The following is a 115,343-nucleotide window of genomic DNA, read 5'->3' as shown; positions in this document are numbered from 1 at the left end:
AAAATCAGAGATAGTCTTGGGTTAAAAATGGCTAAAATATCCAATCAAATTCATTTGTCAGAGTATTATGCATTTAAAAGAGATACTTTTAAAGCTATACAGTTTTCGAAAAAAGCTTTGCTTCTGTCGCGTTCTTCAGATAAATTGGCGAATACTTTACTTGCTCTAAAACAAATTGCTGTTGTAGATCCCCAAAATGCATCTAAGTATTCAAAAGAATATATTCGATTAAATGATAAAATGCTCAAAGCAGAGAGAAATATGGGAGAAAAATTCTCTCGTATCGAATACGAAACCAACGAGATAAAAGACCAAAACTCCAATCTTCAAGAAAAAAATAAAACCTTGGTTTATGTCTTTAGTATTTGTACATTGCTCGGATTGTTTTTTTACGTTTATAAAACACAGCAGGCTAAAAACCGTGAATTAATTTTTAAACAACAGCAGCAGATTGCGAATGAAGACATTTATAATATGATGATCTCACAGCAAAATGAAATTGAGCTGACTAGAATTAAGGAAAAGAAAAAAGTTGCGCAGGAATTACATGATGGGGTTTTAGGCCGTATGTTTGGAATTAGAATTAGTTTGGACAGCTTGGATAAGGTTGATGAAGTTGAAGCCGCGTCTAAAAGAAAAAAGTATTTAGCAGAACTTAAAAATATTGAACAGGATATTCGAGAAATTTCTCATGATTTGAATAGGGAAAAATCAGAATTAATTAATAATTTTGTTGCTATCCTAAATAAACTATTTGAAGATCAGAGAAATACGTATAGCTCAAAATTGATAACTTCTTTTGATCCTAATATCAAATGGGAATTAATAAGCAATATTGTCAAAATCAATTTATACCGAATTATTCAAGAAGGACTTCAAAATTGTAATAAATATGCAAAGGCAGATATTATTAAAGTGGAGTTTGAAATTGAAAATGATAATTTGATTTTAACTATCGCAGATGATGGAGTCGGATTTAATACTAAAAAAACCAAAAATGGAATTGGTTTGCATAATATAGAATATAGAGCAACAGAATGTAAGGGGACAGTTACCATAAAATCTGCCAAATCGGAAGGAACCGTCCTTATTGTAAAAATCCCAATAGATCCAAATAATAACCTGCAATATAATGACATTTGATTTAACAGCTCCAGTTCCGGAATTGGTTCAAAAAAATATTCTAATAGTAGATGATCATCCATTTATTATTGAAGGATACAAAAATGCAATAACGCGTTACAAACCAAAACAATATGAATTTTTAATTTCACAAGCACATGATTGTCGATCAGCTTATGATATAATTGAAAGTAATGACACGCCTGCATTTGATATTGCTTTTTTAGATATCAGCATGCCAGCTTATGAAGAAAAAGAAATTTTTTCGGGCGAGGATCTGGCGAAACTGATTTTAAACAAAATGCCTTCTTGCAAGATTGTTCTGCTTACGATGTATACTGAACTTCTAAAAATTAAAACAATTATTAGAACAATTCAGCCCAATGGTCTAATAATTAAAAACGACCTTACTTTTGAAGAATTGCTTTTGGCATTTGATAAAGTAATGAAGAGCGAAAAATATTACAGTCAATCGGTCGTTAAAATGCTGAATCAGTCGACTCATAATGCTATCGAAATTGATCAGTATGATAAACAGATATTAGTTCATTTATCAAAAGGAGCGAGTATTAATGAGATGCTTCAAAACATTCCAATCTCTTTAAATGCAATTGAAAAAAGAAAAAAACATCTGAAAGAACTGCTCAAAATTAGAAGCGGATCTGATGAAGATTTGATTAAAGAAGCTAGAAGCAAAGGGCTTTTCTAAAAAAATGAAACTCCAAAAATAAAAAATTCCAAATCCCATTATGTTGATCGGTAGTGGAATTTGGAATTTTTTATTTGAATTTTTTAAAAATTTATTCGGTCAAAGCATCCCATCCGCGCGCTTTTAAAGGGATTTTGGTATTGGCACGAGTTACAAGATGTATTCCTTCATTTTCCTCCGTCATATGTCCGATAACAGAGAAATTCGGGTTTCCTTTTATTTTGTCAAAGTCATTAATATCAATTGTAAATAAAAGTTCATAATCTTCACCGCCATTTATGGCAACAGTTGTGCTGTCGATATTAAACTCTTCGCAGGTAGAAATAAACTGAGGATCCAATGGCAGTTTATCTTCATATAAATTACATCCTACTTTTGATTGTTTACAAATATGAATAATCTCAGACGAAAGCCCATCCGAAATATCGATCATAGCAGTTGGTTTAATATCTAAAGCATGAAGCAGTGTTCGAACATCTTTTCGGGCTTCTGGTTTTAACTGACGCTCCACTAAATAAGTGTACGGATCTAAATCTGGCTGATTGTTTGGATTAACCTGGAAAACCTGTTTTTCACGTTCCAAAACCTGCAGTCCCATATAAGCGGCACCAAGATCTCCCGTCACAACCAGTAAATCAGTTTGTTTAGCTCCATTTCTGTAAACCAATTCGTTTTCATCAGCTTCGCCAATTGCAGTGATACTGATAATTAAACCTTTTTGAGATGAGGTTGTATCACCTCCAATAACATCAACTTTATATTCTTTTGCAGCATGTGTAATTCCAGCAAACAACTCTTCAAGAGCTTCAAGTGGAAAACGATTTGAAACCGCCACAGAAACAGTAATTTGGGTCGGTTTTGCATTCATGGCGCAAATGTCTGAAACATTTACCACAACAGATTTGTAACCTAAATGTTTTAAAGGCATGTAAGCCAAATCAAAGTGAACGCCTTCTATCAATAAATCGGTCGAAACTACAACTTTTTTGTCTTTAAAATCAAGAACAGCTGCATCATCGCCTATACTCTTTAATGTTGATTCCTGAGTTACATCAAAATTTTTGGTTAAATGTTCAATTAAGCCAAATTCGCCCAATTGAGCTATACTAGTTCTTTGTTGATTTTTATCTTCAATCATTTTTTTAAGGTACAAAGGTTTTTAAGATGCAAAGGTACAAAGTTGAAGGCTTAATAACTATAAACGAAGTTTTTTTATCTTTCCAGTAATTATCGTTTCATGCTAAAATGAGCTTTGAATTCTTGAATCATACCATTTTGTGTATAAGTAACCCGAAACCAATAATCAGAAGAAGGAAGTGCACTGCCGTCAAAATTACCATCCCAGCCAGCACCAGAAGGTTTAATCATTTTTAGTAATTTGCCATAACGGTCGTAAATCGTGATGACCGCCTCTGGCTGATAAGCTAGATCTGGGATATTCCAAGTGTCATTGTACCCATCGTTGTTTGGGGTAAAAAATTTAGGATATTTAAGCACTTTGGCAAATAAAATAAGGTTGTCACAATTGGCTTTTATGTCTCTTATTGTAATAGCGTGCTCTCCGGAGTCAACATTCTGAAATATATTGCTGGTTTGAAAATCACCATCGTCCAGCTGATATTCATAAGTTCCGAAACCGTTAGTGAGGTTTACAATGATATCAATATTATCTTCAAATTCATCTGACACGGTTACGGTTGCAATTGCCGGACTGGATTTTTCGACAATTACAGTAGCTGGATTATAACCGCAGTCGTTACCAACATCGGGTATGTTTTTAACGGGTACAACGGTATACGTTCCGTCCTGAATAGCGGTATAAGTTGGTCCTGTGCCTACTTTATTTCCGTTAAAATACCACTCTACAGTATAATCGGTTGAAGTGATTCCTGAATTCAATTGTGCCGAATGCTGTAATGTTCCAGTTTGATAATCAACACAAATGACTCCGTTCTGTACAGAGAAATTTTTTAACGGATAAATGGTAATATAAAAATCATCCTGTGCAAAACAGCTGGAATTTGTGGCTGAGGCTGCGTAGATATACATTTTTTGACTCATACTTATTTTTTGCCCTGCCACATATTGAGTTCCCCCAGCGTTGGGTTCGCTGTAATAATTTCCCAAAGTTAAAGGAGGCAAAGTATAACTTTCGCAAATGGCAACATCAGGAGTATTAGCCAATACAGGAGTTTGGGAAATCGTCACTGAAAAATTCTTTTCACTAACACAGGTCAGACGTGTACCGCTAACAGCATAAACATAAATGGTCTGCGAAGTTTTTAAAATTGTTCCTGCTGGAATGACAGCGCCTTTTCCGCCTGGCTGTGCATAATAGTTTCCCAATTGTAACGGAGGCAGAGTATAACTGTCACAAACATTTATATTGCTGAAACTGCCCACATCAATTCCGTTGTAATTAACTTTAAAAAACGTTTCATTGCTGCAGGAAGTAAAATTGGCCCATTCATTATAAATATAAATGGTCTGTGTGGTGTTGATAACTGTTCCCTCTGCAAGTTGCATTCCCGAACCATTTGGTCCTCCCGTGGCTGTATAGTATTTTCCATTTTTTAGTTTCGGAAGTTTGAAATCGGTGCAGGTAACCACATCAGTAAAACTGTCAACAGGAGGAAGAGGTCTGATTTCAACTGTAAAACTATGCTCATTTGTACATTCAGGCCCTACCGAAAAAACATAGATAGTTTGTGTTGAGGTAATAATATCGCCTGCTTTTAATGCGGTACCTCCACCATTGGTTTTTGTAAAATAGTTACCATTTGTCAATGGAGGCAAAACATATCTTGCACATTCGAGTCTATTGGCAGGTGTATCTACCAATGGGAGCGGTTTTATCGTAATTACATATTTAAGATTTTCGGTACAGTTGGGCGAAGTTGTAGTTGCGGCATAATAATATACGGTTTGCGAACTGGTAATAACAGTTCCAGCCGGAATGTTTTTTCCTTGGCCCCCAGGGCTTTCGTAATAACCTCCAATGGCAACTGGAGGCAGCGTAAAACTTCCGCATCGTGAAATCGGAACAAAAATTGGAGAATTGACAATATCGATTTTAAAAGAATGTTCATCGGTACATCTCCCGTCATTTGCAAAAACAAATACTGTCTGACTCGAAGTGATTTGGTCACCCGCCTTTAGGGCTCTTCCTAAACCTCCTGATAATGTAAAGTAATTTCCGTTTGACAAAACAGGCAATGTATATGAATCGCAAGTTACTACATTGGCAGGTTTATCTATTGCGGGTAAAGGATAGACTGTAAAAGGTACCGCTATGTCGCGACACACCGCTCCATTAATTACCGCATAATAATAAATAGTCTGACTGCTTGTAAATACAGTGCCTTCGGGAATAGCATTTCCTTGTCCTCCTGGCTGAGTGAAAAAACCACCCGCAGGTAACTGTGGAACAACATATTGACCGCATGCTTCTTTTTTAAAACCAATTTCATAGATTAGGGTTACATTAAAGCTGGTCTCATTGGTACAGTTATTTGTCGTGGGACCTTGGTAAATATAGTAACGACCTCCTTTCGTAATAACATCTCCTGCATTTAATTTAGTTCCTGTTCCATTCGGAGCTGTATTATATGTACCGTTTGAAATTGGCGGCAATGTATAGCTATTACAGGCGATAACATTTGGAATAGTATCTACTGGAGGCAGCGGGTTAATAAGTATACTGAAACTGACTGTTGTGTAACAAACCGAGTTCGCAATATTTTCAATCCGTACCCAGATAGTTGTCGAAGATTGAGTAGACGTAGTAAATGTTTTCGGTTCGGCAATATTATTTCTGGCATTGTTAGCGTCTATTTCGCTGTTATAATACCTGATTCTATAATCGGAAGCATTTAATCCGTTTAGAATGATTGGTTCCTGAGTAGTTAAATCAACAGTTATATTTTTAGAAATATTATCGCAGACCTTTAAGTCGGGTGGTTTTACAACATTGATTGGAGCGGTTGTCAATAAATTAAATGAAATTATATTGTTGCAAAAAAAGGTTTTGTCATAAACAGGCACCACTTTTATGTATATGGTTTGGTTACCAGAACTTATAAAAGATTTTAATTGATTTTCTGGTATCATTGGTCCGTTTGCATTGGCAGAAGCTAAGGAATCAAAATAATAAATAGCGTGTTTAGCTGGATCGATACCTAATGTCGTCAAGTTATTTTGCGTTAAATCATATTGATAAGAGCCAGTCGCACTGTAACAGGCCGTTAAATTTTGGGGAGGTTTAATAATTAACTCGCTAACTACCACTTCGTCTTTAACCACACAACCAGAAAGTGTTGCCGTAACTCCGTAAGTTCCTGCTTTATTGACTGTCAAAGAATTCGTGGTTTCATTAGGAATTACCGTTCCATTTAATGTCCATGTATAAGCAAAATTTTCTGCAAGATCAGATTTGAGTGTAATTTTTTCACCTTGACAAAGTGTTCTGTCGGGGCCTAAATCCATTGTTGTCATAAAACTGCCGCCTTTTATAAAAACTGCCGAATCATAATTACTGTCGTTGTAATCGCCAATAGCAAGTTTTATGCGATAAGTTCTGTTTGGAATCACCGTTGAAGAAGCTGTTAAAACTTTCGTCTCGCCTCTCATATTGATGGACGACTGCGAAGGATTTGTGACATTATAACGATCAAATAAATTAGCATTGGCAGATAAACACGACGAATTATACTGCTGGTCTCTAATATTTTTAACTGAAACTGGAGTATTTGTTCCCGGCAGAACGGCAAGATTTGTTGAAATTCCTGTTGTTAAATCAGTCAGTATGAAGGCAAATACATCACTGAATCCGCATTGAAATTCACCATATTCATTGGACGCAAAAAGAAAATCAAAACTAAAATTACTTGACAGCGGTGTAAAATCAAATTGAAGAAAACTGACATCTGTTACAGGTACAACTTGTCCGTTATTATCGCTGATAATCTGTAGATCACTATCAGTAGCATTGTTCAGCTGGCTGCTTTCATTAGTACCGCTGTATGATCCTTCTGTATATTTGGCGATTCCGTTTCTTATAATGATTCCGCTTGAAATAGGAAAGTTTGGATTTGTGCTTGTGAATTTACCGATACCTTGATGTGACGAGAATTTAAAATTACTTTCGTTTGAACAGCCATTTTGCATTAATTCTGCTCTTACCAGTTCAGGTATGCCCAAAGTTGTAGTGTCGACTACGATTCCTTGTGATGAAGATAGGGTCGAATACAATAATAAAAGTAGAAGTAGAGCAGATCTCATAATTCATATTCTATTTGTTCGGTTATTAAAGTTACGAAATTATTTCTTTATAAATTTTTGATTGTCAGTATTTTATGGTTATTTGTGAGTGATTGAACAAAAATGTGTGATAATTTTAATTTTTGTTAAATTCGAAAAAAATAAACAATTGATGAATCTCATTGTATGGTTAAAGAATGAATAATAGAATATTTTTAAAAATATTTTTTCCTGCTGACAAACTGTTGTCACCAACCCATTTTACTTTTGAAGTATTAAAAATATTTAAACTTTAAAACCATGAAAACACTAGAAGCACAAGTTATTACATCAGAAGATTTATTGAAACACTGGCAAGGACACCGCGCTCTTACACGTCGATTAATTGAACTTTTTCCTGAGAAAGATTTCTTTGAATTTTCAATTGGAGGTATGCGCCCTTTTGCCAAATTAGTGGATGAACTTTTGGCTATAGCAGTTCCAGGACTTAAAGGAATTGTAACGAAACAAACCGAAGCATTTTCGGAAGGATCAGAAAAATTAATTTTTAAAGCACAATATCTTCAAAAATGGGACGAAGCGACAGAAGAAATAAATAAATATTGGGAACAATTAGCAGTCGAAGATTTCAGCGAAACTTTTAATTTGTTTGGGCAGTATGAATTTCCAGTCATTCAGAATATTTTGTATTTCATTGATAATGAAGTGCACCACCGTGGACAAGCTTATGTATATTTAAGAGCTTTAAACATTGAACCGCCATTTTTCTGGGAAAGATAAATATTCAAATTAAAAAAACTCCTGATGATAATTCTTTCAGGAGTTTTTTTATAAAAGTCTTTTTTTGTTGATTTCCAAAAGTTCTAGAACTTTAGTTTTTAATATTTGGGGCTCCAGGATTTCTGCATAATCTCCAAACATAAGAAACCATCTTGGAAAACCATTTTCGATATCACGGCACATAAAATGCATTTCGATTTTATCACCTATTTCTTTTTCTGAAACAAAGCCATGATATTTTCTTTCATGGGTCAAATATCTTGCGATTTTTTTTTCAATTAAGATTCTCACTTTTGTCGTAGGACAAGTTTCCGTTTTAGCCAAATAAGTTTCCAATGCATCGTGTTCAATAGTAAAATCAAATTCGGTTTTTTTGATTTCCTGAATGCGATCGGTTCTAAACTGGCGATAATCTTTTCGCAAATGGCAATAACCTAGAAAATACCAATTATTATTATCATGAAAAACCCCAACGGGTTCTAGATTTCGCTGTGTTGTTTCCTCTTTATCAAAAGTTTTGTAGGTTAAAAGAATTTGTTTTTTCTCTGCAATTCCTTCAAAAAGAACAGCCAGTGTATTCGGAGAATTGTCATTAAACATTGGCTCCGCAGTCTGCATAACTACCCTTGATTCAATGTTGGACAGCCAGTCTTTGTCTGCACTTCTTAAAACCGACTTGAGTTTGTACATCGCCGATGCGTGATGTGTTCCTAAAGAAGGATCTGTAAATTTCTGCATTAGTTTTTCGGCAGCAATAAAACTGCTTATTTCTTCTCGCGTAAACATTACGGGCGGAAGTCTGTAACCTTCCATTAGTGCATAGCCTACTCCTGCTTCACTATAAATAGGAACCCCAGAAGCTTCAAGCGTTCTAATATCCCTGTAAATAGTTCGTAAACTACAGTCAAAACGGTCTGCCAGTTCTTGTGCCTTTACAATCTTTTTTGACTGTAATTGAATAAGAATCGCAACAATTCGGTCAAATCGTTTTGGAGTTTCGTCGAGCATTTTTTCTTTTAAGTTCAAAAGTTTAGATGCTCAAAGTTACAAAGGTTTAGGGTTTAAAGAAATAAAAAAGCTGTCCCAAATTGAGACAGCTTTTTTATAAGTAAATAGCAGGAAAGAATTAAAATCTATATAAAAGACCAAATTGAGGTTGGTCAAAAATATTTTCAAATAAATTAATATTTAATTGGAAAGTATCAGATGAAGGACCATTTTCTGGAGAAACACTGTTGTAAGACAGCATATTTGCTAATACAAAAGTTACAGCAATATTTTTGGTTACAAAATAATTTAATCCCACAGTGATATCAGCAGTTAAACTGTTGTCAGTATCGCTTCCAACATTTGGTATATCTGTTTTGTTTCTTCCAAATCCTAAACCAGCTTCAGCATAAGTTTTTAAACGTTTTTTATCCAATTCCAAGAAATAGTAACGTGCAAAAGCTCCAACCCCAAATACATTAGTTTCTACTTGAGTCGTTTCTACTTTGTTGCTAGAATAGTTTAATTTTGCTCCTACAGCAAATTTATCATTTAATAAGTACCCAAATTTTGGACTAAAACCATAATAATCTGCATCACCGCCTGTGCTAATTTTGATAGAACCTTCTAAGAACATATCACCGCTTTGAAAGGTTACTCCCTTTGCTGAGTTCATTTCCGAATCAACTTCTTCTTGTTGTGCATTAGCAAATGAGAAAGTTAACATCGATAAAAGAATAAAAAATTTAGTTTTCATAATAATAATTTTAAGTTGTAGGATTAAAGTTATATTTTAAAATCTAGAATTTTTAAAATCTAAATCGAATGCATCAATAATGAATCAATAGAGTTAAAAAAGATGTAATTTTATAAGTATTTACTTGTTTAATTATGGCCTAAAATTTAAGTTTTCAGGTGTCAATCTGAGTGTTTACTGAGAATTAATTCTTAAAAAATAAAAAACCCGATAACTTTTGTTATCGGGTTAATCTATATTCTCTATTCTATTTTCTAAAAAACTAGTCGTTCAATTTCAAAACAGCCATAAATGCTTCTTGCGGAATCTCAACGTTTCCTACCTGACGCATACGTTTTTTACCTTTTTTCTGTTTTTCCAGTAATTTACGCTTACGCGAAATATCTCCACCGTAACATTTTGCGGTAACGTCTTTACGAAGTGCTTTAATTGTTTCACGAGCAATAATTTTTGCTCCAATTGCAGCTTGAATCGGAATATCAAATTGTTGTCTCGGGATTAACTCACGTAGTTTCTCGGTCATTTTTTTACCGATATTGTAGGCGTTGTCTTCGTGGATTAATGCAGAAAGTGCATCGACAGTTTGTGCATTTAATAGAACGTCCAGTTTAACTAATTTCGACGTACGCATCCCGATAGGAGAGTAATCGAAAGAAGCATACCCTTTAGAAACTGTCTTTAAACGATCGTAAAAATCGAATACAATTTCAGCCAAAGGCATGTCAAAGTTTAACTCAACACGCTCTGTTGTTAGGTAAGTTTGATTCGTAATTAAACCACGTTTTTCAATACATAAACTCATTACGTTTCCTACGAAATCAGCTTTTGTAATAATAGTAGCTTTTATATAGGGTTCTTCAACTCTGTCCAGTTTTGAAGGTTCTGGTAAATCTGATGGGTTGTTTACAATTAAAGGAGTTTCTGGATCTTTTTTGGTGTAAGCCAAATACGAAACGTTAGGAACTGTTGTAATTACAGTCATATCAAACTCACGCTCTAAACGCTCTTGGATAATTTCCATGTGAAGCATTCCTAAGAATCCGCATCGGAAACCAAATCCTAAAGCTGCAGAACTTTCAGGCGTAAAAACAAGCGAAGCATCATTCAATTGCAATTTTTCCATAGAAGAACGCAAATCTTCATAATCTTCTGTATCAACAGGATAAATTCCAGCAAATACCATTGGTTTTACATCTTCAAAACCAGTAATCATATTAGTTGTAGGCAATTTGGCATCAGTCAGCGTGTCACCAACCTTTACTTCTTTTGCTTCTTTAATTCCAGAAATCAAATAACCAACGTCGCCGGTAGAAATTACATTTTTAGGAACTTGATTTAATTTTAAAGTTCCAATTTCATCAGCAAAATATTCATTATCAGTTGCCATGAATTTAATTTTCTGACCTTTCCTGATTTCACCATTTACAACTCTAAAGATTACTTCGATACCACGAAACGGATTGTAAACCGAGTCAAAGATCAAAGCCTGTAAAGGTTCGTCTGGATTTCCTTTAGGTGCAGGAATTTTTTCGATAATAGCAGCAAGAATGTTCTCAACTCCAAAACCAGTTTTTCCAGAAGCATGAATAATATCTTCTAATTTACATCCTAATAAATCGATAATATCATCACTAACTTCTTCTGGATTGGCACTTGGTAAATCGACTTTGTTTAAAACCGGAATAATTTCCAAGTCGTTTTCAAGTGCTAAATATAAATTTGAAATCGTTTGTGCCTGAATACTTTGAGCAGCATCAACAATTAATAAAGCTCCTTCGCAGGCTGCGATAGATCTCGAAACTTCATATGAAAAATCTACGTGACCAGGAGTGTCAATTAAATTCAAGATGTATTCTTCCCCTTTATAAGTATATTCCATCTGAATGGCATGACTCTTAATGGTAATTCCGCGCTCACGCTCCAGGTCCATGTTGTCAAGCAATTGTGCTTTTTCCTCACGAGCTGTAACGGTTTGTGTTGCGCTTAATAATCTGTCCGCCAATGTACTTTTACCGTGGTCAATGTGTGCAATAATGCAAAAGTTACGTATCTTCTTCATTTTTATATATCAGTTCTCTTAACGAGTTTAAGTATTTTTGGGTATAAATAACACTAAAGCAATAGCTTTAAAGCATGTTATTAAGGCGCAAAGATAGCGCAAAGTTTTGGATTCTGGAATGTTGATCTGCGATAGTTGATAGTTGTGAATTAAAAAGAAGCCTAAAATTCAAAATTGAATCCTTTTTCTGTTAATTTCTTGTACATTTCAGCATCAAATTTATAAAGTTTAGCTGCTCTGTGCGAAACGTCTTTTTGTTTTTCGTCGAGTTCTGTCAGCAGTTTCATGTGAAGAATTTTTCGTCTGAAATTCGATTTATCCAATTCAATTCCTAAAATTTCTTCGTACAAATGCATCAACTGCAATAACGTAAATTTTTCTGGAAGTAAATTGAAACCAATCGGAGCCTGACGAACGCGATTTCGCAGCTGCAGTAAGCTAAAATCTAGAATTTCGTTATGGTCAAAAATCAAATCTGGAATTTCATTTATTTTATACCATTTGGCTTCGATAACTCTTAAACTGGCTTTAATATTATAATCTTCTCGATTGACTAAAGTATAGTAACCAATGGTAACAACACGTCTTTCCAGAACACGTCTCGGGTTTGTAAAAGCTTTTAACTGCTCCAAATAAATATTTTCGAGACCCGTAAGTTCTTGTAGAATACGCTGGGCAGCATCATCTGCACTTTCGTCTATTTGAAGCCATCCGCCAAGAAGTCCCCATTTTCCTTTACTTTCACCTTGGGCATGCTGCACCAAGAGAACTTCGAGACTCTCTTTATTAAATCCGAAGAAAACACAGTCAATTGTGATTCCGTCTACGGCTGGTTTGTGATGATTAGTAGTTGTTTCTGTCAATTTTATTGTTGTGTTTCGAAGTGCAAAAAGTATTTTTATATCTCAATTGAAAATCAGAATTCAAAATTGAAACCTTTCTCCGTTAATTTCGTGTAAATTTCTGGATCAAACTTGTACAATTGAGCCGCTCGATGTGAAACGTCTTGTTGTTTTTCGTCTAAAGCTGCCAAAAGTTTCATGTGAAGAATTTTTCTCCTAAAATTCGGTTTGTCCATCTCGATTCCTAAAATTTCCTCATAGAGTTGCATTAACTGTAATAAAGTAAATTTTTCAGGTAATAAATTAAATCCAATTGGAGTCTGGCGAACTTTATTTCGAAGGTGTTTCAAGCTATACGCTAAAATCTCATTATGATCATAAATCAAATCTGGAATACTGTTTATTTTGTACCATTTAGCATCCGAAGCTGTAAAACCTGCTTTAATATTGTAATCTTCTCTTTTGACCAAAGCATAATAACCAATCGTAATTACTCGTCTTAGCGGAAAACGATCTGGATCGCCAAATGCTTTCAGCTGTTCCAAATAGATATTATCCAGTCCAGTAAGTTCGTTCAATAAACGGTGTGCAGCATCATCTGTGCTTTCTTTTTTATAAATCCATCCCCCAGGAAGACCCCATTTTCCCTTACTGATTCCTTCTCCATGCTGTACCAAAAGCACCTCGAGACTGCCTTTGTCAAAACCAAAGATGACACAGTCAATCGTGATCGCATTCATGGCACTTTGTTCGTTTTTTGGAACAGTTCTGTCATCTACATTTTCAACCATATTCGAGATAAATTTTGACAAATTAAATAAATAAAATGATTATTAGCCTTCTTAAAAGCTTTATATTTTTTTTAACGAAACAAGATTTTGATAATCAGTGAATTAAAAATGTGCTAAAAAATGTATTAAAATACTCTAATTCTTAAACGACTGATTGTCAATTTTATAAAACGTTGATTTTTCTATATTTTTTATTTCAATTTTATTTCTCTTTTTACAGCATTGATAAAAATGAAATCGTATTTATTAGAATAGAAAAAAAATAACCCTAATATTTTGTTAATATAGAAAATTTGTTTTACACTTGTAGTCAAATTTACCATAAGATAAATTCAAATTGACTATAAGTAAAAAAGGCAAAGCTACAACTTAACTTAAACTTACCACAAATGTTTTTTTAGAAATTGATTTTTAATCGATTTTGATGTTTAAAAACCTCTGCCTATAGTCTGCAAGTACTAAATGTTGGAGATGAGATTCAGGCCCTCATTTTTGGCATGACCTGCTTGGGAAGTTTTCCAGATTTCTCTTAGGGTAAAAATTACTAACTATAACTTAAACTTAATCAATTCTTACTATGAAAAGCAAAAATTGTATTACAACAAAGCTTCCATATTTTATGGCGGTGCTGCTTAGCGTATTTATGATGCAGTTTGGATTTGCACAAGAATCCAAAACTGTAAGTGGAACAATCACTTCTGCCGAAGACGGATTTGGAGTTCCCGGAGCAACTGTACAAGTACAGGGAACAAAATCGAGTACTGTTACCGATTTTGATGGAAAATATAAAGTAGAAGCTAAAACAGGAGATGTTTTAGTGATCACTTTCGTGGGATTTAAAACACAAAAAATTACTGTTGGCGCTCAGAAAGTTGTCAATTTAGTGCTGCAGCCAGAAACTGCAGAACTTAAAGAAATTGTAGTAATTGGTTATGGTACTCAAAAGAAGAAAGTTAATACAGCTGCAACTTCTTTGGTATCTGGAAAAGACATTCAGCAAGTAGCGAGTCTTGATGTTGTAAATGCTTTGCAAGGTCAGGCTTCTGGAGTTTCTGTAACTTCTTCTTCTGGTCAGCCTGGTGCGAATATGGTGGTAAATATTCGTGGTGCAGGTACAGCAGGAAACAGTGATCCGCTTTATGTGGTTGATGGTGTTGTGGTTGATAACGGAATTGGATACTTAGATCCTTCTGTTATTGAAAGGGTTGACGTTTTAAAAGATGCTTCTGCGGCTTCTATCTATGGAGCAAGAGCAGCAAACGGAGTTATCTTGGTTACAACTAAAAAAGGAAAAGATGGTAAAATGAATGTGTCTTTCAGTTCTTACACAGGTTTTCAGCAGATTGCAAAAAAACTGGATTTGATGAATACACAAGAATATACAACAATTATGAACGAAGCTCGTGTAAATTCTGGATATTCTCCATTATACACGAAAGAGCAAATTGCTGCATTTCCTGATCATGACTGGCAGAAAGATTTGTTTAATGAAGGTGCAATGAAACAAAACCACTCCCTTTTGATTACAGGTGGTGATGAAAAATCTACAATTGCAACTGGTTTATCGTACTACGGACAAGAAGGTATGATTGGCGGAGCAAATAATCAGTCTCAATACGATCGTGTTACTTTTACAGTAAACTCTACTTCAGAAGTTATTAAAGGATATTTGAAAATTGGTGAAAACTTCACTTTATCAAACATTAAATCAAGCGGTGTTGCAGATGATGGAATTTACAGCAACGCAATTAGAAGCTTCTTAAACGCAGCTCCAATTGATGCAGCGTATGATGCAAATGGAGATTTTGCAAGCTCAATTATCTCTGCAGATATCAGTAATCCAGTTGGATCTTTATACTATAACAACTTCAATCAAACAAAAACAAACCGTTATGTAGGTAATATTTTTGCTGAATTGAAATTTGCCAAAAACTTTACTTTCAGAACCAGTTATGGTGTTGATATGACAGATAGTAACTATCGTTCTTTCAGACCTGTTTATTCTCTTTCTTCAAATGATAATAATACAGTTTCTAGTGTTACTCAAAGCGCAACAAAATCGATGGGATGGATTTTTGAGAATACACTTCAATACAAATTCAACATTGCTTCTGCTCATAATTTTGATGTGTTAGTGGGTACTTCTGCTAAAAAGAACACTGCAGATTACATGGAAGGACAAGGAAGAAACTTAATTTTTGATGATTTCGAACATGCTTATTTGGATAATGCAAAAGATCCAACATCAAATGTGGTAAAAGGAAACCGTAGAGATTACGCTATTCAATCGTACTTCGGACGTTTATTGTACGATTATGATAATAAATATTTATTCTCAGCTACAGTGCGTCGTGACGGATCTTCAGAATTTGGTCCAGACAACAAATATGCTATTTTCCCATCGTTCTCTGCTGGTTGGAATTTAGACAAAGAAGCTTTCTTTAAAGAAAATAAAGTATTAAATACTTTCAAATTAAGAGCAAGCTGGGGGCAAAATGGTAACGATCAATTTGCAAGAAGATTTGCTTATATGTCGGTTGTAAACTCAACAGATAAAACGTATCATTTTGGAACAGGTGACGAAACTTTATTAGTAGGTTCAAGCCCAGATCAGTTAGCAAATAGAAACTTAAAATGGGAAACTTCTGAGCAGTTGGATTTAGGTTTTGATGCTACTTTATTTACCAACTTTACTTTAACTTTCGATTACTATGATAAGAAAACGAAAGACTGGTTAGTTCTTGCTTCTATCCCCGCTTATGCTGGAGCTACCGCACCTTATATTAATGGTGGAGATGTGAGTAATAAAGGTTTTGAAATTGGATTGGCTTATCGTACACGTTTTGGAAAAGATTGGAATTTTGGAATCAATGCAAACCTTTCTCGCAACCAAAACGAAGTATTACGAATTGCAAACAACGAAGGAATTATTCACGGAGAATCAAATGTTTTATTCCAAGGTTTAGACGAAATGAACCGTGTTGAGGTGGGTAAACCAATGGGTTATTTCTACGGATTAAAAACAGCTGGAATTTTCCAAAATGCTGCAGAAGTTGCTGCGGGAGTTCAGCCAAATGCACAACCTGGAGATGTTCGTTTTGTAGATTTGAACACTGACGGAAAAATTGATGCAAATGATAAAACACAAATCGGAGATCCAAACCCAGATATTAACTACGGTGTTAATTTAGAATTATCATATAAAGCTTTTGATTTATCTATTAATACTTATGGTACTGCTGGAGGACAAAACGTTTTTGGAATTCACGATTATACTCGTGCCTACACAAACAACACTACAGATGTTTTAAACAGATGGACAAGCGAAGGAACTTCAAACACAGTTCCAAGAGTAACATACGGAACAGATGATAATGGTAACTATACTAAATTCTCTGATTTGTATATTCAGGATTCAGATTTCTTCAGAATTAAAAATGCTACAATTGGATGTGATTTGACAAAGTTAACAGACAAGTTGAAATTCTTCTCTAAATTCAGATTGTACGTTGCAGGAAATAACATTTACACATTCACGAAGTACAAAGGAATGGATCCAGAAATTGGTTTTGGAAACGTAAATCAATCTTGGGCTAAAGGAATCGATGTTGGATATTATCCGCAGCCAAGAACCTACATGATGGGTCTAAATGTTAACTTTTAAATTTTGAACACGATGAAAACATATATAAAATTATTTGCCCTTTCAAGCTTACTAACCTTAGGTGCTTGTTCGGAAGATTTTTTGGAAAACGAACCATATACTGATAAAGTAACAGAGAATTTTTATAAAACTCCATCGGATGCTTTTGAAGGTTTGGTAGCTGTTTATGATGTATTGCAAAGAGAAGCTTACGGTACACAATTAATCGTAAGTGAGCAGGCATCTGACAACTGTTTTGGAGGATTTGGTATTGCAGATCCAACAGTAGATTTGCAGTGGGACCGCTTTCAATACACAACAGATAAAGATATGAATGCCCTGACTTGGACAAACTCTTATCTTGGAATTTACAGAGCAAACATTTTATTAGAAAACCTAGACAAAGTAAACTGGGGATCTGATACAGCTTTGAAAACGCGTTACGAAGCTGAAGCACGTTTCTTAAGAGCACATTTTCATTTCCAAGCGGCAAAAATGTTTGGAGATATTATTCCGTTAGATCATACGGTAACGACAAGTGAATTTGAATTACCAAGACAAGCACCAGAAGTTACTTATGCTTTAATTGCAAACGATTTAAAATTTGCTGCAGATAACTTAGGACCAGAAAATTACTCTCAAGCAGGAAATGCAAATTACGGACGTATTACAAAATGGGCTGCAGAAGCTTATTTAGCTAGAACATTCTTGTTTTACACAGGTGCTTACAACAAAACAGATTTAGCAGGTGTAGTTACAAAAGCGCAGGCTGTAAATTACATTAACGATGCTGTAAATAATAGCGGACATGGTTTAGTAGCAGATTTTGCGAATCTTTGGTTAGCAGCTTCTTTTGAAAATTTTGCTGGAGAAGATAATACAGAAATGGTTTGGGCTGTTCGTTTCAACGGTTCAGGGAAAGGAAACTGGGATCTTCACGAAGGAAACCGTTTTCAGGTAAACATTGCACCGCGTGGAGGTTCAATAGGAAAATATGCAACAGGATGGGGAGGAGCAACAGTAAACCCAAAATTGGTTGAAGCTTATGAAGCAACAGATACTAGAAAAGCAGCTTCATTTATTGATTATGCAGGTGAGAATTTAAATTTTGATGCTCAAGCTAGAGAACAGCGTCAATACACTGGATATTCTTGGAAAAAATATTGTCCAATTACGAATGCAGCGGGAACAGCAGTTGTAGAAGCAAATGGAGGAAATTTCCAAATTGATAATTATCAGGATTATGCAATTATTCGTTTTGCAGATGTTTTATTAATGGCTGCCGAATTGAATTTAGGAACAAATGCAGCATTGGCACAAGCAGATCTAGACAGAGTTCGTGATCGTGCTTTTAAAAGTACAACACATAGAATTCCTGCAACTCAAGCCAATATTATGCAAGAGCGCCGTTTAGAATTGGCATTGGAAGGTTTACGTTATTTTGATTTAATCAGACAAGGAATGCCTGCAATGAAAGCAGCTATTGACAACAATACTGGAGATTCTCAGTTTGCCGTAACATTTAGACCAGAAACGCTCGGATGGTTTCCTTTACCACAATCACAGATAGTACTTTCAAATGGTACTATTCAACAAAATCCAGGTTGGAATTAACTTTAAACAAATTGATTATGAAACGTATATTATATATAGTATTAACGGCTGTAACAATCAGTTCGTTTTTATTCTCTTGTGAGCCTGTTGAAGATCGCGAAAGTTTGCCAGCAATCACAGTAACACCAGAAACACTTAAATATTCTATCACTCAGGATGCAGTAAACAAAAATGTTTTAATCCTTAAAAGTGAAGATCCAACTGTAATTCCATATTGGAAATTTGTAGATGCATCAGGAAATGAATTAGGGCATTCAAACAAAAGCGATGATCGTGTAACATTACCTTTCGCAGGAAAATACAATGTTTATTTTACAGCCTATACAAGAGGAGGTTCAGTAGACGCGGTTCCAACTGTAGTTGATGTTCCTGAAAACGATGACACTTATTTCAGCGATCCAAGATGGGAGATGCTGACCAATGGTGTTGCAGGAAAAACATGGGTATTAGATTTTGTTGATCCTGTTGGATGGGCTGGTTTAGATTATCCTTCAACATCTGGAGATAACTGGAGCTGGCTTCCAGATTATGCAAGCAATTCATGGGTTATGCCAAATAAAAATTGGGGCGAAATGTATTTTGATTTAAATGGAAATTACAATACAACTGTTACTCAAACAGCTATTGCAAATAACAATCAGACTACTAAGAAAAACACATACAAATTTGATATTGCAAACAATAGAATAATTTTTAATGGAGGAGTAGAAATGCTTTACGGTGGTGATTACTATCTAGATTGTAGCAATTGGTACAATGTAAAAGTGGTTGAGCTTACTGCAACCTCTTTACGACTTGCTGTTATAAGAGATAAAAGTAGAACCGGCGAAGGTGTTTGTTTAATTGTATTCCATTACAAACCAAAATCATAAGTTAGTTAGTTTTGAAGTCTCAGTTTTAAACATGTTTCTAACGTGCTTTAAGACTGAGACTTAAATTATTTAAAGAAGAAATATTCGAAATCGATTTTTATTTCTATCTTCCAATTCCAAAAACACAAAAAGTAGCTATGCATATTAGAAAAAACATAAAAAGCATATGTTTGTTGGCAGTAGCAGCAGGAGTAATTTTACTCAATTCCTGCGCTAAAAAAGAGGATGCATTTATAAATAGAAAAGTTTCTTTTAATACAGATTGGAGTTTCCATCTAAACGATAGTATAATTGATAAAGATACCATTGGAAGTACCACTAAATGGAGAAAACTAGACGTTCCTCACGATTGGAGCATCGAAGGAAATTTTGATGAAAAAAGTCCGGCTGGTTATGGCGGAGGAGCATTAAACGGAGGTTTAGGCTGGTACAAAAAAACATTCAAAGTGGCTGCAGAAGACAGCACAAAAGTTACTTCAATTACTTTTGACGGCGTTTACAAAAACAGCGAAGTCTGGGTAAACGGCCATTATTTAGGAAAACGTCCAAACGGATATATTGGTTTTCAATATGAAATCTCCAAATATTTAAATTACGGAGATAAAAACAACGAAATTATTGTTAAGGTTGACAATTCAAAACAACCCAATTCAAGATGGTATTCAGGTTCTGGAATTTTTAGAAATGTCTGGATTGAAACCACAGATAAACTGCATGTTGCACAGTGGGGAACTTACGTGACAACGCCAAAAGTTACAGCTGACACAGCTTCGGTAAATATTGAAACTACAATTCAGAATCAATATTCGACTTCAAAGAAAGCAACAGTAACAACAACTATTTTTTATGGTATAGGAAATGATCTTAGAAGAATAAAATCGACTAGTCAAAATATAACAATTGGTGCAAATGCCAATCAAACAAGTAAACAACAAATACAAGTTTCCAATCCTGTTTTATGGTCTGTTGAAAAACCAGAATTGTATACAGCTGTTACGGAAATTTCGCTTGACGATAAAATCATTGATCAATACAAAACCAATTTCGGAATTAGAGATTTTAAATTCGATTTGAACAAAGGTTTTATTTTGAATGGAAAACAGGTTAAAATAAAAGGAGTTTGTTTACATCACGATTTAGGCCCGTTGGGATCTGCAATTAATACTCGCGCCATTGCACGTCAATTGGAAATCATGAAAGAAATGGGTGTAAACGGAATCAGAACTTCTCATAATCCACCCGCTCCGGAACTTTTAGACCTTTGCGATAAAATGGGTTTCATTGTCATGGATGAAGCTTTTGACATGTGGAAACAAACCAAAACCAAATACGATTACGGAAATGATTGGGACAAATGGCATAAAAAAGATCTAATCGATCAATTGCTTCGCGACCGAAATCATCCAAGTATTTTTGTTTGGAGCATCGGAAATGAAATCCCAGAACAATGGAATGAAAAAGGTGTTGAAATTGCCAAAGAATTAGCAGCAATTACACGCCAATACGATAAAACACGTCCGTTGACTGCAGCGATGAATCCGCCGGTAAATATGAATATTGATGCCGTGACTTTACAATTTGAGAAAAAAGATGTTTCGATTAATCCGCTTGCTGGATCAGGTGTTTTAGATTTAATTGGATATAATTATGCGCATCAAACATATGAACATCATCTGAAGAATTTCCCTAATACACCTTTCATCGCAACCGAAACAACTTCAGGTTTGCAGACAAGAGGTTATTACGATGCCGTTTCAGATACCATCAAAAAATGGCCGGTAAGATGGGATCTTAAATTTACAGAAGGAAATCCTGGAAATACCGTTTCAGCTTACGATCAGGTGCAGACGCCTTGGGGTTCAACGCACGAAGCAACTTGGAAAGTCATTAAAAAACACGATTTCCTTTCTGGAATGTACATTTGGACAGGTTTCGATTATATCGGAGAACCAACGCCGTACGAATGGCCTTCAATAAGTTCTTATTTCGGAATTGTAGATTTAGCCGGTTTCCCGAAAGATGTGTATTATATGTACCAAAGCGAATGGACAGACAAAACAGTTCTTCATATTTTCCCGCATTGGAACTGGAAAGCCGGACAAACTGTTGACGTTTGGGCATACTACAATAAAGCCGATGAGGTTGAACTTTTTGTAAACGGAAAATCGGTTGGAAAAAGAAGCAAAAAAGGAGACGATCTTCATGTAATGTGGAGAATTCCTTTTGAAGCAGGAGTCTTAAAAGCAGTTTCTCGTAAAGACGGAAAAGTAGTTTTAGAAAAAGAAATTAAAACGGCTGGAAATCCGTCTCAATTAAAATTGACTGCAGATAGAAGCACGATAAAAGCAGATAAAAATGATTTGTCATTTATTACAGTTGATATTTTAGACGACAAAGGAACATTAGCTCCAAATGCCAATAACGAAATCAATTTCTCTTTAAAAGGAAACGGAAAAATTGTTGGAGTTTGCAGCGGAGATCCAGTAAGCCACGAACCGTACAAAGGAACTAAACATACCGCTTTGGCTGGAAAATGTTTGGTAATTGTACAATCAGGAAATACATCTGGAAGATTGGAATTAACCGCAAAAGCAAACGGATTGAAACAATCTACAATTGTAATTACAGCAGAATAATAAGTTACGTTCCTAACAGGTTTCTAAAACCTGTTAGGTATCAATAGATTTTTATCAAGATATAAAATAAAATACCTAACAGGTTTTAAAAAACCTGTTAGGATAAACTAACATCTAGAATTATTAACCAATGAAAAACTCAAAACTAACCGCATTATTTTCTGCCTTAATGTTTGGATTTATTGCAGTGCCGAAAGCATCAGCACAAATTCAAAATGCAGAAGTATTAAACGCACCAATAGATATCAGTAAAGATTTTCAGAACTATCTGAACACCTTTTATTTCGCAGATGAATTGGCATCTTTTGATCCTGCAACAGGAAAAGGAACTATAAAATATTTGAGATACAATTATAAAACACGTCAGGCTTTCAACAACATGATGATGAAGCCAGATGTGGAAAAAGCAAACGAATTTCCAACAACAGAATATGAAGAATCTCCTGTTTTGCCATTCGAAATTCAGTTTGTTTCTGATAGAACAGTTAGAATAAAAACGACTTCTGGACCGCAATTTCATCCGCAAAAGGAATCTTTAATGCTGGTTGACGGCGTTGCGCCAAATCACCCGGAATTATGGAAATATTCTAAAATCGAAGGCGGGCACAGCTATACAAGCACACACGGAAGAGTTGAAATCCTGACAAAACCTTGGCACGTAAAAATCTACGATGAAAAAGGAAAATTGCTGACAAGCACGCTTCATGATACTGATTTTAAAAATACGTATACACCAACACTTCCATTTTCTTATGTTCGAAGAAACAGCGATTATTCAAGAAGTATGGGCGCGGCGTTCAGCTTAGAACCAGACGAAAAAATATTTGGCTGCGGGGAATCTTTCACGCAATTCAACAAACGCGGACAAAAAGTAGTTTTATGGACAGACGACGCGAACGGAATCCAGAATGAAACGATGTACAAACCAATTCCGTTTTACATGAGCAGTCGCGGTTACGGCGTTTTCATGCATCATTCGACACCAATTACGGTTGACTTTGGAAAATATTTTTCAAGTGCCAACGAAATGTACATTGGAGATGACGAAGCTGATTTATTTTTCTTCATCGGAGAACCAAAAGACGTTTTAGATCAATACACTAATTTGACAGGAAAAGCTGCGATGCCGCCACTTTGGTCTTTCGGTTTCTGGATGAGCCGTATCACGTATTTCTCAGAAAAAGAAGGAAGAGATGTAGCAAGAGATTTGCGTAAATATAAAATCCCAACGGACGTTATTCACTTTGATACGGGATGGTTTGATGTAGATTGGAGAAACAACTACGAGTTTGCAAAATCTCGTTTTCCAGACGCAACAAAAATGATGTCTGATTTAAAGAAAGACGGTTTCCAGGTTTGTTTATGGCAATTGCCGTACTTCACTCCAAAGAATACTTTGTTTCCAGAAATCATGGAAAAAAACTTAGCCGTAAGAGATAGAAAAGGAAATCTTCCTTACGAAGATGCGGTTTTAGATTTCTCAAATCCAGAGACGATTTCTTGGTATCAAGGCAAATTGAAAAAATTATTTGATGAAGGCGTAGCCGTTTTCAAAGTAGATTTTGGAGAAGCTGCACCGCCGGACGGAATTTACCATTCTGGAAGAACTGGTTTTTACGAGCACAATTTATACCCGTTACGTTACAACAAAGCCGTTGCAGAAATTACGCAGAAAGAAAAAGGTTATACTTTAATCTGGGCGAGAAGCACTTGGGCAGGATCGCAGCGTTACCCATTACACTGGGGAGGAGATTCTGAAACTTCAAACGGAGCAATGTCGGCAGAATTACGCGGCGGACTTTCATTAGGTCTTTCTGGTTTCAGTTTCTGGAGTCATGATGTTGGAGGATTTGCAACAAAATCTCCTGAGAATATCTACAGAAGATGGACGCCATTCGGAATGTTCACTTCGCACGTAAGAAGCCACGGAGAGCCTCCACGCGAACCTTGGTTGTACAGCAAAGAGTTCTTAGAAGGATTTAGGAAAGCAGATAATATGCGTTATGAATTAATGCCATATATCTATGCTCAGGCAAAAGAAAGTTCTCAAAAAGGTTTACCGATGATGCGTGCTTTATTTGTAGAATATCCAAACGATCCAGGAGCTTGGTTAGTTGACAATCAATATTTATTTGGTTCAAGTATTTTAGTAGCACCGCTTTTTGAAGAGGTTGAAGAAAGAGACGTTTATCTTCCAGAAGGAACTTGGATCGATTACCAAACTAAAAAAGTATACCAATCAGGATGGCATAAAATTAAAGCTGGCGAAGTGCCAATTGTAGTTTTAATAAAAGACGGAACTGCGATTCCACACATCGGTTTAGCGCAGTCTACAAAAGACATGGATTGGAGCAAACTGACATTAAAAGTTTACGCAAGCGATAAAACAACTTCGGCAACAGCTAAAGTATTTTTACCAGAAGGCGATGCAGTACAGGAAATAAAAGTGACTAAAAACGGAAACAATTTTGAAGTAACTGGAAATCCATTAAACGGAAAAACCACTTTTAAAACAGAGTGGATTAAATAAAAAAGTTAGCCACAAATTACACGAATTTCCACGAATTGTATTTGTGATAATTGGTGTAATTCGTGGCAAAAAAATAGCCACAGATTAAAGGATTAAAAAGATTAAAATAAAATCTGCAAAAATCTGCAGAATCTGCGTGAAAAAATCATAAAGAAAAATCCTTTTTAATCCTTTAAATCAGTGGCAAAAAAAATATAATACCAAAAAACAATGAAAAACTATCTAATTCTCCCAGCCGTTTTGTTTTCAGTAGCAATGGGCTACAGTCAGAAAAACAAAAACGCTTACGAACTGGCATCGCCAAACGGACAAAATAAAATCAAATTTGAGCTGGTAAAAAATGCTCCAAAATATGCTGTTTCACACGGAAAAACCGAAGTGATCACACCATCAGAAATGGGATTTTTACTAAAAGGAAATGAAGATTTAAGTTCAAATTTTGAAATTAAGGGAGCAAAAACTTCTTCGTTTGATGAAACTTGGGAACAAGTTTGGGGAGAAAAGAAAAACATCAGAAACAATTACAATCAGTTGGTTGTTGATTTGCAGCAAAAAACTGGAAACAAAAGAAAATTACAAATTCAGTTCCGTGCTTTCGACGATGGAGTGGCGTTTCGATATGTGTATCCAAAACAAAACGTAAAAGACAGTATTTTCATCATGGATGAAAAAACAACTTTTAACTTAAAAGAAGATGGAAAAGCATGGTGGATTCCGGCAAACAGAGAAAACCGTGACGAATATCTTTTTAAAGATGCGCCGGTAAGCACGCTAGATACCGTTTTAACTCCTCTAACAATTGAAAGTAAAAGCGGATTGGCTCTAAGTTTTCACGAAGCAAACTTGATCGATTTTGCAAGTATGACTTTAGTAAACAATAAAGGAACAGAATTAAAATCGGATTTAGTGCCATGGCCTGATGGAGTAAAAGTTCGTGTAAAAGATACTTTCACCTCTTCTTGGAGAACCATTCAAATTGGAGAAAATCCAGGTGAACTGATCACATCATATTTGGTTTTAAACTTAAACGAACCAAACAAATTAAAAAACACAAACAGTTATTTCAAACCTTATAAATATTTAGGAATCTGGTGGGGAATGCACATCGGGAAATATACGTTCTGGGAAAGCGATAAACAAGGTGCAACAACTAAAAACGCCGAAACGTATATTGATTTTACAGCAAAAGAAGGTTTCCATCATTTATTGATCGAAGGATGGAATAAAGGATGGACGCCAGGATGGTACGAAAACCGTATGCACATGTTCAGCTTCACGAAAAGCGCGGACAATTTCGACCTTGAAAAAGTAGTTGAATACGGAAAGAAAAAGAATATCGAATTAATTGGATATCACGAAACAGGTTCAAACCTAATTAACTATTTAAAAGAAGTTGACGAAGGTTTTGCTTTATACAAAAAACTAGGAATTCACACGGTAAAAATTGGTCACGTTGGTTCTAAATTGAACATGAAACAAATGCACTTTGGACAATTTGGAGTGAACTATTTCAGATACATTTTAGAAAAAGCGGCACAGTACGATTTAGCAGTTTTATACCACGAATCAATTAAAGATACAGGAGAAAGAAGAACCTTCCCAAACATGGTTTCGAGAGAAGCAGCACGTGGACAAGAATATAACGCTTGGAGCGAAGGAAATCCGCCAAACCATTTGAGCATTATTCCGTTTACAAGATTACTTTCAGGACCAATGGATTTTACACCTGGAATTTTCGATGTTGAGGTAAAACAAGGGTATCCAGGAAAAAGAATCCAAGGAACAGTGGGACAGCAGTTAGCATTGTATGTAGTGCTTTATTCTCCAATTCAAATGCTGGCAGATCTTCCAGAAAATTACGAAGGAAAACCAGCTTTACAATTCTTAAAAGATGTTCCAACAGATTGGGAAGACACTAAGATTGTAGAAGGAAAAATTGGTGAATACATTACAACAGCTAGAAAAGACAGAAACAGTGCCGACTGGTATTTAGGAACTTTGACAAATGAAAAACCAAGAAATGTAGAAGTTTCATTATCATTCTTAGATCCAAATGCAACTTACGAAGCACAGATTTATGTAGATGCTGAAGGAACAGATCAAACACACAATCCAGAAGCAGTGGCAATTTCGAAGAAAACAGTAAAAGCTTCAGATAAATTACAATTGAAATTAGGCGGTGCCGGAGGTGGTGCAGTAAGATTCAAAAAATTATAATCATTATGCTATCCTAACAGGTTTTCAAAACCTGTTAGGTATCAATGTCACATCACATAACTAAAAAGCTTTTTAGATTGGTTGAAATATACCTAACAGGTTTTAAAAACCTGTTAGGATAATAACAAAAACAGTTTCCAAATGAAAAAACTTTTAATAGCAGCAGTTTTAATTACTTCAGTCCATTTGATGGCACAAAACCGAACGATAAAAGTAGATTACAACAAATCGGCTGGAAAATTAAACACCATGTTTAAAGAATGCATTGGTGCCGGAAGAGCAAACGAAGGTTTGAGAGCCGACTGGCAGCAGCAATTGGCTTTGGTAAAAAAAGAATGCGATTTTAAATACATTCGTTTTCATGGTTTATTGTCTGATGATATGGCAGTTTACCGTGAAGATTCAAAAGGAAATCCAGAATACAATTACCAATACGTAGACGTTTTGTTCGATTATATTGTGAGTCTGAAAATGAAACCTTTTGTTGAATTAGGCTTTATGCCGAATGCATTGGCAAGCGGAAAAGAAACTATTTTTTGGTGGAAAGGAAATGTGACGCCTCCAAAAGATTATAAAAAATGGGAAGATTTAATCAAAAATTTAACTGCGCATTTTACAGAACGTTACGGAGTTGAAGAAGTAAAGACATGGTATTTTGAAGTTTGGAACGAACCAAATTTAACACCAGGTTTCTGGACAGGAACTCAGGCAGAATATTTTAAATTGTATGATTATGCTGCCCGCGGTGTAAAAGCAGTAAACAAAGATTACAAAGTGGGCGGACCAGCAACAGCAGGAGCAGGATGGGTTCCCGAAACAATCGATTTTTGTGCTAAAAACAATGTGCCTTTAGATTTTATCTCGACGCATACTTACGGTGTAAACCAAGGATATTTGGATGAATTCGGGACTTCTGGAACCGTTTTAAGTCCAGACGAAAACAGTATTAGCGGAGACGTTATTAATTCGCGTAAGCAGATTACCAAATCGGCGAAACCTAATTTAGAACTGCATTACACAGAGTGGAGCTCTTCTTACACGCCAGCGGATCCAATTCACGACAGTTATCATTCGGCAGCTTATATTCTGCAGAAATTAAAACAAGTCGGCAATGCAGCAAACTCCATGTCGTACTGGGTTTTTACAGATATTTTTGAAGAACCAGGCCCAAGATTTACGCCTTTTCACGGTGGTTTCGGATTATTGAATACGCAGGGAATTAAAAAGCCAGCTTATTTCTCTTATCAGTTTTTGAACAAATTGGGAGAAACAGAACTTCAAAATTTGGATAAAGCTTCGTGGACCTCTAAAAATGCAAAAGGCGATGTACAAGTTTTACTTTGGGATTTTACCAATACACATCCGGGCGAGAAAGTTTGGAATCAAACCTATTACGTTCAGGATCTTCCATCAAAAGAAAAGGGAAAAGTAAAGGTTGAAATTGACGGAATGCAGAAAGGAAAATATACTTTAGAAATCTATAAAGTAGGTTACAAAGTAAATGACGTTTATGCCGATTATCTGGCTTTAAACAAACCAAGTCAGTTGACGCGTGAGCAGGTAAATAATATGAAAAAGAAAAATAACGGCGATCCAATTGCAACAGAAAAAATAACAATTGATGCAAAAGGAACGTTCAGCAAAGAATTCAAAATCAATGAAAACGACGTTGTTTTTCTAAATTTGATAAAACAATAGACAAAAAACCACAAACATATAATATTAACGGTATTTGAAGATCATGTGTGAGGTATCAAAAATCTTTAAATCTAAACACCTAAACTATCTATGAAAAACAAAATGATATTCCTTTCGGCAGCTCTTGTTTTTGCATTGTTTACTTCTTGTAAAAATGATGCACAGACAACAGCGTCAAATACAGCAGAGACAGAAGAATACGTAGGAAAAGAAATAAGCACAGATCATGATGCTGAAATCGACAAACTGATTTCGCAGATGACATTAGAAGAAAAAATCGGAATGCTTCACGGGAACAGTATGTTTGCCAATGCAGGCGTAAAACGTTTAGGAATTCCAGAATTAAAAATGGCCGATGGTCCGTTAGGAGTTCGTGAAGAAATTTCACGCGACAATTGGGCTCCAGCGGGATGGACAAACGACTTTGCAACTTATTATCCTGCAGGAGGCGCTTTGGCAGCAACTTGGAACGCAGAAATGGCTCATACTTTTGGAACCAGTTTAGGGGAAGAATTACGTGCAAGAGACAAAGACATGTTACTTTCGCCAGCCATCAATATGGTGAGAACACCGCTTGGAGGAAGAACATACGAATACATGTCTGAAGATCCGTTTTTGAATAAAAAACTTTCAGTGCCTTTGATCGTTGGTTTACAAGAAAAAGATGTAATGGCGTGTGTAAAACATTACGCAGCAAACAATCAGGAAACGAATCGTGATTTTGTAGATGTACAAATTGACGAGCGTACACTTCGTGAAATTTACCTTCCAGCTTTTGAAGCTTCAGTAAAAGAAGCAAAAGCATATAGTATAATGGGCGCTTACAATAAATTCAGAGGCGAATATTTATGTGAAAACGATTATATGCTGAATAAAATCCTTCGTGACGAATGGGGATTTAAAGGAATTGTAGTTTCAGATTGGGCAGCGGTACATTCTACAGCAAAAGCCTTGAAAAATGGATTGGATATTGAAATGGGAACACCAAAACCTTTCAATGAATTTTTCTTAGCCGATAAATTAATCGCTGCAGTTAAATCTGGAGAAGTTTCTGAAAAAGAAATTGATCTTCACGTAAAACGTATCTTAAGAACACTGTTTCAAGTAAAAGCAATGGGTGGCGGAACTCGTGCCAAAGGAAGCATCGCAACAGAAGCACATTACCAAGATGCATACAAAATTGCTGCAGAAGCAATCGTATTGTTGAAAAACGATAATAATGCATTACCATTAAAACTAGACGGTGTAAAATCTATTGCCGTTATTGGAAACAATGCAACAAAGAAAAACGCTCTAGGCGGATTTGGTGCCGGAGTGAAAACAAAAAGAGAAGTCACGCCTTTAGAAGGTCTTAAAAACAGACTTCCTTCATCAGTTAAAATCAATTATGCTGAAGGATATTTAGAGCGTTACGATGAAAAAAACAAAGGAAACTTAGGAAATATTACAGCTAACGGTCCAGTAACCATCGATAAATTAGACGATGCAAAAGTACAAGAAGCAGTAGAAGCAGCTAAAAATTCTGATGTTGCCATCATTTTTGCGGGTTCAAACCGTGATTATGAAACAGAAGCATCAGATAGAAGAGATTTGCATTTGCCTTTCGGACAAGAAGAATTAATCAGAAAAGTAACTGCTGCTAATCCTAAAACTATTGTAGTGATGATTGCCGGAGCTCCTTTTGATATTAATGAAGTAAGCCAGAAATCTTCTGCTTTAGTTTGGAGCTGGTTCAATGGTTCTGAAGGCGGAAATGCTTTAGCAGATGTTATTTTAGGAAAAGTAAATCCGTCAGGAAAATTGCCTTGGACAATGCCTAAACAATTGAAAGATTCTCCTGCACATGCAACAAACAGTTTCCCTGGAGATAAAACGGTAAATTATGCTGAAGGAATCTTAATTGGATACCGTTGGTTTGACACTAAAAATGTGGCTCCTTTATATCCTTTCGGTTACGGATTATCATACACAACTTTTGCGCTTGATAATGCAAAAGCAAATAAAGAATCTTACGCTCAAAATGAGGTAATTGAAGTTACTGTTGATGTTAAAAACACTGGAAAAGTAGACGGAAAAGAAGTAGTGCAATTATATACTTCAAAATCAGATTCTAAAATCACTCGTGCAGCACAGGAACTAAAAGGTTTCAAAAAAGCTTCTGTGAAAGCAGGAGGTTCTGAAAAAGTAACTATTAAAGTACCAGTAAAAGAATTGGCTTATTACGATGTTGCATCTAAAAAATGGACAGTTGAGCCAGGAAAATACACTATTAAATTGGGAACTTCTTCAAGAGATATTAAAAAAGAAATTCAAGTAACAGTAAAATAACCGCTGTTTCTTTTTGATAAAATCTAACTATAATTAACGCCAGCCCTTTTAAAGCTGGCGTTGATTTTAACCACCAAACCAAATAAGATGAAAAATACAATTAAAGATTACTTGTTAAGCTTCGCCATGTGTTTTGCTTTTTTAGGAGTTTTAGCCTGTAGTTCTGAGAAAGAAGATACAAATCCTGTATCCATAAAGACAGTTGTTTCGAGCATTAATAAAATTGATTTTGAAAGTAAAGAAACTACAGTTGAGATTACTATTAATTCTAATGCAACAAATTGGACTTTAAGCAATCCCGCAAGTTGGATAAAATTAAGTCAAGCAGTTGGGACTTCAGGAAGCACGATTGTAAAAATTACGGCTTCAGAAAATGTAGATACAGCAGTACGAAATACAGTATTGAAATTAACTTCTACAGAAGGGAATGCTTCAGAAATTTTGATTTCTCAGGCAGCAGGAAGTTTGTACCCAAGTTATAATACGAATCCAATTGCGGCAGATGCCTCTGGAATGGGAAGTTCAGCAGTTGAATTGGCAGCTAAGATTAAACTCGGATGGAATATCGGAAATACTTTGGAAGCAACTGGAGGTGAAACCGCTTGGGGAAATCCAAAAGTTACCAAAGAGCTGATTGATGCTGTAAAAGCAAAAGGTTTCAATGCGATCCGTATTCCGTGTTCTTGGAATCAGAATTTAGAAAATGCTTCAACGGTAAAAATTAAAACCGAATGGCTGAACAGAGTAAAAGAAGTAGTGCAGTACTGCGTGGATAATGATATGTATGTTTTGGTTAATATTCACTGGGACGGCGGATGGCTGGAAAACAATATTACCGAAGCCAAAAAAGTAGAAAACAACGCCAAACAAAAAGCCTTTTGGGAACAAATTGCAACACATTTAAGAGGTTTCGACGAGCATTTACTTTTTGCAAGCGCCAACGAACCAGCGGTTGAAGATGCTGCTCAAATGGCAGTTTTAACTTCTTACCACCAAACTTTTATTGATGCAGTTCGTTCAACTGGAGGGAAAAATGCTTCTCGTGTTTTAGTCGTTCAAGGTCCGACAACAGATATCGAAAAAACAAACAAATTAATGACTACATTGCCAGTAGATAAAGTCTCTGGAAGAATGATGGTCGAAGTGCATTATTATTCGCCTTGGAACTTTGCTGGTTTAACCAAAGATGAAACTTGGGGTAAAATGTTTTATTATTGGGGTAATGGTTTTCACTCTACAACCGATACAGAACGAAATGCCACTTGGGGTGAGGAAGCAGATTTGGAGAAAAACTTCAAATTAATGAAAACGCAGTTTGTAGATAAAGGAATTCCGGTTTTATTGGGAGAATTTGGAGCAATCCGAAGAACAACTTTAACGGGAGACGCTCTGACTTTACATTTAAATTCAAGAGCTTATTATTTAAAAACAGTTGTAAAAACAGCAAAAGCAAACGGATTATTACCATTTTATTGGGATGAAGGAAGCATGGGAAACAACGGTTTCGGAATATTCAATAGAAGCAATAATACTGTTTTTGATACACAGGCTTTAAACGCCTTAATAGAAGGATTACAATAATAAATGTAGTTAACCACATAAGTGATATAAGTAAATTTAAACACAATATTAAATTAAAACTTAAATAACTTATATCACTTATATGGTTCAAAAAATATTTAAATTAGAAAAAATGAAAAAGAGTTTACTATTTATTTTTCTGATAATTAGTGTTTTGTCAAATGCTAATGTGAGAATGCCTTTAATATTCTCTGACGGAATGGTGCTTCAAAGAGACAAGCAAATCCCGATTTGGGGTTTTGCAGATCCAAATGAAAGTGTAGAAATTCACTTCAACAAACAAATTAAGAAAACACAAGCCGATAAAAACGGAAAATGGACAGTAAATTTAAGTCCAGAAAAAGCTGGTGGACCATTTGAATTAATCATTATTGGAAAAAATAAAATCACAATCAAAAATGTTTTGGTCGGCGAAGTTTGGATTTGCAGTGGTCAGTCGAATATGGAATTTCAGGTTTATAAAACCATGAATGCCGAAAAAGAAATTGCAGATTCTAATTATCCAATGATTCGTCATTTTGGTGTCGCCCAAGATTTAAGCGGCACTCCAAAAGAGGATTTGAAACAAGGAAAATGGGAAGCAGCAAATAAAGAAACGGTTGGCAATTTTACGGCAGTGGGTTATTATTTCGCTAGAAAATTGTATACAGAATTAAAAATCCCAATTGGTATCATCAATACTTCTTGGGGCGGAACAAATGTAGAAACCTGGACAAGCCGTGAAGCTTTTCAAAACAGCCCGGAATTCAAAGCCATGATTGCAGATGTTCCAGTGGTAGATATTGATTCGGTTTTTGAAATTTATAAGAAATCGGTTTTAGATAATCTCAAAAAAGTACAAGGTTTTGATGTTTCTTTAGAAAATGAAAATCAATTTAAAGATCTAAATTTTCAGGATAAAAACTGGCCGGAAATAAAAGTGCCTTCACTTTGGGAAAATCAGCAGATTGGCAATATCGATGGAATAGTCTGGATGCGAAAAACAATTGTTTTAACAGCAGAACAAGCTAAAAAGGAAGCTGTTTTGCATTTAGCAAAAGTTGACGACGAAGACAAAACATATATAAACGGAGTTGAAGTTGGAACAAATAATCTTTGGGACAAATTGCGAGTTTATAAAATTCCTGCAAATGTCTTGAAAGAAGGTGCCAATGTAATAGCAGTTAGAATTACAGATTACAGCGGCGGTGGCGGTATCTACGGCGATCCAGCTGATTTAAAAATCGATTTTAAAGACACAAACCTTCCGCTTGACGGGCTTTGGAAGTTTAATGTTGTGCAGGTAAAAATTGCAATTTCGCCAAACAGTTATCCTTCATTATTGTATAATGCCATGGTAAATCCGTTGGTTCCTTATGCGATGCAGGGCGTTTTGTGGTATCAGGGTGAAGCCAATGTTTGGAGAGCAGCAGAATACAAAAAGTCATTTCCGTTAATGATCAACGATTGGAGAACTAAATTCAAACAAGGAGACTTTCCTTTTTACTTTGTTCAATTGTCCACTTTCGACGAATTTGGCGGCAACAGTCAAAAAGGAAGCCGTTGGGCAGAACTTCGCGAAGCACAATCTGAAACTTTAAAATTGAAAAATACCGGAATGGTGGTTACAACCGATATTGGTAACGCAAAAGACATTCACCCAACAAACAAACAAGATATCGGTTTGCGTTTGGCGGCAGTTGCGATGAACAATATTTACGATAAAAAACAAGTTCACAGCGGGCCAGCTTATAAGTCTCAAGAAATAAAAGGAAATCAGATCATTTTGACTTTTGATAACATTGGCAGTGGGCTATCAACGCCAAATAACGATGAATTAAAAGGCTTTGAAATAGCGGGTGCAGACAAAGTTTTTCATTCAGCGAAAGCGATAATTAAAGACAACAAAATCATTGTTTCAAGCGATAAAGTTCAAAATCCTGTAGCAGTTCATTACGGCTGGGCAGATGATGATACGGCAATCAATCTTTTCAATAAAGAAAAATTCCCTGCATCGCCCTTCAGAACTGATAATTGGGAAATGATTACGGCGAATGAAAAGTATTCGGTGAGTAAGTAGTTTTTTAGTTTTTAGTCTTTAGTTCTTAGTTCTTAGTCCTTAGCATTAGTTATTAGTGATTAGTCTTAGTAATTAGTGAGAAGTAAAAGGTAATTTGAACGGTTTTCGAAACTTGTTTGAATGAAAAATAAATTAAAAATGTTCCGTTAGGAACAATTCATCGGTAGAACGGATGAAATCCGTTGTAAAAAATTAACAATGCAATATTGTTCCGTAGGAACATCTGATTTCTATCCTAACAGGTTTCCAAAACCTGTTAGGTATGACATAGATTTTTATTAGTTTTAGATATTCAATAAATACCTAACAGGTTTTAAAAACCTGTTAGGATAAGATAATACAGATATGATAAAAAAAACATTTCTCATCTTACTTCTCACATCTTACTTTACAAACGTTTCTGCGCAATCTAAAAATGTTTTATGGTACAAGCAGCCTGCAGAATTCTTTGAGGAAAGCTTAGTTTTAGGAAATGGAAAAATGGGAGCAACCGTTTTTGGAGGCGCCAATTCGGATAAAATTTATTTGAATGATATTACGCTTTGGTCGGGCGAACCGGTAAATGCTAATATGAGTCCAGATGCGTACAAAAATATTACCGCCATTCGTGAGGCTTTAAAAAACGAAAATTATAAGCTGGCAGAAGAACTGAATAAAAAAGTTCAGGGAAAAAACTCCGAATCGTATGCGCCTTTAGGAACATTAGAAATCAATAATTCCGAAAAAGGAAAAGCAGTAAATTATCATCGGGAACTGGATCTTTCGAACGCGATTTCAAAAGTAAGTTACGAAATGGCCGGCATAAAATATACGCGTGAATATTTTGTTTCGGCTCCAGATCAAATTATGATCATCAAATTGACAGCCGATCAAAAAGGCGCTTTGAATTTTGATGTCAATTTAAAAAGTCTCTTAAAGTCAAATGTTGAAGTAAGAAACAATATTTTGGTTCTAACGGGTTCTGCACCAATTCATGAAAATGCGGGATATACCGTTTTACCCAAATATTTAGACATAAAAGAAAGAGGAACAAGATTTACTACTTTAATCCAAATCAAAAAAACTGATGGAAAAGTTACAAGTTCGAGAGAATCTTTAAGTTTAAAAGATGCAACAGAAGCTACTATTTATGTCTCTGTTGCCACAAGTTTTAATGGTTTTGATAAAAATCCCGCAACAGAAGGTTTAGACGAAGTGTCAATTGCGTTGCAAAATTTAAACAAAGCGTATGCAAAACCATTCGATAAAGTAAAAGAATCCCATATTGCCGATTATCAAAAATTCTTTAATCGTGTAAATTTAGATTTAGGAAAAACAACCGCTCCAGATTTACCAACAGACGAACGTTTATTTCGCTACGCTGACGGAAAAGAAGATAAAAACCTAGAAATTTTGTATTTCAATTTTGGACGTTATCTGCTAATCAGTTCATCAAGGACTTTGGGCGTTCCAGCCAATTTGCAAGGACTTTGGAATCCGCATTTAAGTCCTCCTTGGAGCAGTAATTATACCATGAATATCAATCTGGAAGAAAATTACTGGCTGGCAGAAAACACCAATCTTTCCGAAATGCATTCATCACTTTTGAGTTTCATTAAAAATCTTTCGGTAACAGGAAAAGTTACGGCTAAGACTTTTTATGGAGTAAATAAAGGTTGGGCAGCGGCACATAACTCAGATATTTGGGCAATGACCAATCCAGTGGGGCAATTTGGAAAAGAAGATCCAATGTGGGCTTGCTGGCCAATGGCTGGTGCTTGGTTGAGCACACACATTTGGGAACATTATATTTTTACTAAAGATGCGGCTTATTTGAAGAAAGAAGGATATCCGTTAATGAAAGGCGCGGCCGAATTTTGTTTGGGCTGGCTTGTAACAGATAAAAACGGCCATCTTATTACATCGCCATCAACTTCACCAGAAAATCAATATAAACTGGCAGATGGTTTTGTCGGAGCTACTTTATACGGCGGAACAGCCGATTTGGCTATGATTCGTGAATGTTTTGATAAAACGATAAAAGCTTCAAAAGTTCTGAATACAGATGCTGATTTTAGAGCAAAATTAGAAACAGCGCTTGCAAAGCTTTATCCGTATCAAATTGGTAAAAAAGGAAATCTTCAAGAGTGGTATTTTGATTGGGATGATAATGATCCAAAACACCGCCATCAATCACAGTTATTCGGACTTTTTCCGGGCGATCATATCACGCCTTTAAAAACACCCGATTTGGCTGAAGCTTCTAGAAAAACTTTAGAAATAAAAGGCGATGAAACGACAGGCTGGTCAAAAGGCTGGAGAATCAATCTTTGGGCGAGACTTTGGGACGGAAACCGCGCTTATAAAATGTTCCGTGAATTATTGCGTTACGTTGATCCCGACGGGAAAAAAATAGAAAAACCAAGAAGGGGCGGAGGAACATATCCGAATTTATTCGATGCACATCCGCCATTTCAAATTGATGGTAATTTTGGAGGCGCAGCTGCCGTTGCCGAAATGTTGGTTCAGTCAGAAGAAAATGAAATTCGATTATTGCCTGCTTTGCCAGACGCTTGGGACGAAGGTTCTGTAAGTGGTATCTGCGCAAGAGGCGGATTTGAAATTGAAATGACTTGGAGCAATAAAAAACCGCAAAAAGTAATTGTTTCTTCTAAAAATGGAGGAAAAACAACTTTGATTTTTGGTGATAAAAAACAAGAGATTATTTTGAAAAAAGGAGAAAGCCTACAAATCAAATTCTAAATAGTATTTTTAGAAAAGCTTCGGAGAAGCGAAATCTTTATAGAAAAAATAAACATTTACAATATAATGCTCCAGTGGAGCGAAATATATGTCGCTCCGCTGGAGCTTTTTTACATTCGCACGATTTAATTTCTATAAATATTTTGCCTCTCTGAGGCTTTATAAAATAAAAGATATGTATAAAAACAAACTCGATAGGTTTGTAAACCTTTTAGGGTTATTTAAAAAAAAGCTTCGGAGAAGCGAAATATTTGTAGCAAAATAAATAAGCGTCAATATTAAAGCTCCAGCGGAGCGATATATAATTTTGTTGTCGTTAATAAGAAACCCGACAGTCCCGAAGCCTCGGGATAAAACCTGTTGGGTTTGATATACGAATTATTCTTTTTCAGATTCAGAACTTTCTTTTTCTTCTGGTTTATCAGAATGCTCTTTTTTAAAAGTCTCGTACCATTTTTCAATCGACGGATAAACAAAAGCAGCAACTTTCTTTACTGGATTATAAAAAATATAATTGTCTAAAGTTTCTTTTTTAGCGAAAGTATTATTGAAGTTTATTTTTTCAAACAAAGCGATAAAAATACTTAGAATAAGAATGGTTTTTAAAACCCTGAAAAGACCTCCTCCTAATTTGTTCATCCAGCCAAGCATGGCAAAATCGGCAATTCCGGTTAATATTTTGGCTAGAAAATAAACACCAATTACAACTAGAATAAAAGTTAAGATAAAAGCCGTAAGCTGAATATTTGTTGGATTCCAAGAAACATGTTTTGAAATCATTCCAGTCATTAAAGAAGAAAATTTAATGGCAAGATAAATTCCTAATAATAGCGAAATAAAAGAAGCAACTTCTACAAAAAGTCCATTTTTAATTCCTTTGTATAAACTAAAAGCCAGAAGTGCGGCAACAATAATATCAAAAAAACTCATTATTTTGGTGTATTAAATAAAGGCGCAAATATATGTTTTTTTAAGGTTCAGAGGTGCAGAGAGACAAAGGTTCATGACTTTGATGGCAAATGTAATTTTATGTGTTTAATTTTTTTTAGGCACATTGAATTTGAACTATGTATCTTTGCAAATCAAATTTAGAATACAGATTGTAATTCTGCCCCCCTTCAGAATTGAATTTTTGAGCAATCTTATCTAAAATCAACAATCTAAAATCATACAATGTCTAGAGATACACAATTAAAAGAGCGATGGGAAAAGCTCGTTGAAATACTATCTAATCAGTTTTCGCAAGGCGAAGATTTAGATTTAGATGCCATTATTTACCTAATAGGAGTTCAGGAGCTCGGAAAATTGCACCGCGAATTCAAAAAAGATGAAAAACTCAACCTAATGCACATTGCCATCTGCAGATTGCTTGAGCCTTACGGATTTTATGAATTCGATTTTTTTGACGCTGAAGGATGGCCGCATTACAAAGTAAAAGAAGAATTGCCGCCATTAAAAGCAGGAGAACAATCGGTTTTAATGAAGGAAGCAATTGTAAATTATTTTTTAGAAAGAAAACTTATTGAATAGTCCCGACACTTCGGGATTAGTTTACAGTTGCAGTCTCAGTTTTCAGTGTTTGAGACTGTAAACTGTCACTGAAAACTAAGACTAAAATTAAAAAAATGTGCAGATACGCTATGACATCTTATAAACCTCATTATGCTTGTTTTAATTGTCGAAAAACATTTAAAAGAAGATTGATGAGTGATATTAAAAAAGGAGAAAAATCCGTTTTTGAAGCCAAATGTCCAGAGTGTGCAGAATTAATGGCGAGTATGGGACTAGATTTTGAATCGCCTAAAAAAGACGATGTCAAAAAATGGGAACATCTTAAAAGCTTATATTCAGTTGGAATTACATTTCATTCCTGTGGCTGCAGCGGCCCAGGTTATATTCCGAATTCAAAAGAAAAAATAATTGAATATTTTGAAGAGATTAAAAAAAGATATCTTGAAAATATGGATTTTTGGCGCACTAGAATCGAACCCACAACAAAACAAGAAAAAGAACGGGATTTAAATAAAAACGGGCATAAATTAAGCAGTATTTCTCCTAATTACAAAAAGGAAATAGTAACCAATCAAGAAGGTTTAGATTATTGGCATGTAAAGATTAAACAAGTTGAAGAAAAGTTAAATCTCATAAAATAATTTACGGAAAACCTAAAACTGCGACTGTGAATGCACACTTTAAACTAAAAACACTAAATTTGTATCTCAATTATTGAAGGAAAATGATAGATAAGATAAAACAACATATAGAGGAAGCCAAAGCCTTTAATGATAAAAATAAAGAATCTTTAGAACAATTCCGTATTAAATATTTAGGCAGTAAAGGTTTATTGAAAGAACTTTTTACTGAATTTAAAAATATTCCAAACGATCAGAAAAAGGATTTTGGACAGGTTATAAATACTTTAAAAGCGGTTGCCGAAGAAAAAGTAAGAGTTATTCAGGAAGAACTTGAAAGCAAAGAGGAATCAAAAGGTATTTTTGGTGATTTGACTCGTGCTGCAGAACCAGTAATTATTGGTTCGCGCCACCCGATTTCAATCGTTAAAAATCAGATTATAGATATTTTTGCTAATATCGGATTCAATGTTTCTGAAGGACCAGAAATTGAAGACGACTGGCATAACTTTACGGCATTAAATTTACCAGAATACCATCCGGCGCGTGATATGCAGGATACATTTTTCATTCAGACTAATCCTGATGTGTTATTGCGTACGCATACATCATCTGTTCAGGTGCGTTATATGGAAAATCATAAACCGCCAATTCGTACGATTTCTCCAGGACGTGTTTTCCGTAACGAAGCAATTTCATCTCGTTCTCATTGTATTTTCCATCAAGTGGAAGGATTGTACATTGATAAAGATGTATCTTTTGCCGACTTGAAACAGACATTACTTTATTTCACAAAAGAAATGTTCGGAAAATCTAAGATTCGTCTTCGTCCGTCTTATTTCCCATTTACAGAACCTAGTGCTGAAATTGATATCTATTGGGGTTTAAAAACCGAAACAGATTACAGAATCACAAAAGGAACTGGATGGCTGGAAATTGGAGGCTGCGGAATGGTAGATCCAAACGTTTTGAAAAATTGCGATATCAATCCAGATGAATTCAACGGTTTTGCTTTCGGAATGGGAGTAGAGCGTATTGCAATGCTTTTATACCAAATTGGCGATATCCGTATGTTTTATGAAAACGATGTTCGTTTCTTAGAGCAGTTTAAATCAAATATATAATTTGCAATTTTAGATTTTAGAATGTAGATTTTAGATTATTCTGTTGTCTAATGTAGTGTCATAATATAATAAACCTTTGTTGAAGTTTAGGCTTTGACAAAGGTTTTAAAGCTTTTAATAAAAATGAAAAAAGATATAATAATTCCAGAAGTTGAAAACGTATTTCTTGCCGCAGTGCAGGAATGGAGCGACGATTTTATGGAAAAAGTATGGTACGCTTATTTAGTTAATGATAGTGACTTTAACTTAGACAGCGTTATGGTGGTTTCAAAAGCATTTGGAACTATCGATGGCGAAATGAAAAAAACTTCAATTCTGCGTCATGCTTTTGTTGAAGTTCCCGCTGTTTCTGTGGTGAAAATCGAAATGATAGAAAAAAGTCTTTTGGTTTTGAACAACGAATTTATGGTGACATTCTTCATTGGAAACACTTTATACGATAAGAAATTCATTTTCAAATCGAACTTAATCAACGAAAACAATACGGAAGAAGTGCCGATTCTTTTTGTTGAAGGTGTAATGGTGAAGTAGAGTGCTAAAGAAGCAAGAAGCAAGAGGCAAGAGGATAGAATTAAGAGAATAGATAAAGAAGAAAGAGCCAATACTGAAATTCAGTTTGGCTCTTTTTTATTTCAGTATTTTTTCTCTTGCTTCTTTATTCTTGCTTCTATTTTCTAAAATTTAATCTAAAGATTCCGTTAATTTCTTGAAAACCGTTTTTGCATCTTTCCCTTCGTACAGAACAGCGTAAACAGCGTCGATAATTGGTGTTTTTGCTCCGTAGCCTTGATTTAGTTTATACGCACTTTTTGTTGCATAATAACCTTCTGCAACCATGCTCATTTCCATCATGGCACTTTTTACAGTATATCCTTTTCCAATCATATTTCCGAACATTCTGTTTCTAGAGAAAACAGAATAACCTGTAACTAATAAATCGCCTAAATAGGCAGAGTCATTAATGTTACGTTTCATTTTATGTACTTTACGGATGAATTTTTTCATTTCACGGATTCCGTTACTCATCATTACCGATTGGAAATTGTCTCCATATCCTAAACCGTGAGCGATTCCGGCAGCAATTGCGTAAATATTTTTTAGCATTGCCGCATATTCAGTACCAATAATATCATCTGAAATTTTGGCTTTAATATAATTTCCTGAAAGTGATTTTGCAACAATGCAAGCTTTTTCTGGATCTCCGCAGGCAATTGTTAAGTACGAAAGTCTTTCTAAAGCAACTTCTTCTGCGTGGCAAGGACCAGTGATAACTCCAATATTATAATAAGGAATATCATATTGGATATGGAAATGCTCACCTACAATTAAACTTGTCTCTGGAACAATTCCTTTAATAGCAGAAAAAATAATTTTATCAGCCAAAGAAACAGTCATATTTTTTAATTCCGCATCTAAAAAAGCAGATGGAATGGCAAAAATGATATAATCTGCGTATTCAATTGCTTCATTTATGTTATTGGTCAATTTAAGCTTATTGGTGTCAAATTCAACAGAACTTAAATAATTTGGATTGTGTTTGTATTTCTGAATATGTTCGATCGCAGAATCATTACGCATGTACCACGCAATTTCTGAAAGATTAACGCATAACATTTTTGCAATTGCCGTTGCCCAGCTTCCTCCTCCAATTACTGCAAATTTTAATTTTTCGCTCATTATTTTAATAATTTAAAACAAAAGTACTTAATAATGTGCTAATAAAGCAAAGACTGATTTAAGAAATTTATCAAATGATTCTTCTGTACATTTTGAGATAACATTAAAAGAGTTGATTTCAGGATATATTTCGTCTCTTAAAATTAAAATTCCTCTAAAAATATTTTTTTAAAGTAAATTCTTTCAATTTAAATGTATGGTTAAACAAAATAAAAAAGGTAAATAATCGAAAAGCCTGAATATAAAGGGAATTAGTATTGTGAATCTAATTTAAATGAAAAAATATTTTTAACCTACACAATAAAACATGAAAAGGCACGTTGTAAGTTTTTATAAATTAGAATTTTAATGAATTTAAAAAGAATTGAGTTAGTTAGTTTTGTTTTAGTATTTTAAAAAGGCGTTCCTAAACTTGTTAAGAACGCCTTTTTTAATGAAATTCCAATAAAAAAATCCAAATTCCAAAGTAGATTGGAATTTGGATTTTTTTTAAATTAGGATTTATCTTTAATAAGAAAGCTCTACAATCGATTTTACTTTATCTAAAGTTACCAATTGGTTTTCGCCTAAGCCTTTCCAGCCTCTTTCGTCAAAACGATTTACGATAAAATCTGCAGTATTGGAATAATCTTGTGTGTATTGAGAAAGTTTGGTATCCATTCCCATTGTATGGAAAAACTCAACTGTTTTGTTAATTGCTTCTTTTGCCACTTCTTCATCAGAACCAGAAAGATTAAAAATACGTCTTCCGTATTGGGCTAATTTTCCTTTTTTAGTTTCAAACATTACATTGTACAAACTTGGACCGATAATCGCCAATGTTCTCGCATGGTCAATTCCGTAAAGTGCTGTTAATTCGTGGCCAATCATGTGAGTTGCCCAATCGCTTGGAACACCTTTTTGAATCAACCCGTTTAAAGCCATTGTACAGCTCCACATAAAATTAGAAGCTAAAGTATAATCTGTTGGATTTTCGACAACTCCTGGCCCAACTTCAATTAAAGTCTGTAGAATTCCCTCTGCAATTCTGTCTTGTAGAAAACCTTCGTGTGGATAAGTTAAATATTGCTCCATTACGTGGGTATAAGCGTCTACAACTCCGTTCTGAATTTGTCTTTTTGGTAAAGATGCAATTACATTTGGATCGCAAATTGAGAATACTGGAAATAAAGCACTTCCTCCAGAAGCTAGTTTTTCTTGAGTGGCTTCAATCGTTACCACGTATCCAGAATTCATTTCGCTTCCTGTTGCTGGGAGAGTCAAAACAGTCCCAAAAGGCATAGCATTTTCTTTAATTAGAATACGTTTTTGCAGAATATCAATCGGGTTTCCTTCAAAATTAACTGCTGCTGAAATAAACTTTACACCGTCAATAACAGATCCTCCACCTACGGCCAAGATAAAGTCAATTTTTTCAGCTTTGATAACATCAACCGCTTTCATCAAAGTTTCAAAATGCGGATTTGGCTCTATGCCGCCAAATTCAACAATTTCAAAACCTTTTAAGTTAGCGATTACTTGATCGTAAATTCCGTTTTTAAAAATACTTCCGCCGCCGTACGCCAAAAGAATTTTAGCGTCTTTTGGAAGTAAAGTCGAAAGTTTCGCAATTTGTCCTTTCCCGAAGATTAAATTCGTCGGATTATATAATTCAAAGTTGAGCATTTTTTTAAGGTTCTAAGTTGCTAAGATTCTGAGGTTATAAGGTTTTCCTTTTTAGGCTTAGCAGCATGTTATTTAATTTTTTTAAGATTCTGGGTTGCAAAGATTCTGAGCTGCTAAGCCACAAAGTTTGTAAAACCTTAGCATCTTAGCACCTCAGAATCTCAGAACTTTTATTTCAATTCTTGTAATAATTTTCCAGCTACTAGTTTAGACGATGCAGGATTTTGACCTGTAATCAAAAGTCCGTCTGCAACTGCATAAGGCTGCCAGTTTTCACCTTTAGAAAATTTAGCACCATTTTGAGTTAAGGCATCTTCCAATAAAAAAGGAACCACTTTTGTCAAACCAACCGCTTCTTCTTCTGTATTGGTAAAACCAGTTACTTTTTTACCTTTTACCAAGTATTCACCTTTTACTTTTACGTTTTTCAAAACCGCAGGAGCATGACAAACAAAAGCTACTGGTTTATTATTCGTATAAAAAGCTTCGATTAAAGCGATAGAGTTTTTGTCTTCAACTAAATCCCAAAGCGGACCGTGTCCTCCAGGGTAGAAAACAGCATCGTAATCTTTTTGGTTAACGGTTGAAAGTTTTAAAGTATTTTTTAATTTTTCCTGTAAAGTTTTATCAGCGTCAAAACGTTTCGTGTCTTCAGTTGCTGATGCAGGATCTGCACTTTTCGGGTCAATTGGCGGCTGTCCTCCAAGCGGAGAAGCAATTGTAATTTCAACTCCTTGATCTAACAATTCATAGTAAGGCGCAGCAAATTCTTCTGACCAAAATCCTGTTTTTTCTCCTGTATTGCCCAGTTTATCGTTACTGGTTACAACAAATAATACTTTTTTCATACTTTTTTTATTTGATTTTTGCGCCACAGCAGAAATGCCTGTCGCTGTAAATGCAATTATTGCGAGTAAAGCTATTTTTTTCATAATATTAAATTTTAAACAAATTTACGGCTTAAGTGATATCAGTAAAAATAAAATAAACTATATTTGTTATAAATAAATTTATGTCATGGTAAATCTAGAATGGTACAGAACATTTAAAGCAGTTTATAAAAACGGTAATTTTTCGGTAGCGGCAAAGGAGTTATTTATGAGCCAGCCTGCCGTAAGTCAGCAGATTTCAATGCTCGAAGCGCATGTTGGTAATAAATTGTTTAATAGAAAATCAAAAGGCGTTGAACCAACCGAATACGCTAAGTTACTGAATAATTTGATTATAGATGCGCTAGATCGCCTCGAAAGTGTCGAAGCTGGTTTCAGGGCAAAAGCCGAAGATGCGAATAGATTGATTTCGGTTGGAATTTCAAAACATCTTTTTAATTGCGTTGGAGATCTTCTTATTTCAAAGTTTGATTTGATCGATTTTACTTTTGCAGAAAACGATGAACTTTTTGCCTTAGTAGACGCCAAAAAACTTGATTTTGCCATTACCACAAAAAGGTTTGATACATTTGATACGACTTATGAAATTGTCGGAAAAATTAAATTGATAATGGTTGCCCCGACAAATTTGGACATAACAGATTTCCGCCAGAAATTAAAAGCAGACAATTTTACCGAAATAGAACAATGGCTGAACGGGCAGAAATGGTACAGTCATGATGCTAGAATTCCGCATATAAAATTATTTTGGCTTCATGCTTTTAATAAAAAAAGACCGTCTATGGTGCCTAATTATATTATTCCATCAGAATCTGAGATGTTGAAACTTCTCTCTAAACATGATGGAGTAGCTGTAACATGGAATTGTAATGCTCGAAAATTAATAAAAGAAAATAAATTGCAATTGTTATGGAACAGTTTTCACGTTCCAGAGGAGTTTGTGTATTTATTAGCGCCCAAGAACAATAATTTGAAATCTTTTTTTGATATTATTGAGAAAGAACTGAAAATGTTCTTCGGCAATAGAATGTAGATTTTTTGTTTGCGATTTCGAAGTATTCAATAAAGCAATAACTTTGAGTAAATTAAACTCCTATAAATAAGATTGATTATGAGAAAGATAACAACCATTTTAGTACTTGTTACAGTTTTGTTTATTAGTAATTCATGCAGTAAACATGACGATGAAGTAATTATTGATTGTCTAGCAGAATCTATTTACATTAAAATACATAATTCTACAGATACTAGTAATCCGAAATTAATGAATTATTCCGTTGAATATACTGGAACAGGAACGCTAAGTTCTGTAAAATGGAGCTTTGGAGATGGAACTGTGGCAGCAGGAGCTGCGGTTACGCATACTTATGCTGCTGCTGGCGAATATACAGCAACGGCTGCGGTAACAATTAAACAAGACGGTTCAGAATGTACTTCCAGTCCAAAACGAACGGTTACAATAAATTAGAATAAGAGATAAAAGATACTACTTATGAGCCAATTTTATAATTTAAGCTTTTGCATTAGATTATAAAATTGGCTCTCATTCGCTATATTTGTTCGATATGATTTTATAATATGAAAGAATTACAAAATATTAGAATTGCTGTAGATGCTATTGTTTTTGGTTACAAAAGCAATGGGTTGTATGTGCTTTTAATCCAGCAGCAATTTGGTTCTTCAGAAAAATATTGGGCTTTGCCAGGCGGTTTAGTTCAAGATAATGAATCTTTGAGTGATGCAGTTATTCGGGAATTGCATGAAGAAACAAATGTACAGCTAACTTTTATGGAGCAATTGTACACTTTTGGAGATGATATTAATCGAGATTCTAGAAATCGTGTTATTTCTGTTGCTTATTATGCATTGGTTGACGCTTCAAACTTAGAAATTAAAGCTAATACTGACGCCGAAAAAGTACAATGGTTTAAAATTAATGAAATTCCGCCTTTGGCATTCGATCATAATTTAATCTTAGAAAAAGGAATTCAGAGACTAAAAGCAAAGCTGACTTACGAGCCAATTGGTTTCGATTTACTTCCTGAAGAATTCTTGTTTTCTGATCTCGAAAATCTGTATTGTACCATTTTAGAAAAAGAAATTGATCGACGAAATTTCAGAAAAAAAATACTCAGCTACGGTATTTTAGAACAAACAGAAAATTTTTCGCCCATAAAAACAGGTCGTCCTGCCAAACTTTTTAGGTTTAATAAGTTGAAATATAACGAATTAACTAAAGAAGGTTTTCACTTCGAAATAAAATTTGCGTAATTTTTACACAAAATAAATTGTTTATTTAAAATTTAATCCTACATTTGCGTATAATTAACGCAAACTAAAAAACTATGATACTAAATCTCGACCCCAAATTCGCTCCTTTTCAAAATCAGGAAGAAATCAAATTTCAAAGTTTTACTTTCTCTGGAGGAGAACCACATATTAAAATCAATCCGGATTTCGACAGAAATCATAAAATAACAATCACGCACCGATTAAATTCATTCAATGATTTAGGTTTATTGTGCATTACAGTTGATGCATTGCGAAGAATGGACGTAAAAATTATCGATCTCTTTATTCCGTATTTTCCAGCTGCGAGACAAGATCGTGTTATGATTCCGGGCGAACCTTTATCTGTAAAAGTATATGCTGATATTATAAATGCATTACAATTGAATAAAGTTTTTGTTTTTGATGCACACTCTGAAGTGACTCCAGCTTTATTGAATAATTCTACTGTAATTCCAAACTATACTTTTATTAGAGAAGTATTAAATAGAATTGGCGAAAACGTAAAATTGATTTCTCCAGACGGTGGCGCACTTAAAAAAATCTACAAAGTCTCTGAATTTTTAGGAGGTGCTGAAGTTGTAGAATGCAGTAAAAGTCGCGACGTAAAAACTGGAAGATTATCTGGTTTCAAAGTATACGAAGATGATTTACAAGGAATAGATTGTTTAATTGTTGATGATATTTGCGACGGTGGCGGGACTTTTGTTGGTTTGGCTGAAGAATTAAAAAACAAAAATGCGGGCAAATTATACTTAGCCGTAAGCCACGGAATTTTTAATAAAGGTTTTGAAGTTTTAAACTGCTTTGATGCCATTTTTACAACCAATTCAGTAAAAGACTTTGAAGGCGAAAGCGTTCAAGTGATAAAGTTAGATCAACTAATTTGAGAAGTTTCAAGTTTCAGGTTTCAAGTTCTTGACGTAACCTGAAACTTGAAACAAAAAAACTAAAAAAATGCTATTAACCGTTTCAGATCTATTTTTCAAATTTCAAGTCCAGCATGCAACTTGAAACATGAAACAAAGAAAACCTGAAACAAAAACCACAAAACAATGAGCGATTTAAAACCAAGATTTATTGAGTCTTTAAAAAGAAACAATGATCAGATAAGAGAAGACAGAGCCAAAACCATTGGTGAAGATTCAGAATTAATATACAGACGTCGAGTTGAAGACATTGAATTAAAAATAAAACGTTTAGAAAGAGAACAAGAAGGATTGATCGATATTAGTCCGCTGGATAAAAACAGTTTAACCTTTGCCGATTTTCAGCCAGAAGCTTTTGTACAGAAAGATATGGAACTTTCGCTGACCATCAGAAATTTGAATATCCAGTTTGAAGTAACAAAAAAGAGATTTGAGTATTTATTTGGTAAAACATTTTAGTTATGGGAGGTACAAGATATGATTTCGGTGCTCGTGAAGACAGAGCAAAAAAAATAGGTTATGCCAGCAAATCAGCTAGTGAGATATTTACACAGAATGCGTTACGAATGGCGCATGAGTCTATGAATCCGAATGGCGTGATTTTTAGAGAAGCAAGAGATTCTGATGTTCATCCAAACACAGTTCCAATTATTTTAGGATTGGATGTTACAGGAAGTATGGGACATATTCCGCACGAACTGATAAAAGAAGGACTTCCAAAATTAATGGGAGGAATTATTCAGGGCGGCGTTCCTGATCCGGCACTTTTATTTTTAGGAATCGGTGATCACGAATGCGACAGATATCCTTTGCAGGTTGGACAGTTTGAATCTGGAGATGAAGAACTCGATATGTGGCTTACGAGAACTTACATTGAAGGTGGAGGCGGAGGAAACGCTGGAGAAAGTTATCTTTTAGCGTGGTATTTTGCCGCTTTTCATACTAAAATAGACGCTTTCGAAAAAAGAGGTCAAAAAGGATTGTTGTTTACTGTTGGCGATGAACCAGGTTTGAAAACACTTCCGGCTTCGGCTATTAAAGAAATTATGGGTCAGGGACAACAGACTTATACACATCTTGAATTATTAGCAGAAGCCCAAAAAAGATACGATGTATACCATATAAGTGTACTGCATTCCGGACAAGCGATTAATGCCGATGTAGAATGGAAAGAACTGTTAGGACAAAATTGTTTGTCTATTGAAGATCACAGAGAAATTCCAAACGTAATTAAAAAGATTATCTGTGATAAACACAAAAGTTCTGGTTTAGGAACCATACCAGTTTCTGATGCAAATGATACAGGTTTAAATAATATCGAAATGCTTTAAAAAACTCTGCGTCTTTGCGAGATTAAAAAATAAATAAAAAATGAAAACAGCGCAAATAGTTATAGGTTTAGGATTTGGTGATGAAGGAAAAGGCATAACAACAGATTTTCTGGCAAAACAAAACCCTGAATCTATAGTTATTCGCTTTTCAGGAGGACAACAAGCCGCGCATACGGTTATGATTGATGATAAAAAACACGTTCATTCGAGTTTTGCGAGCGGCGCACTTCGCGGTCTTCCGTCTTATTACAGCGAACACTGTACAATTCATCCGCTTTTTTTATACAATGAAAAAGAAGAATTAAAAGAAAAAAATGCTAATCTGGATTTGTATATCCATCCGTTAGCAAAAGTTACAACTCCGTTTGATGTTTGGCACAACCGTGGAAACGTAAGAAACATAGATCACGGAACCTGCGGAAAAGGCATTGGTTCAACCATGAAAAGAAACGAAGGACCGTACAAATTATTTGCGATTGATTTGATTGCGCCGCGAGAAATGCTTTTAGAAAAATTAAATCAAATTGCCAATTACTACGGCTTTTTAAACGAGCCCGATATCGATCAGGAAGTTCAGGCATACCTTGAAGCAGTCGATAAAATAAAATGGAATATTGTTGATTATAGTTTTCTTTCAAAATATAATAATTTAATTTTTGAAGGAAGCCAGGGAATTCTTCTCGACATGGATCATGGTGTTTTCCCGAATGTTACTTATGCGAATACAACTTCAAAAAATGCAATTGAAATCTGCAATAAACTAAATATTGATGAAGTAAACATTTTTTACGTAACCAGAAGTTATACCACAAGACACGGTCACGGGTGGATGCCAAATGAAGGAGAAATACAATTAAAAAACAACGAAGAAGAAACTTGTGTTTTCAACGAATATCAAAAACATCTCAGATTTGGGAATCTTGATTATAATTTGCTGAATTACGCTTTAAAATTAGATGCTGCTTATAGTCCAATGGCAAAAAGAAATTTGGTTGTAACGTGCATGGACCAGTTAGAAAAGAATTATGAATTTGAAAATCTGACAACAGATTTCGAGACAATTTACGGTTCATTTTCACCAGATTCAAAAGATTTTAAAGAGATCACTTCTTTGTTTCAATAACAGAAAAATGAAATATAAAAATGAAAGTCTAAATTTTTGTAGGATCGAAGTTAGGGATGAATTGATATAAAATTAAAGAAGAACCACTGTTTCGTAGGAACATTTCATTGGTAGAAAAAATATCGCTCGCTAGCAGTTACGTTCATTCGAACGTTTAAGGGTCGGAATAAAAAAAATGAAAATGAATGAAAAAGAAACAAAAAGCGTCAGCAAATTTTTAAGTCTGGTGCTTAGACATTCTCCAGAAAAAATCGGATTAAAATTAGATGAAAACGGTTGGGCAGATGTCAACGAATTAATAGAAAAATGTACTAAAAAAGGAAACCGTCTCGACGCTGAACTTTTAGATTACGTAGTAGAAAATAACGATAAAAAGCGTTTTGCGTTTAATGAAGACAAAACGAAAATCAGAGCAAGTCAGGGACATTCTATTTCAGTTGACTTGAATTTAACAGAAACAGAACCTTCAGAGTATTTATACCACGGAACGGTTGGGAAGTTTATAGAAAGTATTCAGAAAGAAGGTTTAAAGAAAATGAGCCGTCAGCATGTACACCTTTCAAAAGACAAAGAAACAGCTATAAAAGTAGGAAGCAGAAGAGGAGCGGCTCAAATCTTAACCGTTAAAAGTGGCGCTATGCATCGCGACGGATTTAAATTTTATTTGTCTGAAAATAATGTCTGGCTGACTGATGTAGTTCCAGCAAAGTATATTGAATTTAAATCTTAATATAATCAAATAAAAAAATTATGATTTTAGAAGCAGCAATAGGCGATGCATACGGTGCGGGTTTTGAATTTCGCGATTTAGATTTTATTTCTCAAAACAATAATCTGACTCAATATCATAAACACGGACTTTACACAGAGATTTATAAAAGATATACAGACGATACTCAAATGGCAATTGCAATTACAGAATTGCTATTAGAAGACGATAACTGGAACGAGATTAAAGTGGCAGATAAATTTGTTGAGGTTTTTCACAGAGATAAAAGGCGAGGATATTCAGACCGGGTTTATAATGCTTTAGATGCCAGTACAAACGGAGCTGATTTTATCAAAATAATCAACAACGGAAGTAACGGAAACGGTTCTGCAATGAGAGCATATTCTATCGGGTATTTAAAAGATATTAAGCAGATACTGGAATTCTGTAAGATTCAGGCGAAAACTTCTCATAATACAGTTGAAGGAATAAGTTGTGCCAAACGCATTGCTTTGGCAGTTCACTATTTTAAATATAATTTGGGTGATGGATCTACTTTGATAGCATTTCTAAACGAGACTTTAAAAGAGAATGAGAATTATAGAATTACTTCTCCAATTGATATGCACGGTTATCCTACAACACAAGCGGTTATTAAAATGGTCTCAGAAGCTGTTTCAATGAAAGACTGTCTAAAAACAGGGATAAGTTACGGAGGCGATGCCGATACAGTTGCAGCCTTGTCTATGGCAATTTTAAGTCAGAAACAAAATTGTGAGAAAACATTGCCTCTATTTCTTTACGAAGAATTAGAGAATGATAAATTCGGAAAAGATTTTCTAATAAAATTAGATATAGCTCTTGATAATAAATTTAATTAAGTCATGAAAAGGACTTTAGTTTTTGGAGATATTCACGGTGGATTGAAAGCATTGCTTCAGTTACTTGAAAGAATTGATTATGCGGAGAATGACCGATTTATTTTTCTAGGAGATTATGTCGATGGCTGGAGCGAATCTAAACAATTAATTGATTTTCTTATTGATTTATCCCAAAAGCGGGAATGTATTTTTATAAAAGGAAATCATGATGCCTGGTGTCAAGAATGGTTAGAAAAAGATATCATAAATGATGTTTGGTTTTTGCACGGAGGGAAATCGACTATAGAAAGTTATGCAGACATTGAGCTTTCAGAAAAAGAGAAGCATTATCAATTCTTTAATAGTATGAAAGATTATTATGTAGACGAAAATAACAATTTGTTCATTCATGCCGGTTTTTCATCCATGCACGGACCAGAGAAAGAACATTACCAAACTAATTTTTCTTGGGACAGAACACTTTGGGAAATGGCTTTGACAATGGATAAAAGAATTAAAAAAGATTCACTTTTATATCCAAAAAGATTATTGCTTTATAATGAAATCTATATTGGTCACACGCCAACGCTTCATTATGATGTCGAAATTCCTATGAAAGGCTGTAATGTCTGGAATATTGATACTGGAGCTGGTTTTTACGGAAAATTAAGCTGTATGGATGTTCAAACGAAAGAATTTTGGCAGAGTGATGTCATGCAGACATTGTATCCTAACGAGAAAGGAAGAAATAAATAAGCTTTGAAATGAGTGAAGTACTAAAACTAATTGAACTAATTAAATCTAAAATTACAGCTGATACCGATTTAATGTGGACATCTTATAATTCTATAGAAGAATTAATTGCCGAAATAGATTTAAATTCTAAATTGGTTGAAAATAATAATGAACAAGGTCTGGAATTTTTTCGGCACTTATTTGCGCCAACCGGAACTTTACAAGAAATCTCTATGCAAAATGACTGGATTCAGGAATATTTGAATTTGTCTTTAGAATTTGATACACTATATGAACATTTAAAACTATAATAAAAAATATATGAACCCACTATTATTAACAGATGGTTACAAAGTTGACCACAGAAGACAGTACCCAGATGGAACAACATTAGTATATTCTAACTGGACACCACGAAAATCCAGAATTGAAGGTCTTGATGAGGTTGTGTTTTTCGGATTGCAGTATTTCATCAAAAAATATATTATTCATGACTTTGAAGAGTATTTCTTCAAAAAATCAAAAGAAGAAGTAGTTCAAAAATACGCACGCAGAATCAATAATTATTTGGGCGAAAACCAAGTTGGTACAAAACATATTGAAGATTTACACGACCTAGGATATATTCCGATGGTGTTTAAAGCTTTGCCAGAAGGAGCAAGTGTTCCTTTGAGAGTTCCAATGTTTACTATGTACAATACAATTCCAGAGTTTTTCTGGTTGACCAATTATTTCGAAACATTACTTTCTGCAGTGGTTTGGCTTCCTTGTAATTCAGCGACAATTGCAAAAGAATACAGAAAGGTTCTAGATAAATATGCAGCAGAAACTTCTTCTGTGCCAGAATTTGTAGATTGGCAGGCACATGATTTCTCAATGCGAGGAATGGGCGGAATAGAAGCGGCAATAACATCAGCAGCTGGACATTTATTAAATTTCACAGGTTCTGATACGATTCCAGTAATCGATTTTCTCGAAGAATATTATAATGCCAATTCAGATTTAGAACTTGTAGCAGGTTCAGTTGCCGCAACAGAACATTCTGTAATGTGCATGGGAACTACAGAAGGCGAGTATGAAACATTCAAAAGATTAATCACAGAAGTATATCCAAAAGGAATCGTTTCTATCGTTTCTGATACTTGGGATTTATGGAAAGTTTTAACCGATTATCTTCCAAGATTAAAAGAAGAAATTGTTTCAAGAGAAGGTAAAGTCGTAATTCGTCCTGACAGCGGTGATCCAGTGGATATTATTTGCGGAAATCCGAATGGAAGAACAGAACAAGAGAAAAAAGGCGTTATCGAATTGCTTTGGGATGTTTTTGGAGGAACTACAAATACTAAAGGATTTAAAGAATTAGTTCCGCAAATTGGAGCAATTTATGGTGATAGCATTACAGTGGCAAGAGCGACTCAAATCTGCGAAAGATTAAAAGCAAAAGGTTTTGCTTCTACCAATGTAGTTTTAGGAATTGGATCTTTTACTTACCAATATAATACCAGAGATACTTTCGGTTTTGCAATGAAAGCAACTTACGGAGAAGTAAACGGAGAAGGAAGAGCGATCTTCAAAGATCCTATTACTGATGACGGAACTAAAAAATCTGCCAAAGGATTAATGAAAATTGATTTAATCGACGGCAAGTATCATTTAACAGATAATGTTTCTTGGGAAGAAGAAAAACAAGGTGAATTGAAAGAAGTTTTCAGAGATGGAAAACTTTTGGTTGATCAATCGCTAAGCGAGATTAGAAGCCGAGTTAAAAGTGAAGTGAATGTTGAAGCATAATAATAAGCAAAAGCCTGAACGTAAGTTCAGGTTTTTTTGTGTAATTAATTTTATCAAAAACAATATTTTATATTCCGTAGGAATATCTCATCGGTAGAAAAAAATAGTATCTTTTTTGCGTTGTGTCCTGTAGGGACATTTGTTTTTATGGAAATGGCAAACCTCATTAATCAAACGTTCCTACGGAACGCATCATCATAATTCAAATTTAATTCTACCGATGATACATTCCTACGGAATGATTTTTTAAAATAAAAAACCTCCAGTTAAAACTGAAGGCAATTCAAGTTGTTTATTTTTTATAAAAATTATTATGGTCAATATATTCCCAAACTTTCGGTAGTAATAACGGCTGAATATTTTTACCTTCTTTTATGCTGTTTCGAATAAAAGTCGAAGAAATCTCTACAATTGGCGCATCGATTACATGAATTTTTGGATGCGATTTTAATTCCGTATTCTCAGGTTCATCTGAAATACGCGGATAGACATAGATGTCATGGTTTTCGAGAATCACTTCATAATTTTTCCACTTATGAAGCGTTTTTAAATTGTCTTCTCCCATTATCAAAGAGAATTCATGATTGGGATATTTCTCTTGTAAATGAGCTAAAGTAATTACCGTATAATTCGGCTGAGGTAATTTGAACTCAATATCTGAGGGTTTAATTTTCGGATAATCTTCTGTTGCGAGATAAACCATTTGCAAACGATGATGATCATCTAGAAGAGTCGCTTTCTTTTTTAACGGATTATGAGGTGTAACCACCATCCAAATCTGATCTAAATCTGCAAACTCAGCCATGTGATTGGCAATGATCAAATGACCAACATGAATTGGATTATACGTTCCGAAGTAAAGGCCTATTTTCATTTTATAGAGTTTCACAAAGATTCGCTAAGATAGCACAAAGATTCGCAAAGTTTAAAATAATACTTTTGCGAATCTCTGTGTTTTTCTTTGTGTATCTCTGCGGAATAAAATTATTTATTTACAAAATCTTTTACCAATTGATACGCTTCTTCCTTCGCTGTATCTAAATCGTAGTTTTTGATAATAGTATCAAATTGAGGAGCTGTAGCTAATTCTACCGAAGCTTTTGCAATTCGCATATTGATTTTGTCTTCACTCTCAGTAGAACGTTCTTTTAATCGGCGTTTAAGTTCGTCAACACTTGGAGGTTTTACAAAAACGGCTAAAGTCTGGTCTGGAAATTTATGTTTAATGCGAAGACCGCCTGCAACATCAATATCAAAAATTACATTTTTTCCCATTGCCCAAATTCTTTCAATTTCGGCTTTTAAAGTGCCGTAAAAATTATCACGGTATACTTCTTCCCATTCTAGGAACTCTTCGGCTTTGATGTGTTTTTTGAATTGTTCTAACGAAATAAAATAATAATCTTTTCCGTGTTCTTCTTCTCCGCGTGGGTCGCGTGAAGCCGCTGAGATCGAAAATTCTAAGTTTAAATCTTCTTTCCCTAGTAAATGTTTTACTATAGTTGTTTTTCCTGATCCAGACGGTGCTGAAAAAACAATTAATTTTCCTTTGTTCATTAGTTTATGCTTTAGGCTTTAAGCAATATGCTTTAAGCTTTAATGTTGTGCGGTATTCTGTGCCTATAGCTTATTGCTTAAAGCTTTTATAAAACGTTTAAAACCTGTTCTTTAATTTTTTCCAGCTCATCTTTCATCATCACAACCAATTTCTGCATTTGAGCATGATTTGATTTAGAACCCATTGTATTGATCTCGCGTCCCATTTCTTGAGTGATAAAACCAAGTTTACGGCCGTTAGCTTCAGTCCCTTTTATAGTTTCTAAGAAATAATCTAAGTGATTGGTTAAGCGCACTTTTTCTTCTGTAATGTCTAATTTCTCCAGATAATAGATTAATTCCTGCTCAAAACGGTTTTCATCAACATTAACCTGTAATTCAGAAATTGCAGTTTGTAAACGATCTTTAATAGCTTGTACACGTTCTGGATCTAATGCCAAAGCATCGTTCATGTACTGACGAATATTTCCAATTCGTAAATTGAATTCTTTTTCCAGAGATTCTCCTTCGTCTTTACGGAAATTTAGAATATTTTGAAGTGCTTCATCAATAATTACCTGAATCTGCTCCCAGTCGTTTTCATCGATTTCTTCGCGTTCTGTTTTTAATGTGTCTGGCATACGAACAGCCATTTTCATTAATTCAGTTTCATCAGCATCAGGATTAACTTCTTTTAACTGTGCAATATAATTTTTTACGACAGGAACATTTACTTTAGTCGAAGTTTGTTCTGCAGTGCTTTCAATGTAAATCGCAAAATCAATTTTTCCCCTTTCAAGTTTTGTTGAGATTTGAGTTCGCAAGCCTAATTCCATTTCGCGGTAAAGCGATGGCATTCTTACATTTAAATCTAAACCTTTGCTATTTAAGGATTTTACTTCAACGGTAATTTTTTTTGTAGGCAATTGCAAAGAAGCTTTGCCAAACCCTGTCATAGATTGTATCATATAATTGAGTATAAAGGCGCAAAGATAAATAAAAGTTTGCTGGTTTGTGTTGTAAATTGTTAATCAGTTTCGTACATCAAACTTTTAGTATTCTTACGATAATGCTTTTATAACTTCAGCAACATTTTTTTGGCTGTTGCCAATATAAATTTTCCCATCAATTATAAAAACCGGGCGACTTAAGAAAGTATAATGTTCTAAAATATATTTTTTAAAATCAGCTTCAGACAAAGATTTGTTTTTTAAATCCATCGATTTGTACAGTTGCGCTTTTTTGCTGAATAAGGCCTCATAACTTCCAGAAAGTTTATACATTTCTTCAAGTTCAGCTTCAGTAATCGGATTTTGTCTGATATCTTGAAAAACCAAATTGTTTTCTGGTAAACTTTTAATGATTTTTCTGCACGTGTCGCAAGATGCCAAATAGTATATTTTGTTCATGACCTTTGAATTTTATTAGAATACAAAGAAAATTCATTTGAAACTTAAAATTGTCTAATTTTAGAAAAAAAATAATAATATGAGTTCCGTTTTTGAAACACAGAAAACTATAAGAGAAATTCTTTTAAAAATTTTAGAAAGCCATTCTTTAGAGCAATTAAACAAAATTCCGCAAAGTTTTAGTAATAATATAATCTGGAATGTGGCACATTGCGTAGCGGCACAACAGACATTAGTTTATAAACTATCAGGACTTCCAGCGATGGTTTCGGAAGATTTTATTTTAAAATATCGTAAAGGGACAAAACCCGAAGGAGATGTTTCTCAAGAGGAAGTTGATGAAATTAAATCAGTTCTTTTGAGCACATTTGAAAAAACAAAAAATGATTTTGAAAGTGGACTTTTTGTTGATTATAATGAATATACAACCAGCATGGGATTTACTCTTAGAAATGTTCAAGATGCATTAGACTTCAATAATTATCACGAAGGAATTCATACTGGAATTGTAATGAGTATTCGAAAATTTGTATAAATAAAAATCCCGCTTCAAAAGCGGGATTTTTTTATTCTACTATAGTTTCAATGGTAACCTTCATAGCGCCGGCACCCTTACTTTTTGTGATATCCATAAAAGCTCTTTTGGACAAATCGATTTCACGTGTTTTTACAAAAGGACCGCGATCAGTAATTTTTACAATTACAAATTTTCCGTTTGCCTCATTTGTTACTTTTACCCTAGTTCCGAAAGGAAGTTTTTTGTGAGCGGCAGTATAACTGTTGTTGTTAAATCGGCTTCCGTTGGCAGTTCTTTTTCCATTAAAACGATCAGCATAATAAGAGGCATGAGCATTTTTTTTGTATGGTCTTAATTTTAAACCTTTGTCTGTAAATACTGAATCTATAGGTAATGCAATAATATTTGGTTTTGCATTTTTTACGGTATCTTGAATGATTTTAGGTTCTGTTGTAGGTTTGGTTTGGCTTATAACATAACTAAAGCCGCTAATTAAAGTCAAAGCAATCGTGGCGAATAAAATGTTCTTTTTATTTCTCATGGGTTATTTTTTTTCAGACTTGGGGGAGTTTGTACAAATAATATGCCGAGATAAAAAAAGCCCTGGTTAAGGGCTTTTAATTGGTATTTTTTAGAACCAAAGGTTCCAAGGAATTCTACTTAAAATAAGTAATAATCCTAATCCGTAAAATATAGCAAAGGTTTTAAACTTAGCTTCGCTATTGATTAATTTTTTATGTTTAGACCATCCGATAGTGATTAGGATGATAGCGATAATATTAATTAGTGGGTGTTCTAATGATGTTAATCTAAGTTCTGCATTTGACATTTGGCCAAAAGCTGCTTTTCCAAGTGGAGAAACAAAATATAGTATTAAACCGATCAATAATTGAGTATGGGTTCCAATTAAAGCAAATAAAGCGATTTTACGGTCTTTACCTGTAAACTCTTTTTTTGATGTTACTCCGATGATTGCATTAACAACTGCAACAAGTAAAAGAAGCAATGCTAAGTAAGCCCAGCCAGAGTGAAATTTTTGTAGAAAATTATACATAAACTGTGTTTTTTGTTTGAAACAAATATAACAAAAAAGGGTATAAAAAAACGGCATCAAACTTAAAAGTCAGTGCCGTTTTTATTATTTATTTAGATTCTAAATTTAGAAATCGTAACGTAAACTAAAGTTCCAAGTTCTTCCGTAACCAAAGTAAACTCTGTTTGCTGTAGCAACTCCATTGTAAACTTCCCCAGCCTGTGCATAAGTTACACCAGCAGGGTTTGCTGTAGAAGGAGCTGTTTTGTAATCACTTGTAAAGATGTTAGTAAATGATTCGTTGATGAATACTTTATCAAACACGTTGTTTACATTTAATCTGAAATTTAATGCCCCAATTTTAGGAGCGATGTTCCATTTGTAAGAGATACCAGCATCTGTAGTTGCGAAACCTGGTAATTCCATTGCGCCTTTGTTATTTGCAACAGAAAATTTAGATACATCGATATTTCCGTATAATTTTTCTGAGTAGTTAAGGTTAGCGTCAACATTAAGACCATCTAAGATTTCGTAAGCCGCACCAATTGCCATTGTTGTTTGAGCATTGTTTCCAACTTTTACGCCATCAAGATATAAAGGTTGATCTCCACTAATTGGATTATTTGCAACATCAAAACGACTGCTAGTAGCGTTTCCATTATATTTCCAGTCACCTACAGAGATCATTCCGTTTAGTTTTAATTTGTCAATTAACTTAGCATTAACATCTAATTCTATACCTTTATGAATCTCATTAACCCCTTGGAAAGTATAGTATCCACTTGGGTTAGCAGGGGCTTGGTCTGTTGCAGTTGTAAATCTGTCATCCCAAGTAGTGTAATAAGCATTTAAGTTTGCATTAAAGATTGCAGAACGGAAACCGTAACCAAGTTCGATTGCTTTGATTTTTTCGTTTGTAAGGTTAGGATTAACAATTGAAGCATTGTTAGGGTATACTGCGTTGAAAAACGGTTGTTTTGAGTATATTCCTCCATTTACAAATACATTGTGGTGTTCGTTAATGTTGTAGTTGGCTCCAGCTTTAACATCTCCACCTGTAATAGTTTTGAAACCTGTTTTAGCAAGTGGGCTATCATAAGCATACTTGAAATGGTCAAGTCTTTGGTAAGCCTGTTGAGATATAGCTCCTTGAAGGAAAGCTGTTAAGTTACCAGTAGTATATTCCAATTGAGTAAAAGCTCCGTAGTAATTAACTTTACTGTCGTTCCAGTAGTTTATTCTTTGTTGGTAGTCTGTGCTAACAAATGGATTTCCATTTGGTCTTGGAGCATAAGTAGTGTTAAAATAACCAGGATTGTTATTTACGTCAGCAACGTTTTTGTAAACATCAGCTCCAAGCAAATCAATTAGGTTTTGGAAGTGAATACCTTGATACATTCTTCCTTCAACTCCAAAATCGAATGTAAGATTTTCAGAGAATTTTTTATCTAAATTGATTACTGCACCATACCAGTTGTGTGAGTTTACAGAAGCAATTTGAGACAAACCATTAGTTAAGTTTGTTGCATTACCAGTTGATGAAACGTTCTCATATTTACCATTAACAGGAGTTCTTGTTCCTAATGTTGTTGGTTTTCCAGAGTTCCAATTCTCAATTAAGTCAAAATTGATTGTTCCGTCAGCATTTCTTAAAGTGTTGCCATTGTATGGTGTGCTACCTTTAATACCACCGGTTGAATTAGTACCTCCTCCACGTCCCCATGAAGCATAACCTACTGTAGATAATTTTGTAGTTTCGTTGATATCGTAATCCCAGTTAAGAGACATTACAGGTTTGTGGTAATAATTTGTTTTAAAATTATATTCCTCCCCATTTCTCATTCCCCAATCAGCGTTGTATTTGATGTTAGGGTCAGTGCCATTACCATATTTTATGTAATCACTTAATAGAGGAGATTGAGTTCTTTGGTCGTGCCATTGAGGTGCTCCTGTAAATGTAAATTGGAAGTTATGTTTATCGCTAGCTTTGTAACCTAAAGCGATGAAATAATTGTATCCTTCAAATTCAGTACCGTTAACGTATCCGTCTCCAGCTGTTCTACTAAATAAAACAGAAGCCGAAAGGCCGTTTTTCATAACTCCTGTGTTGTAAGAAGCTTGTGCTTTTATGTAATTGTTGTTACCAAAAGAAGAAGATACAGATCCACCTTCTTTCATGTCAGATGTTTTTGTAATGATATTGATTGTTCCTCCTACAGAAGAAATCGCCAATTTAGAAGCTCCAAGACCTCTTTGAACTTGCATTGCAGAAGTTACGTCAGAGATACCTGCCCAGTTGCTCCAGAATACAGCACTGTTTTCCATATCGTTGATTGGAACTCCGTTAACCATAACAGCAATATTTTTTTGGTCAAATCCACGAATCGCAATTCTTGAATCCCCATATCCACCTCCTGCTTTTGAAGCATATACAGATGGAGTGCTTTTTAAGATTTCAGGAAACTCTTGTGAACCTAATTTTGATTGAATTTCAGCAGCTTTAATTGTTGAAACAGCAACCGGAGTTTTTCTGTCTTTAGCAACGTCAATAACGCTACTTTTTACTACAACTTCGCTTAATTCGTTAGAATTAGAAGCTACCAAAGTAATAGTTCCTACGTTTGTAGTTGCGCCGTTAGACACATTAAATTTCACAGTTTGGTTGTCATAACCTAAAAAAGAGATAACAATCTCACCTGTGCTTGATGGTGAAGTAAGGGTGAATTTACCATCAAAATCTGTTGAAGTTGCTGTAGTAGATCCTTTAATCACCACATTTGCTCCTGGTAAACCGCCTGTTCCGTCGGTAATTTTACCAGTAACTTTTCCTTGAGAAAATACGGTCGAAACTATCATAAAAAATAGTCCAGTCAGTAACCAATTTTTCATTTTCTTCATTTTGTTATTGAGTTTATTGTTTTTGGCAAAATTATAACAATTAACTCAGATAATGTTATCGAAATGTTAAGAAAAATAAGTTTTGTTTTTTGTGTTGTGCATTAAAATGAATTTTATCTTTTTCTTTAAAAAAAATATCGTTTTGTTGAATTTATGTAAAGCTTTTTTGTTAAAAATGCAATAATTTTAATTATGTTGTAAGCTAAAACGTGCAAAAGAACTGTTTTTTTGTGTCTTTTATCGATATTTTATACGAAAAAACGCCTTAATTTCGATTAAATTAAGGCGTTTCAATATGTTACAAAATTTTTAAATTTTCTCCTTTTATTTATTTTTCAAGAAGTGATTTATTAAAAATGAAGTCGAGCTGTCGTGCTTTTTAACAGTTTTTGAATTTATTTCGTCTAAAATTGAATTTGCTAACTGCTTGCCCAATTCAACTCCCCATTGATCAAAACTAAAAATATTCCAAACGACACCTTGAACAAAAATCTTATGTTCATAAAGTGCAATTAAAGAGCCTAAGCTTTTTGGAGTCAGTTTTTCTATTAAAATGGTATTTGTCGGTTTGTTTCCAGTGAAAACTTTAAATGGTAATAGGTAAGATGCTTTTTCTGCGTCAAGTCCTTGTTTGTCAAATTCTGCCTGAACTTGTGCTGGAGTTTTTCCATTCATTAGTGCTTCCGTTTGAGCGAAGAAATTCGACATTAATTTATCATGATGATCTTCGTTACCGTAAAGCGGTTTTACGAATCCGATAAAATCAGTTGGTATTCTTTTGGTTCCTTGGTGAATCAATTGAAAGAAAGCGTGTTGCGAATTTGTTCCTGGCTCTCCCCAAATAATTGTTCCCGTTTGGTAATTAACTGGTTTTCCGTCGCGGCCAACACTTTTACCGTTACTTTCCATAGTAGCTTGCTGCAAATAAGGAGCTAATTTTGATAAATATTGTGTGTACGGAATCAGAGCTTCGCTTTCTGCACCATAAAAATTATTGTACCAAACGCTTAATAAAGCCAAAATAACCGGAATGTTTTCGTCAAATTCTGCCGATTTAAAATGCTCGTCCATTTCATTTGCTCCAACTAATAATTGGTTGTAATTATCAAAACCAATTGCCAAAGCGATGCTTAGACCAACCGCGCTCCAAAGAGAAAATCTTCCTCCAACCCAATCCCACATTGGGAAAACATTGTCTGGATTAATTCCGAATTCTGTTACTTTTTGAATATTAGTAGAAACTGCCGCAAAGTGTTTCGCGATATCTTCCTGCGTAGCCGATTTCAAAAACCATTCTTTGATAGTTTCTGAATTTGAAAGTGTTTCTTGAGTCGTAAAAGTTTTAGAAACAATTACAAATAAAGTAGTTTCAGGGTTTAAATTTTTGATGACTTCATTTACATGATCGCCATCAACATTTGAAACGAAATGAAGATTTAAATGATTTTTGTAAAATTGTAAAGCTTCAACCGCCATCACTGGGCCAAGGTCAGAACCACCGATTCCGATATTTACAACATCAGTAAAAGCTTTTCCTGTATAACCTTTTCTTTGCCCAGAAATTACTTCTTCTGTAAAGTTTTTGATTTTATTTTTTACTTCGTAAACTTCTGGAATTACATTTTCTCCATCAACTTTAATAACTGCCGATTCTGGAGCACGCAAAGCTGTATGAAGAACTGCACGATTTTCTGTTTTATTGATTAATTCTCCTCCAAAATAATCAGCAATTGCATTCTTTAATCCGATTGAATTTGCCAATTCTAATAAAAGCGAAATAGTTTCCTGACTGATATTGTTTTTAGAATAATCTACTAAAAAGTCATTCCATTGCAGGTTGAATTTTTCAACGCGGGCACTATCTTGTTGAAACAATTCTTGTATAGTGGTTTCGTGAATTGCGTTATAGTGGTTTTGCAGATTTTTCCACGCTTCAGTCCCAGTTGGGTTTGTTGTGTTTAAAGCCATTTTTATCTATAATTGAGTTTGTTCTTTGAAACACAAAAATACTGAAATAACTTTTAAAAGAATAAAGGTTCGAGATTATATAACAATTAGTTACGAAAACGTTTTTTGGATTTTAGTTTTGAACTTTTGAAGTTAAGATGATAGCGCCATCATTTTCTTTTTCATTGTAAATTATGCGGCTGCTATTCTGGTTTAAAAAATCCAAATCAACAATCTCAGATTTTTTTAAAGGTAATAATATTGTGTCTTGTTCTTTATTGTATTTAAAAGGAATTCCATTTATAACAATCAATGGTGACTTTCCAATTAAATCTTTTTCAAAAGCAGTGTTGACTAATTCTTGAACAAAATATTTGCCTTCTTTACTATCATTTAATATGAAAACTTTTGGACTGGAACATCCAATTACTATTAATGATGAAAAAAGTAGAAAAATTTGTTTCATTATTTAGTGAGATTATGAAATGATAATTTTTACCAAAACTTCCACCAAGGTTTTTTATTAATCTCTATAACTTTCTTCGTAATATCAACATCAATTCTTTTCGGAGATTCTGTTTTAATTTTAGAATCATCAAAAAATAATTCGCCGATGTCGCTCATTCCAAGTGGAGATTTTGTTCTTTCTCTCCAGTTTTCAGTTTGTAGTTCCGGTATTAAGTCAGTATTGATTTTTTCGCGAAAGCGTTTTTGAGCTTTTTCTATAATTTCTTCTTCCAGATTTGAAGAGGAATTTTTAAAGAGTGAAATCGAATTGTCTGGAATGTTTAAAAGGAAAATTTGTGTTTTATCTTCAATTCTCTGAATATCCAAGACTTTAAAATAAGCAATAGAATCTAAAAGAAAATGACCGTTTTTTGCCGAATCAGGATTAAATTTTGACAAATCTTTGGGGTGAGAACTTGCAATTAAATATCTCAAATTTCCAAAAATACCACCGCCAATAGAACTCATATCGGTAAAGCCTTTTTCTTGGATGATTTGACCAATTTTATATTTTGAAATTAAATCTTCTGAAAGATTAGTATCTCTGTAAAATAATTTTAAACCAGAAAAAGTTTCATGATACATGGTTTTAAGACGCGAATTTTTCATGACCTAATTTTTACTTAAATAATATCGTAACTAAAAAATAATGTGGAATTTTAAAATGTGTTCCAAGGTTTTCTGGCTTGATATCCGACTGGACTACTTCGCAATAAGAACTAGAACCATCTTCATGTTTAGTGGGAGTTAAAATGGCAAAAACTGCTGTCTCTTGGTTTGGGTCAATATTTAATTCATTCTTGTTGCCAAAAAAATCCTTTAAGGTATATTCATCTGAATTGTCTTTTAGTTTGAAGTAGGATTTTTTGCTTCCAAATCTAGAACCTCTTATGTATATTTTTAATTTTCCGTCAGCCATCTTAAATAAAAATTTTAAAGATTCTTTGTCTGACTTTATCTTGAAATACTCATCTTCTAATCCATCAAAAAGTATCGATTTACTGATTAGCTTGCCGTTTTTAAATTCTTGAAGAGAAATTTTATATTGTTTTTCTTTTATTTCTTTTCCTTCAAAGTTTAGTTGTTCAAAATGAATGTTCTCAAAATCAATTAAATTTTGAATGTCAGTATTTTCACTCCCGTAATAACTGGTTACTTTAACGCTGTTTTGTCCAAAAGAAAAATTTGCTGCTAAAACAAGTAATAGCAATGAATATTTAATTTTCATAAAATAAGTTGATTTACAAATTTCCAATACTATCCAATTCTCTTTTCAATGGTTCAATCTGTTTCATGAAACGAGTCCTGTCGTTTCCTGTCAAAGATTCTCCAGTTGGAAGATTCAATCGAAGTGCATCTACTTGAACGCCATTTTTCCAGAAACGGTAACAAACGTGAGGGCCAGAAGCTAAACCTGTACTGCCGACCAAACCAATTGTCTGTCCTTGAGTAACACGCTGTCCGCGGCGAACCAAGATCTTAGACATGTGTAAATATTGAGTCGAGTAGGTGCCGTTGTGTTTTACTTTTACAAAGTTTCCGTTTCCTGCAGTATATCCAGTTGCTTCAACAACTCCTGAAGCAGTTGTCGAAATTGGTGTTCCAGTCGGAGCAGCGTAATCGGTTCCTTTGTGCGCTTTCCAAGTGTGCTGCACCGGGTGAAATCTATTCATGGTGAATCTAGAAGTGATTCGGCTGAATTTGATTGGAGTTTTTAAGAAGAAGTTTTTAAGTGTTTTTCCTTCGTCATCATAATATTCTACCTTTCCAGAAGTTGTGTCTCTTTCAAAAGGGAAAGCATAAATAATTTTACCTTTATATTCAAAAAATGCAGCTTCTAGTTCTTCAACTCCGTCGTAAGTTTTTCCATTGATAAAGCGTTCCGTAAAGATTAATCCGTAACGATCTCCTTTTTTAAGTTTAAAGAAGTCAATAGACCATGAAAATACTTTTGTGATTCTGCTGGCTAATGCCGTTTCTACACTTTCGTTTCCTAAAGTTTCAGATAATGAACTTTTTAAAACACCTCCAATTATTTTTCTTTTTAAAGTAACTGGTTTTACTTTTTTATAAGCTTTAGCAATACTATCTCTTAAATCAATAACATAGTAGCTTAAAGCATCGGGCTGATAAATAAAAACTTCCAGATTATTAGTTTTGTTTTTGGCACGAAGCAAAGTAAAAGGTTTGCCATAACGAATACTTCTAACGTTGAAAGAATCTTTTACTTGTTCGACAATATCGTGTACTTTTTTGTCTCCGATATTTTGACTTTGAATGATTGAGCCGAAAGAGTCTCCTTTTGAAATTGTATCATTTACAACATTGAAATCTGCGTAATTAAAACCGAATTCTATTTTTTTGGTTGTTGGTTTAGTAATTTTGGTTTCAACTTTTTCTTCTGCTTTTTTGCATGAAAAAATAGAAAACAAGACAATTAAAATTACGACTGCTTTTTTCAAACTTTTTGCTTTTTTGTGGTGAAATTATTCTGCGGTTTCATTTCCCCAATTGGACAATTCTTCTTCGGTCCACAATTTAGGAAAAAAGATGCGTCTTTGGCATTTTGGATGCATATATTTTTGCCAGTCACTTCCGCCAGTCGCTTCTCCATTACCTTTTCCACTTTCTAGTATATATTTTCTTGCAGTATTTAGGTGCTGCATAACCCAAGTGATATTCACTGTTTTGTCGTAATGACGCATCGCTTGAACTAAGTCTTCATTCTGCTGGTCTTCAGCTGGTAATTGCGTGAATTTCTGCCAGATATTTTTAGTCCTAAAAGTAGACATTTGTCTCAAAAACTGATCTTTATATTTGGTTTCGAATTCTTGAAGTAAATAAGATTTTGCACCAGTATGATAATCTTTTCCGGCAGCCTGCCAGTACAAATGTTCGAAACTAGTTTCTAAATCTGTGTTTTCGTCAAAGTTTGCTTTGTACCTGCGGTCTGTTAAATTGATTACATCCGTAGAAGCAAATTCAATCATTCTATATTGCGCGCTCTGAAAACCGCTTGCAGGAGTAAGCGTGTTTCTAAATTTCATATATTGATCTACTTCCATACCGTTTTCCATGATACTGAAAGAGTTGGTGAGCATGTCAAAATATCTAGTAATTCTTGATAATCTTTCGCTGAAAAAATCAACCTGAATATTTTCTTTTTCGGCAATTTGATCAATTTCCCACAAAATCATTTTAAAGATTAATTCATTTACCTGATGGTACATAATAAAAACCATTTCGTCAGGAAGAGTGGTGCGTTGTATTTGTAAATTCAACAATGCATCGGTTTGAATATAATCCCAATAAGTAATTGGTTTAGCCCAAAGCAATCCTTCCAATTGAACATCAGTTTTTTGATTTATGGCTTGAAATTTAAGATCAATTTCTTTTAAGATTGCTTCAGAATTATCTGTAGGGTTCATTATTTTTTTGCTTTAAGTGGATATTTTAATCCTTTATATTCATCAAGATCTGCTTTAAGCGATCCTACTGCAAGATCTGCTTTAATTCTTAATGGAACTTTGTTGTTGTCGTCTGATATCCAGAGTGTAACACTTTCTTTTTCTTTAAAAACGCGACCTGTTTGTACCAATGGTTTAAACATCATGGTAGAAACGGTTCCAAATTTAGTTGTAATATCCTGACGACCTACATATTTTAACTTAAATTTTGTGATTTCTTCGTCAAAAAACATGTCGATAGAAATAGATTCGCCAGATTTTAATTTGTCAATGTTTGGATGATTTCTCAAATAATAAAAAGAAGAAATTATATCTTGCACATTGTCTGTTACTATAATTGTCTTTTCGGTTTTGCGCTTATAGTCTTTAACCAAAACCCTGTCTTCATTTTGATTAAAAAAGCCTTCTTGATTTTTGGTATAACCGCCTTCGTCAATTTTTCGGACATAGCGGTAAGGTCTTCCTGTTTCCTTGTCAAAATAGCTTTCATATAAATCTTCAACTTTAAAGAAAAATTTTGACATACCTGTTGTGTAACCTTTACCAATAGCATGATATACTTTTTTGTTGCTTATGGTTGCATCTTTAACTTCTAAAGTTGCATATCCCGCATTTACAATTCCGTAGTGAATTCTAAATTTGAAATATTCTCCAGTATCGAATGCGTCCTCTTTTTGAGTATCAAACGCCAGTGTTGTTAGTGCTAATATGATGAGGATGAATTTTTTCATAGTACAATTTTTACATTTCATTATAAAGATAAATAAATGCAAATTCTATTCCAAATGTACCAAAACAAAAAAACTCAGTCAAAGATGACTGAGTTTTTATGCTATTAACTAACCAAAAAACTATAAATTATGAAATTTATATCAATTCGGAAGGAAACCACCCCTTCCTGATTTGCGAGTGCAAAGATAGATAGAAAGTTCAAAAAACAAATAGCCAAAGTCAAGTTTAACATAACATTTGCAAAAAAAGCATCGTTTTTTAGAGAATTGTGCTGTTTTGTATATAAAATTTAACGTTTTATAACGTTCCTCTCAATTCTTGCTCTCTTTCGATTGATTCAAAAAGTGCTTTAAAGTTACCTGCGCCAAAACCTTTTGCACCCATTCTTTGAATAATTTCGAAGAAAAGAGTAGGTCTGTCTTGAACTGGCTTCGTAAAAATCTGCAATAAATAACCATCTTCATCAGCATCTACCATTATGGCTAGTTTTTCAATTTCGTTTATATCTTCTTTCATCATGTCCATATGAACACCTAATCTTTCAGGGATTGCTTGGTAGTAAGTATGCGGAGGAGCTGATAGAAATTCAACACCGCGTGCTCTCAATTGCGATACTGTTTTAATAATATCATCGGTAGCAATTGCGATATGCTGAATTCCAGGTCCGCCATAGAAATCTAAATATTCTTCAATTTGAGATTTTTTCTTTCCTTCTGCCGGTTCGTTGATTGGGAATTTAATTCTTCCGTTTCCATTAGACATTACTTTGCTCATCAAAGCAGAATATTCTGTGGTAATTTGTTTGTCATCAAAAGATAAGAAATTTACAAATCCCATTACATCTTCGTAGAATTTTACCCACGTATTCATTTCGTTCCAGCCCACATTTCCAACCATGTGATCAATATATTTTAATCCTGTTGGTTCTGGATTGTAATCAGATTTCCACTCTTTGTAACCTGGAAGGAAAACACCATTATAGTTTTTTCTTTCTACAAAAATATGAACCGTTTCTCCATAAGTATAAATTCCAGAACGAATCACTTGTCCAAACTCATCTTCTTCAACAGTTGGTTCCATAAAAGAACGCGCACCGCGTTTCATAGTTTCTTCGTAAGATTTTGTAGCATCTTCAACCCAAAGTGCAGCAACTTTTACACCGTCACCATGTTTTTTTAAATGATCGTTTATTGGAGAATCAGCTGTTAAAGGTGTAGTCAAAACAATTCTGATTTTATCCTGCTTCAAAACATAAGATGCTTTGTCTTTTACTCCAGTTTCTAATCCGGCATAAGCCAATGACTGATATCCGAAAGCAGTTTTGTAATAATGTGCAGACTGTTTTGCGTTCCCCACATAAAATTCTACATAATCTGTTCCTAATAATGGAAGGAAATCTTGTGCTCCTTCAAATATTTTTTCTAATCCGTATTCTACTGATTTAACTTCTTTACTCATGATGTTTATTTGTTTAATCGGTAAATCGTTTAATTGATTTTCCGAAATGTTGTGTTTAAGTTTTTTTTTTAACGCAGAGTACACAAAGTTTTTTATCAATAAGAGTTTGTAAAAAACACAAAGGTTACAAAGCTTTGCGAACTTGGTTTAATAAAATTTCCTCAGAAACTCTGTGAACTTTGCGAATCCTTTGCGGACTTTGCGGACTTTGCGGTTAAATTCGATTAGCTATTCCGTCCAAGATTTGTAATATTGACCATCATCCAATCCCATAGCTTCTTCCGTAACCATAAGCGGACGGAAAGTATCAACCATAACAGCTAATTCCTGAGTTTCTTTGTGGCCAATACTGCGTTCCATCGCGCCTGGCGCAGGACCGTGTGGAATTCCTTTTGGGTGTAAAGTGATATGACCCTGCTCAATATTATTACGGCTCATAAAATCGCCATCTACATAATATAGTACTTCATCAGAATCTATATTGCTGTGATTGTATGGCGCCGGAATGGCTTTCGGATGATAATCATAAAGTCTTGGGCAGAATGAACAAACGACAAAAGCTGCCGTTTCAAAAGTTTGATGTACTGGAGGCGGTTGGTGAACACGCCCCGTTATAGGTTCGAAATTGTGAATGGAAAATCCGTATGGGAAATTATATCCGTCCCATCCGACAACATCAAAAGGATGTGTTGCATAAACCACTTCGTGAATCATGCCTTCTTTTTTGATTTTAATTAAAAAATCACCTTTTTCGTCGTGGGTTTCCAATTCATTTGGCAAAATAAAATCACGTTCACAAAATGGAGAATGTTCTAAATGCTGACCCGATTGGTTTTTATATCGTTTTGGAGTATAAAATGGAGAATACGATTCTACATAAAATAGTCGGTTTTCTTCGGTTTCGAATTCTATTTGATAAATAATGCCTCTCGGAATAATCAAATAATCGCCATATTCAAACGGAATGTTTCCTAACATGGTTCTTAATTTTCCTTTTCCTTTATGGATGAAAAGCATTTCATCGGCATCGGCATTTTTGTAGAAATAATTACGAAGCGATTCTTTCGGCGCAGCCAAACCAATAATGCAGTCTTTATTGACTAACATGGCTTTTCGGCTGTCTAAAAAGTCATTTTCTGGTTTTAATTCAAAACCTTTAAAAAGTAATGATTTTATGTTTTTTCCGATTGCAATTTTTGGTTCAACCGAATAAGAGTTTAAAATTTCTTTAACCTGCGTAGGTCTGTGTACGTGATACGACAGCGACGAATGTCCGTGAAAACCTTCGGTTCCAAACAATTGTTCGTAGTAAAAACCTCCGTTAGGTTTTTCAAATTGGGTGTGTCGCTTTTGTGGAAAGTCTCCGAGTTTGTGATATAATGGCATGGCTTTTCAATTAGATAATTTGTAAATTAGATAATTCGAAAATTGAATTGTGTGAACAGATAATCCAATCATCTTGTGAATGATTTAAATTATCTCAATTCTATAGCTTACTCAGGATTTCTCTTGATGAGGAATTGAAGATACTCTAATAAACCTGTCCATTTTGTTTTCATTATAACAAATGTCGTAATTTTTTCCGAGTAAAATTAAAAATTATATTAATTATAACTATAAGATATTTTAATTTTTTTGATATAATTTTTGCATAGCAAAAAAATACCGCGATTTTATTGAATTATTCTTTGATAAAAGGCTAAAATAAAAATCCAATACTAAACCAAGTAAAGCTTTTTGACATTTCTGGAGACCATGATTGTTTGATCTCAATTGGGCCAATTATAGTTTCCAATCCGTAACCCAAAGCATAACCTGTATATTTTGGCATTGAGATCCAGTCGACTGTGCTGAAAATGTCGTTTCCTAAATTGGCGAAATTGGCAGAAAAATTAATATGATTTTTTCTGATGATTTCGTAATCCAGCGTAATTCCAGTTTTGATATAACTGTTTCCGGCAATACTTAAAAAGTCGTAACCGTAGAAATAATTAAAATTATTGATTTTACTGTAACCGTAACCTCCTAAAATGTAATCAAAAAACGGAACGCTGCTGCTTCCAAAAGTAAAACCTGCATCGGCATCAATCTTAAAAGTTGCTTTCGGGAATAATGTGTTTACAAAAGACAATTCGGCTTTTGCCATCGAAAAAGGTTTGAATGTATTCGTATAATCTGACGATGCCAAGTACGTTTGTAAATCTGTAGAAAAATACAATCCAGAACTTGGATAATATTTGTCGTCAAAAGAGTCATATTTTAAGTATGCAAATGCACTGAAGTAATTGCTTTTGTCAATTATGTTGTCTTCATTTGAAAGTGTCGGCGAATTTATCTTAAGATATTTGTATTCTAAACCACCGCCCATTAAAAACTTCTGTACAAAAATCGTTTGAAAATATGCTTGGTTATTAATATCCATAAAATCAACATTGATTAAATTGACACCAGGATTATCATAAACCAGATTGCTCAGACTTGTTGTTACATTTCGATTAAATTGATTGAGCCTTGAACGGAAACCAAAGCTGATATTAAAACCATTTTCGACATAATAATTAAAATCATACCTAAAATTATCCCCAAGAATAATATCTACGGAAGTAACGTCATTTTTTAGAAATGTTTTTTTGTGCGTAAGGTTTAATAAAATACCACTTTTATAAAGTCCGTCATAATGAAGACCAAGTTTTAAATAAGTCTGCGTTGGATTTTCACGAAGAACTAAATCTAAATCATCTTTATCTCCATCTGGCTGCAAACAATAAGAAATTGTACTGAAGTTCTGCGTTGCATTTAAATTGTTTATCCCCGTTTTTAAATCATTATACGTAATCGTACTTCCCGGTTTAAAACGAAGTTTACCACGAATATATTCTTTAGTATAATTGTCTAATTTATCAGTGTTTATTTTCTGAATTTGAATGGTGTCTGTCGCAACTTTTAGTTTTGGTTTTTTGTAAAAAGTAGTTTCATCAGACAAAGCTTTAATCTTTTCATAAACTGCAAAAGCTGCTTCTTCTCCTTTTCGAATAATTTCTTCTCCTTTATCAAATGAAATTACGCCATAATCGCGAATGTCTGGTTTTATATAAACATCCGTATCTTTTATTTTGTTTTTCATTTTGTCGATAGACTGGAGATTGGTAATCTGAACCAAAATACGCGTAGCATTTTTTAGGTTTTTTCTCTTCATCAAATCGTCCTGAACATCAACACCAATAATAATATCTGCTCCAAGATTACGAACTTCTTGAATTGGGTAATTGTTTACAACGCCGCCGTCGACCAATAAATTTCCGTCGATTTCTACTGGAGTAAATAGGGAAGGGAAAGCAGCACTCGCCATCATGGCTTGAACTAGATTTCCTTTATTAAGTAAAACTTCCTCGCCTGTTTCAATATTGGTTCCGATACATAAAAAAGGTGTTGGCAGTTTATTGAAGTCACGAATATGACGAACATTTCTGGTCAAACTGCTGAGTAAATTGTAATTGTACATTCCTTTTGAAAGTGCTTCTGGAATGCCGACTCTGAAATTACTGAATGGTAAAACGATAGCATACAATTCGTCATTCTTTTTCCCGTAAAAATTCTTAGACGAACGCGGAATATAATCATTTATTAATTCGTCGAAATTGGTCTTTTTGAAAATCGAATCAATTTGAGAAGCATTGTAACCAGAAGCGTAAAGTCCGCCGATTACAGATCCCATGCTGGTTCCGCCAATAAAATCAATTTTGATTCCGGCTTCTTCCAAGACTTTTAAAACTCCAATATGTGCAAAACCTTTAGCACCACCGCCACTTAAAACCAAACCAATTTTAGGTCTTTTTACACTGTCTTTTTTGATTTCTTGTGAAAATGATTTTTCTGGGAAAAGTAAAAAAAGTGTAAAAAGCACCGATGCCACGCCCCAGATGGAAATGGAAAACTGCGAGAGACAAAAGGTTATTTTTTCCTGCCAAAAAAGAGCGACCCAAGAAGCTCCTTTTTTGGGATTGGAAAAAAATCCTTTTGACCGAGTATTTGAAATGGACAGCTGGCTTAGGCGCATAAAAATTAACTAATTGGTTTTGTAAAAGTCGGCAATTTTTTTTGCTTTTAATAGATTATCTTAGTAGGATTCTGTTTTTGCAAGTATTAATTTTTTGTTTCGATCATATTTCCAAATATCCTTGTGGGTTCTCGCGCCGCCTCTGCAGCTTGAGCTTAGTGTTTGTTTAGTTTTATCGACTTTTACATCGCAAAACATATCACATTTCGGATTGAAATTGGTTGGAAATTGTAAAGTGTCAAAATTTTTAGTTTTCTGATTAAAAATAAAAATCTGGTAAATCGTATAAACTCCCATTCCGTCGTCGGTATGAAAAGCAGCAAAGTCTGTAAAACCATCAAAATTATAATCGTTTACTTCCAAATGAGTTGGTTTTCCCGTAATAGACGTTTCGATATTTGTAATGATCTGGATTTTTCCGGTTTGAAAATTTTTGACTTCTATTGTCTGTTCGATTTCTTCGTTATCCGTGGAACCAGAATTGGTTTTCAAACTTATCTTGAATTTGCTTTTGTCTTTTTGTACCAAAGAAATATCATTTTGACTATACAAAATAGAGCAAAATAAACTTAAACAGATATGTAAAAAGTATTTTTTCAAAGTGAATTAGTTTTCTTTTGGATGATAAAAATCTACAATTTTTTTAGCCCTCGATGCCCCAACAACGGCCGAAATTTCTTTTTCTGTTGCTAGTTTCAATCTTTTAACACTTTTAAAATGTTGTATTAACGCGAGCATAGTTTTTTCGCCAATTCCAGGAATGCTTTCTACAGAAGAATTAAGCGCAGCTTTACTTCGTTTATCTCGGTGAAAAGTAATACCAAAACGGTGCGCCTCATTTCGTAATTGCTGAATGACTTTTAAGGTTTCAGATTTTTTATCCAGATATAACGGAATTGAATCACCTGGATAAAAAAGTTCTTCCAAACGTTTTGCAATTCCGATAATGGCAATTTTACCACGTAGACCCAACTCATCGATACTTTTTAGGGCAGATGACAATTGTCCTTTTCCACCGTCAATAATGATCAATTGAGGTAAAGGCTGATTTTCATCTAATAATCTTTTGTAACGGCGGTATACAATTTCGGTCATCGAAGCAAAATCGTCTGGACCTTCAACGGTTTTTACATTAAAATGGCGATAATCTTTTTTGCTTGGTTTTCCATCTTTAAAAACCACGCAGGCAGCAACAGGATTTGTTCCTTGTATGTTCGAGTTATCAAAACATTCTATATGTCGAGGCTCAACAGGAAGACGTAAATCTTTCTGCATCTGTGCCATAATTCTATTTACGTGACGATCTGGATCAACAATTTGTAATTGTTTCAATTGTTCGATGCGGTAGAATTTGGCATTTCTTATTGATAAATCTAAAATCTGTTTTTTGTCTCCGAGCTGCGGAACGGTTGTTTTGATGTTTTCGCCCAAATCCATTTCAAAAGGAACAATGATTTCTTTTGATAATAAATTAAAACGTTCACGAAGCTCTACAATTGCCAATTCTAATAGTTCTTCATCGCTTTCGTCGAGTTTTTTCTTGATTTCTAAAGTATGAGAACGAATGATGGAACCGTGAGAAATCTGCAGGAAGTTGACATAAGCTGCACTTTCGTCAGACACAATCGAGAAAACATCAACATTGGTAATTTTCGGATTTACAATCGTTGATCTGGATTGATAGTTTTCAAGAATTTCGATTTTTTCTTTGATTTTCTGCGCTTCTTCAAATTGTAAATTCTGCGCATAATTATTCATTAATTTCTTAAAATCCTTCAAGCTTTCTTTGAAATTTCCTTTTAGGATTTCGCGAATTGCGTTGACTTGTCTCTGGTATTCCTCTAAAGGTTCCAAACCTTCACACGGACCTTTGCAGTTTCCGATATGATATTCCAGACAAACCTTAAATTTTCCAGACTCAATATTCGATTTGCTCAAATCGTAATTGCAGGTTCTTAACGGATACAATTCTTTGATTAGATCCAAAATCGTATAAACCATCTTAAAATTGGTATAAGGACCGAAATATTCAGAGCCGTCTTTTACCATTCTTCGAGTTAAAAATATTCTCGAAAAAGGTTCTTTTTTAATACAAATCCAAGGATAACTTTTGTCATCGCGGAGCAAAACATTATATCGTGGCTGTAAAGTTTTAATTAAATTGTTTTCTAATAAAAGCGCATCAGTCTCTGTAGGAACAACAATATGTTTTATGGTTACAATTTTTCTAACCAGAACATTTGTTTTCCTTGTGTCGTGAATTTTATTGAAATATGAGGAAACCCTTTTTTTTAAATTTTTGGCTTTGCCAACATACAAGATTTTCCCGTCTTTATCATAATATTGATAAACACCTGGATTGTCTGGCAAGGTTAAAATTTGAAGATCTAAGGATGGTTTTTGCATTCTATATTGTTTCTGAAGATGTTCGAAAAGCTTTTCAAAAACCATTCCGATTTCTAAATGAAGCTTAACATTGATTTAGTTTCAAATTTACAAAATCAAAAGAATAATTTCTATATTTAGATTTTATAATTCTACATGAAAAATAGTACTCCATTGGTTATTTTTGGCGAATCGATTTTGCCGGGAGAACACAGAACGATAAACGTCGAAATTGCTCGATTACACACTACGACCAAACTGAACATCCCAGTTATTGTACGCCGTTCCAAGGTTGAAGGCCCAACGGTTTTGTTTTCTGCAGGAATTCACGGCGACGAAATAAATGGTGTCGAAATTGTCCGTCAGATCATCAGTAAAAAAATTAACAGACCTACTCGCGGAACAATAATCTGTATTCCGGTGATCAATATGTATGGTTTTGTGAATAAATCTCGCGAATTTCCAGACGGCCGTGACTTAAACCGCGTTTTTCCCGGAAGCAAAAAAGGTTCGCTTGCCAGTAGATTTGCGTATCATATTGTCGAAGAAATTCTGCCAATTCTAGATTATGCAGTCGATTTTCACGCGGGAGGAGCAAGTCGTTTCAATGCGCCTCAGATCAGAATCACCGAAAATAATCCCGAATTGAAAATTTTGGCAGACGTTTTTAATGCGCCTTTTACTTTATACTCTAAAAATATAAACGGTTCTTTTAGAAATACGTCTGAAAAAGCCAATGTCAAAATGCTTCTTTTTGAAGGCGGAAAATCATTGGATATTAATAACGAAATTGCCAATCAAGGTGTACTTGGAACCAAACGTTTATTGCATTATTTAAATATGCTCGATCCGAAACAAATAGTCGAGCCATCTCATGAGCCATCTATTTATATTAAACAATCGGTTTGGCTTCGGGCAAAATGTTCGGGGTTGCTGCACGATTTTAATTTGATCGGAAAATTTGTAACCAAAGGCACTATCTTAGCTATTATTACAGATCCATTTGGTAAATTTGAGCAAAAAGTAAAAGCACCACATGATGGTTTTGTAATTAATGCGAACCATTCTCCAATTGTTTACGAAGGCGACGCTATTTATCATTTATCTAAAAGTAATCCTGAAAATGTCTACGACTAAAAAAGAACTTCGAATTGAATATAAAAATTTCCGTAAGGCGCTTTCTTTTGATGAAGTAGAAGAAAAAAGTCTGGCAATTGCCAACCAATTGATTCAAATGCCAATTTGGGATAAAATTTATTATCATGTTTTTCTTCCTATTGAAGAACATAAAGAAGTCAATACCGAATTTATCCTGCATTTACTTTCTGGAAAAGACAAAGAAATCCTGATTTCTAAAAGTGACTTTGAAACTAGAAAAATGACTCACTTTTTATTGACTGATAATACCAAAATTAAAAAGAACGAATACAATATTCCAGAACCTGTAGATGGAATAGAAGTGCCTTCTTCTAAAATAGAAGTTGTTTTTGTGCCACTTTTGGCTTTTGATATTTTTGGAAACCGAATTGGATACGGAAAAGGTTTCTACGATAAATTTCTTGCCGAATGCAAACCCGAAACCATCAAAATCGGTCTTTCTTTTTTTGAAGCCGTAAATCAAATCGATGATGTTTTTGAGTCGGATATTAAATTGGATTACTGCGTTACGCCTGAGAGAATATATCAGTTTTAATTTCATAGTCCAATATTCTGTAGAGACGCACCGCAGTGCGTCTACACACAGAAATATAAAGTAATGCCACACATTAAAAGATTAAAAAGGATTAATCATTTCAAATCCATTAATCTGTGGCAAAAAAAATATCTCCAGTGCATCTAATATAATCTTTGTCGATCTACTTGACTTAGACGCACTGCGCTGCGTCTCTACAATTTACACGGAAAAGAAAAAAATATTTCACAGTAAATCCCTTTAAAAATCAAGGTTTTTAATTTTATTTCCACGTAAGAAAAACATTTGTAAATTTTTTGGCACGATTTTGCATACTCGAAAATTGCAAATAATTACTTCTAGTACATCCGGAATGCTAGTCCTTATTTGAAGCCTATAACCTTTTATAAATTTTTAAAAATTTACTTTATGAGAAATCTTAATTTCTTTATGATGGCATTCCTTGTACTTACTATTTTCAGCTGTAAGAAAGCATATGCACCAGACCAAAGTTACGAGACCGTTGATTCTGCTGCAGCTGTATCAGATGAAATTCCAGAGGAAATGTACATTGAACCGAACACAGAAAGCTACGCAGGCTTAGAAGAAAATCCGTTTGAATCTCCGCTTAAAGAACCACTTTCTACCTTTTCTATAGATGTTGATAATGCATCATACACTAATATTCGACGTTTTATTAATGAAGGGCAGAAAGTCCCAAAAGATGCCGTGCGTGTTGAAGAAATGATTAATTTCTTCAAATATAAATATCCACAGCCAGATGGGCAGCATCCTTTTGCTATAAACACAGAATACAGCGACTGTCCGTGGAATACAAACAGCAGACTGCTAAAAATTGGTTTGCAGGGAAAGAACATTCCCATGGCAAATTTGCCCGCTACTAATCTCGTTTTTTTAGTAGATGTTTCTGGTTCTATGGATGAATCGAACAAACTGCCCTTGCTAAAAGAATCAATGAAAATTTTGGTAAAAGAGCTTCGCAGTATCGATAAAGTTTCTATTGTCGTTTATGCAGGTTCGGCTGGTGTTGTTTTAGAGCCAACTTCTGGTAACAATAAAGATGAAATTATGGATGCTTTTGATGACTTGCATGCAGGAGGAAGCACAGCAGGAGGCGAAGGAATTGAATTAGCTTACAAACTAGCACAGGAAAATTTCATAAAAGAGGGAAATAATAGAGTAGTGATAGCTACTGATGGTGACTTTAATGTTGGCGCTTCCAGTGATGATGATATGCTGAAATTAATTGAAGAAAAAAGAAACTCTGGTGTGTTTTTAACTGTTTTAGGTTTCGGAATGGGGAATTACAAAGATTCTAAAATGGAAATCTTAGCCGATAAAGGCAACGGAAATTACGCTTATATCGATAATATTCAAGAAGCGAATCGTTTTCTAGGAAAAGAATTTAAAGGTTCGATGTTTGCTATTGCGAAAGATGTAAAAATTCAAATTGAATTTAATCCTAAACACGTTCAAGCATATCGATTGATTGGTTATGAAAACCGAAAACTCAATGCAGAAGATTTTAAAAATGATAAAATTGATGCGGGCGAATTAGGAAGCGGACACTCCGTTACAGCTTTGTATGAAATTATTCCAGTTGGAGTAGAAAGTAATTACGTTCCATCTGATTTGAAATATACTAAAACACAAAAAGGAGATGGAAATTACAGTGATGAATTGGCAACCGTAAAATTCAGATATAAAAAACCTGATGGCGATAAAAGTATTGAAATAGTAAATGTAATAGCAGATAGGAAAACAGACCTTCAAAACAGTTCTCCTGATTTTAAATTTACAACCGCAGTTTCTTGGTTCGGATTAAAATTACGCGATTCAAAATATATTACCAGCAGTTCTGCGTCAGACATTAAAAAATTAGCAAAGTCTGGTTTGTATAATGATGAAGATGGTTACAGAGCAGAATTTATAAGATTGGTTGATGCTGTAAACTAATTAGAAACTCCAAAAAACAAAAATTCCAAACTCCAGTTTAACATTGGAATTTGGAATTTTTTATTTGAATATTTTTAAATTTTACTTTACTTCTTTAATAGTTGAAGAATCAATCCAGCCTTGAGTTCCGTCTGTTAATTCTACTTTTTTCCATCCTGCAACGCTTTCTAGAACATAAACTTTTGCTCCTTCGTGTAATAGAATAATACCATTTGCTGATTTTTGTGGTTCCTTTCGAACTTGGCTTAATTCAGAAAAAACAATGGCAACACGATCATTGTCAAAATGACTTTTTTCAGACATGCCAGCTGAAATACTTAAACCTAAAGCAATCAAAACAACAAACATTCCAACGAAATAAATTCTTTTTGCAAGTGTAGCATTCGAAAAATAATACCCAATAAAACTCAACAAAAATACAAAACCAAGCGCAACAGAAATTTTGGCCCAAGTATTATAGTCAAAAATAGAAGTAAAGTTTTGAATCAGTTTTGCAAAACCAACTTTAGGAACTTCTTTAATTTCATCGATTGTCAGCTTTTTGGCAAACTTTAAATTGTTTAAAGTCTCAGGATCGTTTGGTTTTAAAACCAAAGCTTTTTCATAATTATAAATAGAAGGTGCAACTTGATTTAGTTTATAGTAACAGTTTCCAAGATTAAAATACAATTCAGCCGAATGTAATTTATCCTCTTTAATGATGTTTTCATAAACCTGTGCAGCTTCTTTATATTGCCCCTTTTCGTATAAAGCATTTCCTGCTTCAAAGCGCCCCTGCGCAAAGAAAACCTGTGAGATTAACAAAAAGAAATATAATATGTTTTTCATTTTCAAAATATGTAATAAGATTTTCAACTTTGCGAACTTAAATTCATCGAAATCTAAATCAATTTTCTTAGCTCCCGATAGCTATCGGGATTGCGGTAAAAAAAATTAAACAATCTGTTTTTCTAACTCAGAAATAATCAACACCGCTTTATCATAATCTTGCTGGATTGAAGCGCTCGATGCTGGTGCATAGCGTGCAAACTCACAGTTTTCTGTCAAAGCAATAAAGTTTTGTACGGTTTCTGGGTTTGCATTTCTAGACAATAACAATTCTCTAATATTGTCTTTACTCATTTCTGAGGTTTCAATATGCAGTTTAGCTTTCAAGAAATTATGCATTGCTTTTTCCAGTGCAATATAGAAAGGCTCTTTATTGTTAAGATGTTTCTTCGCCTGCGATAAATATTTCTTCGCTAGTTTATTGTTCATTCTAATTCTATTTCCAGTAACGTCACTGTCAATAGCTTCTTTTTTCTTCTTAGCTAAAATAATCAGCGGAATGATGATGAACGGAGCAAATAATAATCCTAAATATAAATCGGAACCATAAAAATCTTTTTTAGCGATACCAACTAATATTGTTTTAGGTTTGATGTTTTTAAATTGTTCTGTTTTGACAGCTATATTTTTAGCAGTACTTCCAGTATTTGCTTCTGCAGGTGTTGGACCATCTAAAACATCCACCATAATCTCTTTTGAAGTGATGGTTTTATAAGTGCCCGAACTCAAATCAAAGTATGAAAACTGCATTGGCTTAATAGCATACTTTCCTTTGTACTGCGGAATGATGGTATATTTATCTGTGATTCTTCCAGACATTCCAGCTAATGATGTTGTTACTTTTTCATCATGAACAGGATCATACATTTCTAATGCATTTGGAACAACTGGTTTAGGAAGAGTAAACAACTTCATGTTTCCGGTTCCCTGTGCACTTACAATTAAGTCGAGACTTTCGCCATTTTTAAGTGTTGTTTTAGAAGGCGTAACTGTAAAGTTCAGTCTTCCAACAGCACCAGTAAATCCTTCTGGTTTTGTGCTTTCAGGAAGCGGTCTTACATTTATTGTTTTAGCTCCTGCTGAAACTACTTTATTATCCTCCGTAATAATCATTTGTCCAAACATATCGCGGCGATTTGTTGGTAATTGCACGCCAATATCAAGTGAAAGAGGTTCAATTGTTAGTTTTCCAGCTTTTTGAGGATACAAAATCGCTTTTTTCAGGATTACATAATAACATCTCTGTCCTTGGTAATTTCCTTCTTCAATAGACAATTGTTTTATGTCAATATTTTGATTCCAGAAATCATTGTATTTTGGTTTTGCCAGTTCTTTAAATCCAGTAACACCAATGTTGTTGAAATACAGTTTGTAAACAACTGTAATTGGTTCATTTAGATATGGATTTGTTTTTGAAATTTCAGCAACTAAATTCAACAATTCGTTTCCAGATCCTGGAGGTCTGTCACTTGGATCTCTTTCCTGAGCTACAGCATTGGTAACCGTAACCTTAATCGGATTTGTTTTATAGATCTGCCCGTTGTATTCTATTGCGGCTTGTTTGATCGTTACAGCGCCTTTTCTCTCAGGCTGTAAAATATAAGAGTAAATTTTCTGAAAAGAGCTTCGACCATTGATCCAAGATTGGCTAATCTGCTGGCTTGGTCCCGCAACAAGTTTAAAACCGTCAAAAGAAGGCTGTTCGAAATTATCTCCGTCAACATTCATAATGAAGTCTATACGAAGTCTTTCGTTCAGTCCAAGCGTATTTTTGCTGACTCTGGCTTCAAATTGTACTTGAGCCATAAGTCCTTGAAAAGCGAGTAGAAATAGAATTAAATATCTTTTCATTTAATTTTTTAATCGTTTTTTTATGTTAAATCGTTTAATCGTTATTTGTTTAATCCGTTTTACTTGATCAAATAAACAAATTAACGGTTAAACGATTAAACTTATTTTACCAGTCTTTTTCTGTTTTCTTAGGATTGCCTTTTACTTTCTGCGCGTTTACTTTATCCTGAATTTTCTTTTCTTCATTGTTAACGGCATCTAATAAATTTTGGACACGTTCTTTTGATATTCCTCCAGGCTGCGGTTTTGGCTGTCCTTGATTGTCAGACTTGTCGTCTTTCTTCGGATCGTTTTTACCGTCTTTTTTGTCTTTATCTTTGTCGCCTTTATCGTCTTTTTTATCCTTGTCTTTGTCCTTATTATCTTTATTCTTGTCCTTGTCTTTATCTTTGTTTTTATCCTTGTCTTTATTCTTGTCCTTGTCTTTATCTTTGTTTTTATCGTTTTTCGGCGGATTCTCTTTTAGTTTTTGTTTCGCGTAAGCATAGTTATAACGTGTTTCATCATCTGTCGGATCATTACGTAAAGCTTGTTTGTATGCTTCAACTGCCTGCGTATAATCTTTCTCTTTCATGAAAACGTTTCCAAGATTATGATAAGCTTTGTGTTTTTCAGGTCTGGTTTTGGCATTTTTTATTGCTTTCGCGTAAGCAAACTTAGCCTCTGAAACTTGATTTTGTCTATAAATAGTATTTCCTAAATTATATGGCGCTGTTGATCTTTTAGGAAATTTTGATTCCGAAATTCTATAGTTTGCCTCAGCATCAACAAATTTATTCTGTTTATATTCTTCATTGGCAGCAGGCAATGATTTGTCTTTCTCTTGGGCAGAAACCGCCAAAGAAACCGTGAGTAAAATATAAAGAAGTAAATTTTTCATTCTTGTTTTTTATTTTTGTTTGCCACGAATCTCAGTAATTGACACTAATTAGTTTTGTTTTTTTGTGTTTGAATTTCACAAAATAACCAATTTGTTTTCGTGTAAATTCGAGCAATTTGTGGCTAACTTTTTTTATTTCTTTTCGTTAAATAAATCCAATTCTTTGATCCAGCTTGTTTTTCTTTCTAATAAGAAAATGTCTAGAAACAGTAATAAAAATGCAAATCCGATAAACCACTGAAACTGCGATTGAAATTCGGCCATTTGCGTTGCTTCAAATTCTGTTTTCTGAATATTGTTCAAAGCATTTTTTACATATTCTAAAACTTCTTTAGTGCTTCCGCCGTAAACATAACCCCCTTTAGTTGCTTTTGCAATTGTTTTTAAACCTTCTTGATTTAGTTTTGTGGTTACAGTTTGTCCGTTTTGATCTTTTTGGTAACCTCTTACAACACCATTTTCTTTTAAAGGAATTGTTCCTCCTCGTTCTGTTCCAACACCAATTGTAATGATTTTCATTCCTAATTTATTGGCTTCTTCTGCAGCAGCGGCAGCACCTTCAGAATGATCTTCTCCGTCAGAAATTAGAATTAATAATTTGCTGGTTTTACTTTTTTCATCAAAATAAGTTGAAGATAATCGGATTGCTTCATCTAACGATGTTCCTTGTGAGGAAACCATATCTGGACTCATACTTTGCAAGAACATTTTGGCAACACTGTAATCTGATGTTATCGGTAAAACAGGAAAGGCGCTCCCCGCGTATGCCACAATCCCAATTCTGTCACTTCCTAAGTTGTTAATGATCTGAGAGACTAATTGTTTACTCTTATCTAAACGGCTTGGTGCAATGTCCTCGGCAAGCATACTTTTAGAAACATCGACTGCAAAAACAATGTCAATACCTTCTCGTTTAACAGTTTCCATTTTGGTTCCAATCTTTGGGTTAACCAAACCAATAATTAGGCAGGTAAGCGCCAAAAGAATCACGACTATTTTTAAAACAGGTTTAAAAACTGATTTCTCTGGACTCAATCTTTTTACCATTTCCAAATCACCAAATTCGCGTTGTTTTCTTCTTTTCCAATACATATTGAAAAGGAAAATACACACCACAATTGGGAGTAGTAATAAGAGATATAAATATTTTTTTTCGTCTAATTCCATAAATTTTCTTAAATTCCAATATTGAAAATCCAAATTCCAAACTTTGGAGTTATTAAATTTCAATCTTTCAAATTTTAACTTTTGCTTTTATTATTTAAGTATCCAATTTTAGATTCTCAATTTCAACTTGGAATTTGGAATTTTAAAATTTGGAATTTTTGATTTTAAAAAATCAAATAAAGCTTCTGTAAACTGTATTTCTTAAGCCAACTTCAAGCAATAATAAAAAGGCTGCAAATAAAACAAAACCTCTGTATTTTTCATCATAATCATAGAACTTCAATTCCTGAATTTCTGTTGTTTCCAGTTTGTTGATTGACTTATAGATCTCAGCTAATCTATCGTTGCTTGTTGCTCTAAAATAGGTTCCGTCTGTTTTTCGGGCAATATTTTTCATCAGTCTTTCGTCGATTTCAACTTTTTGCATTTTGAATAAGAAACCTCCGTTTGGTGCGTATGCGTATGGAGATTCAGCCATTCCGTTTGTACCAAGACCAATCGTGTATACTTTTATTCCGTATTGTTTGGCAATGTCGGCAGCAGTTTCCGGCTCGATAAATCCGGCATTGTTTACACCATCGGTAAGTAAAATAATTACACGGCTTTTGGCTTTACTATCTTTTAAACGATTTACCGCAGTTGCTAATCCCATTCCAATTCCAGTTCCGTCTTGGAGAACTGTATCGTATTTAATACCTTTTATGGCTTCAAGAATAATTGCTTTATCGCTTGTAACAGGAGTTTTAGTATAAGCTTCAGAAGCATATAAAACCAATCCGATTCTGTCATTTGGTCTTTCTTCAACGAAATCGGCAGCAACTCTTTTCAAAGCTTCCATACGATTAGGCTTTAAATCTTTTGCCAGCATAGATCCAGAAACGTCAATTGCCATTACAATATCAATACCTTTTGTTGTTTTAGTTTGATTGCTGATATCTACAGTTCTTGGACGTGCCAATGCAATGATTAATGAGCTTAAAGCTAAAATTCTAAAAACATATAAGCACGGTCTTAATTTGACCAATAAAGATTCGCTGTTTTGAAAACCTGCGGTCGAGCTCATTTTTAAAGTAGCCAACTGCTGGTTGCGTTTCAATAAAAACCAAATTATAGCAATCGGAATTAAAAGGAACAACCAAAGAAATTCTGGATTTAAAAAAGTGATCTTACTCATTAGTTGTTTGCTCTTTGAAGTTCAACAGAATTTAATACTCGGGTTGTGATTTCATTAGCATACGTATCACCTTCTTCATGTAAAATCAGGATTTGCTGTAAACCTTGATCTTGCTTGAAAAGCAATAACTCATAATATGCTTTTGTACTCGTTTTAGTTTCTGGGTTCAGAATAGTCATTGTTCCGTAACCTTTTACTCCCTGAATACCTTCATTAGTTTGAAAATCTTCTTGTTTTACAATAATATTTTGTCCGCCTTGAGCTTCAATAATTTTTAATGAACCTTCAAGCGCTTTAGATAAATCTATATCTGTTGGCTGTTTAAATTTACTTGTAGAAACTGCAATATAGAAATTGTCAATCATACTTCCATATACAAAAAGCTGCATTTCTTTAATTAATGCCATTGCTTCTTTTGGCAGTACTTTTTCTGTATCAACTCGTTTTAAAACTTTTGGAGTTTCAATAAGAACGGCTGGATTTCCGTATGCACTTTTTACCCATTCGCCTTCTAATAATTCTTTAGAAGGATGACCAATTATATTGTCTTTTACGTAATTGAAACCTTTAGTAACCACGAAATAAGTTGTCGTTGCCGTTAATAAAAACACAACAGCTGCAACGGCATAACCAATTCGTGCATTTCGTTTTTTACGAAGCTGTGCTTGAATTTGTTTTTGTCTTTGCGCTTCATTCAATAATTGATCTTCAACATCTTCTGGAACTTCTGTCGGGATTGCATTATCAAGCGTTAAAATTACTTTCTGAATTTTGTTTCTGTCTTCTGTAATTTCAAATTCTAATGGTTTAGATTTTGCAAATTTTACCAAATCGGCTTGACGTAAAACACGTTCTAAATTCTCAACCGTTTCCGGCGTAAGCGTCATTTTCTTTTGAGTTGAGGCTGTTCTAATTGCCTGAATCAATTCAGAAGTTGTACTTTCCATTGCTGGAATATGGATAGCTTCTTCGATATAATTTCTAGCGATATCGGTTAATTCGCTATAATATTCTTTAATTTCTCCTTTTTGAACAAGTTCTTTTTTCTCTAAGTTGTTCAATAAACTTGTCGCTTTTTCGATAGGTGTTTTATAAACTTCCTCTTCAATTTTTTTCAGCTGGCGTTTTTTAACGTACCAGTAAACAAAAGCCCCAATTCCGATAATTACTAGAACAATTAAAACGTAAATCCACCAATTTCCTATTCCTTCATCTACAGAAGAAATATCTTTGATGTCGTACATTTTCTGCTGTAAAGTATCGACTTTTACATTGGCAACTTCAACTTTAATAGAATCTGTAAAGAAAGGTTTTTTATCAATTAAAATTTTGATGCTTGGAATTGTATAACGACCAGAATCAAACTGCGTTAAACCATATTTTTTGATTAACTCATAAGTGTCATCTTTCTTAACAGTATCAACTGGATAAGACTGAATTACTTCTAAAGCACCAATATTCTTAAGTTTCGGAAATTCAACTTTTGATTTTGAGTTTACAACAGTTTTAAGTGTCAGTTTAAACTCTGCACCAATTTTGTTTTTTGTGGTATCAATGCTTGTTTCTACTGGTTTCTGCTGGGCAAAAATCATAGTAGAAAAGAACAATAAAAATATATAAAGTTTAAATTTCATTTGATTAACGATTGTTGATTTTAGATTAACGATTTTTGATTTGTTAATCAAAATTGCCAGATTTTTATCGTGATTTGAAATAGCCTAATAGTTTAGTAACGTAATTTTCGTCTACTCTGGTATTTACAATTCCTGCTCCAGATTTACGGAATGTATCTTTAAAATAATTCAATTTGTCTTGATAATGTTTCTCATAATTTAGACGAACTGTTTTTGAACCTGTATCAACCAATTGTATTTTTCCAGTTTCAGCATCCAGCATTGGTACCATTCCTAAATTTGGAATTTTTTCTTCGCGGATATCGTATACTCGAACACCTGTAATGTCGTGTTTTTTGGAAGCAATTTTTAAAGTATGCTCATAAGAATCAGACATGAAATCTGAAATCATGAAAATAATGGCTTTCTTCTTTTGAGTTCCAGATAAAAACTTTAGAGCCTGTGCAATGTCTGTTTTATTGCTTTTTGGTTCAAATTCGATCAATTCGCGAATGATGCGAAGCACGTGCGAACGTCCTTTTTTTGGCGGAATATATAGTTCTACAGTATCAGAAAATAATATTAAACCAATTTTGTCATTATTCTGTGTAGCCGAAAAAGCCATCGTTGCCGCAATTTCGGTTACGATGTCTTTCTTGAATTGATTTTTAGAACCAAAAGATTCCGAACCCGAAATATCAACCATTAGAACCATGGTCAATTCGCGTTCTTCTTCAAATACTTTAACGTGAGCTTCGTTATAGCGTGCGGTCACATTCCAATCGATGTTACGAATATCATCTCCGTATTGGTATTGACGCACCTCGCTAAACGTCATTCCTCGTCCTTTAAATGAAGAGTGGTATTCTCCCGAAAAGATATGATTGCTCAGTCTTTTCGTTTTGATTTCTATTTTCCGTACTTTTTTTAAAAGCTCTTTTGTATCCATTTTATTTGTTTAAAGTTTAAAGTTTAAAAGTTTCAAGTTAGTCTTGCAACAACTTGAAACCTGAAACTTGAAACAAATTTTTAAGGTACCTCAATCTCGTTAACGATTTTGTTGATAATGTCTACAGAAGTAATGTTTTCTGCTTCTGCTTCGTAAGTAATTCCAACTCTGTGACGTAAAACATCGTGAACTACAGCACGAACGTCCTCTGGAATTACATATCCGCGGCGTTTGATAAAAGCGTAACATTTTGCAGCATTAGCCAAATTGATACTTCCACGAGGAGAAGCTCCAAAACTAATAAGCGGTTTTAAGTCGGCTAATTTATATTTTTCAGGGTAACGCGTTGCGAAAATAATATCTAGGATGTATTTCTCGATTTTTTCGTCCATGTAAACTTCACGAACTGCTTCTTGCGCACGTAGAATCTGTTCAACAGAAACTACAGGATTTACTTTTTCGTAAGATCCTTTTAAGTTTTGACGAATTACAAAACGCTCTTCATCAATTTTTGGATAGTCAATAACTGTTTTCAGCATGAAACGGTCAACTTGTGCTTCTGGAAGCTGGTATGTTCCTTCTTGTTCCACTGGGTTTTGTGTTGCAAGTACTAAAAACGGACGGTCTAATTTAAAAGTAGTGTCACCAATGGTAACTTGTTTTTCCTGCATTGCCTCTAATAAAGCTGATTGAACCTTTGCCGGCGCACGGTTAATCTCATCGGCAAGTACGAAATTAGCAAAAATAGGTCCCTTTTTAATAGAGAATTCATTTGCTTTAATATTGTAAATCATGGTTCCGATAACATCGGCAGGTAATAAATCCGGCGTAAACTGGATACGGCTGAAAGAACCTTGAACCGCTTGTGATAATGTATTTATAGCTAAAGTTTTTGCAAGACCTGGCACTCCTTCCAGTAAAATATGTCCTTGGCCAAGCAATCCGATTAATAAACGCTCGACCATATGTTTCTGGCCCACAATAACTTTGTTCATTTCCATTGTAAGAAGGTCTATAAAAGCACTTTCTCTTTCAATTTTTTCATTTATCGCTCTAATGTCTAAAGTCGTTGTATTTTCTTCCATATAAATATTTTTAAAAACCTTGATTTGTACGCCTGTTTTTTGAGAGTGCAAATTGAATATTTTTTAAGAAGTAAGATGTTAAAGAATGGTTAAAACTTCGACCAATGACCTAATTTTAAGGACTAATTGTGAATCTATTTTTATATTTTTAAGAACTTTGATGATTATGTTTTATTAAAGCATAATTATTACCAAAAATAACGCATAACTATTATGAGCAAAACGGTCTTATCGCCTATAATTTCGGGCACTATGAATTGGGAGTTTGGGATAAAAACCTTACAACCAAAGAAATGGAAAACATGATACAAGTGAGTATCGAAAACAAAATTACGACTTTTGATCACGCGGATATTTACGGATCTTATACGACCGAAGCCGATTTTGGAAAAGCCTTTCACGCCAGTAAAATTGATCGTGAAAAATTACAATTAATTACCAAGTGCGGTATTCAAATGATTGCTGAAAAACGCCCTGAAAACAAAATCAAACATTACGATTATTCGAAAGACTATATTATTAAGTCGGTTGAAGGATCTTTGAAAAAACTGAAAACAGATTATGTAGATGTTTTTTTACTGCACAGACCAAGTCCGTTAATGCAGGCAGACGAAATCGCAGAAGCGGTTGAAAAATTAAAAGGTGAAGGAAAAATAATTGATTTTGGACTTTCGAATTTTACCAGTTCACAAACCGAATTAATTCGTCAGAAAACAGAAGTAAGTTATAATCAAGTACAATTTTCTGCAACTCATTATGACGCCATGTTAGATGGAAGTTTAGATTATATGCAGACTCACGGAATTCGTCCGTTGTCATGGAATCCGCTTGGAACTGTTTTTAGAGAAGATACTAAACAAACCCGCCGTTTGAAAAAATTATTTTCAACGTTAGTAGAAAAATACCATTTAGGTTCTGATACGCTTTTATTGGCTTGGATTTTAAAACATCCTGCAAAAGTAATTCCTATTGCTGGAACGGTAAATATCGCTAGAATTCAATCTTTAATGAAAGCTGTTGAACTAGAAATGGATACAGAAGACTGGTTCGCCATCTGGACAGAAAGCATGGGCGACGATGTGCCTTAATTTTTAGTTTTTCAGTCGCAGTGACAGTATTCAGTATTATCTGAGTAGAAAAAAATAAACACATAGAAACATAGATTTATGATTGCTTTGGAAAAGAGAATTTTAGCGTTTCACTTACACATAGCTATATGAATTATGCAAATGAAATGCCTTTCAAAGTAAGTAAACTATGCCTCTATGTGTTAAAAACAAAATATTTAAAATGAAAAAAACAGTTTTAATTACTGGTGCTACAAGCGGAATTGGAAAGGCAACCGCTCAAATTCTAGCAAAAAACAATTATAAAGTTATTCTTTGCGGAAGACGTAAAGACCGTTTGGAAGAACTTCAAAAAGAACTTTCTGCTTTTACAGAAGTGCATTCTTTAGCATTTGATGTTCGTAACAAAGAGGAGGTTTTAGAAAAAATAGGTGCTTTGCCAAACGATTTTTCTACGATTGACGTTTTAATTAATAACGCTGGTAATGCCCACGGTTTAGATCCGATTCAAAATGGAGATTTAGACGATTGGGATGCTATGATTGACATTAATGTAAAAGGACTTTTGTATGTTTCAAAAGCGATAATTCCGCAAATGGTTGAAAGACAATCTGGACATATTATTAATATTGGTTCTACTGCTGCGAAAGAAGTTTACCCAAACGGAAACGTATATTGCGGTTCGAAACATGCCGTTGATGCTATAACTGCAGGAATGCGAATTGATTTAAATCCTTTCGGAATCAGAGTTGGAGGAATTCATCCGGGAATGGTTGCAACAGAATTCAGTGAAGTTCGTTTTAAAGGAGATGTCGAAAGAGCCGCAAACGTGTACAAAGGATTTGATCCGCTGCAGGCCGAAGATATTGCTGATATTATTCATTTTGTAGTTTCAAGGCCTTATCATGTTAATATCGCAGACTTGGTAGTTATGAGTACGGCGCAGGCATCTTCTACGATTGTGAAGAAAAATATTTAAATTAGATTGATAGACTTCTTAGAAAGTTAGATCTTTAGATTAATTTAGAAATCTGAAAACCAATATCTAAGAAGTCTAAAATCTAACTTTCTAAGGAGTCTAAATAATGATTAATAAACGCCTTTTGATAAAGAATTTGCTTGCTCACAATGATGAGAGCAGTTTTTATGATAAAAAAAGGCAGCTGAATCTTCATTCTCGAGAAGGAAAAGGCAAGTTTCTCAAACACATTTGTGCATTATCAAACTCCAATCCCAATAATAATTCTTATATCGTTGTTGGAGTTGAAGATCAGGATAATGAAATTGTCGGCGATGATTTTTTTGATGACAGCCGAATTCAGAATCTTGTAAATGCTTTTTTAGAAAATCCGCCTAAAATTCAATACGAAAATGTCCCTTTTCCAAATCTTCCAAAAGATAAAGTGATTGGTCTGGTTACTATAAAACCAAAAAGTAAAGTTTCTTATTTTAAAAAAGGAATTCATACCATTCTTGCTAATAGTGTTTTTATAAGGCGAGGCAGTAATTCGATTCCGCTGGAAAGTGGGGAAGAGGTTGAAAAAAACTATCAGAATACAGAAACTGTAATCGGAATTGAAAATAGTTCTCGAAACAGCATTCAATATACTTTAGACGGTGTTATTGATTTTATGAATTTCAGGCATAAAGATATGTCGCCGAAATATCATGTTTTTAAAGAATTATTTGTGATTTGCTGGGCTGGTGTTCCCAAAAAATTACGGGATAAAACGTATTTGTCACGAGTTGATATCGAACTAATTAATGAGCAGATTAAACTTTTCTATTCTGCTCAGGATGTTGTCACCATTTTTTATGATGATGATAGTTTTACGATTACAGAATATGTGCCGCTTGGCTTAAATGATAAAACGAGTTATTATCCGCTGGAAGAACAAACTATTCATTTTTTTGACAATGGTTACTATAAAATAGACCGTCAAATGCTTTTTCAGCCGCCAGAATTCAACAGGAAAATGTTGTATCATATATACAATGCGAATATGGCTTTGTTGGCTAAACTTCAAAAAAATATCATATTGTCTGAACGTGAAATGAAGGATTTAGAAAACCTGCCTTCTACGTTTATGATTTGTCATCTAAATGGTTTTGAAGAAGCAAGACAAAAGCTCATAGATGCCAAATTGCTTTTAAAACCTTATAAAAATGTTTATTCTTCTTTTAAAGAAGCACTTCGTGTTTTACGTAAAATGAAGTATGATGTTCAATAAAGAGGTGCAGAGGTTCAGAGAAACAAAGTGACAAAGGTTTTTCTGTAGAGACGCACCGCAGTGAGTCTACATCCAGCATATCTACAAAAATTGTGTAGATGCTGAATTTATTTAATCTAAAATATTTAATGAAAATTCAAGTACTTATTGACTTCATCATAAGGGAACAAAATTTCTTTTGGACCATCTGCATATGAAGCGGCTTCGTATGAGTTGTAATATAAAAGCAGACCTTCTGAAGTATAAAATATGTTTTGCGGCAGCTGAAATTTATCATTTTCAAACATTAAACCTGTTGCATTAATATTCGCTTCTGCTGGTATTTTGTATTTTGCCCGAAATGCTTTTTCGGCGAAGGCCTTAAAATCTTTTTCGTTTTTAAATAATTGATTGTTGAATATTGTTTTTCCAGTTTTCGCATTAAATAATAGGGAACGATAACCTTGATAACCATGTGCACCGCCGGTAAAGGTGTAATGATCAATTTTAAGATTTAAAATCGAATCAGATTGAAATTCAACATTGCCAATTATTTTCGCCTCCCATCCAAAAGTGTCATTTGGGAATTTTTGACGCATTTCTTCATACGAAGCAATAAAAGATTTAGACAATGATTTGTAGTCATTGACTTGTGTTGAATCTTCACCAAAAAAAACAATCTCCTTTATTACAGAGAAAACTTTCTTATTAATGCTGTCTGATATTACTTTAATATTTTTGGCAACTGGAACTTCTATTGTGATTTCCGGACAATCAGTTTTGCACGGAATATTAGATTTTTCTTCAAACCTTTCATTCTCAAATGAAAGCTCTTTTTTGCAACTTGTAAAAATCAAACACAAAAAGATTATAAATATGTAATTTTTCATATCAAAAAGTGTTAATTATATACAAAGGTAAGAAGTTGTGTCGCGATAAAATAAATTAAGCGGTAAATTTGTACAACAATTATAGATTTAAAACTTATAACTATATGAAATTTAATACAAAAGTTATACATGGAGGACAGCACCATGATCCATCTACAGGAGCAGTTATGCCGCCAGTATACCAAACGTCAACTTTTATTCAGACAAGTCCAGGGAAACCTTTGGCAGATTACGAATACAGCAGAGCATCAAACCCTACGCGTACAGCATTGGAAGAAGCTTTGGCAAGTATCGAAAACGGAACTCGCGGATTAGCATTTTCGTCTGGTCTTGCAGCAACAGACTGTGTTTTAAGATCTTTTAAAGCGGGTGACGAAATTATTGCAATGGATGATTTATACGGTGGAACTTATAGAATGTTCTCTCGAATTTATAAAGATTCAGGAATTAAATTTCATTTTGTTGATATGACTGATATTGAAAAATTCAAAAGTTTAATCAACGAAAACACAAAATTAATCTGGGTAGAAACGCCGACAAATCCATTGATGAAATTGGCCGATATTCAAGAAATTGCAAAAATTACTCAAGAAAAGAAAATTCTTCTTGCGGTGGACAATACTTTTGCAACGCCATATTTGCAAAAACCATTAGATTTAGGAGCAGATATTGTTATGCATTCAGCAACGAAATATTTAGGAGGACATTCTGATGTTATTGCGGGCGCATTAATTGTAAAAGACAAAGAACTTGGAGAACAACTGCATTTTCAGCAATTTGCAACTGGTGCGACACTTGGACCAATGGACAGTTTTTTAGTTTTAAGAGGAATCAAAACTTTGGCTTTAAGGGTGCAAAGACACTGCGAAAATGGCGAAAAAGTAGTTGAATATTTAAGTAATCACCCAAAAATAAAAACGGTTTATTATCCAGGTTTAAAAAGTCATCCGTTTCACGAAATTGCTAAAAAGCAAATGAAAGCTTTTGGCGGAATGGTTTCGTTTGATTTTAAATCAGGGAAAAAAGAAGATTCAATAGCGTTTTTAGAAAAGCTAAAAGTATTTACTTTGGCAGAATCGCTTGGTGGAGTTGAATCACTAGCCAATCATCCAGCTTTAATGACACACGCATCAATTCCTGCCGATAAAAGAGCAGAAGTTGGTATTACCGATGATTTAGTTCGACTAAGTGTTGGTATTGAAGATGCTGATGATTTAATTGCTGATTTAGAACAGGCTTTATCTTAGAGAGAAATTCCCAAATAAAAAAATCCCAAATTCCAATTGTAATATTTTGGAATTTGGGATTTTTTATATTTTGAGATTTAAAATTCTGTTAGAATTCTAAGTAATAAATATATCCAAAGTTAAACCAAACCTGCCAGTCATTTGATTTGTTTTCTTTGTAAATGTCTTTGTTTGGGTTTAATCCATCAATCCAATCTGAGTTATACATTTGAAAACGAGTTTCAAACATTAAATCACTCATTGTGGTTAATTTATAATGTACTCCAATTGCTGCTGTTGCAGATAATACTACTCCGCTCTCACTAGAAAAACCATGTGCACGACCATCAGATGGGGTCAGGTATTTTCCTGGAGTTACATTTGGAAGAGTTATGTCTCCTAAATGTGAACCGATTTTTGTAGAATAATAGCTTACTTGAAAACCTACACTACCATACGGGCTGAAACTACCAATTGTGTTTTCGAAGTCATGAATTTTCATAAAAGGAGAAAATTCTAATTGAGCTCCAAGACCTAAAGTAGTAGAACTTGCGTGCATGTTTTTAAGCTGCTGGGCAAATAGTCCGTCAGGCTTTCTTTCCACCCACTGGCCATAATGTTTCAAATTAGTTCTGCTGAAAGCAAGTTCAGAGCGCACTTTAAAATGTTCTGTAAAGAAACTTTCTCTGTTATTTGCAGCAGAAAAGTTGATAAAGTGCATAATTCCGATACCAAAACCTGAGTTTCCAACGTTGGTGTCGAAGTTGCTTCTTTCGCCAAAATCGGACTGTAAAGTAACAGGTCCTGCATAGACTCCTATCTCTTGGGCTAGGTTTGATTGCGCTGATGCCGCGGTTGATATACCAAAGAAGGCAAATAATGTGATAAATAGGTGTTTAGACATTTCGTAGGGGCTTACAAATCTCGGCAAATATATAAAAAACCTAATCGATTCAAAATATTAAATCGGTCTATTGAAAAATAACTAGCAAAATACTTAATTTACTAACTTTTAAAAGGCGATTTGCATGTAAACACCTACATGTAAAATGAGTTTTTTTGTAATGCTTGAAAAAAACACAAATCGATTCAAAAAAGTGAAAAATATAACTTCGAATCAGAATTTGATATATCTTTGTGTGTTAAAACGAAAACGTTTTCTTAAACTGATATTTAGGTTGGAAAACTGAAAATTAAATCAAATTATCTGAAAATTTATTTCAAATATGGAACAAAAAATAAATGAATTTATGGCTCTAGTTGAGTCAAAAAATCCAAATGAGCCAGAATTTCTTCAAGCAGTTAGAGAATTTGCAGAAACAGTAATTCCCTTCATATCTGAGCGCAAAAAATATGATGGTAAAAATATACTTCTAAGAATTGCAGAACCAGAACGTTCTATAATTTTTAGGGTTCCTTGGGTAGATGACAAAGGCGAGATCATTGTAAACAGAGGTTTTAGAATTCAAATGAACTCTGCAATCGGACCTTATAAAGGTGGAATTAGATTTCATCACTCTGTAAATTTATCAGTTTTGAAATTCTTGGCTTTCGAACAAGTATTCAAAAACAGTCTTACTACACTTCCGATGGGAGGTGGAAAAGGTGGTTCTGATTTTGATCCAGAAGGAAAATCTGATGCAGAAATTATGCGTTTCTGTCAATCATTTATGACAGAATTATGCCGTCATATTGGTCCAGATCTTGATGTTCCTGCTGGAGATATTGGTGTTGGAGCAAGAGAAATTGGATATTTATTTGGACAATATAAAAGAATCAGAAATGAATTTACAGGAGTTTTAACTGGAAAAGGTTTGGCTTACGGAGGTTCATTAATTAGACCAGAAGCTACAGGATACGGAGTAGTTTATTTTACAGATCAAATGTTACGCACAATTGGCCACGAAGTAAAAGGTAAAAGAGTAGCAATTTCTGGATTCGGAAATGTGGCTTGGGGAGTTGCCTTAAAAGTTAACGAACTTGGAGGAAAAGTTCTTACGATTTCTGGTCCTGATGGATATATTTATGATGAAGAGGGAATCTCTGGCGAAAAAATTGACCATATGCTTGAAATGAGAGCGACTGGAGACAATAGAGCTGAGAGATATTTGGAGAAATATCCAAATGCTGTATTCCATAAAGGGAAAAGCCCTTGGGAAGTAAAAGTAGATATCGCAATTCCATGTGCTACACAAAATGAGTTAAACGGAGATGATGCTCAAAAATTAATCGATAATGGTGTTTTATGTGTTACTGAAGCTGCAAATATGCCTTCTACATTAGATGCTATTAAACTTTTCTTAGATAATAAAGTATTATTTGCTCCAGGAAAAGCGGCAAATGCTGGTGGTGTTGCTGCTTCTGGATTAGAAATGACTCAAAATTCTATCCGTTTAAACTGGACTAGTGAAGAGGTTGATTTACGTTTGAAAGATATCATGGTTGGAATTCACAACCAATGTAAAAAATACGGTGCAGAAGAAGACGGATATGTAAACTACGTAAAAGGAGCGAACATTGCCGGATTTGTTAAAGTTGCCGATGCTATGCTTGCACAAGGTGTAGTTTAAAAATTTAATTGCAATGTTAAAATGCCTTCGATTATCTTTTAGAAGATATTCGGAGGCATTTTTTATTCCACCAAAAATTAAATAATCTCGTTTGTAGTATATTTGTCTATCCGAATACATTATAATGATGAAGAAAATAGCTTTCTGCGTTTTATTTTTAGTACTAATACAATTTTGTCAGGCGCAGAATAAATCGTCTTGGCTGGGATATTTTTCTTTTAATGAAATAAAAGATGTTGCAGAATCTTCAACAACTGTTTTTGCAGCTTCAGAAAATGCATTGTTTTCAAAAAACACCACAACAAATGTTTTAAAAACCACAACTACAGTTGACGGATTATCGGGGCAGACTATTGCTGCAGTTTATTATAGTGAAACATTCAAGAAAACAATAGTCGGTTATGAAAATGGTTTGATGATTTTAATTAACGAAACCGACGGAAGTATATTAAAAATTGTAGATATAATTAATAAGCAGCTGCCGGCAAATTTGAAAAAAATCAATCATTTTATGGAACATAATGGTTTGGTTTATGTTTCGTGCGATTTCGGAATTGTTCAGTTTAATTTAAATACTTCTCAGTTTGGTGATACCTATTTTATTGGTGATAACGGAGCCGAAATTAGTGTCAAACAAACCGCTTTTTTTAATGGATTTATTTTTGCCGCAACTTCCAACGGTATCAGAAGAGCCGATAGTACAAATGCAAATCTTATAGATTACAATCAATGGACAGTTGTGAATACAGGAAATTGGTTTGGTGTAGAAGCTCTGGATACAGAACTTATTGCTGTAAACGATTCTGGATATATTCATCGATTTAATTCCAATACTTTTATAGGTTTCTTCCAGTTGCCTCAAGCTGCAATTGATGTGAGGGCAAAAAATCATAATTTGTTTGTTACAACTGCAAATACAGTGTATGTGTATAATAATCAAATGGTTTTAAATCGACAGATTACAAACACCCAAGTTTTAGATAATACCTTAAATTTTAGCTGTGCGACAGCAGTTGGAGATCAGATTTTCATTGGAACAAAAGAAAAAGGATTGTTTGTTTCTGCACTCAGTAATGCAGCAAGTTTTGAAAACAATACACCAGCAGGGCCAGTAAAAAATAATATTTTTTCAATAGATGTAAGTCCAAATACTTTGTGGGCTGTATATGGGGATTATGACACATCATATGATCCGTATCCTTTAGATAGTTACGGAATTAGCCGATACAATGTTTTAGGGTGGCTGAATATCCCATATTCTGAAGTTTATGATGCGAAATCAATTACGAGAGTGATAATAAATCCAAATAATGAAAAGCAAGTTTATGCTAGTTCCTTCTTTTCTGGATTACTAAAGATTGAAAACGAAGTGCCGAATTTTTTATATGATGAAAAAAACAGCGGCTTAGAATCAATTACAAATGCTGGCGCAGATTATATAGATGTTCGTATAAATGCAAATGCTTTTGATAAATCTGGAAATCTTTGGATTACGAACAGCCGAATTAAAAATGGACTGAAGGTTTTAAAAACAAATGGTCAATGGGGAAGCTACCCAATGACTTCAATTTTTGGTAATGCCGAAAATATTAGTTATTCAAGCATAGCTGTGGATCGAAATAATGTAAAATGGATCGGAACAAATAGAGATGGTGTTGTAGGTTTTAATGAAACTACAAACACATTTAAAAAAATGACTTTCGGCACCGACGTCGGTAATCTGCCAATTGCAGATGTTAGAAGTATAGCACTTGATACAAAAAATCAGCTTTGGATAGGAACTACAAAAGGTTTAAGAGTTTTATCTAATGTTGGAAACTTTCAGTCGGAAAGTCAGTTAAAAGCAAATCCGATAATTATTGAAGAAGATGATTTAGCGCAAGAATTACTTTATGAGCAGTTTATTACATCTATAGCAGTTGATGGAGCCAATAATAAATGGATAGGAACAGCAGATTCGGGAGTTTTTATGGTTTCTCCAAATGGTCAGGAAACCAAATATCATTTTACGATAAATAATTCTCCCTTGCCGAGTAATTATGTAAACGACATTAAAATAAATAGCAAAACGGGAGAAGTCTTTATTGCGACCAATAAAGGAATGGTTTCGTTTAATGGAATAGCAACAGGAGCAAATGATAATTTGAATAATGTTTACATTTATCCAAATCCAGTTCGTCCTGCTTACTCAGGAACAGTGAAAGTTGCTGGTTTAATTGATAAAGCCAATGTCAAAATCACAGATATTGAAGGGAATTTAGTTTTTGAAATAACATCTTCTGGAGGAACAATAGAGTGGGATACAACCGCTTTTGGTAAATATAAAGTAGCTTCTGGCGTTTATATGGTTTTTATATCAGCACAAGACGGCAGCGAAACTAAGGTTAAGAAAGTTATGATTATTCGTTAGTCTGAAAGTGAAAAGTGAAAAGTGAAAAGTAATAAATCTAAGAAGTCTAATATCTAAGAAGTCTAATATCTAAGAAGTCTAATATCTAAGAAGTCTAATATCTAAGAAGTCTAATATCTAAGAAGTCTAATATCTAAGAAGTCAAAAAATCTAAAATTGCTCGTCAAAACCAAAGCCATAGTAATTTCGTCTTTAAAATTTCAGGAAAAAAGCTTGATAGTGAAATGCTTTACACTTTCCAGCGGACTGAAATCTTATTTTGTGCGCGATGCTTTTTCAAGCAGAAAAGCAAGTCAGAAGATTGCTTACTTTCAGCCGTTTTCTATCTTAGAAATTGAAGCGGTTCATAAGAATAAAGGAACCTTAGAGAATTTCAAAGAAATAAAAAGTGCAGTTCCTTTTCAGAGCATTCACACGGATATTGTCAAAAGTACAATGGTGATGTTTCTTTCAGAAATGCTTCATTATTCTATTCAGGAAGAAGAAAAAAACGAACCTCTTTTTGTTTTTTTAGAAACGGCGCTGACATGGCTGGATCATCATGATGAAATTTCTAACTTTCATTTAATAATGCTTTTAGAAATTACAAAATACCTTGGTTTTTATCCTGAACTTTCAGAAGTTGATCTGCCATTTTTTGAAATGAATGAAGGTGTTTTTACGCTTTTCCAAAAAGGAAATGTGCTATCTGAACACGAAACCAATTTGTTTAAAAAACTACTCGATTTAAAATTTGATAATGATCAAAAAGTCTTTAATGTTACAGAGAGACAACTACTGCTGAAAGTTTTAATTGACTATTATAGCCTGCATTTAGAAGGATTCAAAAAACCTAAATCTTTAGAGATTTTAAAAGAAGTTTTCTCTTAAATCAATAAAAAGGCTGTTTTTTGTTGCGGAATCTACTAGAAATTTCTTTAAACCAGTCTTTTTTCCGTTATCTTTTATCTATTTTCCTCAAAATTCCTTACTTTCGCACCTCGTTTAAGAAAAGGATAAAATGAGTACAAAATTTACTGAATACAAAGGACTTGACTTGCCAGCTGCAGCGTCAGAAGTTCTTGATTTTTGGAAGAAAGAAAATATATTTGAAAAGAGTGTTACAACTCGCGAAGGTGCTGAGCCTTTCGTATTTTTTGAAGGTCCGCCTTCAGCAAACGGATTACCAGGAATTCACCACGTAATGGCGCGTGCGATTAAAGATATTTTTTGCAGATATAAAACTCAAAAAGGTTTTCAGGTAAAAAGAAAAGCCGGCTGGGATACTCACGGTTTACCTGTAGAATTGGGTACCGAAAAAGAACTTGGAATTACAAAAGAAGATATTGGTAAAACCATTTCTATCGAAGAATATAACGAAGCGTGTAAAAAAACCGTTATGCGTTATACTGACGTGTGGAATGACTTGACCGAAAAAATGGGTTATTGGGTTGATATGGAAGATCCGTATGTAACTTATAAGCCAAAATACATGGAATCTGTTTGGTGGCTTTTGAAACAAATCTACGATAAAGGTTTGTTGTACAAAGGATACACAATTCAGCCGTATTCTCCAAAAGCAGGAACAGGATTATCTTCTCACGAAGTAAATCAGCCTGGAGCTTATAGAGATGTTACCGATACTACGATTGTTGCACAATTCAAAACTTTACCAGAAACACTGCCAAGCTTTTTACAAGGTTTTGGAGATATTCACATTTTAGCGTGGACAACAACTCCTTGGACATTACCGTCAAACACAGCTTTAACCGTTGGACCAAAAATTGATTATGTTTTAGTAAAAACTTTCAATCAATATACTTTTGAGCCAATTAATGTGGTTTTGGCTAAAAACTTAGTTGGAAAACAATTCGGTAAAGGATTTTTCTTAAGTGAAGACGATGCTGATTTTGATAACGTTAAAAACGGCGACAAAAAACTTCCATACAAAATCTTAACCGAAGCAAAAGGGGCAGATTTAGTAGAAATCCGTTACGAGCAACTATTGCCTTATGTATTGCCATATCAAAATGCTGAAAATGCATTTAGAGTAATCGCTGGTGACTTCGTAACAACAGAAGACGGAACAGGAATTGTACACACAGCGCCAACTTTTGGTGCAGATGATGCCAAAGTAGCAAAAGAAGCAAAGCCAGAAGTACCGCCAATGTTGGTTTTGGATGAAGAAGGAAATGCAGTTCCGTTAGTAGATTTACAAGGAAAATTCACTTCTCATTTAGGAGATTTAGCTGGTAAATACGTTAAAAACGAATATTACGATGCTGGACAAGCTCCGGAGAAATCTGTAGATGTTGAAATTGCTATTCGATTAAAAGAAGAAAATAAAGCCTTTAAGGTTGAAAAATACGTACATAGTTATCCACACAGCTGGAGAACTGATGAGCCGTTATTATATTATCCGCTAGATTCTTGGTTCATTAAAGTAACCGATGTAAAAGATAGAATGTTCGACCTGAACGAAACTATCAACTGGAAACCTAAGTCTACCGGTGAGGGGCGTTTTGGAAATTGGTTGAAAAATGCCAACGACTGGAATTTATCTCGTTCTAGATATTGGGGAATTCCGTTGCCAATCTGGAGAACAGAAGATAAAAAAGAAGAAATTATTATCGGCTCTGTTGAAGAATTGTACAATGCGATTGAGAAATCTATCGAAGCTGGTTTTCAAAAAGAAAACCCATTTAAAGGTTTCGAAGTTGGAAACATGTCTGAATCAAATTATGATTTAATCGATTTGCATAAAAATGTAGTCGATCAAATTACTTTGGTTTCGGCTTCTGGCCAGCCAATGAAACGCGAAAGCGATTTAATTGACGTTTGGTTCGATTCTGGAGCAATGCCTTATGCACAATGGCATTATCCTTTTGAGAACAAAGACAAAATCGACGAGAACAAAGATTTCCCAGCGAATTTTATCGCTGAAGGAGTAGATCAGACTCGTGGATGGTTCTATACGTTACATGCTATCGGAACTTTGGTTTTTGATAAAGTAGCTTATAAAAATGTCGTTTCAAACGGTTTGGTTTTAGATAAAAACGGAATAAAAATGTCTAAGAGTAAAGGAAATACTATAGACCCGTTTAAAACTATTGAAGAATACGGTCCTGATGCCACACGCTGGTACATGATCATGAATGCCAATCCGTGGGATAACTTAAAGTTTGACCTTGAAGGAATTGCTGAGGTTCGTCGTAAATTCTTTGGAACATTATACAACACTTATTCATTCTTTTCGTTATATGCAAATATCGATGGATTTAAATACGCTGAAGCGGAAATTCCGTTAAACGAAAGACCAGAAATCGATCAATGGATTATTTCTGAACTTCATACTTTAATCAAATTTGTTGATGAATGTTATGAAGATTATGAGCCGACAAAAGCTACAAGAGCAATTTCTGACTTCGTTCAGGAAAACTTAAGTAACTGGTACGTTCGTTTATGCCGTCGTCGTTTCTGGAAAGGTGAATATGCTAAAGATAAAATTGCAGCTTACCAAACGCTTTATACTTGCTTGTTAACAATCAGCAAATTAAGCGCTCCAGTCGCTCCTTTTTTCATGGATAAATTGTACAGAGATTTAACAGCTTCGACGGGAACCGAGGATTTTGCTAGTGTTCACTTGGCTGAATTCCCAAAATTTGTCGAAAACTTTGTTAATAAAACGTTGGAAAGCAAAATGCAGAAGGCGCAAACCATCTCATCTTTGGTTTTATCACTTCGTAAAAAAGAGATGATCAAAGTACGCCAGCCTCTGCAAAAGGTAATGATTCCAGTACTTGACGAGAATCAGAGAGTTGAAATTGAAGCAATTTCTGACTTAGTAAAAGCTGAGGTAAACGTGAAAGAAATTGAACTTTTAGACGATGCTTCTGGTATTTTAGTAAAGCAGATTAAACCTAATTTTAAGGCACTTGGGCCACGTTTTGGAAAAGATATGGGCTTGATTTCTAAGGAAATACAAGGTTTTTCTGCAGATCAGATCAATCAGTTAGATAAGCAGGGAACGTTGGATATTGTTATTTCTGGAAATAATGTAACTTTATCATTAGAAGACGTCGAAATAACATCACAGGATATTGAAGGATGGCTGGTTGCTAATTCAAACGGAATTACAGTTGCGCTTGACATAACAATATCTGAAGAATTAAAAAATGAAGGTATTGCAAGAGAATTAGTAAATAGAATTCAGAATATCCGTAAAGATTCAGGATTTGAGGTTACTGATAAGATTAAAGTACAAATAAAAAGAGATGGTAATTTAGAAGAAGCCGTTTCAAAAAATGAAGACTATATTAAGTCTGAAACATTAACAGACGACTTAGTTTTTGTAGACGCTTTAGAAAACGGCACAGAAATTGAGTTTGATGATATTAAAACAATGATATTAATTTCAAAATAGTTATAAAATGATAGATGAAATTACAAGATACTCTGATGCAGATTTAGCAGAGTTCAAAGAGATAATCCAAGCAAAAATACAAAAAGCGCAAGCAGATCTTGATTTAATTAAGAGTGCTTATATGAACGACTTAAATAACGGTACAGACGATACTTCTCCAACTTTCAAAGCTTTTGAGGAAGGAAGTGAAACTATGTCTAAAGAAGCAAACTCTCAGTTGGCTATTAGACAAGAAAAGTTTATCCGTGATTTAAAAAACGCGCTTTTCCGTGTAGAAAACAAAACTTACGGTATTTGCAAAGTAACAGGTAAATTGATTAGCAAAGAAAGGCTTAAAATAGTTCCTCATGCAACAATGAGTATCGAAGCTAAAAACTTGCAAAGATAAAATTCACTGAAATAAAAAAATAAGCGCTCCTTTTAGGGGCGTTTTTTTGTTTAATCTTTTAGAATCAATCTAAGTAAGTGTTGGTTTGTCTTTTGAAAGAAATGGATTATTTTTAAGCTGACTGCTTTTAAAAGGAAGGGTTTGAATTTTGTAAGAATAAAATAGGCAGACAATTTGGGGCTGCGAAAAAGAAAATTAGAACTATCTCGATTAGAGATAGTTCTAAAATAGAGTAATAATTTATGCTAGATTTTTTTCAACTTCAGCTTTGTGCTTTCTTAAAATAGCTCTAGTCATACCTAAGTTTGCTTTTGAAGCATCTGCAGCAAGGTAGATCATAAATTTTTTGTTTGGAGAAATATCGATAATGTGAATTTGATTCGATAAAGTAATCAAAATATCTTCGATGTCTTGGTTTAAGTTTAAGGCTTTTACAGCGCTTAATTTAGCTTTTACAACTTCTAAGTTATAAGCAGCAGCAAGTTCTGGGTCAAAACTTGGGTCGATTGTTAAGTTTCCAAAACTTAATCCAGATTCAATTTCTGTTACAGCGACAGCGATAAAGCCGTTTACGTTGGTTTTCATTTCATTTAAAAACACGTTTAAAAAATCATTACTCATAATTTAGTGGGTTTGTTTGTTAATAGATTTATGTTATTTCAATAGGGAATTTTTACTTAATTCAGCAGATACTTCTTCTGTTGAGCGCATCAACAATGCAAGGTTGCTTCCTTCTTTAGAAAAAGCAACAATAAAATTGGAGCCGCTTATTTTGTTTCCGACGATAACTCCTTCTGAGCTTTTTAGATATAATTGTTTTAAAGAACCTTTTTCTAAATCAATTAAAAATTTTTCGCTCATTGATAAAATTGCGGCACTCATCGCTGCAATACTGTCTCCGTAGTCTAAATTTAAGGAAGTGATTAATTTTCCCTTTCCGTTTAAAATTAATGCTGCGGTTGATTTTGTGCTGACAAGAAAGTCATTTAGAATAGTGGTGATTTCATTCATGATTTGTAGGATTTTGGGAGGAATGTTAAATTCAGTTCATTTTGGTATTTGTTTTTTAAATTAATAGCTAATTTTCCTAAACAACTGTTAATTTTATTTAACAAATATAAATTAATTTATGTATCATTGTAATACCAAATCATTAATAATTTAAATTATTTACTGTAAAAAACTTACATTATGGCTAAAGTGTTGAAATTCAAAGATGTAAATTCTGATGTAGAGCGCAGAATGAAAGATTTTGAAAAACTGCGTATCAAGTTTAAAGCAGATGTAAAAAAAGGGGAAGCTAAAAAGCTTGCTGCCGGAAAAGAGAGCAAAGGAATATTCAAATCTATTTCTGATTTTTTCTCCGACAGTCCAAAAACTCCAGCGAAAGCTCCTGTAAAAAAGTAAACTTTATTAGGTTTAGATTAGCAGATAAACTTTGTTTAGTTTCTTAGAAAAGAATTAACGCTCCATTAGGAGCGTTTTTTTTGATTTAATTGTTATTTTTGCCCATCAAAAATTCATAAAATGTCATTACGAAAAGCGTATTTCCTTATATTTTTAGTTTTAATCGTTGATCAGCTTTCTAAAATCTATGTCAAAACAAATTTCATTCTTGGAGAAGAAGTAGTTATTTTTGATTGGTTTAGAATTCATTTTATTGAAAATGAAGGTATGGCTTGGGGAACAAAAATACCTGGAGAATACGGAAAATTAATTTTAACTGTTTTCAGGATTTTTGCAGTTTTCGGAATTGGCTGGTGGCTTTCTGATGCCATAAAAAAACGTCATTCGACTTATTTGATAGTTGCTATTGCATTAATCTTTGCAGGTGCGGCAGGAAATATTATTGATTCTGTTTTTTACGGAGTTATTTTTGATGACAGTACTCATAATTTAGCAACCATTTTTTCTCCAGCTCCATACGGAACTTGGTTTCATGGTTTAGTAGTAGATATGTTTTATTTCCCTATTTGGGAAGGAAATCTTCCAACTTGGCTTCCAATTTTCGGTGGTAAACATTTTGCTTTTTTTAATGCTATTTTTAATGTTGCCGATATGGCAATTTCTACAGGAGTAGGTATACTTTTGGTTTTTAATAAAAGAGCTTTTCCAAAACACTAATTATTTTTAAAAATACAATATAAAAAATTCCAAATTCCAATTTTTGAAGCGCTAATTGCAAACAAAAATTGGAATTTGGAATTTTTCATTATTGGGATTTAATATTTAATTATGCTATTTTTACAATACTAAAACCAAACTTATGCAAAGTCCGTCTTTCTCCATTTATGATGCTTCTGCGGGATCAGGAAAGACATATACATTGGTTAAAGAATATCTCAAAATTATTCTTTCCTCTCCAAAAAACGATGCATATCGAAATATTCTAGCGATAACATTCACCAATAAAGCGGTTCATGAAATGAAAAGCCGTATTGTTGGAAGTTTGTCTGAGTTTGCAAAAGACGATCCGTCTCCAAAGGCAGCTGATTTAATGGAAGATCTTTCGCGTGATACGGGACTTTCAATTATTAAAATCAAAACCAAATCGCAGCAAATCATAAAGCACTTAATTCATAATTATGCAGCTTTTGATATTTCTACAATTGATAAATTTACGCATAAAGTTATCCGTGCCTTTGCGCATGACTTAAATCTTCCTATGACTTTTGAAGTGACGCTGGATACCGAAAACTTATTGGTAGAAGCTGTTGATGCAATTATAGCCCAAGCTGGTGAAGATGAAACGTTGACCAAATTACTCATCGATTTTACAATGGAAAAAACCGATGATGATAAAAGCTGGGATGTATCGCGTGAAATTTTGGATACAGGGAGATTGGTTTTAAATGAAAATAACCGAAATGAGATTCTGCATTTTCAAGACAAAACAATCGAAGAGTTTGTTGAGATTAAACAAAAAATGCAGACGCTTTGCAAAGAATTAGAATCTAAGAATGCAGAACTAGCTTCTAAAGCAATTGAATTAATTGATAAAAACGGAATTGATCCAAAATCATTTTCTCGAGGAACTTTTCCAAATCACTTAGAAAGTATTCGAGACGGAAAATTCAATCCGAAAAATAAAACTTTTCATGAGTTTGATGATATTGCGATTAATAAGACTGCAAAAGACAGAGCGTTAATAGAAAATATTATTCCAGAGTTGCTTCAAATTTTGAAGGAGGTATATAAAAACTTTGAGAAAAGGGATTTTTACAAAGCCTTTTTAAAAAATATCACACCGCTTTCGCTTCTTAACACTGTAAGTAATGAATTGGCTAAAATTCAATCTGAGCAAAATATCTTGTCTATTTCAGAATTCAATGCCATTATTCACCGCGAAATTCAGAATCAGCCCGCGCCATTTATTTACGAACGTTTAGGAGAACGCTATCGTCATTTTTTTATTGATGAATTTCAAGATACTTCTGAAATGCAATGGCAGAATTTAATTCCGTTAATTGATAATTCGCTTTCTGGTTTAGACGATTTAGGAAATAAAGGAACATTGATGATTGTTGGCGATCCTAAACAGTCGATTTATCGCTGGCGCGGCGGTAAAGCAGAGCAGTTTATTGAATTGAGTAAAGATGTAAATCCGTTCAATAACCCAGATAAGGCAATTAAGCATTTAAATACCAATTATCGAAGCTACAGCGAAGTTATAGAGTTCAATAATGCATTTTTTAAATTGATCTCGGCTGAATTTTCAAACGAAGATTATAAAGATTTATACGAAAATCATAGTTTTCAGAATATAAATTCAAAAAACGGAGGTTACGTCAATATTTCATTTCTACCGGTCGTTGATAAAAATGATTTTGCTGATGATGAAGAAGCTGTAGAGAAATCTGATTTGTATGTCTTAGCGACTTTAAATACCATTCAAGAAGTGGTAAAACAAGGTTTTGAATATAAAGATATTGTAATTCTGACCCGAAAAAGAGATCAGGGAATTGCAGTTGCTAATTATTTAACCGAACAAGGAATTCCGCTTTTGTCTTCAGAAACTTTGATGATACAAAATGCGGCAGAAGTTCGCTTGATAGTTCATTTACTTCGATATTTGAATAACAGTGCAAATTTAGAATCAAAAGCTAATTTTCTTCATTTCTTGGCTTCAACTAAAGATTTGGCAATGCCAGTTCATGATTTTATAGCTAAAGGGATGAGTTATAGATTTGAGAAAGAATTTGAAGAATGGCTTTTAACTTTTGATGTTTCTTTTTCTTTTGAAGATGTGCGAAAAAAATCTCTTTACGAGGCGGTTGAAATTATCATTTCTAAATTTATTCTTCCTTCAGAAGGAAATGCTTATGTTCAGTTTTTTCTGGATATTGTTTTAGAGCGTGATATTCGAAATCAATCCGGAGTCGCAGATTTTTTAGTTTTCTGGGATAAAAATGCAGAGAAATTTAGTATTCCGTCGCCGGAAGGAAATAATGCGGTTCGTATTATGACAATTCATAAATCGAAAGGTTTGGAATTTCCTGTTGTAATTATGCCTTTTGCCGATGAAGATTATAATCGTAAACCAAAAGATAAATTATGGCTCGACACTGAAGAAACGAATTTAGGGGTTCCGAAAGCACTGGTGGATAATAGCAGTGTTGTGGAGAGTTTTGGTGAAAGTGCTTCTGCAGTTTTCAACTTGAAAAAGCAAGAAGAATTATTGGACAATATCAATGTTTTGTACGTTGCGTTAACTCGTGCTGAAGAACAATTGTATGTGATTTCTCAATCGCTGAAAGCAAAAAATGACGGTGAATATCCAAATAATATGGCTTCATTCTTTATTAAGTATTTAATTAATGAAGGGATTTATGATGAGGAGAAACTGAATTATGAATTTGGGAATAAATTAAGACTTTCAAAAAACACAAAAACGGTTGATTTAGTAAAATCGATTCCAGTTGTAAAAGAAGTTTTAAATCCTAAAAATATTAAAATTGCCCAGCGTGAAGCTTTAATGTGGGGAACGCATCAACAAGAGGCGATTTCGTATGGAAATATTGTCCATGAGATTTTGGCTTTTGTTAAAGATAAATCAGACATTGATCTGGCGGTAACAAAATCACTCGAAAATGGGTTAATTACTTTTGATCAAGTCGAGCAAGTATTGCAGACTTTAAGAGAAATTGTAAATCATCCTGAATTATCCATTTGTTTTAATGGAAATGATACTGTTTTGAATGAGCAGACCATTGTTCAAAAAGAAGGAAGAATTTTAAAACCAGATCGTATTGTATTTTTAGAGAATAAAGAAGCTTATCTTTTGGATTATAAAACGGGCGCAGTTAATGCGAAATATCAAAATCAAATTCAAGAATATCAGGATGCAATTGAAGATTTAGGATACAAAGTGTTAAAAAAAGCATTGGTATATATTGGTTCGGAAATTGAAGTGGTAAATTTGTGAAAAAATTAATCAGATGTTAAAGAAATAACGAAGCTTTAATTTTGTTAAGTTGTTAATTTTTAACGTTTTAAATATATAAAAAATGTACGGTAAAATTAAAGAGCATCTGCAAAGCGAGCTGCAGACAATCGAAGAAAATGGAATTTTTAAAAAGGAGAGAATTATTACATCTCCTCAAGGTGCTGAAATTAAAATTTCAACAGGAGAAACAGTTTTAAATTTTTGTGCCAATAACTATTTGGGACTTTCGTCTCATCCAGAAGTTGTGCAGGCTGCGAAAGATGCGATGGATACTCATGGTTTCGGAATGTCATCTGTTCGTTTTATCTGTGGGACGCAAGATATTCATAAGACTTTAGAAAAAAAGATTGCTGATTTTTATGGTACAGAAGATACTATTTTATATGCAGCTGCATTCGATGCAAATGGAGGTGTTTTCGAACCTTTACTTGGTGAAAATGATGCAATTATTTCTGACAGCTTGAATCACGCTTCTATTATTGATGGTGTTCGTCTTTGTAAAGCAGCACGTTACCGTTATGAAAATAACAATATGGAAGATTTAGAGCAACAGCTAATTAAAGCTAACGAAGCTGGAGCTCGTTTTAAACTTATTGTGACAGATGGTGTGTTCTCTATGGACGGCTTAGTTGCGCCTTTAGATAAAATTTGCGATTTAGCAGATAAATATGATGCGATGGTTATGGTTGATGAATGCCATGCAGCCGGATTTATTGGTGCGACGGGAAAAGGAACGCTTGAAGCAAAAGGAGTGATGGGAAGAGTCGATATTATAACAGGAACACTTGGAAAAGCCTTAGGTGGTGCAATGGGCGGATATACAACGGCTAAGAAAGAAATCATTGAATTACTGCGCCAAAGATCGAGACCTTATTTGTTTTCAAATTCTTTAGCACCAGCAATTGTTGGAGCTTCAATAAAAGTTTTTGAATTATTAGAAAAAGATACAACGCTTCGCGATAAACTAGAATGGAATACTAACTATTTTAAAGAAGGTATGAAAAAAGCGGGTTTTGATATTATCGATGGAGATTCTGCTATTGTTCCAGTAATGTTATACGATGCAAAATTGTCACAAACGATGGCAAATGAACTTTTAAAGCAAGGAATTTATGTTATTGGTTTTTTCTTTCCTGTTGTTCCTAAAGAAAAGGCTAGAATACGCGTACAGCTGTCTGCAGCGCATGAAAAAGAACACTTGGATAAGGCTATAAATGCGTTCACAGTTGTCGGTAAAATGTTAAAAGTTATATAATTACCACTTTGGTCAAATTTTTGTAGGTTTTTTTTAACATTTCATTTTGTATTTAAAAAATTTGGTGTTACTTTTGCTTGTAATTAACTAAATTGTAATTAAAAAAATTAAGTATGAAACATCTTAACAAACTTTTAGTTGCTGTATTGATGGCGATGGGTTTAAGTTCTCACGCACAAGACAGTAACAATCCATGGGCGATCTCTTTCGGGGTTAATGCTGTGGATACAAGGACTAGTTCGGGTTCAGGAAGTGGATTTTTTGATCAGCACTTCTCTCAACCATTCGCTGTAAAAGACAACTGGAACATTCTTCCTTCTTTATCTTACATTGGTGTGTCTAGATATGTAGGCAGTGGTTTCTCTGTAGGTTTACAAGGATCTGTAAACAAAATTGATAAATTTGTCGTTTTTAATCAAACTGTAGGAGGTGATTCTAGAGGAAACGATGTAGTTAATCCTGGTGATTTAATGTACTATGGGATTGACGCTACTATCAAATACAGTTTTCAAGAACTAATTAAATCTAAAGTGGTTGATCCTTCGTTATCTGTTGGTGGAGGTTATACTTTCTTCGGTGATAGCAGCTATGGAACAGTTAATCCAGGTGCTGGAATAACTTTTTGGTTTACAGATGCAATTGGTCTTGAACTTGCTACAAAATACAAATGGGCTGTTAGTGGTGAAAGACAAGATGCTTCTGGTGCTCCAGATGCTGTATCTCACTTTCAACACACTGCAGGTCTAGTTTTCAAATTCGGAGGTAAAGATACTGACGGAGACGGAATCTATGATAAAGACGATGCTTGTCCAGATGTTGCTGGTTTAAAACAATTCAACGGATGTCCTGATACTGACGGAGACGGAATCGTTGATGCTTCTGACGCTTGTCCAGATGTATTTGGTTTAGCTGCATTAAACGGATGTCCTGATACTGATGGAGACGGAATTGCTGATAAAGATGATGCTTGTCCAGATGTTGCTGGTTTAGCTGCTTTAAAGGGTTGTCCTGATACTGACGGAGACGGAATCGCTGATAAAGATGACAAATGTCCTACAGTTGCTGGTCCTAAAGAAAACGGTGGTTGCCCATTCTTAGACGCTGACAAAGATGGTGTTGCTGATAAAGATGATGACTGTCCAACAGTTTATGGTCCTGCTAGTAACAGAGGATGTCCAGAAGTAACTTCTGAGGCATTAGAAGATCTTAAAGTTCAAGCTAGAGCAATCTACTTCAACTCAGGAAAAGCTACTTTCAAAACTGGTGACAAAGAAACTCCAGCTAGATTAGATGCTATTAAAGAAATCCTTAAAAACTATCCAAACGCGAAATTCTCTATTGAAGGACACACAGATAGTACAGGTTCTGCAAAAATCAACCAAAAATTATCTGAAGACAGAGCTGCTGCTGTATTAAACGCTTTAATCCAAAGAGGTGTTAATCCAGAGAACTTAGAGTCTAAAGGATTTGGTTCTAGCCAACCAGTTGCAAGTAACAAAACTGCTGCAGGTAAAGCTCAAAACAGAAGAACAGAAATTAGACACATTGGTTCTAAATACCAAGGTAAAATCTAATTTACTTTCTAAATAAAAAGGAAAAGCCATTCTTAATTGAATGGCTTTTTTTATTTTTATACTATGATAAATACTTCTTTTCTTCAAAAAATAGCTGGTGTTGTAATTCAAGATTACGCACTGAAACTTTCAGAAATAACTATAATTCTTCCAAATAAAAGAGCTAAAGTTTTTTTGATTGATGCTCTTAAAAAAGAAACTGATAAAACTATAATTGCACCTGAAATTACAAGTATTGAAGATTTTGTACAAGATGTCGCTTCAATTCGCTCTATTGATTCAATTGAACTTTTATTTGAATTTTATGAGGTTTATTTATCGGTTACAGAGAAAAAGAATCAGCAGTCATTTGAATTGTTTGCAAATTGGGGGAAAACGCTCCTTCAAGACTTTAATGAAATTGATAGATATCTTTTAGATCCTTCACATGTTTTGTCTTATTTAAAAGATATTGAAGACATAAAAAAATGGGGATTAGAAGTGGATCAAAAAACAAAACTTTTAGAAAATTACATTGATTTCTGGAAGCTTCTTCCTTTGTATTATGATTCGCTTTATAATCATTTGTTGTTTAAATCTATTGGGTACCAGGGACTAGTTTATAGAGAAGCGGTCAATAATTTGAATCATTTTTCAAATACTATCGGTAATCGAATTTTTATTTTCGCAGGATTTAATGCTCTAAATGCTGCTGAAGAAAAAATTGTACAGCATTTATTAGCTTTAGGTCAGGCTAAAATTTATTGGGATGCCGATCAAACTTTTCTCAATGATCCATATCATGATGCGGGACTTTTTTTAAGACGTTTTAAAGAAAGTTGGAAACATTACAAATCAAATATCTTTGAATGGATTGTGGATGATTTTTCGCAATCAAAAAATATCCAGATTATTGGAACTCCTAAAACTATAGGGCAGGCAAAATTAACAGGAAGTATAATTGAAGATTTAATAAACAATGATCCTGCGGCGTCTTTAGACAAAGTAGCCGTTGTGCTAGGTGAGGAAAATTTATTGATTCCAGTTTTATATTCACTCCCTTCTTCTGTTGGATTTTTAAACATTACCATGGGATATTCGGGTAAAAATAATCCATCTCAAATTTTAGTTGCCAAGTTGTTTAAAATGCATACTAATGCGCTTTCGCGTAAGGGAGGCAGTTATGTTTTTTATTATAAAGATTTATTGGATGTTTTAACACATCCATTAGTAGAGCCTTATGCAAATGCTCAAATGTTGGTAAAAATTATCAAAGAGAATAATTATACTTTTATTACGCATCATAAAATTTTAGAGCTTCATCCAAGTCCTTCTCATTTTTTTAATTTGTTGTTTGAAAAATGGGAAAATGGTTCTGTTGCAGTTTTAAAGAATATTTCGGCATTGCTAATTGTTATAAAGGAACATTTCAGTAATGATAATGAACAGGAGAAAATTGCAAAAGCATTTGTTTACGGAGTTTTTAAAGTCATAAATAAACTAATAAATTACTACTCCAAACATTATCATATCGTTAATATAGATACGCTTCACGCCATTTACAAACAGATTATAGATTTAGCAGAAGTATCTTTTGAAGGTGAGCCTTTAAGAGGTTTGCAGATTATGGGAGTTTTAGAAAGCCGTGTTTTAGATTTTGAAACAGTTATTATAACATCAATGAATGAAGGAAAATTTCCAGCAGGAAAATCTCAGAATTCATTTATTCCGTATGATGTAAAACGAGAATTAGGGCTGCCGACTTTTACAGAGAAAGATGCGATCTACACCTACCATTTTTATCATTTATTACAAAGAGCTAAGAACATATATCTCATTTATAATACTGAAAATGATGGTTTAGATGCTGGTGAAAGAAGTCGTTTCATTACACAGTTAGAAGTTGAAAAACAGAGAAATCATAATCTTACGTTTGATATCTATAATCCGGTACTTCCTAATACGGCTTACGAACCTATTTCGGTTGCTAAATCGGAATCAGTAATGGAGCGTTTAAAGGAAATAGCAATAACAGGTTTTTCACCGTCGGCATTAACAAGTTACATCCGAAATCCGATTGAGTTTTATTTTCAGAAAGTCTTGAGGATTCGAGAAGTGGAGGAAGTGGAAGAAAATATCGCTTTAAATACTTTAGGAACTATCATTCATGAAACTTTAAAGGCACTTTATGAACCTTTTATTGGTGAATTTATTTCAGAGAATAATATTTTAAACTGCTTTAAATTATTGGATGATGAAGTTCTTAAGCAGTTTAAATTGGTTTATAAAGAAGGAGAGATCAA

At 34.1% G+C, this 115,343-nt stretch carries 90 protein-coding genes and 1 pseudogene (2 of these 91 cut by a window edge); 49 read left to right on the top strand and 42 right to left on the bottom strand.

The genetic code is table 11. The features are described from left to right. Positions 1–1,143: the 3' portion of an ATP-binding protein gene (locus tag EDB96_RS20145; RefSeq protein WP_243839386.1), read on the top strand. The gene continues 660 nt to the left of window position 1, outside the view; only the last 1,143 of its 1,803 coding nucleotides appear in the window; the start codon falls outside the window, past its left edge; the stop codon is at positions 1,141–1,143. Beyond that, entirely contained in the window at positions 1,133–1,831 is a 699-nt protein-coding gene (locus EDB96_RS20140) for a response regulator (protein ID WP_057115277.1), read from the top strand. Before EDB96_RS20145 ends, EDB96_RS20140 begins: the two co-directional genes overlap by 11 nt. Before the next feature lie 91 nt (positions 1,832–1,922). Here EDB96_RS20140 and thiL read toward each other — a convergent pair whose 3' ends face one another. Then, on the bottom strand, positions 1,923–2,969 hold the full coding sequence (thiL, locus tag EDB96_RS20135; RefSeq protein ID WP_057115276.1) for a thiamine-phosphate kinase: 1,047 nt from the start codon (positions 2,967–2,969) through the stop codon (positions 1,923–1,925). An 89-nt stretch (positions 2,970–3,058) separates the two neighbouring features. Next, a complete protein-coding gene (locus EDB96_RS20130; RefSeq protein WP_134142776.1) occupies positions 3,059–7,111 on the bottom strand; it encodes a T9SS type B sorting domain-containing protein in 4,053 nt (1,350 codons plus the stop codon). 279 nt (positions 7,112–7,390) lie between these two features. Between EDB96_RS20130 and EDB96_RS20125 the strand changes: the two genes are divergently transcribed. Then, positions 7,391–7,870: a DinB family protein gene (locus tag EDB96_RS20125; protein ID WP_057115274.1), complete on the top strand. Its 480-nt coding sequence runs from the start codon at positions 7,391–7,393 to the stop codon at positions 7,868–7,870. Between the two features lie 48 nt (positions 7,871–7,918). On the opposite strand, the gene EDB96_RS20120 is transcribed toward EDB96_RS20125, so the two are convergent. The 5 genes from EDB96_RS20120 to EDB96_RS20100 all read right to left on the bottom strand — a co-directional run bounded on the left by EDB96_RS20120 (position 7,919) and on the right by EDB96_RS20100 (position 13,306). Next, the gene (locus tag EDB96_RS20120) at positions 7,919–8,878 is read right to left on the bottom strand and encodes a helix-turn-helix transcriptional regulator (protein WP_134142802.1); all 960 of its coding nucleotides are present in this window, start codon (positions 8,876–8,878) and stop codon (positions 7,919–7,921) included. Positions 8,879–8,996: 118 nt separating this feature from the next. Further along, on the bottom strand, positions 8,997–9,614 hold the full coding sequence (locus tag EDB96_RS20115; RefSeq protein ID WP_057115273.1) for an outer membrane beta-barrel protein: 618 nt from the start codon (positions 9,612–9,614) through the stop codon (positions 8,997–8,999). A 262-nt stretch (positions 9,615–9,876) separates the two neighbouring features. Then, on the bottom strand, positions 9,877–11,673 hold the full coding sequence (gene lepA, locus EDB96_RS20110) for a translation elongation factor 4 (protein WP_057115272.1): 1,797 nt from the start codon (positions 11,671–11,673) through the stop codon (positions 9,877–9,879). Positions 11,674–11,834: 161 nt separating this feature from the next. After that, on the bottom strand, positions 11,835–12,536 hold the full coding sequence (locus EDB96_RS20105; RefSeq protein ID WP_057115271.1) for an NUDIX hydrolase: 702 nt from the start codon (positions 12,534–12,536) through the stop codon (positions 11,835–11,837). Between the two features lie 53 nt (positions 12,537–12,589). After that, positions 12,590–13,306, bottom strand: a complete 717-nt coding sequence (locus EDB96_RS20100) for an NUDIX hydrolase (protein WP_057115270.1) — start codon at positions 13,304–13,306, stop codon at positions 12,590–12,592. 577 nt (positions 13,307–13,883) lie between these two features. Here EDB96_RS20100 and EDB96_RS20095 point away from each other — a divergent pair. The 11 genes from EDB96_RS20095 to EDB96_RS20045 all read left to right on the top strand — a co-directional run bounded on the left by EDB96_RS20095 (position 13,884) and on the right by EDB96_RS20045 (position 37,226). Beyond that, the gene (locus tag EDB96_RS20095) at positions 13,884–16,970 is read left to right on the top strand and encodes a SusC/RagA family TonB-linked outer membrane protein (RefSeq protein WP_134142775.1); all 3,087 of its coding nucleotides are present in this window, start codon (positions 13,884–13,886) and stop codon (positions 16,968–16,970) included. A 12-nt stretch (positions 16,971–16,982) separates the two neighbouring features. Further along, positions 16,983–18,563, top strand: a complete 1,581-nt coding sequence (locus EDB96_RS20090; RefSeq protein ID WP_134142774.1) for a RagB/SusD family nutrient uptake outer membrane protein — start codon at positions 16,983–16,985, stop codon at positions 18,561–18,563. A gap of 17 nt (positions 18,564–18,580) precedes the next feature. After that, complete coding sequence (locus EDB96_RS20085; protein ID WP_134142772.1) at positions 18,581–19,435, top strand: hypothetical protein; 855 nt, start codon at positions 18,581–18,583, stop codon at positions 19,433–19,435. A gap of 137 nt (positions 19,436–19,572) precedes the next feature. Next, entirely contained in the window at positions 19,573–22,071 is a 2,499-nt protein-coding gene (locus EDB96_RS20080) for a glycoside hydrolase family 2 TIM barrel-domain containing protein (protein WP_134142771.1), read from the top strand. Positions 22,072–22,201: 130 nt separating this feature from the next. After that, positions 22,202–24,601: an alpha-xylosidase gene (locus EDB96_RS20075; protein ID WP_134142770.1), complete on the top strand. Its 2,400-nt coding sequence runs from the start codon at positions 22,202–22,204 to the stop codon at positions 24,599–24,601. A 210-nt stretch (positions 24,602–24,811) separates the two neighbouring features. Beyond that, on the top strand, positions 24,812–26,818 hold the full coding sequence (locus EDB96_RS20070; RefSeq protein WP_134142769.1) for a glycoside hydrolase family 97 protein: 2,007 nt from the start codon (positions 24,812–24,814) through the stop codon (positions 26,816–26,818). Positions 26,819–26,959: 141 nt separating this feature from the next. Next, positions 26,960–28,516 carry a GH39 family glycosyl hydrolase gene (locus tag EDB96_RS20065; RefSeq protein WP_134142767.1) on the top strand — a complete coding sequence of 519 codons (1,557 nt, stop codon included), beginning with the start codon at positions 26,960–26,962 and terminating at the stop codon, positions 28,514–28,516. Positions 28,517–28,606: 90 nt separating this feature from the next. Further along, a complete protein-coding gene (locus EDB96_RS20060) occupies positions 28,607–30,844 on the top strand; it encodes a glycoside hydrolase family 3 C-terminal domain-containing protein (protein WP_134142766.1) in 2,238 nt (745 codons plus the stop codon). A gap of 87 nt (positions 30,845–30,931) precedes the next feature. Next, entirely contained in the window at positions 30,932–32,425 is a 1,494-nt protein-coding gene (locus tag EDB96_RS20055; RefSeq protein WP_208326203.1) for a cellulase family glycosylhydrolase, read from the top strand. 112 nt (positions 32,426–32,537) lie between these two features. Continuing rightward, a complete protein-coding gene (locus EDB96_RS20050; protein ID WP_134142765.1) occupies positions 32,538–34,484 on the top strand; it encodes a sialate O-acetylesterase in 1,947 nt (648 codons plus the stop codon). A 345-nt stretch (positions 34,485–34,829) separates the two neighbouring features. Next, positions 34,830–37,226 (top strand): glycosyl hydrolase family 95 catalytic domain-containing protein, encoded by a 2,397-nt coding sequence (locus EDB96_RS20045; protein ID WP_134142764.1) that lies wholly within the window; start codon positions 34,830–34,832, stop codon positions 37,224–37,226. Positions 37,227–37,604: 378 nt separating this feature from the next. Here the strand turns inward: EDB96_RS20045 and EDB96_RS20040 are convergent, their stop codons facing one another. Further along, positions 37,605–38,156, bottom strand: a complete 552-nt coding sequence (locus EDB96_RS20040; protein ID WP_134142762.1) for a CvpA family protein — start codon at positions 38,154–38,156, stop codon at positions 37,605–37,607. 243 nt (positions 38,157–38,399) lie between these two features. Between EDB96_RS20040 and EDB96_RS20035 the strand changes: the two genes are divergently transcribed. The 4 genes from EDB96_RS20035 (at position 38,400) to EDB96_RS20020 (ending at position 41,013) form a co-directional block, all read left to right on the top strand. Further along, positions 38,400–38,756, top strand: a complete 357-nt coding sequence (locus EDB96_RS20035; protein WP_057115259.1) for a hypothetical protein — start codon at positions 38,400–38,402, stop codon at positions 38,754–38,756. A 173-nt stretch (positions 38,757–38,929) separates the two neighbouring features. Continuing rightward, a complete protein-coding gene (locus EDB96_RS20030) occupies positions 38,930–39,379 on the top strand; it encodes a hypothetical protein (RefSeq protein ID WP_241774311.1) in 450 nt (149 codons plus the stop codon). An 83-nt stretch (positions 39,380–39,462) separates the two neighbouring features. After that, a complete protein-coding gene (locus EDB96_RS20025) occupies positions 39,463–40,482 on the top strand; it encodes a phenylalanine--tRNA ligase subunit alpha (protein WP_057115257.1) in 1,020 nt (339 codons plus the stop codon). A 123-nt stretch (positions 40,483–40,605) separates the two neighbouring features. Then, positions 40,606–41,013 (top strand): hypothetical protein, encoded by a 408-nt coding sequence (locus EDB96_RS20020; RefSeq protein WP_057115256.1) that lies wholly within the window; start codon positions 40,606–40,608, stop codon positions 41,011–41,013. A gap of 150 nt (positions 41,014–41,163) precedes the next feature. On the opposite strand, the gene EDB96_RS20015 is transcribed toward EDB96_RS20020, so the two are convergent. From EDB96_RS20015 to EDB96_RS20005, 3 genes are all read right to left on the bottom strand, one after another. Continuing rightward, on the bottom strand, positions 41,164–42,159 hold the full coding sequence (locus tag EDB96_RS20015; RefSeq protein ID WP_057115255.1) for an NAD(P)H-dependent glycerol-3-phosphate dehydrogenase: 996 nt from the start codon (positions 42,157–42,159) through the stop codon (positions 41,164–41,166). Positions 42,160–42,666: 507 nt separating this feature from the next. Continuing rightward, positions 42,667–43,824 carry an iron-containing alcohol dehydrogenase gene (locus tag EDB96_RS20010; RefSeq protein WP_134142761.1) on the bottom strand — a complete coding sequence of 386 codons (1,158 nt, stop codon included), beginning with the start codon at positions 43,822–43,824 and terminating at the stop codon, positions 42,667–42,669. 170 nt (positions 43,825–43,994) lie between these two features. Further along, the gene (locus EDB96_RS20005) at positions 43,995–44,756 is read right to left on the bottom strand and encodes a type 1 glutamine amidotransferase domain-containing protein (protein WP_166669335.1); all 762 of its coding nucleotides are present in this window, start codon (positions 44,754–44,756) and stop codon (positions 43,995–43,997) included. 85 nt (positions 44,757–44,841) lie between these two features. Here EDB96_RS20005 and EDB96_RS20000 point away from each other — a divergent pair, with 85 nt between their 5' ends. From EDB96_RS20000 to EDB96_RS19945, 12 genes are all read left to right on the top strand, one after another. Continuing rightward, on the top strand, positions 44,842–45,747 hold the full coding sequence (locus tag EDB96_RS20000) for a LysR family transcriptional regulator (RefSeq protein WP_134142760.1): 906 nt from the start codon (positions 44,842–44,844) through the stop codon (positions 45,745–45,747). A 78-nt stretch (positions 45,748–45,825) separates the two neighbouring features. After that, on the top strand, positions 45,826–46,182 hold the full coding sequence (locus tag EDB96_RS19995) for a PKD domain-containing protein (protein WP_134142758.1): 357 nt from the start codon (positions 45,826–45,828) through the stop codon (positions 46,180–46,182). A gap of 110 nt (positions 46,183–46,292) precedes the next feature. Beyond that, positions 46,293–46,985 carry an NUDIX hydrolase gene (locus EDB96_RS19990; protein ID WP_134142757.1) on the top strand — a complete coding sequence of 231 codons (693 nt, stop codon included), beginning with the start codon at positions 46,293–46,295 and terminating at the stop codon, positions 46,983–46,985. Positions 46,986–47,059: 74 nt separating this feature from the next. Further along, positions 47,060–47,893 (top strand): ribose-phosphate diphosphokinase, encoded by an 834-nt coding sequence (prs, locus tag EDB96_RS19985; RefSeq protein ID WP_134142756.1) that lies wholly within the window; start codon positions 47,060–47,062, stop codon positions 47,891–47,893. Positions 47,894–48,058: 165 nt separating this feature from the next. Then, the gene (locus EDB96_RS19980) at positions 48,059–48,391 is read left to right on the top strand and encodes a hypothetical protein (RefSeq protein WP_057115248.1); all 333 of its coding nucleotides are present in this window, start codon (positions 48,059–48,061) and stop codon (positions 48,389–48,391) included. A gap of 2 nt (positions 48,392–48,393) precedes the next feature. Next, positions 48,394–49,263, top strand: coding sequence for a hypothetical protein (locus EDB96_RS19975; protein ID WP_134142755.1), 870 nt, complete (start codon positions 48,394–48,396; stop codon positions 49,261–49,263). 40 nt (positions 49,264–49,303) lie between these two features. Continuing rightward, positions 49,304–50,386 carry an adenylosuccinate synthetase gene (locus EDB96_RS19970; RefSeq protein ID WP_134142753.1) on the top strand — a complete coding sequence of 361 codons (1,083 nt, stop codon included), beginning with the start codon at positions 49,304–49,306 and terminating at the stop codon, positions 50,384–50,386. A gap of 181 nt (positions 50,387–50,567) precedes the next feature. After that, positions 50,568–51,116: an RNA 2'-phosphotransferase gene (locus EDB96_RS19965; protein ID WP_134142752.1), complete on the top strand. Its 549-nt coding sequence runs from the start codon at positions 50,568–50,570 to the stop codon at positions 51,114–51,116. Between the two features lie 20 nt (positions 51,117–51,136). Further along, a complete protein-coding gene (locus EDB96_RS19960; protein WP_134142751.1) occupies positions 51,137–51,976 on the top strand; it encodes an ADP-ribosylglycohydrolase family protein in 840 nt (279 codons plus the stop codon). A gap of 3 nt (positions 51,977–51,979) precedes the next feature. Further along, a complete protein-coding gene (locus tag EDB96_RS19955; RefSeq protein ID WP_134142750.1) occupies positions 51,980–52,711 on the top strand; it encodes a metallophosphoesterase family protein in 732 nt (243 codons plus the stop codon). 8 nt (positions 52,712–52,719) lie between these two features. After that, complete coding sequence (locus EDB96_RS19950) at positions 52,720–53,001, top strand: hypothetical protein (RefSeq protein WP_134142748.1); 282 nt, start codon at positions 52,720–52,722, stop codon at positions 52,999–53,001. A gap of 10 nt (positions 53,002–53,011) precedes the next feature. Further along, on the top strand, positions 53,012–54,481 hold the full coding sequence (locus EDB96_RS19945; RefSeq protein ID WP_134142747.1) for a nicotinate phosphoribosyltransferase: 1,470 nt from the start codon (positions 53,012–53,014) through the stop codon (positions 54,479–54,481). A gap of 292 nt (positions 54,482–54,773) precedes the next feature. Here the strand turns inward: EDB96_RS19945 and nadD are convergent, their stop codons facing one another. From nadD to EDB96_RS19925, 4 genes are all read right to left on the bottom strand, one after another. Next, entirely contained in the window at positions 54,774–55,355 is a 582-nt protein-coding gene (nadD, locus tag EDB96_RS19940; protein ID WP_134142745.1) for a nicotinate (nicotinamide) nucleotide adenylyltransferase, read from the bottom strand. 110 nt (positions 55,356–55,465) lie between these two features. Further along, positions 55,466–56,038, bottom strand: a complete 573-nt coding sequence (gene gmk / locus EDB96_RS19935) for a guanylate kinase (protein ID WP_057115241.1) — start codon at positions 56,036–56,038, stop codon at positions 55,466–55,468. A gap of 86 nt (positions 56,039–56,124) precedes the next feature. Beyond that, positions 56,125–56,985: a YicC/YloC family endoribonuclease gene (locus EDB96_RS19930; protein WP_057115240.1), complete on the bottom strand. Its 861-nt coding sequence runs from the start codon at positions 56,983–56,985 to the stop codon at positions 56,125–56,127. A gap of 93 nt (positions 56,986–57,078) precedes the next feature. Further along, positions 57,079–57,426, bottom strand: coding sequence for an arsenate reductase family protein (locus EDB96_RS19925; RefSeq protein ID WP_134142744.1), 348 nt, complete (start codon positions 57,424–57,426; stop codon positions 57,079–57,081). A gap of 79 nt (positions 57,427–57,505) precedes the next feature. Between EDB96_RS19925 and EDB96_RS19920 the strand changes: the two genes are divergently transcribed. Continuing rightward, entirely contained in the window at positions 57,506–57,961 is a 456-nt protein-coding gene (locus tag EDB96_RS19920; RefSeq protein WP_057115238.1) for a DinB family protein, read from the top strand. 31 nt (positions 57,962–57,992) lie between these two features. On the opposite strand, the gene EDB96_RS19915 is transcribed toward EDB96_RS19920, so the two are convergent. From EDB96_RS19915 to uvrC, 15 genes are all read right to left on the bottom strand, one after another. Further along, positions 57,993–58,484, bottom strand: coding sequence for a septal ring lytic transglycosylase RlpA family protein (locus tag EDB96_RS19915; protein ID WP_057115237.1), 492 nt, complete (start codon positions 58,482–58,484; stop codon positions 57,993–57,995). Between the two features lie 90 nt (positions 58,485–58,574). After that, positions 58,575–58,997: a hypothetical protein gene (locus EDB96_RS19910; protein ID WP_134142743.1), complete on the bottom strand. Its 423-nt coding sequence runs from the start codon at positions 58,995–58,997 to the stop codon at positions 58,575–58,577. A 105-nt stretch (positions 58,998–59,102) separates the two neighbouring features. Then, complete coding sequence (locus EDB96_RS19905; protein WP_317126480.1) at positions 59,103–61,865, bottom strand: TonB-dependent receptor; 2,763 nt, start codon at positions 61,863–61,865, stop codon at positions 59,103–59,105. A gap of 333 nt (positions 61,866–62,198) precedes the next feature. Further along, positions 62,199–63,842, bottom strand: coding sequence for a glucose-6-phosphate isomerase (gene pgi, locus EDB96_RS19900; protein WP_134142741.1), 1,644 nt, complete (start codon positions 63,840–63,842; stop codon positions 62,199–62,201). Between the two features lie 112 nt (positions 63,843–63,954). Further along, a complete protein-coding gene (locus EDB96_RS19895; protein ID WP_134142739.1) occupies positions 63,955–64,287 on the bottom strand; it encodes a hypothetical protein in 333 nt (110 codons plus the stop codon). A 29-nt stretch (positions 64,288–64,316) separates the two neighbouring features. Further along, positions 64,317–64,937 carry a hypothetical protein gene (locus EDB96_RS19890; protein WP_134142737.1) on the bottom strand — a complete coding sequence of 207 codons (621 nt, stop codon included), beginning with the start codon at positions 64,935–64,937 and terminating at the stop codon, positions 64,317–64,319. A 10-nt stretch (positions 64,938–64,947) separates the two neighbouring features. After that, entirely contained in the window at positions 64,948–65,556 is a 609-nt protein-coding gene (locus EDB96_RS19885) for a hypothetical protein (RefSeq protein ID WP_134142735.1), read from the bottom strand. Positions 65,557–65,569: 13 nt separating this feature from the next. Continuing rightward, on the bottom strand, positions 65,570–66,790 hold the full coding sequence (locus EDB96_RS19880) for a peptidoglycan DD-metalloendopeptidase family protein (protein WP_134142734.1): 1,221 nt from the start codon (positions 66,788–66,790) through the stop codon (positions 65,570–65,572). A gap of 24 nt (positions 66,791–66,814) precedes the next feature. Then, positions 66,815–67,756 (bottom strand): tryptophan 2,3-dioxygenase family protein, encoded by a 942-nt coding sequence (locus EDB96_RS19875; protein WP_134142733.1) that lies wholly within the window; start codon positions 67,754–67,756, stop codon positions 66,815–66,817. Continuing rightward, positions 67,756–68,526, bottom strand: a complete 771-nt coding sequence (locus EDB96_RS19870) for a DUF3108 domain-containing protein (protein WP_057115968.1) — start codon at positions 68,524–68,526, stop codon at positions 67,756–67,758. The genes EDB96_RS19875 and EDB96_RS19870 overlap by 1 nt, the downstream gene beginning before the upstream one ends. A gap of 298 nt (positions 68,527–68,824) precedes the next feature. Then, entirely contained in the window at positions 68,825–69,985 is a 1,161-nt protein-coding gene (hppD, locus tag EDB96_RS19865) for a 4-hydroxyphenylpyruvate dioxygenase (protein ID WP_134142731.1), read from the bottom strand. 228 nt (positions 69,986–70,213) lie between these two features. Further along, positions 70,214–71,371, bottom strand: coding sequence for a homogentisate 1,2-dioxygenase (locus EDB96_RS19860; RefSeq protein ID WP_134142730.1), 1,158 nt, complete (start codon positions 71,369–71,371; stop codon positions 70,214–70,216). A 313-nt stretch (positions 71,372–71,684) separates the two neighbouring features. Then, complete coding sequence (locus EDB96_RS19855) at positions 71,685–74,042, bottom strand: patatin-like phospholipase family protein (RefSeq protein ID WP_082586732.1); 2,358 nt, start codon at positions 74,040–74,042, stop codon at positions 71,685–71,687. Positions 74,043–74,102: 60 nt separating this feature from the next. Continuing rightward, positions 74,103–74,570, bottom strand: coding sequence for an XAC2610-related protein (locus tag EDB96_RS19850; protein ID WP_128414920.1), 468 nt, complete (start codon positions 74,568–74,570; stop codon positions 74,103–74,105). A 78-nt stretch (positions 74,571–74,648) separates the two neighbouring features. Then, positions 74,649–76,448, bottom strand: coding sequence for an excinuclease ABC subunit UvrC (gene uvrC / locus EDB96_RS19845; RefSeq protein WP_057115225.1), 1,800 nt, complete (start codon positions 76,446–76,448; stop codon positions 74,649–74,651). 135 nt (positions 76,449–76,583) lie between these two features. Between uvrC and EDB96_RS19840 the strand changes: the two genes are divergently transcribed. The 3 genes from EDB96_RS19840 (at position 76,584) to EDB96_RS19830 (ending at position 80,076) form a co-directional block, all read left to right on the top strand. Continuing rightward, positions 76,584–77,564, top strand: a complete 981-nt coding sequence (locus EDB96_RS19840; RefSeq protein ID WP_057115224.1) for a succinylglutamate desuccinylase/aspartoacylase family protein — start codon at positions 76,584–76,586, stop codon at positions 77,562–77,564. Next, positions 77,551–78,120, top strand: coding sequence for a 5-formyltetrahydrofolate cyclo-ligase (locus EDB96_RS19835; RefSeq protein WP_134142729.1), 570 nt, complete (start codon positions 77,551–77,553; stop codon positions 78,118–78,120). Before EDB96_RS19840 ends, EDB96_RS19835 begins: the two co-directional genes overlap by 14 nt. 408 nt (positions 78,121–78,528) lie before the next feature. Then, positions 78,529–80,076 (top strand): vWA domain-containing protein, encoded by a 1,548-nt coding sequence (locus EDB96_RS19830; RefSeq protein ID WP_057115222.1) that lies wholly within the window; start codon positions 78,529–78,531, stop codon positions 80,074–80,076. 81 nt (positions 80,077–80,157) lie between these two features. On the opposite strand, the gene EDB96_RS19825 is transcribed toward EDB96_RS19830, so the two are convergent. From EDB96_RS19825 to EDB96_RS19790, 8 genes are all read right to left on the bottom strand, one after another. Next, positions 80,158–80,904: a tetratricopeptide repeat protein gene (locus EDB96_RS19825; RefSeq protein ID WP_134142728.1), complete on the bottom strand. Its 747-nt coding sequence runs from the start codon at positions 80,902–80,904 to the stop codon at positions 80,158–80,160. A 105-nt stretch (positions 80,905–81,009) separates the two neighbouring features. Further along, on the bottom strand, positions 81,010–82,755 hold the full coding sequence (locus tag EDB96_RS19820; RefSeq protein WP_134142726.1) for a BatD family protein: 1,746 nt from the start codon (positions 82,753–82,755) through the stop codon (positions 81,010–81,012). 106 nt (positions 82,756–82,861) lie between these two features. Beyond that, positions 82,862–83,635, bottom strand: coding sequence for a tetratricopeptide repeat protein (locus EDB96_RS19815; protein WP_134142725.1), 774 nt, complete (start codon positions 83,633–83,635; stop codon positions 82,862–82,864). Between the two features lie 132 nt (positions 83,636–83,767). Further along, entirely contained in the window at positions 83,768–84,802 is a 1,035-nt protein-coding gene (locus EDB96_RS19810) for a vWA domain-containing protein (RefSeq protein WP_057115965.1), read from the bottom strand. 172 nt (positions 84,803–84,974) lie between these two features. Then, entirely contained in the window at positions 84,975–85,976 is a 1,002-nt protein-coding gene (locus tag EDB96_RS19805; protein ID WP_057115218.1) for a vWA domain-containing protein, read from the bottom strand. After that, complete coding sequence (locus EDB96_RS19800; protein ID WP_134142724.1) at positions 85,976–87,610, bottom strand: hypothetical protein; 1,635 nt, start codon at positions 87,608–87,610, stop codon at positions 85,976–85,978. The genes EDB96_RS19805 and EDB96_RS19800 overlap by 1 nt, the downstream gene beginning before the upstream one ends. Before the next feature lie 64 nt (positions 87,611–87,674). Next, entirely contained in the window at positions 87,675–88,538 is an 864-nt protein-coding gene (locus EDB96_RS19795) for a DUF58 domain-containing protein (protein ID WP_057115217.1), read from the bottom strand. Between the two features lie 80 nt (positions 88,539–88,618). Beyond that, complete coding sequence (locus EDB96_RS19790) at positions 88,619–89,623, bottom strand: AAA family ATPase (RefSeq protein WP_017497457.1); 1,005 nt, start codon at positions 89,621–89,623, stop codon at positions 88,619–88,621. Positions 89,624–89,836: 213 nt separating this feature from the next. Here EDB96_RS19790 and EDB96_RS19785 point away from each other — a divergent pair. The 3 genes and pseudogenes from EDB96_RS19785 (at position 89,837) to EDB96_RS19775 (ending at position 92,921) form a co-directional block, all read left to right on the top strand. After that, a pseudogene (locus EDB96_RS19785) lies at positions 89,837–90,711 on the top strand (aldo/keto reductase family oxidoreductase). Between the two features lie 202 nt (positions 90,712–90,913). Next, positions 90,914–91,669: an SDR family NAD(P)-dependent oxidoreductase gene (locus EDB96_RS19780; protein WP_057115215.1), complete on the top strand. Its 756-nt coding sequence runs from the start codon at positions 90,914–90,916 to the stop codon at positions 91,667–91,669. A gap of 106 nt (positions 91,670–91,775) precedes the next feature. Continuing rightward, complete coding sequence (locus tag EDB96_RS19775; RefSeq protein ID WP_134142722.1) at positions 91,776–92,921, top strand: ATP-binding protein; 1,146 nt, start codon at positions 91,776–91,778, stop codon at positions 92,919–92,921. A gap of 125 nt (positions 92,922–93,046) precedes the next feature. On the opposite strand, the gene EDB96_RS19770 is transcribed toward EDB96_RS19775, so the two are convergent. After that, positions 93,047–93,790 (bottom strand): DUF3298 and DUF4163 domain-containing protein, encoded by a 744-nt coding sequence (locus EDB96_RS19770; RefSeq protein WP_057115213.1) that lies wholly within the window; start codon positions 93,788–93,790, stop codon positions 93,047–93,049. Between the two features lie 104 nt (positions 93,791–93,894). Between EDB96_RS19770 and EDB96_RS19765 the strand changes: the two genes are divergently transcribed. Then, positions 93,895–95,037 (top strand): cystathionine gamma-synthase, encoded by a 1,143-nt coding sequence (locus EDB96_RS19765; protein ID WP_057115212.1) that lies wholly within the window; start codon positions 93,895–93,897, stop codon positions 95,035–95,037. 88 nt (positions 95,038–95,125) lie between these two features. Here the strand turns inward: EDB96_RS19765 and EDB96_RS19760 are convergent, their stop codons facing one another. Further along, on the bottom strand, positions 95,126–95,920 hold the full coding sequence (locus EDB96_RS19760; RefSeq protein WP_057115211.1) for a THC0290_0291 family protein: 795 nt from the start codon (positions 95,918–95,920) through the stop codon (positions 95,126–95,128). A gap of 322 nt (positions 95,921–96,242) precedes the next feature. Between EDB96_RS19760 and gdhA the strand changes: the two genes are divergently transcribed. The 5 genes from gdhA to EDB96_RS19735 all read left to right on the top strand — a co-directional run bounded on the left by gdhA (position 96,243) and on the right by EDB96_RS19735 (position 104,786). Next, complete coding sequence (gdhA, locus tag EDB96_RS19755; RefSeq protein ID WP_057115210.1) at positions 96,243–97,586, top strand: NADP-specific glutamate dehydrogenase; 1,344 nt, start codon at positions 96,243–96,245, stop codon at positions 97,584–97,586. 127 nt (positions 97,587–97,713) lie between these two features. Beyond that, positions 97,714–99,996 (top strand): T9SS type A sorting domain-containing protein, encoded by a 2,283-nt coding sequence (locus tag EDB96_RS19750; RefSeq protein ID WP_134142797.1) that lies wholly within the window; start codon positions 97,714–97,716, stop codon positions 99,994–99,996. Between the two features lie 156 nt (positions 99,997–100,152). Beyond that, positions 100,153–100,866 (top strand): DNA repair protein RecO, encoded by a 714-nt coding sequence (gene recO, locus EDB96_RS19745; protein WP_134142720.1) that lies wholly within the window; start codon positions 100,153–100,155, stop codon positions 100,864–100,866. A gap of 130 nt (positions 100,867–100,996) precedes the next feature. Next, positions 100,997–104,398: an isoleucine--tRNA ligase gene (gene ileS, locus EDB96_RS19740; RefSeq protein ID WP_134142719.1), complete on the top strand. Its 3,402-nt coding sequence runs from the start codon at positions 100,997–100,999 to the stop codon at positions 104,396–104,398. A gap of 7 nt (positions 104,399–104,405) precedes the next feature. After that, entirely contained in the window at positions 104,406–104,786 is a 381-nt protein-coding gene (locus EDB96_RS19735) for a TraR/DksA family transcriptional regulator (RefSeq protein ID WP_057115206.1), read from the top strand. Between the two features lie 240 nt (positions 104,787–105,026). Here EDB96_RS19735 and EDB96_RS19730 read toward each other — a convergent pair whose 3' ends face one another. After that, the gene (locus EDB96_RS19730) at positions 105,027–105,407 is read right to left on the bottom strand and encodes a hypothetical protein (RefSeq protein WP_057115205.1); all 381 of its coding nucleotides are present in this window, start codon (positions 105,405–105,407) and stop codon (positions 105,027–105,029) included. A gap of 33 nt (positions 105,408–105,440) precedes the next feature. Then, entirely contained in the window at positions 105,441–105,797 is a 357-nt protein-coding gene (locus tag EDB96_RS19725; protein ID WP_057115204.1) for a roadblock/LC7 domain-containing protein, read from the bottom strand. Between the two features lie 180 nt (positions 105,798–105,977). Here EDB96_RS19725 and EDB96_RS19720 point away from each other — a divergent pair, with 180 nt between their 5' ends. The 6 genes from EDB96_RS19720 to EDB96_RS19695 all read left to right on the top strand — a co-directional run. Beyond that, on the top strand, positions 105,978–106,193 hold the full coding sequence (locus EDB96_RS19720; protein ID WP_057115203.1) for a hypothetical protein: 216 nt from the start codon (positions 105,978–105,980) through the stop codon (positions 106,191–106,193). Between the two features lie 120 nt (positions 106,194–106,313). Beyond that, a complete protein-coding gene (locus EDB96_RS19715) occupies positions 106,314–106,910 on the top strand; it encodes a lipoprotein signal peptidase (protein ID WP_057115202.1) in 597 nt (198 codons plus the stop codon). 142 nt (positions 106,911–107,052) lie between these two features. After that, positions 107,053–110,211: a UvrD-helicase domain-containing protein gene (locus tag EDB96_RS19710; RefSeq protein ID WP_134142717.1), complete on the top strand. Its 3,159-nt coding sequence runs from the start codon at positions 107,053–107,055 to the stop codon at positions 110,209–110,211. An 82-nt stretch (positions 110,212–110,293) separates the two neighbouring features. After that, a complete protein-coding gene (gene kbl / locus EDB96_RS19705; RefSeq protein WP_057115200.1) occupies positions 110,294–111,487 on the top strand; it encodes a glycine C-acetyltransferase in 1,194 nt (397 codons plus the stop codon). 113 nt (positions 111,488–111,600) lie between these two features. Then, positions 111,601–113,061, top strand: coding sequence for an OmpA family protein (locus EDB96_RS19700; RefSeq protein WP_134142716.1), 1,461 nt, complete (start codon positions 111,601–111,603; stop codon positions 113,059–113,061). A 63-nt stretch (positions 113,062–113,124) separates the two neighbouring features. After that, positions 113,125–115,343, top strand: the 5' portion of a protein-coding gene (locus tag EDB96_RS19695; protein WP_134142715.1) for a PD-(D/E)XK nuclease family protein. Its footprint extends 544 nt past the window's final position; only the first 2,219 of its 2,763 coding nucleotides appear in the window; it begins with the start codon at positions 113,125–113,127; its stop codon lies off the right edge, out of view.

This window comes from Flavobacterium sp. S87F.05.LMB.W.Kidney.N (assembly GCF_004366435.1).
In the GTDB taxonomy this organism is placed as follows: Bacteria; Bacteroidota; Bacteroidia; order Flavobacteriales; family Flavobacteriaceae; genus Flavobacterium.
This window is presented reverse-complemented; position numbering and strand designations above follow the sequence as displayed.

Excerpts from the sequence above, each read along its gene's own strand:
- EDB96_RS20140 (WP_057115277.1), top strand. The coding sequence starts at position 1,133 with ATGACATTTGATTTAACAGCTCCAGTTCCGGAATTGGTTCAAAAAAAT.
- thiL (WP_057115276.1), bottom strand. The coding sequence starts at position 2,969 with ATGATTGAAGATAAAAATCAACAAAGAACTAGTATAGCTCAATTGGGC.
- EDB96_RS20130 (WP_134142776.1), bottom strand. The coding sequence starts at position 7,111 with ATGAGATCTGCTCTACTTCTACTTTTATTATTGTATTCGACCCTATCT.
- EDB96_RS20125 (WP_057115274.1), top strand. The coding sequence starts at position 7,391 with ATGAAAACACTAGAAGCACAAGTTATTACATCAGAAGATTTATTGAAA.
- EDB96_RS20120 (WP_134142802.1), bottom strand. The coding sequence starts at position 8,878 with ATGCTCGACGAAACTCCAAAACGATTTGACCGAATTGTTGCGATTCTT.
- EDB96_RS20115 (WP_057115273.1), bottom strand. The coding sequence starts at position 9,614 with ATGAAAACTAAATTTTTTATTCTTTTATCGATGTTAACTTTCTCATTT.
- lepA (WP_057115272.1), bottom strand. The coding sequence starts at position 11,673 with ATGAAGAAGATACGTAACTTTTGCATTATTGCACACATTGACCACGGT.
- EDB96_RS20100 (WP_057115270.1), bottom strand. The coding sequence starts at position 13,306 with ATGGTTGAAAATGTAGATGACAGAACTGTTCCAAAAAACGAACAAAGT.
- EDB96_RS20095 (WP_134142775.1), top strand. The coding sequence starts at position 13,884 with ATGAAAAGCAAAAATTGTATTACAACAAAGCTTCCATATTTTATGGCG.
- EDB96_RS20090 (WP_134142774.1), top strand. The coding sequence starts at position 16,983 with ATGAAAACATATATAAAATTATTTGCCCTTTCAAGCTTACTAACCTTA.
- EDB96_RS20085 (WP_134142772.1), top strand. The coding sequence starts at position 18,581 with ATGAAACGTATATTATATATAGTATTAACGGCTGTAACAATCAGTTCG.
- EDB96_RS20080 (WP_134142771.1), top strand. The coding sequence starts at position 19,573 with ATGCATATTAGAAAAAACATAAAAAGCATATGTTTGTTGGCAGTAGCA.
- EDB96_RS20075 (WP_134142770.1), top strand. The coding sequence starts at position 22,202 with ATGAAAAACTCAAAACTAACCGCATTATTTTCTGCCTTAATGTTTGGA.
- EDB96_RS20070 (WP_134142769.1), top strand. The coding sequence starts at position 24,812 with ATGAAAAACTATCTAATTCTCCCAGCCGTTTTGTTTTCAGTAGCAATG.
- EDB96_RS20065 (WP_134142767.1), top strand. The coding sequence starts at position 26,960 with ATGAAAAAACTTTTAATAGCAGCAGTTTTAATTACTTCAGTCCATTTG.
- EDB96_RS20060 (WP_134142766.1), top strand. The coding sequence starts at position 28,607 with ATGAAAAACAAAATGATATTCCTTTCGGCAGCTCTTGTTTTTGCATTG.
- EDB96_RS20055 (WP_208326203.1), top strand. The coding sequence starts at position 30,932 with ATGAAAAATACAATTAAAGATTACTTGTTAAGCTTCGCCATGTGTTTT.
- EDB96_RS20050 (WP_134142765.1), top strand. The coding sequence starts at position 32,538 with ATGAAAAAGAGTTTACTATTTATTTTTCTGATAATTAGTGTTTTGTCA.
- EDB96_RS20045 (WP_134142764.1), top strand. The coding sequence starts at position 34,830 with ATGATAAAAAAAACATTTCTCATCTTACTTCTCACATCTTACTTTACA.
- EDB96_RS20040 (WP_134142762.1), bottom strand. The coding sequence starts at position 38,156 with ATGAGTTTTTTTGATATTATTGTTGCCGCACTTCTGGCTTTTAGTTTA.
- EDB96_RS20035 (WP_057115259.1), top strand. The coding sequence starts at position 38,400 with ATGTCTAGAGATACACAATTAAAAGAGCGATGGGAAAAGCTCGTTGAA.
- EDB96_RS20030 (WP_241774311.1), top strand. The coding sequence starts at position 38,930 with ATGAGTGATATTAAAAAAGGAGAAAAATCCGTTTTTGAAGCCAAATGT.
- EDB96_RS20025 (WP_057115257.1), top strand. The coding sequence starts at position 39,463 with ATGATAGATAAGATAAAACAACATATAGAGGAAGCCAAAGCCTTTAAT.
- EDB96_RS20020 (WP_057115256.1), top strand. The coding sequence starts at position 40,606 with ATGAAAAAAGATATAATAATTCCAGAAGTTGAAAACGTATTTCTTGCC.
- EDB96_RS20015 (WP_057115255.1), bottom strand. The coding sequence starts at position 42,159 with ATGAGCGAAAAATTAAAATTTGCAGTAATTGGAGGAGGAAGCTGGGCA.
- EDB96_RS20010 (WP_134142761.1), bottom strand. The coding sequence starts at position 43,824 with ATGCTCAACTTTGAATTATATAATCCGACGAATTTAATCTTCGGGAAA.
- EDB96_RS20005 (WP_166669335.1), bottom strand. The coding sequence starts at position 44,756 with ATGAAAAAAATAGCTTTACTCGCAATAATTGCATTTACAGCGACAGGC.
- EDB96_RS20000 (WP_134142760.1), top strand. The coding sequence starts at position 44,842 with ATGGTAAATCTAGAATGGTACAGAACATTTAAAGCAGTTTATAAAAAC.
- EDB96_RS19995 (WP_134142758.1), top strand. The coding sequence starts at position 45,826 with ATGAGAAAGATAACAACCATTTTAGTACTTGTTACAGTTTTGTTTATT.
- EDB96_RS19990 (WP_134142757.1), top strand. The coding sequence starts at position 46,293 with ATGAAAGAATTACAAAATATTAGAATTGCTGTAGATGCTATTGTTTTT.
- prs (WP_134142756.1), top strand. The coding sequence starts at position 47,060 with ATGATACTAAATCTCGACCCCAAATTCGCTCCTTTTCAAAATCAGGAA.
- EDB96_RS19980 (WP_057115248.1), top strand. The coding sequence starts at position 48,059 with ATGAGCGATTTAAAACCAAGATTTATTGAGTCTTTAAAAAGAAACAAT.
- EDB96_RS19975 (WP_134142755.1), top strand. The coding sequence starts at position 48,394 with ATGGGAGGTACAAGATATGATTTCGGTGCTCGTGAAGACAGAGCAAAA.
- EDB96_RS19970 (WP_134142753.1), top strand. The coding sequence starts at position 49,304 with ATGAAAACAGCGCAAATAGTTATAGGTTTAGGATTTGGTGATGAAGGA.
- EDB96_RS19965 (WP_134142752.1), top strand. The coding sequence starts at position 50,568 with ATGAATGAAAAAGAAACAAAAAGCGTCAGCAAATTTTTAAGTCTGGTG.
- EDB96_RS19960 (WP_134142751.1), top strand. The coding sequence starts at position 51,137 with ATGATTTTAGAAGCAGCAATAGGCGATGCATACGGTGCGGGTTTTGAA.
- EDB96_RS19955 (WP_134142750.1), top strand. The coding sequence starts at position 51,980 with ATGAAAAGGACTTTAGTTTTTGGAGATATTCACGGTGGATTGAAAGCA.
- EDB96_RS19950 (WP_134142748.1), top strand. The coding sequence starts at position 52,720 with ATGAGTGAAGTACTAAAACTAATTGAACTAATTAAATCTAAAATTACA.
- EDB96_RS19945 (WP_134142747.1), top strand. The coding sequence starts at position 53,012 with ATGAACCCACTATTATTAACAGATGGTTACAAAGTTGACCACAGAAGA.
- nadD (WP_134142745.1), bottom strand. The coding sequence starts at position 55,355 with ATGAAAATAGGCCTTTACTTCGGAACGTATAATCCAATTCATGTTGGT.
- gmk (WP_057115241.1), bottom strand. The coding sequence starts at position 56,038 with ATGAACAAAGGAAAATTAATTGTTTTTTCAGCACCGTCTGGATCAGGA.
- EDB96_RS19930 (WP_057115240.1), bottom strand. The coding sequence starts at position 56,985 with ATGATACAATCTATGACAGGGTTTGGCAAAGCTTCTTTGCAATTGCCT.
- EDB96_RS19925 (WP_134142744.1), bottom strand. The coding sequence starts at position 57,426 with ATGAACAAAATATACTATTTGGCATCTTGCGACACGTGCAGAAAAATC.
- EDB96_RS19920 (WP_057115238.1), top strand. The coding sequence starts at position 57,506 with ATGAGTTCCGTTTTTGAAACACAGAAAACTATAAGAGAAATTCTTTTA.
- EDB96_RS19915 (WP_057115237.1), bottom strand. The coding sequence starts at position 58,484 with ATGAGAAATAAAAAGAACATTTTATTCGCCACGATTGCTTTGACTTTA.
- EDB96_RS19910 (WP_134142743.1), bottom strand. The coding sequence starts at position 58,997 with ATGTATAATTTTCTACAAAAATTTCACTCTGGCTGGGCTTACTTAGCA.
- EDB96_RS19905 (WP_317126480.1), bottom strand. The coding sequence starts at position 61,865 with ATGAAAAATTGGTTACTGACTGGACTATTTTTTATGATAGTTTCGACC.
- pgi (WP_134142741.1), bottom strand. The coding sequence starts at position 63,842 with ATGGCTTTAAACACAACAAACCCAACTGGGACTGAAGCGTGGAAAAAT.
- EDB96_RS19895 (WP_134142739.1), bottom strand. The coding sequence starts at position 64,287 with ATGAAACAAATTTTTCTACTTTTTTCATCATTAATAGTAATTGGATGT.
- EDB96_RS19890 (WP_134142737.1), bottom strand. The coding sequence starts at position 64,937 with ATGAAAAATTCGCGTCTTAAAACCATGTATCATGAAACTTTTTCTGGT.
- EDB96_RS19885 (WP_134142735.1), bottom strand. The coding sequence starts at position 65,556 with ATGAAAATTAAATATTCATTGCTATTACTTGTTTTAGCAGCAAATTTT.
- EDB96_RS19875 (WP_134142733.1), bottom strand. The coding sequence starts at position 67,756 with ATGAACCCTACAGATAATTCTGAAGCAATCTTAAAAGAAATTGATCTT.
- EDB96_RS19870 (WP_057115968.1), bottom strand. The coding sequence starts at position 68,526 with ATGAAAAAATTCATCCTCATCATATTAGCACTAACAACACTGGCGTTT.
- hppD (WP_134142731.1), bottom strand. The coding sequence starts at position 69,985 with ATGAGTAAAGAAGTTAAATCAGTAGAATACGGATTAGAAAAAATATTT.
- EDB96_RS19860 (WP_134142730.1), bottom strand. The coding sequence starts at position 71,371 with ATGCCATTATATCACAAACTCGGAGACTTTCCACAAAAGCGACACACC.
- EDB96_RS19855 (WP_082586732.1), bottom strand. The coding sequence starts at position 74,042 with ATGCGCCTAAGCCAGCTGTCCATTTCAAATACTCGGTCAAAAGGATTT.
- uvrC (WP_057115225.1), bottom strand. The coding sequence starts at position 76,448 with ATGCAAAAACCATCCTTAGATCTTCAAATTTTAACCTTGCCAGACAAT.
- EDB96_RS19840 (WP_057115224.1), top strand. The coding sequence starts at position 76,584 with ATGAAAAATAGTACTCCATTGGTTATTTTTGGCGAATCGATTTTGCCG.
- EDB96_RS19835 (WP_134142729.1), top strand. The coding sequence starts at position 77,551 with ATGTCTACGACTAAAAAAGAACTTCGAATTGAATATAAAAATTTCCGT.
- EDB96_RS19830 (WP_057115222.1), top strand. The coding sequence starts at position 78,529 with ATGAGAAATCTTAATTTCTTTATGATGGCATTCCTTGTACTTACTATT.
- EDB96_RS19825 (WP_134142728.1), bottom strand. The coding sequence starts at position 80,904 with ATGAAAAACATATTATATTTCTTTTTGTTAATCTCACAGGTTTTCTTT.
- EDB96_RS19820 (WP_134142726.1), bottom strand. The coding sequence starts at position 82,755 with ATGAAAAGATATTTAATTCTATTTCTACTCGCTTTTCAAGGACTTATG.
- EDB96_RS19815 (WP_134142725.1), bottom strand. The coding sequence starts at position 83,635 with ATGAAAAATTTACTTCTTTATATTTTACTCACGGTTTCTTTGGCGGTT.
- EDB96_RS19810 (WP_057115965.1), bottom strand. The coding sequence starts at position 84,802 with ATGGAATTAGACGAAAAAAAATATTTATATCTCTTATTACTACTCCCA.
- EDB96_RS19805 (WP_057115218.1), bottom strand. The coding sequence starts at position 85,976 with ATGAGTAAGATCACTTTTTTAAATCCAGAATTTCTTTGGTTGTTCCTT.
- EDB96_RS19800 (WP_134142724.1), bottom strand. The coding sequence starts at position 87,610 with ATGAAATTTAAACTTTATATATTTTTATTGTTCTTTTCTACTATGATT.
- EDB96_RS19795 (WP_057115217.1), bottom strand. The coding sequence starts at position 88,538 with ATGGATACAAAAGAGCTTTTAAAAAAAGTACGGAAAATAGAAATCAAA.
- EDB96_RS19790 (WP_017497457.1), bottom strand. The coding sequence starts at position 89,623 with ATGGAAGAAAATACAACGACTTTAGACATTAGAGCGATAAATGAAAAA.
- EDB96_RS19780 (WP_057115215.1), top strand. The coding sequence starts at position 90,914 with ATGAAAAAAACAGTTTTAATTACTGGTGCTACAAGCGGAATTGGAAAG.
- EDB96_RS19775 (WP_134142722.1), top strand. The coding sequence starts at position 91,776 with ATGATTAATAAACGCCTTTTGATAAAGAATTTGCTTGCTCACAATGAT.
- EDB96_RS19770 (WP_057115213.1), bottom strand. The coding sequence starts at position 93,790 with ATGAAAAATTACATATTTATAATCTTTTTGTGTTTGATTTTTACAAGT.
- EDB96_RS19765 (WP_057115212.1), top strand. The coding sequence starts at position 93,895 with ATGAAATTTAATACAAAAGTTATACATGGAGGACAGCACCATGATCCA.
- EDB96_RS19760 (WP_057115211.1), bottom strand. The coding sequence starts at position 95,920 with ATGTCTAAACACCTATTTATCACATTATTTGCCTTCTTTGGTATATCA.
- gdhA (WP_057115210.1), top strand. The coding sequence starts at position 96,243 with ATGGAACAAAAAATAAATGAATTTATGGCTCTAGTTGAGTCAAAAAAT.
- EDB96_RS19750 (WP_134142797.1), top strand. The coding sequence starts at position 97,714 with ATGAAGAAAATAGCTTTCTGCGTTTTATTTTTAGTACTAATACAATTT.
- ileS (WP_134142719.1), top strand. The coding sequence starts at position 100,997 with ATGAGTACAAAATTTACTGAATACAAAGGACTTGACTTGCCAGCTGCA.
- EDB96_RS19735 (WP_057115206.1), top strand. The coding sequence starts at position 104,406 with ATGATAGATGAAATTACAAGATACTCTGATGCAGATTTAGCAGAGTTC.
- EDB96_RS19730 (WP_057115205.1), bottom strand. The coding sequence starts at position 105,407 with ATGAGTAATGATTTTTTAAACGTGTTTTTAAATGAAATGAAAACCAAC.
- EDB96_RS19725 (WP_057115204.1), bottom strand. The coding sequence starts at position 105,797 with ATGAATGAAATCACCACTATTCTAAATGACTTTCTTGTCAGCACAAAA.
- EDB96_RS19720 (WP_057115203.1), top strand. The coding sequence starts at position 105,978 with ATGGCTAAAGTGTTGAAATTCAAAGATGTAAATTCTGATGTAGAGCGC.
- EDB96_RS19715 (WP_057115202.1), top strand. The coding sequence starts at position 106,314 with ATGTCATTACGAAAAGCGTATTTCCTTATATTTTTAGTTTTAATCGTT.
- EDB96_RS19710 (WP_134142717.1), top strand. The coding sequence starts at position 107,053 with ATGCAAAGTCCGTCTTTCTCCATTTATGATGCTTCTGCGGGATCAGGA.
- kbl (WP_057115200.1), top strand. The coding sequence starts at position 110,294 with ATGTACGGTAAAATTAAAGAGCATCTGCAAAGCGAGCTGCAGACAATC.
- EDB96_RS19700 (WP_134142716.1), top strand. The coding sequence starts at position 111,601 with ATGAAACATCTTAACAAACTTTTAGTTGCTGTATTGATGGCGATGGGT.